The sequence below is a fragment of the Vibrio sp. A1-1 genome (assembly GCF_021728175.1).
GTDB classification, from domain to species: Bacteria; Pseudomonadota; Gammaproteobacteria; order Enterobacterales; family Vibrionaceae; genus Vibrio; species Vibrio diabolicus.
In genome coordinates, this window is record NZ_JAKKCL010000013.1 from 1 (window position 1) to 115343 (window position 115343).

The window sequence follows — 115343 nt, forward strand, 5'->3', positions numbered from 1 at the left end:
AATGTCAGTGTTGAGTGAAATCATCACGGCTGTTGTGGCGAAGAGAGCGTACCCCAACGTCTTTGATCTATAGGCGGCTCTCGCCCTCCGTTAATATCAAGTCAAGTTACCTTGGTGAACGATTACGATCAAAGAAGTTAGTAAATCCAAGATTACTCCTTAGTTTGGTTAAAATGTATAGTCCAATTAAGGTGAGGCACGCAATACCGAAGCTTCCGCATACCACCTTAAACACTAAAGCCAACGCATGGTAAAAATGCCACGCGTGCCGAATCACTCTTGAACAATTTGTTATAGAGCAACTCAAAGGCTGCTCGAAGTTATTCCTTTAAAAGACTTAAACTGACAGTCTCCTACTGTTTCGTATTCCAAACCTAAGCGATCTTTGGGTTCTCTTTTTATGGTCACTCCTACCATGTCAGAAGCTTTACTTGGGCATTTACCTTTTGATTCTTTGTAAAGATTTGCAGCACTTTCTAGAGCTGTGACATCTGTAATTTCCATCTGCACTGCAATTTTTTCACGCTGTTCTTCATGCTTTGCCGTTTTAACCGAATCATAAATAAAAGGGCTAGCGACAACACAAGCGCCAATCACCAGTGAACCAAATATGATTGATTTATTCATTATTATCTTCCTAAATTCAAATTTTGTATTGCGCTATAACGCGTTAAGGGGCAGCCAACGCCACTACCAAGCCTCCGCATAACACCTTAACCACAAAAACCAACGCATGATAAAAATGCCTCGCGTTGGCTGTCCCTCTTTAACGCCTTGTTGAATAGCCTTATGACTTCCCACAAACTGTCAACTCTAACGTGCTAATTAATGCTTCTTTAGCTCCATTTAAACTAACACTTGTTGAGTGGGTTTCTAAAGAGTTAATTCTATATCTGATTTTTAACTCACTACCTGATAATAACTCACTAATAAAACCACATTTTTTCACTTGGTCTTCCTTACCATGCCAAACACTAAAAGCGATTGTGCTAGGCTCCCATTGGTAGAAAGATTGTCCAACACTAGAACCTAAGCGTTTAAGAAATTTAGGATTTATTTCTTTAGTTTTATTCTTATCGACACGCATTTCTATAAGAGTATCAGGTTCAAATGAGCCTATATCTTTTCTTGTAATAAAAAACCAAACATATCCGGTATCTAAATTTCTACTAATTTGAATGTTATGACTGGCATCGTTGTAAGTCATATATTTCGTTTTTGTATCAGTAAACTCATCTACTTTATCAGTAACATTCCACTTTGCGAACGCTGATATTGGCAACAGAATCAACACTAACACTAATATTTTTTTGTACATTTACGCACCTCAATTTAATTACATCGGAATCACAGTGGATATTTAACGCCCGCTTAAGTGGTGAGCAACGCAATACGATGTTTCCGCATACCACCTCAATCACTAGAATCAACGCATAGTGAAAACGCCACGCGTTGCGAATCCGTCTTTAAGCGTTTGTTATGTGTTTTTTTCAACTTTGACTAATGGTCTCATTATTACTGAAGTTTTGCTTTGGCAAATGCCACATTTAATTTCTAGGCGACTATTCAAGTGTAACTTGGCAAAAGTTTGATGAGGGACATCGAGATCATGACCACAGTCATTGCACTTAAACTTAAAAACATTTCTTTCTGTGACGTAGTCACCATTCACATAGTTAACTAAATAACTTTCAGGGCAATTTGGGGATATACAGTTAACTATCACGCTTCCAGATTTTAGCTTCATTGCAGGCTTTTTTATAATAGCATTACATGAAACACATTCTATATTGAATGTTTCACCAACATATCCTCCAATTATAAGGTTCCCTTTCTTAATCTCATTGAATAAATCAAGAGCAGCCTTAATTTTACTCTTGATTTCCTCGGTACTTCCGTAAAACTTTTGCACTTCATCATCAACTGAAGGCAGATGTACATGTAATGCTAGTCCAGACAAAGAATTCCACAACTTATGCGCTTTCGACAAATCTACAGATTTTTGGGTACCAAGGGTTTTATAATCAAGTTTTTCATAATCATCTTGGGTTACTAATTCATTTATTTTACCGCCAATTGAAGCAACACTAACCGTGACTTCATCATTGATGATGTCAGAAACGTCTTCAGAAACTTGTTTAACTACGTGTTTAGGTGGCCATTTCTTAATGTCTTTAGGAGACAAATATGAATAAAATTGTTTAAATCTCTCGTAACAAATATATTCGATAGTCAACCTACATTCTAATGCTGCATAAGTGATACTGGCATCTGAACCTTCTTCCAATAGCTTTTCGATTTCTACTACTTTCTTGCTTAGGTCTAACACTAAAATTTCTCTCTGAAAATGTCCGGACACATAACGCTTATTAGGCGACACATAGTCGTCTTTCATCCTTCGATAGTGCAGTCTTTTTCATATTAACTCAACTGATAATCAATAAGTTATACCACATGAAGGGAAGGTTAGACTGCAAGATGTCTCCTAATGACGAGAATGAAAAATTATCAACTCCATCGAATAACTTTTAGTAGGGTAAACGCACACCCCCTAAATGTGTAGAGTATTAGCTCTGAACGATTTTGGGGCATTTTCGTGCCAGCTAAGAGCAAGCTGACACGTTGATGGACAATTATCATTTGCCTTTTTAGATAATCTGGCTGATCACACATGAGAAAAACTATTGCACCACCCTTGCAGGACAAAGGTGGCAATCAATAATAAGTTTTTATGGGTTTACCAGCTCTGCCTGCTCTAAAACAAGCTCGACAGCTTCCGCCTGCTCATCAGGCGGGTATCCAGTACGTTTAAGTATCTGCTTAATCTTGAGCCTCATCTTCGCTCGAAGGTTTTTTCGCTTGGCCCAGTCTGGTTGTGCACTCTTGCGAATCTCCTCAGCAAGCTTTCTAGCAATAGTCAGAATGTCTTTCTGCTGCATTGCCTCACGAGCAGAATCATTGGCAATTAGTGCATCAAAGAAGGCCAATTCTTCTTTGGTTAAGTTCAGATCTTCACCGCGATCTGCTGACTCCCGTAACTCTTTAGCCAGCTTAATCAGTTCTTCAATAACTACGCTAGTCTCAACCGAACGGTTACGGTATTTATCAAGGGAGTTACGTAACATCTCAGAGAACGTCTTGTAAGCGACAGCATTCTTAACCGTGCGCGTCTTTATCTCATCTTGAATGAGCTTTTTGAGCATCTCTACTGCTAGGTTCTTGTGCTCACTTTTCTCGACTTCAGCAAGGAACTCATCATCGAGGATGCTAATGTTTGGCTTGTTCAATCCTGCGGACTGGAAGACATCAACTATCTCGCCAGAAACGATAGTTTCAGACACAACCTGTCTTAATGCCGTTTGAACATTCTCATCAGACATTCGTTGCTTTGAGGTAGTGGACTTCTTAATAGCTGCGCGTAGCGTTTCAAAGAAGGCGATCTCTTCTTTGATGCATTTGGCCTCATCCATGCTGCTACATAAACTGAATGCCTTAGAGAGTGACAGGGCCGCTTTATCGAACCGCTTCTTACCATCTTCCAGGTTAAGAATGTGGTTCATGGCACCTGCGAGCAAGCCAAGTGTATTGGTTCGATAATCGCTGTAGTCGAAGCCATGCATGATCCCACGGCAAACATCTAGCTTGGTCATAGTGACGGCTAAAGCTTCAGCCAGGTCAATTGTCGGAGACCCGTTACCGCTTGCTGTGTAGTTCGCAATTGCATTGCGAAGCTCAGGCGCGATACCTAAGTAATCGACAATCAAACCACCTTCTTTATCGCGGAATACACGGTTAACACGAGCGATAGCCTGCATCAAGTTATGGCCTTTGAGCGGCTTGTCGATATACATGGTATTCAAACAAGGCGCATCAAAACCTGTCAGCCACATATCGCAAACAATGACCAGTTTCAGTTCATCTTCAGGATCTTTAACTCGCTTAGCGATCTTCTTCTGAATTGGCTTTTTATGGATATGCTTTTGGTACTTGGCAGGGTCATCAGATGTGCCTGTCATGATGACCTTCATGCAGCCTTTTTCTGGATCGTCGTTTGCCCAATCAGGCTTGAGTTCAGCAATCTTATCGTAGACCTGAACACACGCCTCACGACTAATGCAGACCATCATCGCTTTTGATAGTGACGTCTCTTCGCGAGAGGCAAAATGCTTCAGTAAGTCGCGAACTAGGCGGTCTACACGGTCTTCAGCACAAACTAGAGCCTCTAATGCCGCATTGCGAGTTTTGGCCTTAGCTTGAACATCTTCATCATATTCAGCAACCAACTCATCAACTTTGGAGTCTACGTCTTCCTCATTTGTGCTCTTGCTCATATCAAGCTTGATTAGACGGCTCTCATAATAAAGCGGTTTGGTTGCACCGTCTTTTTGAGCCTGCTCGATGTCGTAAACAGAAACATCATCACCAAAGACGACACGAGTATCCTTGTCTTCCATTTCAATTGGCGTACCAGTGAAACCAATGAAACCTGCATTGGGTAACGAGTCCCGAAGATGCTGAGCGTAGCCATATTTCATTTCACTAGTTTTCTTGTCTACACGAGCCTTCAAGCCATACTGTGAACGGTGAGCTTCATCTGCTGCAACAACGATGTTATAGCGTTCTGTGAGTGGCTTACAGCGAGTTTCTCCCTTAGGTGGAGCAAACTTCTGCATGGTTGTGAAGATGATGCCGCCAGATGGACGATTATTTAACAGCTCTCTCAGTTCATCTCGATCTTTGGCTTGAACAGGAGTATCGCCAAGTAGCTCTGCATTCTCAGCAAATGTTTCGAAGAGCTGCTCATCGAGATCGTTACGGTCAGTCACGACAACAATCGTTGGGTTATTCATTGATGGCGATGCCATCAGCTTAGCGCTGTAAAATGTCATCGAGAGTGACTTGCCAGAGCCTTGAGTGTGCCAGTAGACACCGCACCGTTGGTCGCCATCATGGCGAGTTGCTCGAATCGTACTTTCAACCGCAGCGCGAACACCATGGAATTGGTGATAGCCAGCGATCTTCTTAATGACCTTCTCATTATCGATTTCGAATGAGACATAGTATTGAAGGTAATCGAGAAAAAGTTCTTGATTGAAGAATCCGCGAACCATCACCTCAAGGGCCAATGTATCGACAGTGTCATCACGAGAGCCGTCAATCGTTCTCCAAGGAGTAAATCGGTCTCTATTGGCCGTCAGTGAGCCAATGTAGGCTTCAGTCCCATCTGAGATAATTAGGGACTCGTTAAAGACAAATAGATCTTTGATGGCTTGCTTGTAGGTCTGAACTTGATTGTACGCTCGCCATACATCAGCTTTGGTATCGGCAGGATTTTTGAGTTCAAGAAGTGAAATTGGTAAGCCGTTTAGAAATACGACGATGTCTGGTCTGCGGTTATCGATCTCACCATTGGTGACACCATTGACTGAAAATTGCCTCACGGCCAACCAGTTATTGTGCTCATTATTGAAATCAACCAGCCTGACCTTATCTCCCACAGGATGCCCACGTTCGTCCTCATACTCAACTTGAATACCTTCGATGATTTGACGATGGAATGTGTGGTTAGCACGTTCAACAGACGGTACTGTATTGAGCAAGATACCAATGGCTGTATCGATACATTCTTCTGGCAAATGTGAGTTGATATTCAGTAGAGCTTGGCGGAGTCGAGGTTTGAGAACGACGTCAGAGAGCGACTCTCGCTCTGGCGTACTGCCTTTAGGCTCTAGCTCACTGCCGTTTAACGTTTGGTAGCCGAGGCGTCCAAACCAGACCATACAATGGTCTTCTAGCATTTCTTCCGTTATTTTCATATTATATCCATTCTTATTTATTGTTTTTGTTATGAATATGAATAGCCAGTCCGAGCCCCAAATGCAGGACTCGGACTTCCAGTTATACCGCTTCTGCAAGCTCCTGTTCTGCTTCACCTACAGAAATTTGACCTGAAACCAATTTAGGAAGTAATCGGTCTCGCAAGTTTTTGAGTGTATGAATCTGAACAAGGTTGTCTTGATGGCGTCGAATCAATGGCAAAGCAACGCCAGAGAAGGACTCTAATATTTCAGAGCTTGGTATTAGCGCAGGTATAACAGAAACTTCTTTTGGTTGTGCTCTTTGCCTTGAACCTGTTGTGCCACTAACAGTTTTCAGCATCTCTGATTGAAACCTGTTGGAAATCACATAAGACAGTGTGTATGCATACCAGTCTTCATGCATAGGTATAAATTGCATGAACTCTGTGGAGCAAACAGAGCTTGTGTCATTAGATTCAATATAAGGGAACCAGATACGCTTAAATCTTGGATTCAGCTTTGAAACTAGAATAGTATTTTCAAGCATTTTGTACTTATTGCTTTTAATTGTTTCGCCTAAATCCAGCGTTGGGAATTGAGTTTCATCATATGCAGGGATACTGTAATGAACCCATTCCTTTTCAGGCTCTAAAGCTGGTTTAGCTGATTTGGTTTGTAGCTTAGCAATGCTTGAAAAAGGCTTAACTTCCCACCCCTTCGGAATCATCCCCAGCTCAGAATCTTCAAACTCGCTTGGGAACAAAGCTTGGATTTCAGGCGACAAACCATCGAAAGGCAGACCTTCCTTGTTCGCCTTCACTGGATCAAAATCGATAAACCAAGACTTAAAGATGCGCTGAGCGAGCTTTTCTAAGGTCTGATTCATGGCTTCATTGATCGTTTGCTTTTGCCATAATGCCCCAATCAGTGCGTTTAATTTGTGCAATTCTTCCTGAGGAGGTAGGCCAATATATGCTTCGGAGATATCAGAAGGTTTAATGGCTGGATACGCAGCGCCTTGAGCTACACGAACTAGATGCTCTGTAAAAATATCCGTTGTTACAACGGAATAAATCAACCAAGTATATTCAGGTTTTTTTGGGGTTATTGTGCAAAAGCCTGTCGATGCCGTTAGGTTGTCATTGTTAAAATCTAGCAATGCAAACTGTTTTAAGTTTGGCCTAACAGTAGAAATGATGATATCACCTTTATCTACTTTTCTACGTGCCCTTGAGGGGGCGCTATCAAACTTCATTTCAGTTGGCTCTGCAACTTTACCTGTAGATACCGAGGAAATATCTATATAGTTGATGGTTTCGGGCTTATCTTTTTTTGACCAAGACTTAGCATTAAAATCTGCTAGATCAGACAGCTTGACCTTTGACCACCCATCAGGGATTTTTGAGTATTTTTCAATATCAAATATCATACCCAACCTCCGCAAGCGAAACCTTAATTTGCTCATCAAGAGTAACCGATTTAGTAATCTGCTCAGACAACTGCTCAGTTAGGATAGCCATATCTTCTTGATATGAAGCCTCATCTTCTTCGACTTCCGCTGCACCAACATAGCGCCCAGGAGAGAGAGCAAAACCTGCTTTTTGAATATCTTCAAACTTGGCCGACTTGCAGAAGCCAGGAGTATCTTCGTATGCCTTCACAGAGAATTCTGTTTTAGCCCAAGCGTGGTAAGTCTGCGCAATTTCATCGACATGATGTTGGTCGAATACTAACTGAGCACGAGACTCTAGACGACCCAGATGACGAGCATCAATGAAGAGAGTTTCACCTTTACGCTTTTTGTTCTTGTTGAAGATAAACAGACATGAAGGGATCTGAGTGTTAATGAATAGCTTCGGCGGTAGAGCAACCATACACTCAACCAGATCATCTTCAATGATGGCCTTACGAATGTCACCTTCCGTATTCGCTGTCGATGTCATGGCACCATTCGCCATTACCACACCTGCACGACCAGTATCATTTAGATGGTAAAGCATGTGTTGGATCCAAGCATAGTTAGCATTGCTATCTGTTGGTGTTCCCCACTTCCAGCGAACATCATTTGCCACTTTGCTTGCGCCCCATTTCTCTTGGTTGAACGGCGGGTTCGCCAGGATGTAGTCAGCACGAACATCTTTATGTAAATCATTTAGAAGTGTATCGGCATTCTCTGCCCCCAAATCGAAATCGATACCACGGATAAGCAGGTTCATCGCTGCCATCTTCCATGTGGTGTATGTGTATTCTTGGCCGTAAACACTGATATCACCGCGCTCACCACCATGGTTTTCCATGAACTTCTCAGACCATGCCACCATGCCGCCAGAACCAATCGCTGGCTCGTATAGAATGCCTCGCGTCGGAGCGATGATTTCAACAAGTGTTTTTACGATAGATTCAGAAGTGAAGAAGGCACCTGCATCTGAACCTTCTGCAAGAGCAAATTTACCCAGGAAGAATTCATACGCCATACCTAGAACATCAGCAGAGCGATGCTCTTTGTTGTTGAAGCTCAGAGTACCAAGCAGGTCAACCAGCTCACCCAGCTTGCTTGATGGGATTTTAAGTAGGCCAAACCCACGGTAAAGCATGTCTTTTAGATCAGGGTTGTTATCTTCGATTGCCTTAGAGGCATCATCCAAAATCTTCGCAAAGTTTGGTTGTTTTGCATTGGCTACAAGATATTCCCAACGAGCTACTTCTGGAACCCAGAAGATGTTTGCTGCTTCATACAAGTCTGGATCGTCGATATCCATTTCGAAGAACTCATGGTCTTCGTCTTTAATCCATTCTTGAGCATCGTTGCGGAACTCGCCAAAAGAGTCACTTACGTACTTAAAGAAAAGAAGTGCCAGTACAGGGTGTTTGTATTCTGATGGTTGCAACGCACCACGCAACGCCACGGCTGATTCCCATAGCGTTTCAAAAAAAGCTTTATCGCCAACATTTCTAACCATTTTTTCTAGTTCTCATCATAATTTGGTATTAATCAAACATCATACCAAACCCCAGTTTTACAAGCCATTTGTCAAGTAAACTAAAATGAAAAAATAGTTTCAAACTAAGGGGTTAGGATACTGTACCCATCCCTTTGGTAGACAACATTAAAAAGGAGTAAAATAGCTGGCTCTAAGCACATCGTTTATCATTAGTAAGACTAATCGAAAATTCATCCTATCTAAACATAGGTAGTTTCATTCGAAAATGATAATGGGGCAAAATCGTCTCAGAGAAGAAGGCAAACTACGACAAATGGCACCGAAAAGTTTCGTACTTTATTGTCATAGTTCTAATCTTTATTGTTCGAGTTTCAAACTTTGTTGTCCACCGACATTGGGATTTTTGCTGTTAAGCGTAATTACTCAACCGTTACCGCTTTCGCTAGGTTACGTGGTTGGTCTACGTCCGTACCTTTGATCAGCGCTACGTAGTATGACAGCAACTGCATTGGGATGGTGTAGTAGATCGCCGCCGTGATTTCACTAACGTGAGGCATCGTGATGATCTTCATTGTTTCATCGCCTTCGAAGCCTGCGTCTGCATCTGCGAATACGTATAGAAGGCCGCCACGTGCACGTACTTCTTCAACGTTTGATTTTAGCTTTTCAAGTAGGTCGTTACTTGGTGCAACCACAACAACAGGCATGTCAGCATCAATCAGCGCTAGAGGACCATGTTTCAGTTCACCCGCCGCGTAAGCTTCTGCGTGGATGTAAGAGATCTCTTTCAATTTTAGAGACGCTTCCATCGCGATTGGATAGAATTCACCACGACCTAGGAACAGTGTGTGGTGCTTGTCTGCGAAATCCGTCGCTAGTGCTTCAATGTCTTTCTCGAAAGAAAGTGCCGCGTTGATTTGCTTAGGAAGTGCGTGCAGCGCTTCAACGATCTCTTTTTCTTTCTCTTTGCTGATGCGGCCTTGCTCTTTACCTAGTGCCGTTACCAACATAAGTAGTGCAGAAAGCTGAGTCGTGAACGCTTTGGTTGAAGCCACGCCGATTTCTACACCAGCGCGAGTCATGAAAGCAAAATCTGATTCACGAACCAAAGAAGAACCTGCTACGTTACAAATGGTCATTGCCGCCATGTAACCTTTTTCTTTCGCAAGACGAAGTGCTGCTAGCGTATCGGCGGTTTCACCAGACTGAGACAACGTGATCAATAGGCTGTTTGGACGAGTCACAAACTTGCGGTAACGGAATTCAGAGGCGATTTCTACGTCACAGCTCACGCCAGCAATATCTTCAAACCAGTAACGCGCTGTCATACCTGCGTTGTAAGACGTACCACACGCCACGATCTGTACGTGCTCTACTTTGCTTAGAATGTCAGCCGCATGCACACCGATCGCATCAGTTACAACAGAGTCTGCCGTGATACGGCCTTCCATTGTGTTGATCAACGCTTTAGGTTGCTCATAGATTTCTTTTTGCATGAAGTGGCGGTATTGGCCTTTATCGCCAGCATCATGTTCTGCGTTAGATTCTACGATTTCACGCTCAACCAGCTCGCCCGTTGCGTCAAAGACAGTAACTTCGCGGCGAGTGATTTCTGCCACATCACCTTCTTCTAGGTACATGAAACGGCGCGTTACATTCAGTAGCGCAAGTTGGTCAGAAGCCAGGAAGTTCTCACCCACACCAAAACCAATTACGATCGGGCTGCCTGAACGTGCAACTACGATGCGCGAAGGATCTTTACGATCAAGTGCTACCGTACCGTAGGCACCTTCAAGTTGTTTTGCTGTTTTTTGTACTGCTTCTAGTAGCGTTTCTGAAGTGCGAAGTTCCCACTCAACCATGTGTGCGATAACTTCTGTATCCGTTTGCGATTCAAACACGTAACCACGAGATTGAAGCAATTCACGAAGCTCTTCGTGGTTTTCGATAATACCGTTATGTACAACAGCAATATCGCCAGACATATGTGGGTGTGCATTAACTTCAGATGGTTCACCGTGCGTCGCCCAACGAGTGTGCGCAATACCCGTTCCGCCGATCACTTTTGCTTCTTCTACTGCATCAGCCAGTTCTTGCACTTTACCCAAGCGACGAACGCGCGTTAGGTTTGACTCGCCATCAACAACAGCAACGCCAGCCGAGTCGTAACCGCGGTACTCTAAGCGGCGTAGACCTTCAACCAAAATTTCTGCAACATCTCGTTGTGCTACTGCACCTACGATTCCACACATGTGTTTATCTCCGTTTGTAGTTTTGTTCTTCCCTAGCCATGTTTCAGATAGAGGCAGCAAGCAAAGGCCTGTATTCAGAGGGAAGTGAAATATGAAACTGATTACATTATTAGATTAGGCGCAAATAACTTTCACGCCATGTTGTTCAATCTGTATTTTGTGTTCTTGCTGAATATCAGCATCCGTCACTAGCACATCAATTTGATGCCAAGCGAGCTCCAAATTCGGGATCTTACGACCGATTTTTTCCGATTCGATCATGACGATCACTTCGCGCGACACTTCCGCCATCACCTTACTCAAACCAACCAATTCATTAAACGTTGTGGTGCCGCGTTCGAGATCGATGCCATCCGCACCGATAAATAGCTGGTCAAAATCGTAAGCTCGTAATACAGATTCGGCTACTTTGCCTTGAAAAGATTCTGAGTGCGTATCCCAAGTCCCGCCAGTCATCAGCAGTGTTGGTTCGCTCTCTAATTCATTAAGGGCGTTAGCAACATGCAACGAGTTGGTCATGACAACTAAGCCACGTTTGTCATTCAACTGTTGAATCAACGCAGCCGTCGTACTGCCACTGTCGATCACGATGCGATTATGGTCTCGAATCAGTGATGCCGCTGCTTTTGCCAAGTTTAGCTTTCGAGTCGAAACATTAGCGCTCAATTCTTCGTGAATGACTTCGGTTGGGATAGCAATCGCACCGCCGTAGCGGCGTAGAAGTTGGCCATTTTTCTCTAAAGAAGCTAAATCCTTTCTAATCGTGACCTCTGAGGTTTCGAATTTCTGAGCGAGTTCGTCAACGCTGACTTCTCCTAGCTCAGAAACCAAGTTAGAAATGGCGTGTCTTCTTAGTTGAGTGTTTCGTTTCGACATTTACGTTTTGAATTTAAGTTTCGATGTGAAACTTATTATAGTCAAACCGAAACTTTTAAGTCCATTTATTTCGATCCAAAAAATTAATATTTCTCGATAAAACCTTGTCCTAAGACAATTCTTAAACAGTGATATTGGATTCATTCAGTGGTAGAATTCGCCACCGAAAAGAAAAAAAATTACAGAATTGAAGGCTATTTTTTTGCAACTTTCTGCATATAAAGTGGGATTAGTCACAAAAAGGTAACCAAAATCGCCGATCTTTTAGTCATAAAATGACTAAACTTGGTGAAAGACTTTCAGAATCTGAAGTACTGATAATGAGGCGAAAAATCGGTGGGTGACAGGCACTAAATGTCATCAATAACGCCCTAACTTCAGAGTAAACAACCGACTTTCAAATTGTAACTATACTTACCGGAGAGTATCTTCCATGAAAAAGACCAAAATCGTATGTACGATTGGCCCTAAAACTGAATCTGTAGAGAAGCTAACTGAGCTAGTGAACGCAGGCATGAACGTAATGCGTCTTAACTTCTCTCACGGTGACTACGAAGAACACGGCACTCGTATCGCGAACTTCCGTAAAGTAATGGAAGCTACTGGCAAACCACTAGCAATTCTTCTAGATACTAAAGGTCCAGAAATCCGCACTATTAAGCTAGAAGGCGGTAACGACGTTGATCTAGTAGCTGGTCAAGAATTCACTTTCACAACTGACACTTCAGTTGTAGGTAACAAAGATAAAGTTGCAGTAACTTACGCAGGTTTCGCAGCAGACCTAAACGTAGGTAACACTATCCTAGTCGACGACGGTCTAATCGAGATGGAAGTTATCTCTAAGACTGAAACAGAAGTTAAATGTAAAGTACTTAACAACGGTGCACTAGGCGAGAACAAAGGTGTGAACCTTCCTGGCGTTTCTGTAAACCTACCTGCTCTATCTGAAAAAGATAAAAACGACCTTAAATTCGGTTGTGAGCAAGGCGTTGACTTCGTAGCTGCTTCTTTCATCCGTAAAGCTTCTGACGTTCAAGAAATCCGTGAAGTACTTGCTGCAAACGGCGGCGAGAACATCCACATCATCTCTAAGATCGAAAACCAAGAAGGTGTTGATAACTTCGACGAGATCCTAGAGCTTTCTGACGGCATCATGGTTGCTCGTGGTGACCTAGGTGTTGAAATCCCAGCTGAAGAAGTAATCTTCGCTCAGAAAATGATGATCGAGAAGTGTAACCGTGCACGTAAGATGGTTATCACTGCAACTCAAATGCTTGATTCTATGATCAACAACCCACGTCCTACTCGTGCGGAAGCAGGCGACGTTGCTAACGCGGTAATGGACGGTACTGACGCAGTAATGCTTTCTGGTGAAACTGCTAAAGGTAAGTACCCAGTTGAAGCGGTAACTATCATGGCTCAAATCGCGAACCGTACTGATTCAGCTCTAAAAGCTGAGCTAGGTTCTCGTCTAGACAGCCCACGTCTACGCATCACTGAAGCAGTATGTAAAGGCGCAGTAGACACAGCTGAGAAACTAGCTGCTCCACTTATCGTTGTTGCAACTGAAGGTGGTAAATCTGCACGTTCAGTACGTAAATACTTCCCAACTGCAAACATCCTAGCACTAACAACAAACAAGAAAACAGCAGCACAACTTGTTCTAACTAAAGGTGTGACGCCAGTTGTTGTTGATTCTATCGAAAGCACTGACGCATTCTACGTAGCAGGTAAAGAGCTTGCTCTAGAGTCTGGTCTAGGTAACAAAGGCGACATCGTAGTGATGGTTTCTGGTGCTCTAGTCGCTTCAGGCACTACGAACACAGCTTCTGTACACGTACTATAATACTGAACTTTTCATACTTCAGTTGATTGATAAAGAGGGCTTATGCCCTCTTTTTTTATATGGCTTTCTTGCTCTAATAATAGCCTAACTGTATCATTCACCATGCGCAGAATTGCGTACTGTTTAATTTTGTCGTCACGATTAAAATTTCTATGAGGTGTATGTGTCCAGTCCCACTCTTACCGACAAAGTATCAAAAATGATCCGTCAGGATATTCTCGATGGCGTGCTTAAACCGGGTCAAAAACTCGTGGTTGCGGAACTCAAAGAGAAGTACAACGTAGGAGCGTCACCCATTCGCGAAGCTTTGGTGCAGTTATCGTGGAGCAAATACGTCAAACTGGAGCCGCAAAAAGGCTGCTGGGTTGCACCTGTATGTAAAGATGAGTTGAATGACTTGTACGAGAGCCTACAAATGGTCTCTGCATGCCTACTAAATAAAGCAATTGTGATTGGCGATGAAAATTGGGAACTGGACGTCCTAACCGCTTATCACAAGTTATCCCGCTCTAAATCTGGCGAAAGCTTTTGCTGGAAGGAATGGGAAGAACGCCATAATCAGTTTCTTACTGCGCTGTTTGAAGGCGCTGGCTCTGCCAATATGTTTGGTTTTTTCCGCGATCTACTCACGCAAATTAAGCGTTACCAATATTTTGCTATGCAAATGTTAGGTACTGGAAACCCAGGGCACTGTAATATCGATGAACAAGAAATGCTGATGAAGACGTCGTTAGATAAAAAGAGCCAGGATGCTTTAGGTTATCTAGAGCGTTATTTGAGACAGTCAATGCAGTGTATCGAAGCGGCCATCGACAACCAATATCGCATACTGGCTAGCGAATAACGCTGAGGCTAAAATAAGCATAAAAATCGGGGTCTATCCCCGATTTTTTGTTTTTGAAAAAGAGCTAAGCAATATCATCGAAACTATGGCATAGCGATACGCAGTTACGCCCTGCACTTTTGGATTCATACAAGGCAATATCAGCACATTTATAAGTACGCGTGCGATCGGAGGTTAAATCACTATACCCGGCGCTAACGGTAATCGCTCTATCACTGCGCAGTTGAACCGCCACACGTAACCGGTTCAATACAACTTCTGCTTCTTCGAGTGTGGTATGCGGCATGATCACCGCAAATTCCTCACCACCGACACGAGACACAAAGTCAGTACTGCGCACCTCTTTAAGAAGAGTCTCAGCGACACTGCAAATCACTTTGTCCCCTTCATCGTGCCCAAGTTCATCGTTAATGCGCTTAAAGTGGTCAATATCAAACAACGCCAAACACGCTGGGGGACTGTCAGGATAACGCTCAATAATCCCGGCATATTGCGCTAATTGCTCTTCAAATTTTCGGCGGTTCCACAAGCCCGTCAAACCATCTTTTTCACTGAGGTTGCGTAGCTTTTCTTCCAGCTCTTTTTGCTCGGAAATATCCACCAGCGACGTGATGTAATAGCTTACTTTACCTGACTTGGTTAAGTTTGCCTGAATGCGCATAATGGCGGTAAATACGTGATTAAACTTGGTTCGACAACGAACCTCACCTTCCCAAACGTGCTCGTTCGCAAGCTTATTCCAAATATTGAGGGTCGACTCGAGATCTTCCGGTAAGAAAATTAGATTATGCGCATTCCAGCCTTGAGTATGCTTGGTGGAATAGCCCATCATGTTTTCAAATTCTTGGTTCACCATAATGATTCGGTGCGACGCATCTGAGATCATCACCGCAGTCATGCCATCAAGTGCAGCCCGAGCTAACTTCGATTCCATACTATGACGTCGATAGTGCAGGGCTAGCGCGGTCGTTGGTAAAGTAAAACCAAACACCAAACTTAATACAAAAAACGCTTCTTGGATTAAGTCATCAATATCTCGCTGAGATCGAGATAGTAATTGCTCATTCGTGAGATCAATCACCAGATGAAGTGGTTCACTAGAAACAAATTGGATCGTGCTATACGCAATCAAATTCGAGCCGTTGTACTCATAGCCCGAAACTTCTGAGATCATCGTGCGCCAAATGTTGGGGTACATCCGGCCAAAATTAAATTGAGAACGAGCTGGGATAATATTGCCGTACAAGCGTGATGACTTAGGACTCGCGATATAAAAGCCATCACTTTTAATTAGCTCAATATGAAAATCCCGCACCGGTGAGTAGTTGAGTCGAGAAGATAAATACTCAATATCAACATTAAGAACAAGATACCCTTCGCGTTTCCCATTGAGAGAAATCGGCATCAGAATACGCAATGAAGGGCTATAAGGGTAAACAAGCTCACCATTTTCTCGCTCCAGCTCAATCCCCCACGACGCAATTTCATCATTACCTAAACCTTGCGCGTAATGAAAATAATCCCGCTCTGACTTGTCATGTAATATGAGGGCGGGTGCAGCGATACCCGTTTTGAAATCGTAATTAATCCGTGCTTTTTCCTGACCGGTAATATCAAGAAAACGAATTTGTTTATATAGCTTTTGGTTGATCGCAACCGAGATCCACATATCTTCTAAGATAGAAAGGTTGACTCGGTTCGGCTGACGTAGATAGTCGTAAAGACTTTGGCTGTGACCGAGAAGATCGCTGATCGTCTCAATTTGATCCTGAATATTGTTGTATTCGCGACCAGTATAAGCCAGTTGGTGTAATGCTTCTTGAGCGGTATTCTCAACGTTACTCTCTAATAACGTCAGATATTTCTGATAATAGTAAACTGCAGTGAGCGCACTAAAAAATAGTGCTGTCGCCAACAATGTGCCGACTCGCTTAGGTATTTTCACGCGTCTACTGCCTATAATGCTTACTAAAACGACAATTATATCATTAATTGTTATTTTCTAAACAAAAAGCCACTTAGATTAAGTGGCTTTTCTATATGCAATTAGACAATTACGGTTTGAGTGCGCGCTCACCTCGGGCAATGCCCACTACCCCACTACGAGCAACTTCGACGACTTCAGTTACTTCAGATATCGCTTGAATGAAAGCATCCAACTTTTCACTCGTGCCCGCAAGTTGTACCGTGTACTGAGCAGCAGTGACATCCACGATCTGGCCACGGAAGATGTCTGCCGTCCGTTTCACTTCTGCTCGCGCAAAACCGCTGGCTTTCACTTTCACCATCATCAGTTCACGTTCGATGTGTTCATACTCGGTGACTTCTTGTACTTTCAGCACATCGATCAATTTGTGTAACTGCTTCTGAATTTGCTCCAACTGCATCTCATCAGACGTCGTGGTAATGTTCATTCGCGACAGCGTTTCATCATCTGTCGGTGATACCGTCAAAGATTCAATGTTGTAACCACGTTGAGAGAACAAGCCAACAACACGAGACAACGCACCCGGTTGGTTTTCCAATAGCAATGAAATAATGTGTCTCATATTAAGTTCTCTCCGTTTTGCTTAGCCACATTTTATCCATACCCTCACCTTTGATTTGCATCGGGTATACGTGTTCGGTTTCGTCTACGTTGATGTCCACAAACACCAGACGATCTTTCATATCCAACGCTTTTTGTAGCCCTTCTTCGAGCTGATCAGGCGTTTCGATACGAATACCGACGTGACCATAAGCTTCTGCAATCGCTGCAAAATCAGGAACAGAACTCATGTAAGAATTAGAGTGACGACCTTGATAAATAATGTCTTGCCACTGTTTTACCATGCCTAAGAATCGGTTGTTTAGGTTGATGATCTTCAATGGAATGTCGTATTGCATCGCTGTCGAAAGCTCTTGGATATTCATTTGAATACTGCCATCGCCCGTAACAACCACGACTTCTTCTTGTGGCATGGCAAACTTAACACCCATACCAGCCGGAAGGCCAAATCCCATAGTGCCCAATCCACCCGAGTTGATCCAACGGCGTGGTTTGTTAAATGGGTAGTAAAGTGCTGCAAACATCTGGTGCTGACCCACATCAGAAGCAACATACGCATCACCATTGGTCAGCTTGTGTAAGGTTTCAATCACTTGCTGTGGTTTAATTCGCTCTGGTGACTTCTCATAAGCCAAACAGTTGCGGTCACGCCACACCTGAATGTCATCCCACCATGCGGTGATAGCATCTTGATCATTCCCACCTTCTTGCTCTGCCAGCAGGCCAAGCATGGTTGTGAGCACTTTTTCCGCAGAGCCTACGATAGGTAAATCCACTTTCACGTTTTTCGAGATCGATGATGGATCGATATCAATATGCATGACTTTTGCGTTTGGGCAGTATTTTTCAAGGTTGTTCGTCGTGCGATCATCAAAACGCACACCGATACCAAAAATGAGATCCGCTTCATGCATCGCCATATTGGCTTCGTAAGTACCATGCATACCCAGCATGCCCAGTGAGTTTTTATGTGTTCCAGGGAATGCGCCTAGTCCCATCAACGTACTGACTACTGGAAGGTTCAGCTTGTCGGAGAGCTCTAAAATATGTTCATGAGCGCCAGAAATTACAGCACCACCACCGATATAAAGCACTGGCTTTTTCGCTTCTAACAGCGATTTAAGGGCTTTTTTAATCTGGCCTTTATGACCCGACGTCGTCGGCTTGTAAGAACGCATTGAAAGCGTTTCTGGGTATTGGTAAGGCAGTTTGATTTGCGGATTCATTACATCTTTCGGCAAGTCAATCACTACTGGACCAGGTCGACCTGTGGTCGCGATATAAAACGCTTTCTTGATCGTTTCAGGAATATCTTCCGCTTTTTTCACTAAAAAGCTGTGTTTGACCACTGGGCGAGAAACACCAACGATGTCACATTCTTGGAAAGCATCATTACCAATTAGGCTATTAGGTACGTTACCCGAGATAACGATCATTGGGATGGAGTCCATATAGGCCGTGGCAATACCTGTAATGGTATTGGTCGCGCCTGGACCTGAACATACCAGTACGACACCCGGTTTACCGGTAGCGCGAGCGTAACCATCTGCCATATGAGTGGCGGCTTGCTCATGCCTTACAAGTACGTGTTTGATTTGATCGGTTTTGGCATGCAGTGCATCGTAGATATCCAAAACGGAGCCACCTGGGTAGCCAAAGATCTGCTCTACGTGCTCTTCTATCAGAGATTGAACCACCATCTCTGCGCCTGACAACATTGCTGTCATAATTGCTCTCCTTAGCCAGTTTCCTCACCGTAAGGTCAACGGATTGGTCTGGTTTTACATAGTCTAGGTCTTATTCGTAGCCTAATCGAAATACTTCCACGTTTTCGGCTATGTCTTGCGTTCGTCATAACATCCCGCAAGGTTACCCAACAAATGTAACGTTTTATTATCAACGGGTCTAATGAGAGATTGGTCTACTTTTTGAACAAGATGCTAGTAATTAGAATGTTAGTAGGAATAGCAGCCACACTTACCTTATTTCACAGTACAACCTAAAAATTTAACGTTCAAAAAAAGAACATTATTTCAGAACCTATTAAGTATAGGGTGCTAAATAGCTGTATTTGGTGAGCAAAATAGAAAGAATCAACACAAACAAAAATCCCCAGTAATGCGCAATCACATCACTGGGGATATTTTCATCAATATAAAATCTAAGTCAGCTTAAGTTACTTTTTCTCTGACTTTTCCTTATACATTTCTTCAATTTCATTTTGGTATTTGTCATTGATGACTTTACGACGCAGTTTTTGAGTTGGCGTTAACTCACCATCATCCATAGAGAAAGCTCTTGGTAACAGTTTAAACTTCTTCACCTGTTCAAACTTTGCCAACTCTTTTTGGAGATCGTTAACACGCTTCTCAAGCATTTCGACCACTTGGTGATGCTTAATCAATTCAACGCGATCGTGATACTTGATATTCAGCTCTTTCGCATACTCTTCAAGAGAATCAAAACACGGCACAATCAGCGCCGAGACAAACTTACGCGTGTCCGCGATAACCGCGATTTGCTCGATGAAGTGGTCTTTACCAATCGCACCTTCAATCATTTGTGGAGCGATGTATTTACCACCTGAAGTTTTCATCAACTCTTTGATACGATCAGTGATGAACAGGTTGCCATTTTCATCAATGTAACCCGCATCGCCAGTTTTTAGGAAACCGTGCTCATCAAAGGTCTTTTCGGTCTCTTCTGGCATTTTGTAATAGCCACGCATCACCATTGGACCACGCACCAGAATCTCGTTGTTCTCGCCGATCTTCACTTGCGCGCCAGGCATAGACATACCAATAGAGTCTGGGTTAAAGCACTTATCATCCCAACACGATACTGTCGCCGTGGTTTCAGTCATGCCGTAACCTAACTTCACATTGATACCAATCGCGTGGAAGAATCGGCCTATGGTTTCATCTAACTTTGCACCGCCACACGGCATAAAGTTGATTTGTCCACCAAGTAACGCACGCAGCTTGCTCAGAACCAATTTATCCGCCAGGGCATATGACTTGCGCAGCATGAGAGATGGCTGACGTTTTTCTTGATGACAAGCGGCCATTTTTGCGCCCATGTTCACAGCCCAAGTAAACATGATCTTGCGATGAATTGGCGCGCGAGACACTTTCTCGTGAATCGCAGAGAAGATCTTCTCATAGAAACGCGGCACGGCACACATCACGGTAGGTTGCACTTGGCTCAGTGCATCACGTACCTGCATGGTGTCTTGCAAATAGCAGTTGGTCGCCCCTTTGTACAACACATAAAAGGTCCAAGCGCGTTCAAATACGTGTGACAGCGGAAGGAAACACAGTGACACATCACTTTGAGAAAGGCTCAAGCGTTGATCGTGCCCTTCCAATTGCGCCGCAATGTTTGCGTAGTCCAACATGACACCCTTTGGTTGGCCTGTTGTGCCCGAGGTGTAGATCAGCGTAAGTAGATCATCTTCCTTTGCTTGCTCTAAACGTGCGTCTAATTCAACTTGGTATGTGGTATCGCCTTTGGCGACAAATGCTTGCCAAGAGATAACGAAATCATGCTCGCCAAGTTCGATATCATCAGACATGGCAACAATGAGCTCTAACTGCTCGCACTGGTCGAAAATGCTCACTGCTGCGTCAAATTGTGGCTGCTCACCAACAAACAGCACTTTGACGTCTGCGTTGTCAATGATGTACGCCGACTGAGCGGCGGTATTGGTTGGGTAAATAGGTACTGTTACGCCGCGTAGTTGTAGCGCTGCAATATCAGCAATCGTCCATTGCGGCATGTTGTTCGAGAAAATGCCGATTTTATCTTGGACTCCTAATCCCTGAGCCAAAAGTGCAAGTGATAAAGCATCAACTTGCTGACCAAATTGCGTCCACGTAATACCTTGCCATTCCTCACCCACTTTATGCTTGAGTGCAACGCGTGTACCACCGTTCGCAATTTGTTCACGAATACGTTTAACGATATGAAAATCTAACTTGGCCATTCTTTTACTTACCTTTTGGCTTACAGGCGTAAGCTAATTGAGCGAACAAGTGTACTCACGGCTTGCTAAAACGCAACTGACCAGTATCAAACTTATCACTAATAAGAGACAACTATCACTTATACGTCGCGAACATACCCAAAACTGCTGAATGATTACTCTATTTAACTTACTGTTTCGATTGTTGATTGCTAAAACAAAAAGCCCCGAGAGACAAAATCTCTCGGGGACCAATGAATTGTAAAAATTGATGATTACCAATATGGTCTTAACCGATAAGACCAAACGTCATCTTATTTTGCTGCAACCACTTCACCACAAGTGATCATCAGTTGATCGCGCAGCCAAATGTGGCCTTTATCTTTTTCACTTGATTCATGCCAACTTAAGAAGCCGCTGATTTCCTTATTTGCAAATGGGAAGTCTAGAATTTGCAGCTGATCACTGTTTACCGCATTTTCTGCCATCCAACGTGGCGCGATAGTCACAAGCTCAGATTGACCTACCACATATAGTAGGTTGCTTAGACTAGAGCCTTCGTACGCGGCTTGGCAATCCAGTTCACGATATGCTTGTTCTGAGAAGCTACGTTGACCGTGCACTTTCGATAACTTCGCATGTTTTTCGTTAAGCAGTTGCTCGGCCGTTACACCACCTTGAATGCGTGGGTGTGTTTTTGACGCGATAACCACTAATTCATCTTTGAAGATTTCAGTACTTGAGAAACCTTGCTCATCAAAGCGAGCATAATCGATCACGAAATCAATTTCTTGATAGCGCATACGCTCAGACAACAGACGGTCAAATTCTGCATCTAGGTGAAGCTGAACATTTGGTGCTTGTTGATTCACTTTTGCCATGATCTTCGGAGCAAAACGCATGTCACAAGGGCTGCAAATCGCCAACTTAAATAAGCGAGTCGAAGATTCTGGTTGGAATACGGAGCTAGGAAGTTCATTACGAATCAGCTGTAATGCTTGGCGAATTGGGCCAAACAACTGACGAGCGCGTTGCGTTGGCTGAATACCACGGCCTTGGCGCATAAACAGCTCGTCGTTAAACATCACTTTTAGGCGTGCCACGGCATTACTTACTGCCGGCTGAGACATGCCTAAGTTATGTGCTGCACGAGTAATATTTTGCTCTTGCATCACAGCATCAAATACAGTCAGTAGGTTTAAATCTACACCACGCAAAGTGCTTTCCATACGGTAGCTAGCAATTGCGCTCATCGCATCTTTCTTCTCTAACATTGAGTGCGCCTCTTTTGTAATCGTCAACTTTGTTCATTAAATTCATAACGAATAGAATCCCATCTCGCACAAAAGACGGCGGCTGGATTCGAATCATTTTACGAATAGATAACCTAACTTTTTATTATATTTGCTGTCCGGATACTTCCGGCTCGAACTGTACTATCAACTAATCGATTGCGGTTTCGCAACTAGATTGATATTTAATCAGTAAATTTTAGCCGATTAGGTATTTACTCCTTAAATAACAATAATTTGATAAAAACATAAAAAACTATAAAACACGTAAAAGCGCATTCTTTGAGGAAGTATTTAGCAAATTGATGAGACGGATGGTCACCACACGCATGCATTTGCCGCAGTTATTAGTTGAGAGCGAACCAACAGATGACGACTATATCTCTGAGTGAAATTTGCACTTATCAGTCAAATTATCAGCAAATACACATTGAATAGAAATGAAAGAGAAAGAATAAAAATGCAGCCTTCTAGATTGAAAGGCTGCAACAAAATCGTGTCAAAAATAGGAAGGAACAATGTACTTAGAACAACGTACTTAAATGTTCGACACGTAACTTGGGAAATCAACTTGCTCCCACAACTGTTTGGATAACTCCGCTTGTGAATCCCACGCGCCTTGCAATACCCAATGAACAATGGCCTGAGCAACATCTGGGTATTTCACACTTTCGGCTTGCTGCTCCTTTAGCCACTGGCGTACTGCGGGAATGTCTAAGCTCTCCATCGACATCGCAAGCCCTAAGTCTTCTAAGGTCGCGACATTGCTTTGTTGCTCAAACTGACCTGCGAGTGGCTTAAGCAATAATTTTTTCCCTAGAGACAGAGCTTCCGAAGGGAGCTCAAATCCACCATTGGCAATGACACCACTACAGCGATGCAAATGATGCTGAAAGTTGCTGTGGCATAAAGGGCGTAATTCTATGTTTTCCACCTGCTCACATTCGATCACATCGGGGTGATAACAGATGAACGCTTGCTGGTTAAAATGGAACAGTAAATCCGAGATGTCTTCAATGGATTCGAACGGTAGGTAAACCAAAACAAAATCGTCATTTTCCGCTTGGCTATCGACGGTATGTACAATTGGCGGCAACAAAGGCTGGTCAAAATGATGCCAATGCAAACCGAGGTGGTGTTGAGAAGGCGCAAAGTATTCAATGACGGATTTGTCTAACCAACTCGCTCCCTTTAACGGCACTGGATAACGGAAAGCATTTTGGTGACTGATACCAATCGACGGCTTATTTTGTTGTTTTGCCGCCCATGCCGTAACAGGCTCGAAATCATTGAGCACGAGATCATAGGACGACAAATCAAGCTGTTTAACTTCTTTGCAAAATTGCACCAAATTGTTACTCAATGCTGTTTTCGCATAGTTCACTGAACCTTTTTCAGTGATAAAGGTGAAGCCTCGGCGAGTCTGATAATCACCAAACGCTTCCATTGAAAAGTACTTTTCAGGCGCTCGTCCAGAAAACAAAAAATCGACCTCAACATCGTGCTCTTTAAACGCATGACTCATCGCCCTCGCACGCGCAATATGTCCGTTTCCTGTACCTTGAACACCGTATAAGATTTTCATCAATTAGCCTCCCAACATCGCAATCGCTAATCCACCACAAAGACTGCCAAGCAGTGCACCAATGACGACATCGGTAAAAAAGTGCACACCCAATAAGATTCGCGCGGTTCCGATTAAACTTGCCCAAAAGAATGCAGCAACGCCTAGGCTCGGATAGAAATGATCAATCAGCGTCGCCATGACAAATGCAGCGGCAGTGTGTCCTGAAGGAAGACTGTAGCGATCAGATGGGGTAATAAAAGCAGGAAGGAGTGCACTGAGTTCTTCAGGGCGACGACGCTTAAAACTGTTTTTCAGCGTCCAATAAATTGGCAACTCGATGGCAAAAGCAAGTAAACCCGCCAGTAAAAACCAAACTCCCTGCTCTTTATCTAAATACCAAGCTAATAAACCTAGCACCAAGTACAGATGTCCGTCACCACTGTGGGAGACTCCTTTACTGATGTTGGCAACTTGCTGATTAAAACGGTGCTTAAGACAAACACTAGAGAGCGCTAAATCAAACTTAGCAATGGTTGCAATTGGCTGTGTAATTGTCTCTATGGTTCGCATGTGGCCTTTCCTTACTTTGACAACGCCGTTGTGTGAAAAGTAGGAGGTTTAGGTGACAACTGCATGACGGGAGTTTGGACAATTAATGACAAATGCCAAATTAGGGTGTGCCCAATAATCTATCTATTGAGCACAATCATAGGAGAGAACGCTTAAGAAGGGTTTGCTTGCTGCGGTTGAGGCGTATCGATATACCAGACTTTTCTCTTCTTACGACAGGCGCGCAAAGAGCCCATCGTCATTTCGCCATCTTTTGTCAACTCGTAGCTAAGGGAGCGGCAAGTGTAATTTCCTGACAGTTCATGCCCGATGCCCGTTTGCTCAGTTGTGCTCGAAGCAGACTCTAAAAGAGGATTAGGCTGTGTCGATAGAATGTCACGATTTACCACATTGCTGCGCGCATAATCCTTATGGACATAACCTTTTATCACGCCTTTCTGTTCAACGAGAAACCAAGGTTGATCAAGCACTTTTGCCAACACATTAAAAACTTCCCCTTTCGATAACACGCCAAGCTTTTCTCCTTCTAGGCTCGGCTTGGATCGCAGGTTTAATGTGGTCTTAGAGCGATAGGAGACATCCATAAACTCAACGGGGTTTGAGGTATCCACACCGTCAGCTGTTGGTCGGAAGACTTCCGCTTGTTGTTTCTCACTAGGTTGCACTCGGATCTTCCACCACGAATAGGTTTCCGGATCTTTGCCTTTAAATTTATCTCGACTGTCCGACTCAAGAGCAACGAGCATTTGATTCAAAAACGATTCACGTCCCTCGTAGCTCAAGAATCGATCCATTTGATCATTAATCACCATGACACTCTGAGAGTGATCATTAATAGCAACAGGGGAAATCTCTGCCATATAGGTTTGAGCTTGAAACAGCTGACAACCCGATAAGCTGACCAGAGTAAATACTGCGGCTGAACGTCCAAATTGTTTTGCTAACCTCATTATTCCTTAACCCTTCTTTTTACCTAGTGCAACTGCACTACTATAAATGGTCATTCAAAACTTTTGCCAAACAATTCGGGCCTTTGTGTGACAAGTCGCAATCCCAATGTTTGTTTTGGTAATGAAACGTCGCAAACTTGATGAGAACTTGCCTCTTCTAGCACGTTTCTATCGCACCATGCTGTTTCACTTAGCGCATCATTTTTCTCGAGCAAATGAAAAGACTCATCCGATATGAATAAAAAATCGACTTTAGGGTTGACGCGCTCCATGGAGTGCGGTACTAATTTGTTAACTTAATTATGTGGAAAGCTTAACAACTATGTCAGCTCATTTTTCTATTCTGCTTAGCCTCCTCCTGATCGTGACCAGTTCGCGCGGGTAGGCTGTGGAAGAAAAATAACCACACCAATTTCTAAGAACCCGCATGAGAATGCGGGTTTTTTTATATCTAAATACTGGAAGTAAACGATTAACTTGCACGTAAAGTGCAGAAATCAGGAAGGAAGCAAACATGAACGATCAGGTCATTATATTCGACACCACATTGCGTGATGGCGAGCAAGCGTTGTCAGCAAGCTTGACGGTTAAAGAAAAACTGCAAATTGCCTATGCGCTGGAAAGACTCGGCGTTGATGTTATCGAAGCTGGCTTCCCAATCTCTTCACCAGGTGATTTCGAGTCGGTACAAACCATTGCAAAAAACATCAAAAACAGTCGAGTTTGTGCCCTTTCGCGTGCCGTTGCGAAAGATATTGATGCCGCCGCTGAAGCATTAAAAGTGGCCGACCAATTCCGTATTCACACGTTTTTAGCCACTTCCACCATTCACGTAGAAGACAAACTACGCCGCAGCTACGACGATGTACTTGAAATGGCGGTCAACGCCGTTAAACATGCGCGTAACTACACCGATGATGTCGAGTTTTCTTGTGAAGATGCAGGGCGTACTCCTATCGACAACCTATGTCGCATGGTAGAAGCTGCCATCAATGCAGGTGCGAGCACAATCAACATTCCAGATACCGTTGGCTACACAGTACCAAGCGAGTTTGGTGGCATTATTCAAACCCTTTTCAACCGCGTTCCAAACATTGATAAAGCGATCATCTCCGTTCACTGTCACGACGATTTGGGGATGTCAGTTGCCAACTCTATTGCCGCCGTTCAAGCTGGCGCACGTCAGATAGAAGGAACGATTAATGGCATTGGAGAGCGAGCGGGTAACTGTTCACTTGAAGAGATCGCAATGATCATCAAGACGCGTCAAGAGTTCTTGGGCGTTCACACTGGCATTAAGCATGATGAAATTCACCGCACCAGTAAGTTGGTTAGCCAGCTATGCAATATGCCGATTCAAAGCAATAAAGCAATTGTGGGTGCAAATGCGTTTAGCCACTCTTCAGGCATCCACCAAGATGGTATGTTGAAGAATAAGAATACCTACGAAATCATGACCCCTGAGTCTATTGGCCTAAAAAACCAAGCTCTGAACCTAACCAGCCGCAGCGGTCGCGCTGCCGTGAAGAGCCATATGGACAACATGGGTTACAACGAAGACGAGTACAACCTAGACGCACTGTATGCGGATTTCTTGAAACTTGCTGACCGCAAAGGCCAAGTGTTCGATTACGACCTAGAAGCCCTAATGCACTTCTCGAACTTGCGTGAAGAAGATGACTTCTACAAATTGAGCTACCTAAGCGTGCAGTCTGGCAGCGTAATGGCCACCACCAGCATCAAAATGCAATGCGGTGATGAAGAAATGTGTGAAGCAGCGGTCGGTAATGGCCCAGTTGATGCGCTATACCAATGTATCTACCGCGTGACAGGCTACGACATCGTACTGGATAAATTCGACCTAACCGCGAAAGGTGAAGGTGAAGATGGTTTGGGTCAAGCAGACATCATTGCCAACTACAAAGGTCGCAAATACCACGGTACGGGTGTTTCCACCGACATCGTTGAGGCTTCCGGCCAAGCATTATTGCACGTTATTAACAGCATTCATCGTGCAGATAAAATCGAAGAAATGAAGCAGAAAAAGATTGCGACTGTGTAATAACAACCGGGCTACACGGCTCAGGAAAGAACACACTCGTTGAAATAATTAAGCTCAAAATTAGAAAACTTAAAGGATTAACATGACAGACAAATCGTACAAAATTGCCGTCCTACCCGGTGACGGCATTGGCCCGGAAGTAATGGCGCAGGCACATAAAGTATTGGATGCAATCGAAAAGAAACATGGTATTGCGTTTGAGCGTGACGAGCATGATGTCGGTGGTATCGCGATCGACAATCACGGTTGCCCACTTCCAGAGAGCACAATAAAAGCATGTGAAGAGTCTGATGCAGTCCTATTCGGCTCGGTTGGCGGCCCTAAGTGGGAGCACTTACCACCAAACGACCAACCTGAACGCGGTGCCCTACTTCCACTACGTAAACACTTCCAACTATTTTGTAACCTACGTCCAGCGCAAATTCACTCAGGTCTTGAAGCTTTCTCACCGTTACGTGCAGACATCTCGGGTCGCGGCTTTGACATCGTGGTAGTCCGTGAACTGACGGGTGGTATCTACTTCGGCCAACCGAAAGGTCGTGAAGGTGAAGGCGCAACAGAGAAAGCGTTCGACACTGAGGTGTACCACCGCTTTGAGATCGAACGTATTGCAAAAATCGCTTTTGAGTCAGCTCGTCTACGTCGCAAGAAAGTGTGCTCTATCGACAAAGCGAACGTTCTACAAAGCTCTATCTTATGGCGTGAAGTAGTCGAAGAAATCGCAAAAGACTACCCAGATGTCGAGTTGTCACATATGTACATTGATAACGCGACTATGCAGCTTATCAAAGACCCTGCTCAGTTCGACGTAATGCTGTGTTCAAACATCTTCGGCGACATCATTTCTGATGAATGCGCGATGATCACAGGCTCTATGGGTATGTTGCCATCAGCAAGTCTAAACGAAAGCAAATTCGGTCTGTACGAGCCAGCAGGTGGCAGTGCACCAGATATCGCAGGTAAGAACATCGCTAACCCTGTGGCACAAATCCTGTCTGCGGCACTGATGCTACGTTATAGCCTAGGTGAGGAAACGGCGGCACAAGACATCGAAACGGCAGTTTCAAAAGCATTATCAGCGGGTGAGCTAACGGGTGACCTTGCTGGTGACAACCCAGCACTTTCGACGTCTGAGATGGGCGATAAGATCGCTGAGTACATCTTAAACTCTTAATACAAAACAGATTCATAATAAATACTAAATCCTCAGTCAACCAATGGCTTTCCTCTAAGTCATTGGTGCAATAGCAAGGCGGCAAGCCCATTTATATTAAGGCGTTTAGTTTGCTAAATAACTGGATAAATGGGTGTCGCTAACGCAGTTATTGCGGCAAAGGCGACGAGGAAAGGAAGCAAACAATGGGCAAAACACTATACGAAAAAGTCTACGACGCACACGTTGCCGTCGCAGCAGAAGGGGAAAACCCTATCTTGTACATCGACCGTCACTTGGTACATGAAGTGACCTCTCCACAAGCATTTGACGGCTTGCGTGAAAAAGGTCGTAAAGTGCGTCAGGTCAGCAAAACTTTTGCCACTATGGACCACAACGTTTCGACCACCACCAAAGACATTAACGCATCCGGTGAGATGGCTCGTATCCAGATGGAAACGCTATCGAAAAACTGTGAAGAGTTTGGCGTTACGCTTTACGACATCAACCATAAATACCAAGGTATTGTGCACGTTATGGGCCCAGAGCTTGGTATTACCCTACCGGGCATGACGATTGTTTGTGGTGACTCGCACACGGCTACACACGGTGCATTCGGCTCGCTAGCTTTTGGTATTGGTACATCTGAAGTTGAGCACGTATTAGCAACTCAAACGCTAAAACAAGCGCGCGCTAAAACGATGAAGATCGAAGTGAAAGGCAAAGTGGCTCCGGGCATCACGGCGAAAGACATTGTGCTAGCGATCATCGGTGAAACAACAGCAGCAGGCGGTACAGGCTACGTAGTTGAATTCTGTGGTGAAGCGATCACAGACCTTTCAATGGAAGGTCGCATGACCGTATGTAATATGGCGATTGAGTTAGGTGCAAAAGCCGGTTTGATTGCGCCAGATGAAACTACATTCGAATACATCAAAGGCCGTAAGTTCTCACCTCAAGGTGCGGATTTTGATGCCGCTGTAGAATATTGGAAGACATTAAAAACTGACGATGATGCCCAGTTTGATGCTGTCGTGACACTAAACGCAGCGGATATCAAACCGCAAGTCACTTGGGGTACTAACCCAGGCCAGGTTATCGCGGTAGACCAACCAATCCCAGCCCCAGAAAGTTTTGCCGACCCAGTAGAAAAAGCATCGGCAGAAAAAGCACTGGCTTACATGGGTCTGGAAGCGGGCAAGTCATTGTCGGATTACAACGTCGATAAAGTCTTCGTTGGTTCTTGTACTAACTCACGTATCGAAGACATGCGCGCCGCGGCGGAAGTGGCGAAAGGTCGCAAAGTCGCGTCTCACGTTCAAGCGCTAATCGTTCCTGGCTCTGAGCAAGTAAAGGCGCAGGCGGAAGCAGAAGGCCTAGATGTCATCTTTAAAGAGGCGGGCTTTGAGTGGCGCCTACCAGGTTGCTCGATGTGTCTAGCAATGAACAACGACCGTTTGGGTCCACATGAACGTTGTGCGTCTACTTCAAACCGTAACTTTGAAGGCCGTCAAGGTCGTGATGGCCGTACCCACCTAGTGAGCCCTGCGATGGCAGCGGCAGCAGCAATTGCTGGTCACTTTGTAGATATTCGTGAACTAGACTAAGGAGCAAACAAATGTCAGGCTTTAAACAACATACAGGCTTAGTTGTTCCTCTAGATGCAGCGAACGTTGATACTGATGCCATCATTCCAAAACAGTTCCTACAAAAGGTGTCTCGCCTAGGCTTTGGTAAACACTTGTTCCATGACTGGCGCTTCCTAGATGATGCTGGCGAACAGCCAAATCCAGAGTTCGTGATGAACGCACCTCGCTACCAAGGCGCGTCTATCTTGCTGGCTCGTGAAAACTTCGGCTGTGGCTCATCTCGCGAGCACGCACCGTGGGCACTGGCGGATTACGGCATAAAAGCGATGATCGCACCAAGCTTTGCCGATATCTTTTACGGCAACTCGATCAACAACCAAATGGTGCCAGTTCGTTTGACTGAACAAGAAGTGGATGAAATCTTCCAGTTTGTTGAGGTAAATGAAGGTGCAGAAGTCGAGGTCGACCTAGAAGCGAATGTGGTTCGTGCCAACGGCAAAGAGTACAGCTTTGAAATTGATGAGTTCCGTCGTCACTGTTTGTTAAATGGTTTAGACAATATTGGGCTAACGCTTCAACACGAGGACAAAATTGCGGAATACGAAGCGAATATCCCAAGCTTTTTGCGTTAAAACGCCTTAGTAAATACACAAATCAAGGGCTGGCAATTGTTGGCCCTTTCAATGCTTTAAGTGACTGATTTTATAGCGCTTTACTTACGAAATACCGAACGCCTCTGTTGAAATTCGTCATCCTGAACAGCGGCGAAGGAGCGTGATTCAGGATCGACTGCCAGAATGTACTGTGCAGATTCATACTTTCTTTACTCAAGCGTTTGTGGGGATTAGATTCCTGCTGTCGCTTATGCTCCTCGGAATGACGGAAAATAAAGGCAACAGATAACTGATTACTGAAAGAAAACAAGCACTCAACAGGTCTACACTATCAACAATATCTCATTCAAAGGTATCTCTATGAAGCGTCTGTTATTGCTATTGTGTGCTCTGGTTTCTTTCTCAGCGTTCGCTGCTCCTAAATCTGACTTGTGGCCGTATTGGCAACAATCGAATCAGGCCAACCAAACACACATTTCGCACCAGGAATGGCAACAACTGTTAGACAATTACTTGGTTGAACAAGGTGAGAATACTTTGTTCCGCTATAGCAAAGTCACGGCTTCCGACAAAGCGAAGTTAAAGCAGTACATCCGACGACTGGTAAAACTCGATCCATTGCAGTACAACCAAGCAGAGCAATACGCCTATTGGGTGAACCTTTACAACGCCATCACGGTAGATCTTATTTTGGATAACTATCCCGTCGAATCCATCACCAAGCTAGGTGGTTTATTTAGCTTTGGGCCTTGGGGAGACGATGTGGTCGTGGTCAACGGGAAGGATCTAACTTTAAACGATATTGAACATCGAATTTTGCGTCCAATTTGGAATGACCCAAGAACGCACTACGCCGTAAATTGTGCAAGTTTGGGATGCCCTAACCTACAAGCTCAAGCATTCACTGCCGAAAACACTGAAGCCTTACTTGAAAGTGCTGCCAGAACGTTTATTAACAGCAACAAAGGCGTATCCATTCAAGGAAACACGGCACAGCTGTCTTCCATTTATGATTGGTTTGCAGCGGACTTTGGTGGAGAAAAACAAGTCTTCAACCACATCGCGAAGTACGCGCCACAGTACAAAGACTTCTCTGGAAAAGTGAAGTACGAATACGATTGGAGTTTGAATCAAACTGACTAATTTATCGCCACCTTTCAGCTTGCAACGCTTTTGGTCACCCGTAACCCAAAAGCTAAAAAGGGCACCAAGTGCCCTTTTAACTTTCTAGATTTTGACAAAATTACTTAAAGCCTTTGACCTTTTTAATCAGATCGTAAGCGTTTTGAATCTCTTGAGATTTTTCTTTCGCTACGTTCATCATCTCTGGTGGTAGACCTTTAGCCATCAATTTGTCTGGGTGGTGCTCGTTCATCAGTTTACGATAAGCACGCTTGACGGTTTTACTGTCTGCATCTGAAGACACATCCAGAATTTTGTACGCGTCAGCCAGTTGATCCGCTTGTGAAGCTTGTTGCCAGCTACCACCAGAAGATTGGCCTTGATGCTGACCATGAAAACCACCTTGGCTTTGGAAACGGAATGCGGCTTCTTGCATTTGCAAGCGACGCTCTAGCTGCTCAGAAGAGAAACCCAAACCACGTGCTATTTTGTGTAACACATTTCGTTCACTAGGATGAATCGAGCCGTCAGCAAAGGCCGCCGAGATTTGTAGTTCAAGGAAAAATTGCAACAAGTCAAAACGGCCTGCTGTCGAAATTTTCACACGAACAAGAACGTCTTCTAACGGAAAGTCACTGTCTTTACCTTCACGAAACGCATCTTGCGCAGCGCGGCGCTGTTCGCCATGCAAATTCATGCGGTCCATCATTGCAGAAGCAAGTTGGATTTCCTCTTTGGTGACTTGGCCTTTCGCTTTTGCCACATGTCCCATTACCGCAAACGCCGCTTTAAAAAATTCTTCTTGGCGCTGAGCTTGGCTCGGCCCTTTTCCAAAGCCGCCAGTAGAGAACCCGGCTTGACTCAAGCGACGTGCTTTATCGAATTGATGGCCAATAAATAAGCCAAAGAGTAAACCTAGCGGCCCGCCAAGTAACAAGCCAAAAAAGGCACCCAGAATTTTGCCAAAAATATGCATTATGTGTTCTCTATCAATGAATTTTTATCGACGACGGCGGTCTTATAGTGCCGGATGCAACGATTTCCTTTATGATAATGGAATTAGTTTTATTTCGGCTAGGCCATTTCGCCTGCTTATCTTTGCAGCTATTTTGTCGTCATTATGCCACAGTGAATCAATACGCTGGGATAAATGCGACTATAGTTGATTCATTTGGCTATTACGCTAGGGTACAACAAGCCCTATAGCCATCGAGTAGTAGTGACACAGGAAAGTTCAATTCAATGCAACATTTCTCCCGCACATGTTTAGCGGCCTCTATCAGCACCGCCTTGTTTGTACCCACCACTCAAGCTGAAGCGAATATCCATGATAGTGTGCAGGAAATGCCCGCCACAGATCAATGTTTGGTCGATACCAGTGGCGAGGAGGACGCTCTTAATACCCCAGTAGTGGTAGAAGCTGACACCCTGCAAGCCATCAATGGTGACAAAGCTCAGTACTCAGGTAATGTACAAGTCACCCAAGGCCAGAAGAAAATCACCGCAGATAGCGTAACGCTGCACCAACAAGACAACGTCGTGGTTGCCGAAGGCAACGTGACTTTCAATGACGGCCAAGTCAAAGCTCGATCTGATCGTGTTACTAATGACATCAACCAAGACACGTTTTCACTGGAGAACACCGATTATCAGTTCCTTTGCCAACAAGGTCGAGGCACAGCAGCATACATCGCGCGTACAGGTCAGTCGGTTTATGAACTCGAAGATGGTTCTATTACATCATGTCCTCAAGGCGACAATTCATGGCGTTTAGTGGCATCAGGTATTGACGTTGACCAAGATGAAGAGACGGCGACGCTGCACCATCCTCGATTTGAAGTGTTAGATGTGCCTGTTTTCTATGTGCCGTATCTAACCATGCCAATTGGAGATACGCGTAAAACGGGTTTCCTCTTCCCTTCTTTATCGTATGGTTCTAGCGATGGTATGGAAGTCGAGGTGCCATTCTATTGGAACATCGCGCCTCAATATGACATGACGCTCACCACGCTCTATATGCAGCAGCGTGGAACAAAACTCGATACTGATTTCCGCTACCTAACGGATGGCTGGGGGAATGGTGAAATCAAAGGCGAATACCTCAATAGCGATCGCAAATATCAAGACGAGTCTCGTTGGGGCTACCAAGTTAAACACGACGGTATTATCAATAAACAGTGGATAGTCAAAGTCGATTACTCAAAAGTGAGTGATATTGATTACTTCCTCGATCTCGACTCCGATATTGGTAACCGTGAAGATGGTCAACTGGTTCAAGAAGGACAAGTACAATATCGTTCTGATTTCTGGGATGCCTCGTTAACCGTTCGTGACTTCCAAATCTTATTGAAAGAAGAGAACCGCCCTTATCGCCTGCTTCCTCAGTTAGACTTGAACTACTACACGCCATTGTGGGGAGATTACCTCAACTTTGACGTGAAGAGCCAAGTGAGCCGCTTCGATACGAGCGATACTGCGCGACCAAATGCGACCCGTGTTCATATTGAGCCAGGACTTACATTGCCGCTTTCAAATTCATGGGCAACGTGGACAACGGAAGCTCGCGTGCTTTCCACGTACTACTCTCAAGACTTAACGGGTCTGACAGATGTCAACTTGCAAAACCAGTTAGATGACGAAGTTTCTCGTGTTATCCCCGAGTTCCGTACGCATGCGCAACTTTACTTAGAGCGAGACACGAGTTGGATCAAGGGCTACACACAAACACTGGAGCCTCAGCTGCAGTACTTGTACGTACCTGAAGAAGATCAAACCAATATCTACAACTACGATACCACCTTGCTACAAACCGACTACTACGGGCTATTCCGCAGTCGTAAGTACAGTGGCATTGATAAAATCGCCTCTGCGAACCAGTTAAGCTACGGTGCAAGTACGCGCTTCTTTGATGATGACTATAAAGAGCGTCTTAACGTTTCATTTGGTCAGATTTACTACTTCGATAAAAAGACCAAACTGAGCAACAGCCCAAATCTTCCGGATGAGACCACCAACTACTCATCATGGGCGATTGAAGCTGATTTCAACTACAACGATTACTTGTTCTATCACGGTGGAATTCAATACGATATCGATTTGAGCTCCATGCAGTTGGCGAACAGTACCTTAGAGTACCAATTTAACGGTGGCTTTATTCAGGGTAACTATCGTTACGTCACGCGTGAATACATCGAAGATACGATCATTCTCGAAAACCTAGACACAATTACTCGTAAAGGCATTTCACAAGCAGGTATTGTAGCGGCCTACGAGTTCAACCCGAACTGGTCTGCAAGTGGTCAATACTACTACGACCTAAATGAAAATGCGGACCTAGAATGGCTAGCGAGCCTGCGTTACCAGTCTGACTGTTGGTACATTGGTGTGACTTACGCCAACCAATTGCTTGGTTGGGAAAACCAAACTATCGGCAGCACTGGCGCATCACCTGAATACGAAAATAACTTTAGCGTTAACTTCGGTATTCAAGGCTTTGCGACCAATCAGCGTGAAGACACTGCAGTCAAAGAACTGGATGGTTCTGACAACGCGATTAAGTACGGCCGCCCATTCTATCTGAACAATTAATCGAAATAGGCGTCTTAAATGAATAAGACGCCTATTCAAAAAATACTGACGGAATTTTAAATGAAAATTTGGAAATCAATCTTATTCACGACCCTACTCTCTTGCGGAGCGGTTGCAGCACCAGTAGAGATCGATAAGGTTGCGGTCATCGTGAACGACGGTGTAATTCTACAAAGCGACATCGAAACAGCGATGAAAACGCTGCAAGCCAACGCACGTCAAAGCGGAAAGAGCTTACCTTCTGCTAGCGTGTTAAAAGAACAAGTTGTTGAAAAGCTGATTATTGACACGTTGCAAGGCCAAGAAGCAGACCGTATCGGTGTGCGTATTGACGATAACCGCTTAAACCAAGCGATTGCGGAGATCGCACGTAATAATGAGCAATCGGTAGAACAACTCGCCGCTTCTGTAGAAAGTGAAGGCTTGAGTTACCCAGAATTCCGCGAACAAATTCGTAAGGAAATCGCCGCTTCAGAAGCCCGTAATGCACTGGTTCGTCGCCGTATTAATATCCTTCCAGCAGAAGTCGACAGCCTTGCTGAGCAACTATCACAAGAAACCAATGCGACCGTTCAATACAAAATTGGACACATTCAACTGCGCTTCTCTGACGATAAAGAAAAATCTGCTGTAGAAGAAGAAGCTAAAGCGCTCGCGAAAAAGCTAAACGAAGGTGCAGACTTTACGGAGATGGCCTACACCTACTCAAAAGGTCCTAAAGCTTTACAAGGTGGTGACTGGGGCTGGATGCGTAAAGAAGAGATGCCAACCATCTTTGCTGATCAGATCAAGATGCAAAACAAAGGCAGCATTATTGGTCCATTCCGTAGTGGTGTTGGCTTCCACATCCTAAAAATAGAGGATGTAAAAGGCCTAGAAACGGTTGCGGTAACGGAAGTAAATGCGCGTCATATCTTGATTAAACCAACCGTGATTCTGAGCGATGAAGGGGCGAAGAAGCAACTGAATGAATTTGTACGCCGCATCAAAGCCGGCGAAGCAACGTTCGCTCAATTGGCAACGCAATACAGCCAAGACCCTGGCTCGGCAGCACAAGACGGTGAGCTAGGTTATCAAACACCAGATCTTTACGTGCCAGAATTTAAACACCAAGTAGAAACTCTGCCTGTTGGCTCAATCAGCGAACCGTTCAAAACCGTTCACGGCTGGCATATCGTTGAAGTGTTGGATCGTCGCCAAGTTGACCGCACTGACTCAGCGATGAAGAATAAGGCTTACCGTATTCTATTTAACCGTAAATTTAATGAAGAAGCGGGCGCATGGATGCAAGAGCTACGCGCAAGTGCGTTTGTTGAAATCGTGGATGACAACAATGACAACTAATACAATTCGTAGAATTGTCGTAACCGCAGGGGAACCTGCGGGTATCGGCCCAGACTTAGTGCTTGCCCTATCGAAGGAAGATTGGGCACACCAAATTGTCGTCTGCGCCGATAAAAAGATGCTGATGGACAGAGCCAAGCAGCTTGGCATTGAAGTCCAACTGTCTGATTACAATCCAGAAGAAGTGCCTAAAGCACAAAAAGCAGGCACGCTTATCGTTGATCATATCCAAATATCGGAACCTGCGGTCGCAGGCGAGCTCAACGAAGCGAATGGTCACTATGTACTAAAAACGCTAGAAAGAGCCGCTTTAGGCTGTATGAATGATGAATTTGATGCTATTGTCACCGGCCCTGTTCATAAGGGGGTGATTAATCGCGCAGGTGTTGCATTCAGCGGTCATACTGAGTTTTTCGCCGAGAAGTCAAAAACGCCGCTAGTCGTCATGATGCTAGCAACGGAAGGGCTACGCGTGGCGCTGGTCACAACACATATTCCTTTAGCGTATGTGTCCAAAGCGGTCACCGAAGAGCGATTAGAAAAAATCATCGATATTCTTCATAAAGACCTTGTAGAAAAGTTTGCTATCGCACAACCAAACATCTACGTTTGCGGGCTTAACCCTCATGCTGGCGAAGATGGCTGCTTAGGTCATGAAGAGATCGAAACCATCACTCCGACACTGGAAAAGATTCGACAAGAAAAAGGTATCAACCTGATCGGCCCCTTGCCGGCAGATACCATTTTCAATGAAAAATATTTAAATGATGCTGATGCTGTTTTAGGCATGTACCACGACCAAGTGTTGCCAGTATTAAAATACAAAGGCTTTGGTCGTTCAGTAAACATTACTCTTGGTCTACCTTTTATTAGAACATCGGTGGATCACGGTACTGCATTAGATCTGGCAGGGACAGGTCAAGCGGATACAGGGAGTTTCCGAACAGCGCTCACGCATGCGATAGATTTGGTAGAGAAGAAACAATGAGAAATGATGTCCATTTAGGACACAAAGCGCGTAAACGTTTTGGTCAAAACTTCCTGAACGATCCATACATTATTGATGGAATCGTATCAGCGATTAACCCAAAACCAGGTCAAAACCTGGTTGAAATCGGTCCTGGTCTTGGTGCAATCACTGAGCCGGTAGGTCGTGAAGTGGATAAATTCACGGTCATCGAACTGGACCGCGATCTGGCGGAACGCCTACGTACTCACCCTGAACTGGCGGATAAGTTGACCATCCATGAGGGTGACGCTATGCGTTTTGACTTCACTCAATTGGTGAAGCCAAACAACAAGCTACGCATTTTCGGTAACTTGCCGTACAACATCTCTACACCATTGATGTTCCACCTTTTTGAATTCCATAAAGACATTCAAGACATGCACTTTATGCTGCAAAAAGAAGTGGTAAACCGCTTAGCCGCCGGCCCTGGCAGCAAAGCTTACGGCCGTTTAACGGTAATGGCTCAGTACTACTGTAAAGTGGTACCAGTACTGGAAGTACCGCCAACGGCATTCGTTCCACCACCGAAAGTGGACTCTGCCGTTGTTCGTTTAGTGCCATATGAAGAGCTACCATGCCCGGCGAAAGATCTGCGTTTGCTGGATCGCGTTTGTCGTGAAGGCTTTAACCAACGTCGTAAAACAGTTCGTAACTGCTACAAATCGTTGTTAAGCACAGAAGTACTAGAAGAGCTAGGTGTTAATCCAAGCATGCGTCCAGAGAACCTGACGCTAGAACAATTCGTCGCGATGGCGAACTGGCTTGCGGATAACCCGCAGCACTAAGAACTCAAACGATAAGCCAAACCCTTGCCGGTTTGGCTTATTATTATTGGGATATTACGTTTCTGAGGAGTGCACATGGACGTCATTCAACCTTGCATCAAAATTCAAGTTCACACCAAATACATCGAAGAACAGTCCAATCCTGAGCTACAACGCTACGTTTTCGCCTATATCATCACCATCAAAAACCTTAGCCAACAAACCGTGCAGTTAGTGAGCCGTCGCTGGTTAATCACAGACTCGAATGGCAAGCAAATGACGGTTGAAGGTGATGGTGTGGTGGGTCAACAACCTTTTATTCCAAGCAATGATGAATACACGTACAGTAGCGGAACCGCGTTAGAAACCCCTGTCGGCGTTATGCAAGGGCACTACAAAATGCTGGATGAAAAAGGACAGGAGTTCATCACCGAAATTGAACCATTTCGTCTTGCTGTTCCAAATGTTTTAAATTAGTAAATTGGAGATTCAGTGGCTACCTATATTGTTGGTGATATTCAAGGCTGTTTTGATGAATTGCAGCGACTACTAGAACAAGTCTCTTTCTCTGCGAAAAAAGACCAACTTTGGCTCGCTGGTGATTTGGTCGCCAGAGGGCCTAAATCACTAGAAACGTTACGCTTTGTGAAGTCGCTTGGCAAAAGCGCAACCGTTGTGCTTGGTAATCACGACCTTCACCTGCTCGCCGTGGCTCACGGGATAAAAAAGGTCAAAAACAAAGATAGAACCGCACCTATTTTCACGGCACCAGACAAAGATGAACTATTGGCATGGCTAGCTCAGCAACCTCTTATGGCCGAGCATGACGAGTTTGTGATGTGTCACGCTGGGATATCACCGCAGTGGAATCTAAAAACCGCAAGAAAATGTGCCCGCGAAGTTGAACGCATCATCCAAAGTGAAGAGCTGCCTTGGCTCTTAAAAAACATGTACAGTAATCAACCTGATTCCTGGCATGACTCTCTACAGGGTTTGGACCGATACCGTTATATTATCAATGCTTTTACGCGGATGCGCTTTTGTTTCCCCGATGGTCGTTTGGATATGGATTGTAAACTACCACCACAACAAGTTTCCGGTAACGAACTTATTCCATGGTTTGATGTACCTCAGCGCGTTCACCTCAATAAAACGGTGTTATTTGGTCACTGGGCTGCACTACAAGGCCATGTAGACGAAGAGATCATCGGTCTGGATACTGGCTGTGTTTGGGGCGGAAGCCTAACCATGATCCGTTGGGACGATAAGAAAATCTTTACTCAGGATGCGTTAAGTTAAACACGGAATAATAGTCGATAATCCATCGTAGGGAGAATGCCTGTCACCTAACATCTCCTGTAGAGTCATTCCAGCGACTTAGCGAGACTAGGAATCTAATATCCGCACGCTGCGGGTAGATAGAGATACCTTTGACAACAAAGTACTCGTATAGAAGATCCTGAATCACGCTCCTCTGTCGCTTTCAGGATGATGGCAGGCCGGGATGGCCGCTCGCTGTTATACGAACGGCATTACCGTATTAAATACGCTGTTTTAATCTCGAATTACTTTTCTAACACAGTAAAGCGCATGTTGTAGGCGTTCTTCTCATCGGCTTGATACGTTTCTGAGTAAGTTTCCTTAAACTCGACTCCCCAATCTGGGAACTGAGTATCACCATCAATCGCGGCTTCAATGTGTGTTACATATAGTTTATTGGCCATCGGTAGGCAAGCTGCGTAAATCGCACCACCACCAATGATCATCACTTCTTCCACGTCACCAGCCACGTCCAAAGCTTGCTCAATCGATGTTACAGTAGTGACACCTTCGATCTTTAGTGTCTCATCACGGCTGATAACAATATTCAAGCGACCAGGTAAAGGGCGACCAATAGACTCATAGGTTTTGCGTCCCATCACAACCGGTTTTCCCATGGTACAACGCTTAAACCAAGCGAAATCAGCGGGAAGATGCCAAGGCATTTGATTGTCTTTGCCAATGATGCGATTGTCGGCCATCGCGGCAATCATACTAATGATCATGTTAGGTCCTTATACAATAGGTCTGCGGCGATAGAATAACAGCCCTGGAACAGCAAGACCAACAGCTAAACCTGCAATAATAAACATGGCCTTAAGAAAGTTCTCCATACAAGTTGCAACGAGCTCAGGTGAATAACCAATATGGTTGATCTCAACCATGGCTATCATTGCTTTGTAAGCAAACACGCCAGGTACCATCGGGATCAAAGCTGCCACTGTGAACACTTTTGGGTGCGCGAGAAAGCGGCGAGACCAGTACACACCAATCATCCCAACTAGCGTCGCGGCAAAAAAGGTCGCCCATTCAATGGGAATACCAAACTGCATCATCAAATAACGGCTGCCGTGTCCAATCGCGCCGCCAACAGCGCAATACACTAAAGCTCTTTGTGGCACGTTAAAAACCAGTGCAAATCCAACTGCGGGAATCGCAGCGAAAAACATGTCATTCAGCAGGCCAAGCATCAAATCAAACAAACTCATTAGATTGCCCACCCCCAAATTCCAGTAACGCTCATCGCAGCAACGATGCCCAAACACGTCGCCAACGTCAGTAAGCTGGCCATCACAAACCGGGCAATACCCATGTTAATGTGCCCTTTCAGCATGTCTGCTACCGAGTTGATCAACGGGAAACCCGGCACGAGCATTAATACCGACGATGCCATTGCAACGGTGGGCAGATTGCCGATTTGGTAGATTTCCGCTTGCGCAGAAATTAAGGTGGTGACAAAGGCGGTCGCTGCAAAGTTCAGTAAAGGATTAAAGTGACGATGACCAATTTCTTGGCGAACGATCATGCCACCAGCTGATGCTAAAAAGGTCATAACAAATACCCCCAAATCACCACCTGCCAGATGACTGAATGCCGCACATGACAAGCCAATCATAAACACCACCAACCAGCGGTTATAACGCTCTGGACTGATGGCGTTCAGCTTTTTCTGCGCCATGGTTGCATCGAGCAGCCCACGCTCCATCATGATGCAGATACGTTGAATTTGCGTAATAACGCGCATATTAATGCCACGATCGGCACAACTTCGGGTGGTGGTGATGCAGTGTCCATCCATTACCGTCGTTACAACCAGTGCATTGGCAGATAGGGCAACCGCAACTTCATTAACCCCACAAGCAAGGCCAATACGGCGCATAATATCGCTCACCAGAGTACTTTCAGCACCATGAGCGAGTAGCATTTGCCCGGCTTGGGCAACAAGGCGAGAAATAGATCGTTGAGTGGATACCGCCAACTCTCCAGACGGTATGGTTTCTAGAGTCATAAATAAGTCTAATTCCTTTTAGGCTGTTGCTCATTCATACGTGAGAGGTCCAAACTAGCCCTCAAAAATCACGACGTATCGGCTATTGTGCCGTAAATCACACCATCTAAATATGATTTAGATACAAAAAAAGCCGCAATAAATAATTGCGGCTTAATGAATTATAGGCAAACAGGCATTGTTTGACGGTTCTGATTAGTCACGAACGTAGACAACGTGACCGTCATCTTCTTCATCGTCCCAGTCATCCCAATCGTCGTCATCATCTTCAGTGATAACGTCTTTACCCGCCATCGCATCTTTATGGTAGTCATCCCACATGAAGTTAACTTTATCTTCTTCAGCCACTTCTTCCTCTTCGCGAGGTAGGTTATCCATAAAGTCAGCCAATTTGTAACAAAGCTCTTTAGTACCGTTACGGTTAATCGCCGAGATCTTAAAGTACTCGTCTTCCCAGCCTAGTGCGTCTAAGATTTCTTGGATCTTCTCATTCGCTTCTTCTTCAGGCATTAAATCAACTTTGTTGAATACTAACCAGCGTGGCTTGCTTGCCAGTTTTTCACTGTATTGCTCTAGCTCATCAATGATCGTCAGTGCATTTTGCACCGGATCAGACTGATCAATTGGCATAATATCGATCATGTGCAGCAACACTCGGCAACGCTCTAAGTGCTTCAAGAATCGAATACCAAGACCAGCGCCATCTGCTGCACCTTCGATAAGACCTGGAATGTCTGCAACAACAAAGCTTTTCTCTGGTACGACACTCACTACGCCCAAGCTTGGGATCAACGTCGTGAATGGGTAATCAGCGACTTTTGGTTTTGCTGCTGATACTGCGCGGATAAAGGTTGATTTACCTGCATTAGGTAGACCAAGCATACCAACGTCAGCAAGAAGCAATAGTTCAAGGCGAATTTCACGTACTTCACCTTTTGTGCCTAATGTTCTTTGACGAGGCGCGCGGTTTACTGAAGATTTGAAACGCGTGTTACCTAGACCGTGCCAACCGCCTTTTGCGATCATCACTTTCTTACCGTGTTCAGCAACTTCTGCCACGATTTCATTTGTATGGATATCCACTGCGCGCGTACCTACAGGTACACGAAGAACGATGTCTTTACCACGTTTACCAGTACAGTTACCGCCGCGGCCATTCTCACCACGCTCCGCTTCGTAGAAGCGCTGGAAACGATAATCAATCAGAGTGTTAAGGTTTTCATCGGCTTGGATATAAACATCACCACCGTCGCCACCATCACCGCCATCAGGGCCACCTTTAGTGATGAATTTTTCACGCCAGAAACTGACAACGCCGCTACCGCCGTCGCCAGCCTGAACTTTTACTACCGCTTCATCTACGAACTTCATCTTTTACTCCGACTACTTCGTGCGTGGATTAAATCTACTTTGTCATCTGACAATTTTAGCAGATGACAGATCTAAGCTCCCAGCCCACAAATAAGGTGGAAACGAGAAACTTCGATATGTCGACTGCCATAAATAAAAAACCCCGCCGATTCGGCAGGGCTTTTGAATTCAGCTTAAAGCTATTAAGTAACTTGGTAAAAACCTAATTACTCAGCTTCGATGCTTACAAACTTACGGTTCTTAGGACCTTTCACTTCGAACTTCACTTTACCTTCAGTAAGAGCGAATAGAGTGTGGTCTTTACCGATACCTACGTTGTTACCAGCGTGGAACTTAGTACCACGTTGACGAACGATGATGTTACCTGCAAGTACAGATTCACCACCGAAACGCTTAACACCTAGACGTTTGCTTTCTGAATCGCGGCCGTTACGAGTAGAACCACCAGCTTTTTTGTGTGCCATTGTTAAACTCTCCTAATAGATTAAGCGTTGATACCAGTGATCTTCACTTCAGTGAACCACTGACGGTGACCCTGTTGCTTACGAGAGTGCTTACGACGACGGAACTTAACGATTTTAACTTTATCGCCACGACCGTGTTGTACAACTTCAGCAACAATTTTGCCGCCCTCTACAAGAGGAGCACCAACTTTGATGTCTTCGCCGTTAGCAACAAGAAGAACTTTATCAAATTCTACAGTTGCACCAGTTTCAACGTCTAATTTCTCTAAACGAAGAGTTTGACCTTCGCTTACACGGTGTTGTTTACCACCAGATTGGAAAACAGCGTACATATTTTACTCCGCTTTTTCCGCACAGCCTTTCTTGAGGGTGTGCGCTAAACTAATCATCAATAGGGCGCAGATTCTACAGAATAGATGCTCCTATGACAAGCCATATTTTGAAAAAATTGGCGAAAAGCTAATCGCCAAAGAAAAGTGCGGCAATCATGCCCTTTAGTAATGTATTAATCAACGTTTTTTAGTGTATTATTCGACAATTATATAAATCGAATAAGCCTTGCAGGGTCTAACTTCAGCCGGATATACGATGGATTTTAAAACTATCCAAGCGCTTACTGCCGATGACATGGCAAAAGTGAATGAAACAATTCAAGCCCAACTTAATTCTGATGTCTCTTTAATCAACCAGCTCGGTTTTTATATCGTAAGTGGTGGAGGCAAACGTCTGAGACCGCTTTTAGCGATACTGTCAGCCCGCGCACTTGGTTACCAAGGCAACGGTCATACAATGGCAGCTGCGTTTATTGAGTTCATCCATACAGCGACTTTGCTGCATGATGACGTGGTCGACGAATCAGACATGCGCCGCGGTAAAGCAACTGCGAATGCTGCATTTGGCAATGCTGCTAGCGTGTTAGTTGGGGACTTTATCTATACTCGCTCATTCCAAATGATGACGGAGCTAGGATCCATGAAGATCCTTAAGCTAATGAGCAACGCCGTAAACGTGATCGCCGAAGGTGAAGTTCAGCAGTTGATGAACTGTAACGATCCTGACACGACAGAAGAAAGCTACATGCAAGTCATCTACTCTAAGACGGCACGCTTATTTGAGTCTGCAACTCAAATTGGCGCAATCTTAAACGATGCTCCTGAGCATGTTGAAATCGCAATGCAAAATTACGGTAAGTATTTGGGTACTGCGTTTCAGCTTATTGATGACGTCATGGATTACACCTCTGATGGCGAAGACATGGGTAAAAATGTGGGGGATGATTTGGCTGAAGGCAAGCCAACTTTACCTCTACTTCACGCTATGCGTAATACCACGCCAGACAATGCCCTCATGATTCGCGAAGCAATTGAGAAGGCCAATGGCATGGATCGCTTAGAAGAAATTCTCGTGGTGATGAAAGAGGCCGGATCTCTGGAATACACGACGCAAAAAGCACTAGAAGAAGCAGACAAAGCAATCGAAGAACTATCAGTATTGCCGGAATCTGAATACAAGCAAGCGCTTATTACTCTGGCTCATGTCGCGGTACAACGCACGAAGTAATCATAGCAACCCATAACGCAAGACTTAAAACAAAAAGGAAGAGCAAGCTCTTCCTTTTTTGTATCTGATACCTAATGCCGTGATAGGCGCTAGTAATATCTGTCACTACCACCATGCAGTTGTGGGTCATCTTCTATTTCATCAAAGCTAACCGCAATCTGCTGATCAGAGCCTTGTTTCGACAACAGTACCGTCTCTGCTTCACGGTCGACCACCAATATCGTACCTACGCCCTGCTGGCACTCAACAACCATGCCTTTACGGATTCGACTTGCTTCCATCATCTTCTCCTTCACCACGTTGTTTTGATCAAGTAATTTTACGAAGCAGAGAAGCCAAAGATCAAAAAAGCCGATCATTTTGATCGGCTTTCTTCTTATTCGAGCTTTCTAGATTACTTTGCGAATTGAACACCAATGTTGATGTCGCCATTTAGTGTTTCTAGCATACCGTCTAGTGCAGACTTTTCGTAGTCGCTGAGTTTGCCGTAGCTTAGTACTTCTTCTACGCCTTCTTTACCTAGTTTCACAGGCTGTGCGAAGTAAGTCGCATGTTCACCGTCGCCTTCAACGTATGCACATTCAACTACGCCTTCTTCACCTTGAAGAGCACGAACTAGAGACAGACCAAAACGACATGCAGCTTGGCCCATTGATAGTGTTGCACTACCACCACCCGCTTTCGCTTCTACAACTTCAGTACCTGCGTTTTGAATACGTTTCGTTAATGCTTCTACTTCTTCAGCTGTAAACTCAACGCCTTCCACTTGAGACAGTAGAGGTAAGATCGTTACGCCAGAGTGACCACCGATAACAGGTACGCGAATGTCACCTGGATCTTTGTCTTTTAGCTCTGCAACGAATGTTTCTGAACGGATAACATCCAGTGTTGTTACACCGAACAAGCGACGCTTATCGTAAACACCCGCTTTTTTAAGTACTTCAGCGGCAATTGGCACTGTTGTATTTACCGGGTTTGTGATGATACCAACACAAGCTTTCGGACAAACAACCGCAATCTTCTCCGCTAGCGACTTAACGATACCAGCGTTTACATTGAATAGATCCGCGCGATCCATACCAGGTTTACGAGCAACACCTGCAGAAATCAGCACAACATCCGCACCTTCTAGTGCTGGAGTAGGATCTTCACCCGCGTAACCTTTGATAGAAACTGGCGTCGGGATGTGGCTAAGATCAGCAGCCACACCAGGAGTTACTGGAGCAATATCGTATAGGGCTAAATCAGAACCAGCAGGAAGACGGTTCTTAAGTAGAAGGGCCAGGGCTTGACCGATGCCACCAGCGGCACCAATAACGGCTACTTTCATGTAGTTCTCCTTGAGAGTATTTCTCTTATAAACGTATTCGTAGGGTAGTTTGTAACCAACTTAAATAAAGCTATCGGAATCACAACTTGATTACAATCAATTAACGCTAGCTTTGCGACCTCGCGCAAGTCGCTGTTACCGTGCTACAAATGGGGCTTGGATTATTCTTTTATTCTGTTGAAATGACAAGGAATTCAAGAAAACAAAAACAGCCCTACTTCATATAGTTAAAGAATTCCATGTGGTATATAGTTTACAGTGACGTAACTAACATAATACTGGGACTCTTTGGCACCGCATGAATATATATGCGAGAATATGCAAAATTGCTGACCCGTAATAAGAGATTCGTAATGACTATGCGCAATTCAGAAAAACAAGACAACTTAGTCCGCGCCTTTAAAGCCCTATTAAAAGAAGAGAGCTTTGGCTCACAGGGTGAGATTGTTGATGCACTCAAACAACAAGGATTTGAAAGCATTAACCAATCGAAAGTATCACGCATGCTGACTAAATTTGGCGCCGTCCGCACACGCAATGCAAAAATGGAAATGGTTTACTGCCTTCCTGCTGAGCTAGGCGTACCGACTGTAAGCAGCTCTTTGCGTGAACTGGTGCTAGACATTGACCATAACGCGGCATTAGTTGTTATCCATACTGGCCCTGGTGCTGCGCAGTTGATTGCTCGCTTGCTTGACTCACTGGGTAAATCCGAAGGTATTCTTGGTGTTGTTGCAGGTGATGACACTATCTTTATCACTCCAACGATGGCGATTACGACTGAACAGTTGTTCAAATCAGTGTGTGAACTGTTCGAATACACTGGCTAAGTTCTTTCACATTTAGATCAGCTAACTCTTTGTGGGCTATAAAAGAAATCTCATTTTGTAGCCCATGATTTATGTAAATTTTTTGCTTATCCAGACCATTATTTAACCACCTATTTTGTGATTAACATCACGCAATTGATCTTTTTCACTTCGTTCACTTAATACTTATTAAGTGTTTGTTATAAAAAGAATTAAATCACAAATCTAACACTATCCTCCTGCACAAGATTCAGACTTATCAACTATAACATTTAACAATTGGATAATTTTCTGCCAATTTTTTGTTATGATTCGCTCGCTTTTTCAAACGATTGGATTGGAAAAGATGCCGTTTCCAAATAGGAAACTCCAGAAGTGATTTATGGTTATTTCCGGGTAAATAATGAATATAAGGAAGGGAAATTCATGGCATTTAACAAACTTCTCAAAGTAGGCGCTATCGCTGCAGCAGTAATGGGTGCAGGCGCAGTTAACGCTCAAGAGTTTATTACTATCGGTACTGGCTCTGTTACAGGTGTTTACTACCCTACTGGTGGTGCTATCTGTAAATTGGTCAATAAAGGTCGTAAAGAACACAACATTCGTTGTTCAGTAGAATCGACTGGCGGCTCTATTTACAACGTTAACACTATCCGTGCTGGCGAGTTAGATTTTGGTATCGTGCAATCGGATTGGCAGTACCACGGCTACAACGGTACGAGTAAGTTTGCGGAACAAGGCCCGTACAAAAAGCTACGTGCAATGTTCTCTCTTCATACAGAACCTTTCAACATCATTGCTCGTGCAGATTCAGGTATCGAAAACGTTGAAGACCTAAAAGGTAAGCGCGTAAACATCGGTAACCCAGGCTCTGGTGACCGTGCAACCATGGGCGTTGTTATGGAAGCGATGGGCTGGACAAACGACAGCTTCAAATTGGCTTCTGAGCTAAAGGGCTCTGAGCGTTCTCAAGCACTTTGTGACAACAAAATTGACGCATTCATTTACATGGTGGGTCACCCGAACGGTTCAATCAAAGAAGCAACAACATCATGTGATGCTAAGCTAGTTTCTGCAACTGGCCCGAAAATCGATAAGATTGTTGCTGATAACCCATACTACGCCTTTAGCTCAGTGCCAGCTGGCATGTATCGTGGCACAGACAAAGACGTAAACAGCTTTGGTGTTGCAGCAACGATGGTTACAACAGCAGACGTTTCAGACGATGTCGCTTACAACGTTGCAAAAGCCGTGTTTGAAAACTTCGATACGTTCAAACGTCTACACCCTGCGTTTGCAAACCTGAAAAAAGAAGACATGGTGAAAGCGGGTCTATCTATCCCTCTTCACCCAGGTGCAGAAAAATACTACAAAGAAGTGGGTCTACTTAAGTAACTTCCTCAGACTCCAAACTCACAGGCAGGAAAAGATGGTTTTCTGCCTGTTTGAGCATGCAGGTTGTAGCACGTGCTAACCGCATGCTTCATTCGCCAGTTTTCTTCCGAAAATTGCGAGTTCATACCCAAGAAAAACTTAAACGCCGCCTAGCAGAGTCTCCAAAATTCAACACTTTGAGTTCAGGCAGCAAAATACTCGAAAGCAAACTTCGCTCCATTCGCTACACTGATAAAGGCGAAGTGTGGTTCTCGATAAAAATCCGACAGGACCATCAATAATAAGGAAAAAGTACATGGCGACGAATCAAGCTCCGTCACAAGATGTGCAAGAAATGGTGGCTCAGGCAGACACAGGTGCACGTAGCCCCTCGGGAATGCAAGGACGAATCCTTTGGTTTGTTCCTCTGTGTTGGTCACTATTTCAATTATGGTACGCATCTCCGCTACCATTTATTTTTAATTTCGGCGTACTGAACGACACGGAAGCGCGATCAATCCACCTCACTTTCGCGATCTTCTTGGCTTTCACTGCTTATCCAGCGATGAAAAATTCCCCTCGCGATCATATCCCTCTTGTCGATTGGATATTGGCGCTAGCAGGTAGTTTTTCTGCGGCATATATTTACCTTTTTTATACCGAGCTAGCTGGACGTTCCGGTGCACCAACAACGGTAGATATCGTCGTTGCTGTCATCGGTATGGTTCTCCTTTTAGAAGCAACGCGCCGAGCGCTCGGTCCACCACTGATGGTGGTTGCTGCTGTCTTCCTTACTTACACCTTTGCCGGCCCTTACATGCCCGATGTTATCGCGCATAAAGGAGCGAGCTTAAACAAGGCCATGTCTCACTTATGGCTAACAACGGAAGGTGTATTCGGTGTCGCATTAGGCGTTTCAACCTCTTTTGTGTTCTTGTTTGTATTGTTTGGCGCCATGCTGGAACGTGCTGGCGCAGGTGCTTACTTCATTAAAGTCGCCTTTTCTTTACTGGGTCATATGAAAGGTGGTCCTGCAAAAGCGGCCGTTGTTGCATCTGGTTTATCCGGGCTTGTTTCTGGCTCTTCAATCGCAAACGTGGTAACCACTGGTACCTTTACCATCCCATTGATGAAACGTGTCGGTTTTCCGGGCACCAAAGCGGGAGCCGTTGAAGTTGCCGCCTCAACTAATGGTCAGTTAACACCACCAATCATGGGCGCAGCGGCATTCTTGATGGTGGAATATGTCGGTATCTCCTACGTTGAGGTGATTAAGGCTGCCCTACTTCCGGCACTTATCTCTTACATCGCTTTGATTTACATCGTTCACCTTGAGGCGTGTAAAGCGGGTATGACAGGTCTTCCTCGTCGCCACAACCCAACGTTAGTGCAAAGTTTGCTTTCCTTTACTGGCACAATCTTAGGACTGTGTGTGATCAGCGCATTGGTTTACTACGGAGTGGGTTGGACGAAAGATGTCTTTGGTGATGCCGCGACGCCAATTGTTACGGTTGCCCTGTTAATTGCGTACGTTGGCTTGGTGAAGATCTCAGCAAATCACGTGCAAGATGGCGCAATTGAGATTGATGCAGAGTTAACAGAAGTACCAGATCCTGGCCCAACGGTTAAATCTGGTTTGCACTATCTACTGCCTATCGTTGTATTGGTTTGGTGTCTGACTGTAGAGCGCTTCTCGCCAGGTCTTTCAGCATTCTGGGCAACGGTGTTCATGATTTTCATTTTGCTGACTCAGCGTCCATTGATTGCTCTGTTATCAAAGCAAGGTGACATGATGCAGCAAACCAAAGATGGCTTCGTCGATCTGGCTGAGAGCTTGGTTGCTGGCGCTCGCAATATGATTGGTATCGGCGTTGCAACGGCAGCGGCAGGTACCGTAGTTGGGGTCGTCACCCTAACGGGTATCGGCCTGGTCATGACGGACTTCGTTGAGTTTATCTCTGGCGGTAGCATCATTCTTATGCTGCTGTTTACCGCAATAATCAGCTTGGTTCTTGGGATGGGTCTACCGACAACGGCGAACTACATCGTAGTATCTACGTTGATGGCACCGGTTATTGTCACGCTAGGTGCAGCACATGGCTTGATCATCCCACTCATTGCGGTGCACTTGTTCGTTTTCTACTTTGGTATTTTGGCCGACGACACCCCACCCGTAGGTCTTGCGGCATTTGCGGCGGCTGCGATTGCTAAATCAGACCCAATTCGTACAGGTATCCAAGGCTTTACTTACGATATTCGAACCGCCATTTTGCCATTCATGTTTGTGTTCAATACCCAGCTACTGTTGATGGGGATAGACTCTTGGTGGCATTTAGCACTCACTGTCATCTCATCGATCATTGCGATGCTGATCTTCTCCGCCGCAACACAAGGATGGTGGTTCACGCGTAACAAGTGGTGGGAAACCGTTCTATTATTAGTACTGACATTTTCGTTTTTCCGTCCTGGTTTTTGGTGGGACATGCTGTATCCAGCGAAAGTTCTTTCTCCTGGCGTTGAGGTAGCTCAAATCACGGAAACGCTAAATGTAGGAGAATCATTGGAGCTACGTGTTGCCGGCGAAAACCTTGAGGGCGACTACATCGAGAAAACGGTTCGTCTTCCATTCGAAGACAGTGCGACAACAGCGGAAGCACGTATTTCGTCTATGGGTCTGATGCTGACCGAAAGCGACAACAAAATGATTGTCGATATGGTCGAGTTTGGTAGCCCGGCAGAGTCTGCAGGTATCGACTTTGATTGGGAGATCAAGTGGGTTATCCAAGATGCAGAACGTCCGATGAAAGAATGGGTATTTGTGCCATGCTTAATGATTTTGCTGGTGCTTGCCATGAACCAAAAACGTCGTGCTCGTAAGGAACAATTGAGCGCATAACCGATTTGGCCCCGAGGACAAGGGGCCTTAGTGAGAGACATTGAATGTACAAACAAATTCTTGTTCCGGTTGATCTAAATGACCAAGGCTTTTCAGACCGAGCGGTTGAACTAGCGGTTTGGCAGGCAAAGCAAGCGAATGCGCAAATCCACCTTCTAACAGTACTACCTGGTATTCACATGTCGATGGTTGCTACATACTTCCCAAAAGATGCAGCAGCCAAAATGAAGCAAGACGTGAAGCAGCAATTAAAAGCTTTTGCCAATAAGCATATTGCTGAAGATGTGGTGTACCAAGTGCATGTTGCTGAGGGCAAAGCCTACGCGACGATTCTTGATTATGCAGAGCGCTTGGGCGCTGATCTCATCATTATGCCAAGTCACAAGCGTTCTAAAATCAATAAAGTAATGCTTGGCTCTGTCGCAAGTAAGGTCGTGGAATATTCTCCAATCAATGTGATGGTCGTGAAACCGCAAGGTTAAACAACTAAAGAAACGAAAAAGGACGCTAACATTAGCGTCCTTTTTATATTGAACAAGTAAGGATTATGCCATTACTGGGTAATCGGTATAACCTTCTGCTCCACCTAAATAAAAGTGCTCAGGTTTTGCCTCATTAAGAGGTGCATTTTTCTTAAATCGCTCAACTAAATCAGGGTTGGCGATAAATGGAACGCCAAATGCGACCACATCAACTTGATTTTCTGCAATTGCCGTTGTCGCTTCTTGTGCACTGTAGCCCACGTTGGCCATTAGGTAACCTTGATAGTTTTCGCGTGCTGGCTTGAGAACATCTGCTTTTTGTACGCCCTTTAGATCCGCACGCATCACGTGCCAATAAGCAAGATCGAAAGCATTAAGTTGCTTAGCTAAGTAACGAACCAAGCCAACCGGATCGCTGTCTTTCATGTCATTAAATCCATTTAATGGTGATGTGCGCAGCCCTACTCTTCCAGGTCCCCATACCTCGACCACTTCTTTAACTATCTCAAGTAAAAAACGGGCACGATTTTCGACTGAGCCACCGTATTCATCAGTACGTAAATTCGAACCATCACGAAGAAAGTTATCGATAAGATAACCATTGGCGCCATGTATCTCCACACCATCAAAGCCTGCTCTCTTGGCGTTTTCCGCACCTTGCTTAAACGCTGCCACAATGGAAGCTATCTCATCCACTTCGAGTGCTCGTGGTACCGTATATGCTTGCTTACCTGAAGGGGTATGGACTAACTCATCACGAATGGCTAGTGCGCTCGCTGCAACAGGCGTTTTCCCGTCATTCAGTTCAGGATGACAAGCGCGTCCCGCATGCCAAATTTGCAATACGATCTTACCGCCTCTTTCATGAACCGCATCCGTTACCTTTTTCCAAGCTGCAATTTGTTCTTCGTTATAAATGCCCGGTTCTGCCATAAAAGCAGACGTTCCTTCCATCACCATGGTGCATTCAGCAATGATAAGTCCAGCACTCGCGCGTTGAGCATAGTACTCAACCATAAGGTCATTCGGGATATGATCTGCGCTGGCACGAGCACGCGTTAAAGGGGCCATAATGGCACGGTTATCTAATGCTAATTGACCCAGTTCGATAGGAGAAAATAAGTCTACAGAGTTGGACATGTTGTTTACCTCAAATGACAATAACTTGATGGCTAAGGATGAAGAGCCAGACTATAATCAGATCAATATTGAAACAATATGGATAATTGAAAGTGATTGTTCGAAATTTAGAAACAATTGACTTTAGGACGCTCTCTATCTTTGTCACAAGCTGTCGACTACTGAGCTTAACCAAGTGCGCGCTGGAGTTAAACCTACCAAAATCTACTGTTAGTAAAGCCATAACCAAACTCGAACAACACTTTGAAGCCAAGCTCCTAGAGCGCACGACCCGAAAGTTGGTGATTACCGAAGCTGGTCAAATGGTTTTAGAGCGTGCTGCAAGCTTAGTTGAGGAATTTCACTCGATTGGTCAAGACGTTCAGGAAATGGAACAGCAGATCCAAGGTCGGCTTCGCATTGCTGCGCCACCAGCCTTGGACGCGTATATGGCTGAGCACATCTTTTTACCATTTTTAAAACAATGGCCAAAAGTACAAATTGCGTTAGAAGCATCGAACGATTTTGTTGATCTGTTTTCACACGGTTTTGATATGGCAATTCGAGTCGGCCAGATCGTCGATGATCGACTGATTGCTAAAAAATTGGGCTACACCACCCGAGTATTGGCCGCCAGTCCTGAGTATTTAGCTGAGTGTGGCGTACCTAAAACGCCAGAAGATCTGACAACACACAACTGTTTGAGATATCAGTATGTTTCAGAGATAGGCCCTTGGACGTTGATTTCGCAGGACAGCACCGTCAACGTCTCAGTAAGCAGTAACTTCTCTAGCACCACCGTAGAAGCGGTATTAAAAGGCGCGCTCAAAGGATTGGGAATCGCTAACTTACCTATGCAAAACATGACGCAAGAGCTGGAAAATGGCTCCTTAGTCAGAGTTTTACCTCAATGGCACACGGTACCAATGCCCATTTATTTAGTCTATCGTCCTGGCGCAAACCGAACGCGACGAGTACAAGCGATGATTGACCATATCATGAGCCTAAGATCTCAGTTTGAATTTGGTCCTCGACATGGTTTGTGTTGCGGTGAAGCATAACCCAGCCACCATTGAGCATTAGCGTGCGGCTCGGATAAATGCCGCAAGCTTCTCACTAGCATGCTGCTCACTCAATGCAGACATACTATCCGCCGCTTCCACTTTGCCATCAGCCACAAACACAAAGTGGCTGGCAATGGCTTTGGCATCGCTTAAATGGTGCGTGACCATCAATACGGTTATTCCCCGCTCTGCCGCCAGTTTTTTTACCAAGCTCAGCATCTCTTCACGTAAAACCGGATCAAGCGCCGAGAAAGGCTCATCCAACAGCCACATGGGATGAGGCTGAACAAAACAACGCGCCAAGGCAACACGTTGACGCTGCCCTCCAGAAAGGTGCTCAGGCAAACGGTCGAGGTACTCTGCAACGCCAACTTGCTGCGCCGCTTGTTCAACCTGACGCTTTTGGTCTACAGTGAGCTTCAGCCCTGGGTGTAAACCTAAGCCAATGTTGTCACGCACCGACAAGTGAGAAAACAAGTTATGCTCTTGGAACAGCATGGAGAAAGGACGCTGATAAGGCTCTTTACGCACAATAGACTCACCATCAACCCGAATGTCACCTTGGTCAGGATGGATAAATCCAGCCACCAACGCCAGCAACGTCGATTTTCCAGCCCCACTTGGTCCCATCAGCGACACTATCTGACCTTGCTCAATCGTTAAGTCAAAACGAAACAGCTCACGTTGGTAGGTGTACTGCACATCATCCAACACTAACATTACGCTCTCTCCTTCGTTTTCAATACTTTCTCAATCAAGGCAAAACAGCCCACACTCAACAACAACAAGGTCACCGATACCACCGCAGCCGCGTCCATCTGATAGCTGCCAAGTAACTGGAACAAATACAGAGGCAAAGTGCGGAACTCTTGCCCGCCAAACAACGCGATAGCACTTAAATCGCCAATCGCAAACATAAAGCTGATCGCAAACGCATGTGCGAATGGCTTGCGCAGAGCCTGCCACTCCACCACTTTAAAGCGTTGCCAGCCACGCATGCCTAAGCTGGCACACACATACTGGTACTGTTGCTCAATATGCAGCATTGGCTGTGCCAGCGTTTTGATCACGTAAGGCAAAGCCATCAAACCGTTCACCAAAATCACAACAAAAAACGCCAAGCTAAAAACATCGGTAAATGATCGCAACAGCAAGAATAATCCGGTGCTAATCACCAAACCTGGCGTCACCAAAATAATGGTGCCGATTAACTCAATCTGATCGGCTCGCGTGTTTTTGTACTGCAACCGCCAACGGCGACTGGTCAATAGTATGGACACCCCTGCAGCGACCGCAAGCGCACTGGCTAACCCTGCCACTTTGAGTGAGTTAGATAACGCAGACCAAAAACGTTCATCGGTTAACACCGTCCAAACTTGTTGGTTGATGCCACTCAGTAACACCATCAATAACGGTGGTATCACCAGTAAAAAGGCACCTATGATCCAAAAGCTATCCCAAGCTTTTGACCACCCATGATCCTTCGTTAAATATTGCTGTACCGATGTGCTGCCAGCACTGATAGAAACAGGCTTTGTTAACTTCTGCACTCCAATCGCAAGCAGTCCACATAACAGCATCTGCCACAGCGCCAATAACGCCCCAGCTTGTAAATCAAAATCAAACTTAATCGCTTGGTAAATTGCCAATTCAATGGTGGTAGATTTTGGCCCGCCCCCCAATGCCATTACAGTGGCGAAACTGGTAAAACACAGCATAAATACCAAACCACAAACGTGGGGAAGTTGCTGTCTTAAACGCAGCCATTCCACCCAACGAAACTTATTCCAATGGTTCATACCTAAATGCGCACACAGCTTATGTTGCTCGGCAGGAATAGATTCTAATGCTTGCAACAGCAAGCGCGCCGCGTAAGGTAAATTAAAGAACACATGGGCGAGTAAAATGCCGTTCAAACCGTAAATAGAAAATGGCAGTTTGCTATCGAAACTCTGTAGCCACTGCGCTAACAAACCGCTGTTGCCATAAATCGCTAATAGCCCGAAAACACCAACCAAAACAGGCAAAACTAGCGTCGATGCAAACAGCTTAAGCAGTAATGATTTACCAATAAATTGGCGACGCGAAAGCGCGTGCGCAACTGGAATGGCCAAGCCAACACTGAGCAATGTGGAAAGAAAAGCTTGGTAAAAGCTGAACTTGGTGACATGTTGATAATACGGATCGTCCCATACCACAGACACATCAAGTGAAGGGGCTTGAACAATCAAAGCACCTAGGGCAGAAACAACAAAGGTCGCGATGATCATCGCGACCCCTAAACCTATTTTTGGAACAGAATTCAAAGGTAAAACCTATCTCATTCAGATGAGGGGTGGAACGTCAGCTAAAACGTCAGTGCGCTTTGCCATTCGCGAATCCAAGACTTACGCATTTTTGCCACTTCATCAGCACTAAAGCTCAACGACTTGTTTGGAACGCTCAAGGTTTCAAAACCTTTAGGTAACTCAACGTCTGTAACAGGGTACATCCAGTTACCCGTTGGCATCGCTGACTGGAACTCATCACTTAAAATGAAATTCATAAATTGATCAGCAAGTTCTGAATTTTTTGCCCCTTTCACTTTAGCGGCGACTTCAACTTGCATGTAGTGACCTTCAGCAAAATTCGCCGTCGCAAACTTTGAATCGTTTTCCGCAATTAAGTGGTACGCAGGTGACGTAGTGTAAGAAAGCACTAAGTCCGACTCGCCGTTAAGGAACATGGAATACGCTTCTGACCAACCTTTCGTGACCGTTACGGTTTTGCTCGCTAGCTTCTGCCACGCTTGCGTCACATCGTCGCCATAGATGGATTTCATCCACAGCATCAAGCCTTGGCCCGGCGTTGACGTACGCGGATCTTGATAAATCACTTTCAAATCGTCGCGCGTTTCCACCAGCTCTTTCATGCTTTTCGGCGGATTAGCCAGTTTCTCTGTGTTGTACACAAACGCGAAGTAGCCGTAATCGTACGGTACAAACGTCGTGTCGCTCCAACCATTTGGTAACACTGTGTTGGCCGTATCCACATTGTGCTCGGTAAGCAGACCGGTTTTCTTCGCTTCCGCCATCAGGTTGTTATCCAAACCTAACACGATGTCGGCTTTGCTATTACCGCCTTCAAGACGAAGACGATTCAGGATCGACACGCCATCGTCCAACGCCACGAAGTTAACGTCACAGCCACATTTTGCTTCAAAAGCTTGCTCGATTTTAGGACCTGGTCCCCAATCTGCGGCAAAAGAGTCGTAGGTATAGATGGTTAATGTGTTTTCAGCTGCAAACGCTGAAGTAGAGGTGATTGCAGCTAGGGCAATCAGATTTAGAGTGGGTTTCACTGCTCGCTCTCCATGAGTATTTCAGAGAAATAAGTTGAGCGGCACAGGGTTGAGGCGGCTATTAAGGACTTCCAATATCCAGACTCAATTCCTACGCCAGCATTATCTGGTTCAGGTAATACGGGTCCCTAGTAAAGCACTTAGGTCTCAGCGCCCAAATGCATTGATTGACTCAATGCTAAATGGGTTTGCTCCCCGATGAGTTGGATGGATTGTAAAGGTATTTGAGTGGTTACACAATCAGCTCACGAACGCTGGTCATAACCCCAACGAGGCACTAAACCTTGCTCAATACCTAAGTGGTCGAGAATTCTCGCCACCATAAAATCCACTAAGTCTTCAATGCTCTTTGGCTGATGGTAGAAACCCGGAGCCGCTGGCATGATGGTGACGCCCATTTGCGATAGCTTGTGCATGTTCTCCAGATGCAGCGTTGAAAATGGTGTTTCGCGAACGACGAGCAACAACTGCCCACGCTCTTTCATCACCACGTCAGCGGCGCGCTCAATCAAGTTATCCGACATACCATGCGCGATCGCCGCAACACTTCCTGCTGAACATGGGCAAACCACCATTTGCTTGGGTGCCGCAGAGCCAGACGCTACCGGTGAGAACCAGTCATCTTTACCACAAACGGTGATGTTATTTGGGTCACAGTTGAGGTGTTCCACCAACGCTTGCTTTGCGGCTTCTGGCCCACTTGGCAGCTTAAGGTTGTGTTCGGTTGCCATCACGACACGAGCCGCCGAAGAGATCAGAACGTAGACATGATAATCCGCCGCGACCAAACATTCTAAAAGACGAAGGCCATAAGGCGCACCAGATGCTCCAGTTAATGCTAAAGTGATGGCTTTTTCTGCTTGCTGCTGTTTGTTTTGCATAAAATCAGGCTTTTTGTTTAAGTTGCTCGAGGATCTTGCCGTGAATACCGCCAAAGCCACCATTACTCATCACGAGGATTTGGTCACCTGGCTGCGCACGTTCAACGATTTTCGCTACAAAGTTATCGATGTCAGCGTCAACAAAAGCAGGTTGCTGACATTGTTCCGCGATATCTTGCACCGACCATTCGATGTTGTCTGGTTGGAATAAGAACACTTCATCTGCGCTGTGTAGCGAATCCGCGAGTGTGTTTTTGTGCACGCCGCGCTTCATAGTGGCAGAACGAGGTTCCAACACGGCAAGAATGCGTTTTTCGCCTACCTTGTTACGCAAACCACCGACGGTGAGTTCAATTGCCGTCGGATGATGCGCAAAATCATCGTAAACCGTCACACCTTGCTCTTCACCTTTTAACTCAAGACGGCGCTTGGTGTTAATGAAACGGCCCAGAGCCTGACACGCAAGCTCTGGCGTTACGCCAACGTGTCGCGCCGCGGCAATCGCCATTAACGCATTATCAACGTTATGATCACCCACCAAATCCCATTCGACGGTACCGACCTTCTCGCCTTGTAGAGCAACTTCAAATTTTGAGCCATCGACCACTAATTTGTGCGCTTGCCAGTCGCCATCAACACCTGAAAACTGCTTTTCTGTCCAGCAACCACGCTCTAATACATCCGCCAAAGCTTGGTCTTGCTTCGGAGCTAAGATTAAGCCATTGCCGGGAACCGTTCGCACTAAATGATGGAATTGGCGCTTGATCGCCTCTAGATCATCGAAAATGTCAGCATGATCAAACTCAAGGTTGTTCATGATTAAGGTTCGAGGATGGTAGTGCACAAACTTAGAACGCTTATCGAAAAAAGCACTGTCATATTCGTCCGCTTCAACGACAAAAAACATGCTTTCACCCAAACGAGCAGAGACTCCAAAGTTACCAAGTACTCCACCAACTAGGAAACCAGGTTGATAACCGCAGTCTTCGAGTATCCAAGCCAGCATGCTCGACGTGGTCGTTTTACCGTGTGTACCCGATACCGCCAATACCCAGCGATCGTGCAGCAAAAACTCGTTGAGCCACTGCGGACCAGAGGTGTAGCGCATGTTGGTATTGAGCACATGTTCAACACATGGGTTACCACGGCTCATGGCATTACCAATCACCACAAGGTCTGGTTGAGGGTCGAGTTGAGACGGGTCGAAGCCTTCAATAATTTCAATACCTTGAGACTCAAGCAACGTGCTCATCGGTGGGTAAACGTTGGCATCAGAACCAGTGACTTTATGCCCTAATTGGCGCGCTAAAATCGCAGCGCCGCCCATAAATGTGCCACAGATACCCAAGATATGAATGTGCATAAACTAAACCTTGTAATGCGTTCTTTAATGCTTTCATTATCGCGATCACAACCAGAAAAGCGAGAGACTTTAGCCTTCTTCTTGCAGTCCCTTTCACAAATATGACAAGGTTGAACACAGACTGTACAACCTCTTGCTTACTGATGAATACCTCAAGCAAGTCTACAAATAAATTGAGATCTCAAACAGTTACTTCATTACCATTAAAAAGATCTGCGACTTAAACTTACATCCAGCGCAATCGTTTAACATCCATAAAGAGATGCTCACTTGCGCACTACCCCCAATGAAATGAAAATGTAAGGATTAACCATGTCAGGACTGCGCACCCTAGGCGAGTTCATTGTCGAAAAACAAGCGGATTTCCCCCACGCTAGCGGTGATCTATCATCCCTTTTAGCCTCCATTCGTTTAGCTGCAAAAATCGTTAACCGCGAAATCAACGCAGCGGGTCTCGGTGATATCACTGGTGCTGTAGGCACGGAAAATGTCCAAGGTGAAGACCAGCAAAAGCTCGATGTTTACGCGAACGATAAGTTCAAAGCCGCGCTTGAAGCTCGTGACCAAGTGTGTGGCGTTGCCAGTGAGGAAGAAGACGAAGCGGTTGCTTTTAACAAAGAGCTCAACCAAAACGCCAAATATGTGGTACTGATGGACCCACTTGATGGTTCTTCTAACATCGATGTGAACGTCTCTGTCGGTACTATCTTCTCTATTTATCGCCGTGTTTCACCTATTGGCACACCAGCGACAGAAGAAGATTTCCTTCAGCCTGGTCATAAGCAAGTTGCCGCTGGTTACGTGATTTACGGTTCATCAACCATGTTGGTTTACACCACGGGTAACGGCGTAAACGGCTTTACTTACGATCCATCTATCGGCAGCTTCTGCCTTTCTCATGAAAACATGATGATTCCAGAAGAAGGCAAGATTTATTCGATCAACGAAGGTAACTACATTCGCTTCCCTCAAGGGGTGAAGAAGTACATCAAGTACTGCCAAGAGAATGTGCCAGAAGACGGTCGTCCATACACTTCTCGCTACATTGGCTCATTGGTTGCTGATTTCCACCGCAACTTACTGAAAGGTGGTATCTACCTTTACCCTAGTACGCAAAGCCATCCTCAGGGCAAACTGCGTCTACTTTATGAATGTAACCCAATGGCGTTCTTAATTGAGCAAGCGGGCGGTATTGCATCAGACGGCGTCAATCGCATCATGGATATCAAACCAACCGAATTGCACCAACGTGTGCCTTTCTTTGTGGGTTCTAAGAACATGGTTCGCAAAGTTGAAGAGTTCCTTGAACTGCACCGCGACGAAGAATAATTTCAGACCTTTGTCCAACGCGGCAGGTGTTTACCTGCCGCGTTTTTGTCGCTAAAGTGAAACGCGAATTTATCATCAGATGAAGCCGCTTCTGTGTGACTCATCGTTAATGAAAAGGAATATTCTAATGAGCTTAAACCATGTGCCAGCAGGCAAGTCGCTGCCTGAAGACATCTATGTCGTGATCGAAATTCCTGCAAATGCAGATCCAATCAAGTACGAAGTAGATAAAGACTCTGGTGCGGTATTTGTCGACCGTTTCATGTCTGCACCAATGTTCTACCCATGTAACTATGGCTACGTGAACAATACGCTGTCTCTTGATGGCGACCCAGTCGACGTACTGGTACCAACACCATACCCACTCATGCCAGGTTCAGTCATTCGCTGCCGTCCTGTTGGCGTTTTGAAGATGACAGATGAATCGGGTGAAGATGCAAAAGTGTTTGCGGTTCCCCACTCAAAAATCTCGAAAGAGTACGAGCACATCCAAAATGTGGACGATATCCCAGAACTACTGAAAGCGCAGATCACGCAATTCTTTGAGCGTTACAAAGAGCTTGAAGCGGGCAAATGGGTGAAAGTGGATGGTTGGGCAGATGTTGCTGCCGCTAAAGCTGAGATCCTAGAATCTTACGAGCGCGCTCAGAAAAAATAAGCATCACGGCTGATACAAAATTAAAAAGAGCTGCTTTAGGGCAGCTCTTTTGCTTTTCATCTTGTGTAAGTCAACTAGATAGGCGCGCCTGCAGAAGACATTCGGCCGGCGTCATAGTCATGCTGAAAGAAAGGGTCTAGGTCATCACAAATACCAAAATACGGACGCCCGATAACACCAAGCATATACGCGCTTTGTTCACAATACTCTTGCTTCCCTTGCTGATAACCCGTTTGATAGGCCATGATCAGTTCAGGCGTAGCATGATTAGTACCATCCAGTGCAGCGATGCGATCTTCAGATAAAACTCTTAATCCATCTAAGGCAGACTGCTTACCAAACGCTTGCCAGTCGGTAACATTACTCGAGGTCGGCAGGGTTGTTTGCGCGCATGCGGCAAGAATCAACGCCATTAATCCAATTACGAATACCTTCATCATGACTCCTTAGTGACCAGCTCGTCGCTATTGATAATGTCAGTATAGCTCACACCTTTTGACACCAATCTCCGGAAGCGATTTCTTCGGTCAGTTGTTCAGTATCTTGATACAAGTAGATCCAAGCTTGGCCAAACGGCGTGACGATACTCTCTCGACGATATTCCACTGGCACATCTTCCAACTGATCTAGCTCGGATAAGGTTTCATCATCAATCAGATACACTTCACCTTGAATCGAGCGTTGCCCATCAGACAACGCTGGATAAGGGCCTAAGTCATACATTGCAAATTGAGCATCCGTTTCATGTAAACCAAGAAACTGCGCCGAGCGCAAATACTGATGGTTGTACTCTCCCTTGCGTAACGTGCCGTAGACAAAAATCAAATGCTGCATAACCACTCCTTAGTCATGACTGTATATGCTTAGGTTAAAGCACTTTAATCGAACTCAAACTGATAGAGTAGGTCAACGGCGCTATCTACACCAGATACTGCTTCTAAATACAAGTCTTGCATCAATCGGTAACGCACAGTGAACTCACCTAGGGAGTTAAAGATGCCGACACCATATTTCACCTGCAAACCTGGCAGAATATAACCACTCACCGTCACTTGCGAATCATCGCCCGACCCAGCAGTGTCCAGCTGTAAATCCTGTACGCCAAAGGCTTCACCGATTTCACCAACCACACGACCACTCTTCGCCAAGCTTAAACCAATTAAGGTAGTCGTCATTGCATTACCACCGGCTTCACCATCAATATCTTGACCACGAAGTAGATAAGAAAGTGCATTGGCTTGGTTCATCGCGGGCTCTGAGAAAATTTCTATACTCGGATCAGATGCTGGGCCCGACACTTGTACCCCCGCAATGACATCATCTTGGGTATTGTCTGGATTACGAATCGCTTTGATAGACAAGTAAGGTTGATCTGGTGGACCATTCATCAGGATCTTACCTTCTTTAATCAATAAGTCCTGACCAAACGAACGATAAGAACCGTCAACAACATTCACTTCACCAACGATGAAAGGACCTTTGTCTTTTTGTGTCACGTTTAGGTTCCCTTTCAACCCACCTTTTAAGCCAAAAGCGGCAAGTTGGAAGTCATCACCAATTTTAATGTTGATGTTCGTTTCCACATCAAACGGCATCGCAGCCACATCGTCCACTGGTTGCAAGTTTTTATCGAGAATAACGGTATCACTCGATACACCTACCGCACTTGGTGGAAGCTCTTCGACGACAATTCTTCCCCATGGCAAATTAATATCACCCTCAATTTTCGCAAGCTGAGGGGTCACATCTATTGTCATGTCAGGCTCAACCTTGATTTTTACCATTGGAGGCAAATCAACATTGAGCTCTTTAGCAAATACACGCGCTTTAGTGCGCCAGTTCTGTAAGTCCTGCCAGTCGGCATCACCGGTAACGTTCAACTCACCATCCGGGGTTAAAATTCCGGCATCCAAGTCCGCTTGATGACCTTTAAAGTTGATGACGACCTGCCCTGAGTTTATATCTATCGGTGTGACTTCACCCTGTAGCTTCATTTGGTCAATCAAGAACTGACCATTCACCTTCGGATGCATGACGTCACCTGATATCGCTAGGTCAGTATTCATGTTTGCTTTAAACAAGCTGTACTCACCTATCAACGGTGCCAAGAAATCCAAGTGGAACGTAGAGAGTGAAACCTTACCATCAATAGTGGGCTTTTCAGACGAGACATTCAGTAAAGAAACCTTACCAGACAAGTCACCGTTATCTTTCACATCAAATAGCCACTCGGCATCAAGCTTGTCTTTCGCTAATGCCGCTTTAAAGTTGAAGCTTTCCCAACCGACTTTAATTGGCTGCTCAAGCGCTTGTTCAACTTGGCCTTTTGGCATATTGACACTTAAGGTTACTTCAGGCTTTTTCTCTGGTGCCCATTTAGCAAAAGCCTGTGCATTAACCGAGCCTTGCAGCTTGGTTTCTGGCGGCAGGAATTGCTTGATTTGGTCAAAATCAAAATCATTGATGGCTAACTTCGCCTGGCCACTCTTACCGACACTAATGTCTTCGGTTAGACATACGCTCGACTCCGCTTGCAACCAACAATGCGCTTGAACGTTCGCGATCTGTTTGTCGATATTGACCTTCACCGCGGTCGATTTTTGCAACGCCCACGGGCCTTGTTGCGAGCTCAGCGTCAAGCGGCGCAGCGCCCCATCCCAAATCATTTTTGGTTTCTGCTGGAATGTCCCTTCAATTTCTAAACTGGTCGACACCAGGTCAGACACTACATCGAGCGTCAGTTGATGCAGTTTTTCATCCCCAGAGACTTCAAGGTCAGCACTATCAACTTTTATGTCGTCATAGGTAATGTTGTTCGCAATTAGGCTTATGTTCGCTTTTGGTGCTGGCAGAGGCTTCACATCACCCTTTAAGGTGATCGTTTCTACGTTCGCCTGTTGCTGCCAGTTTATCTGATTTAAAGCGAGATCAAGATTGATGTCTGGTTCTTTCAAGCTACCACGTAGTGCGACTTTACCTTGCATCGCACCTGCAAGATCCGGAACACTTTTCGCAAAATCAGGGAAGTTAACCTCAACATCCATCAGAATTTGCTTATCGATCTTACCCTTTGCACTGAGTTGGTTTGGACCATGAGAAAGCGCTAAACCCTGAGTGGTAAGTTGGATGTCTTCGCCTTTGCCGTTTTTATCAGACGCTTCAAGTTGCCCTTCAACATTCAGCGGATACCCTCGCAAAATGCCGTCAATGTCTAACTTAGGCAAACTGACTTGCCAACCGCCTTGTTCTGTTAACGACCCCGAAGTCGAAAGGTTACCGCTGATATCCCCTTCAGCTTCTTTCCATTGTAAACCTGGTTGAATGTTTTTCAGGTTCAAGTCAGCTTGCCAGTTGATTGGCGCGGCCCAATTGGCCATGACTTTCCCAGAGAGTTCGCCCCCTAAGGTTTTCACTACAAGGCTTTCGAGGTCAATTTGCTCTAGCGTACCTTTGCCGTTTAGTGCGACATCAACGGCGGGAATATCTTTGCCCGAAGCTTTGGTTTCTAATGCGACTTCGTAGCCATCAAGTGAGCCTTTTGCCGCCAAGCTTGGTACAGAAACCTGGTAATCGCTTTGTCCAAATAGCGGCCATTGCGCCTGTACATTTTTAATCGCGACATCAAACGGCAACTGTGTTTTAAGCGGTTGAATATCACCTTTGATCTCCGCTTGTACAAGCTCAGAAAGCGTAGCATTTAGTGACAAATCACCAACCGAACCCGAGACCGAAAGCGACAGTTTTTGTCCCTTCGCATCCGCTTGCTTCACTAACGCGTCCAATTGCGCTTTGATAGGGTAATCAGAAGAAAGCGTCACTTGTGTGCTCAACTTGCCTTCCACTTCTGGCATGTCGAGCTCTAACGTTTTGACATCAACACGTTCACCGCCTGCTCTTGCAACCAAACCAAGATGATTGACGATCACTGGCGTTTCACCCGCCAGTTTGAAATTGTGAATATCAAGACGACGCGCTTCAACCGTCAGTGGAATCCATACTTCGGGTAACACAATATCTTGCGGCGTAACGTCAGTTTCTTTCGGCTCCTCGGCAGCCGCTTCAGGTTCAGCCTCACTTGGTGCTAAAGCCACATTAATGTCTTTCAACGCGGTAGGTGCGATCACCAAACGATCACCCTGCATCGACAAAGCGGTCGAGAATGTTTGCCAATCAATTTGATTGCCCAGCACATTGACATTGATGTCATTAAAGCTGACTTTATTAACAAAAATTGGCACTGGCGTACTGATAGAACGCAGTGGTGGTGTTTCCTCTTGCTCCTCGCTTGCTGGCGGTAGCTCTGGCATCTTAAAGTCAAGCCCCTGCAGTCTTAACTCATCGACACAGACCTTAGGGTCAAAGAAACAGCGGAAGTTCACTGCCAAAGCTAAACGCTCGACTTTGGCGTCGATATTCAAAGACTCATCGACAAAACTGACGTTATGCAGTTCGAAGCGAGGAAACAATGAACCCTGCACTTTTTCAATCTGCAATTGTGGTAATGCTTTTTCAGCTCCCCACAAGGCAAATTTGAGGCCTGGGTGGGTAAACAAAACTGTCGCGACAATAATGATGAGCAACAGCAATAGGCCAATCAAACTGAGCGACAGCCATTTGGTCCACTTAAACATCATTTTGATCATAGCTCAGGCCCCAATGAGAAGTGGATACGAAACTCTCGTTCTGGTTTTGCATCCAACCCCCATGCAAAATCAAAACTAACAGGGCCCACCGGAGACGCCCAGCGGATACCAACACCAGCACCTGATTTCCAATCTGGTGTTTCATTAAACGCATCACCAATATCGTAAAACGTTGCAGCCCACCAGTTTCCATAAACACGATATTGGTATTCTAATGTACTGCTAACAATGTATTTACCACCCGTCAAAGCACCACTCTCATCCACAGGTGAAATAGATTCATAGCCGTAACCACGAATATTATTGTCACCACCAGCGAAGAAACGCAGCGACGGTGATAGCTTTTCAAGTTCATCGGTAATATTCGCACCACCCTCTAAGCGGAACAAACCACGATGATTCTCTCCAATACCACGAATCCAAGAAGTCGAGCCAATTAAGCGGAGCACTCTAGTTTCAGAAAGCATAGCGGTATCACCATACTCAATAGTGATGCTTTGCTTGTCTCCCCACATTGGCATATTGCCCCCTCGAACCCTAGTCCGAGAAAATGTCGCACCTGGAAGTACGAAGTTGAATTCATCATCTTGTAAACCTTGCGTAAAGCTCTCGTACAAATGACGAACATAAACGGTATTATGCCAACCACCGTCTGCTAACCAATGACGTTCCACTGCAAGGTTAGACTCGATACTCTGTGTGTCACGGTTGTCTAGGTTTTTAAGCCCATATTGAACTTGATAATAATCGTTAGCGACATCTTCTAAAGGAATTTTGTAAGAAGCAGTCACGGTTTGCTCTGGCTTAGATAGGGATAAAGCGGTGTTGAAACTGTGTCCTCGGGAGCTCACCCAAGGTTTCTTCCACTTCAACGTTCCTCGAACGCCGACATCCGTTGAGTAACCAATACCCGTCTCGATCTGATTCTTAGAAGCAGGAGATAAAGACACTTTAATTGGCAAGTCTCGGCCATCATCAAGCCTATCCAATTCAGGCTCAACAAAAACTGAGGAAAACCACTCCGTATTTGATAGCTTCTGGTTAAACTCGCCCAGCTTCGAAACGTTGTATGGGTCCCCTTCTTTAAAAGGTTGTAGTGATGCGACACGGTCTTCCCAGATGTGGTTGCCAATAAAAGAAACGTCGCCAAAATTGAAACGTATTCCACTGCTGTAGTGCAAACGGACATTAGCTTCGTTCAGATCAGGGATAACCTCTAATCGACTTAGCGTAAACTCACCATTGAAGTAACCACGCTGAAGCGCCAAGTTACGAATGCCTGACTTAAGGCTGTCGTATTGGCCTTGATTCAAAACTTGACCAACTTTGAGCGGAGAGCGCTCAATAAGTTTTGCAAACTCTTCATCGTCTTTAGCCTCTCCGGTGATGGCCACATCCATGACTTTCACTTTCACAGGTAAACCCGGCTTGATGCTGACGATCAACTCATCATTCCCTTCCGGAATAGAGTATGAAATTTTAGCATGATAATACCCAAGCGCATTAAGAGCTTCAGTGATACTTTGATCTAATCTCGCTTGAAAGCGCAGAGAAGTGGAGTAGTCCTTCGCTGGAATGGACGACAGGTACGCACTGACATTCTCTTCTAAAGCGCCATCGATGCCTTTTAAAGTCAAAGAAACATCGGCATAGGCACCATGAGAAAAGGCAAACAGGCCAACAATGGTGAGGAGAGCTTTTTTTATCATGCTTTTTTGGCTGAATGAGGTTAAGTAAACGTAAATAATGATAACGCCAATTAAAGTCTAAGTCTGTAATATTAATAGGTTTAACGCGGTCTATGTCATCACAGCATCAGATACAGACGAAATGAAAAAGTTCGCAAATTTAAGACACGTATTGAAGGACAAATACCATGCTCAACAAACAAACATTGATCAGTATAGAAGATGCCTTGCCAGGTAGAGATCAACCGATGCAGGTTGAAGATCATCATTTTGTAAATAAATCTAACTTAAAGGCACCATTGGAGCCGCATCAACAACAAATTCTGCTGGGAATGGGCTGCTTTTGGGGCGCTGAGCGCGTATTTTGGCAACTGGATGGGGTTATCTCCACTTCGGTTGGCTACGCCGGTGGATATACGCCCAATCCTACTTATGAAGAGGTGTGTACGGGTAAAACAGGCCATACAGAGGTAGTACGAGTCGTCTTCGATGAACGCGTGATTTCCTTAGAAAAACTACTGGCCGTTTTTTGGGAGAAACATGACCCAACCCAGGGGATGCGTCAAGGTAACGATTTGGGCACACAATACCGTTCGGCTATTTATACTTATTCCGCGAAGCAGCAAGAAAGCGCAGAAAAATCGAAGCTCTTGTATCAACAAGCACTGCAAGAGGAACTACGCGCGAATATCACCACTGAGATACAGCCAGCGGGCCCGTATTATTTTGCCGAAACTTACCACCAGCAATACCTGGCTAAAAACCCTGATGGTTACTGCGGTATCGGTGGCACAGGTGTTTGCTTTCCACCCAGCTTACAAAGTTAGTTCCTAGGACTAACTGAAACCAAAAAGAGCGACCGAATAGGTCGCTCTTTTTTGAAATCGAAAACTAAATTCAAGCCAACGGGCTCTTAAACAGACAACGAAGCAATCACTTGGTTGACTTCTTTAAAGATGGAGAGTCTTTTCTGATCGTTGACGTCAGGGAGCAAAACTTTGCCATTGTCGAACTGAAAACATCCAACCCCAGCAATAAAGAATTGACCTTTGAACAACGTTTTAACGAAACGTGCCACTTGTAATGGTCGGTATACAGCAAACTCACGTAGCATAACTCACCTCAATTCCTTTGAGAAAACACGGATTGCTTATTTATCCTCTGCAATCTTGATGCGCAATCTGCGACGAGGTTCATTTTAGCAAATTCTAAATATAACGCAATATTACACCACCCCATACGTTAAATAAATGTTATCAACAGTTCTACAAATTTCCTAGATCTGGATATATACTGGAAAACTTCCAACTCGTACGGAATATAACAATATGAAAACTAAGACTCTCCTACCTCTACTATTGGCTATAACGCCAAGCTTTGCGTTTGCACACAACCTATCTGTCGGTGAGACCGTTCCTTCTGCCAAGGTCGCGGCTTATGGCGAGATTGTTTTGCAAGGTGAGGGCGTGGCATACCAACCATGGGCAACCCAGCATATGCAGGGTAAGGTTCGTGTTATTCAAGCAATCGCAGGTCGTAGCAGTTCAAAAGAAATGAACGCTCCTTTGATGTCAGCAATAACCGCCGCGCAATTCCCGCAAGAAAGCTACCAAACAACTACGATCATTAACCAAGATGATGCAATCTGGGGGACAGGTTCGTTCGTGAAATCTTCAGCCCAAGACAGCAAAAAAGAGTTTCCTTGGTCATCTATGGTTCTGGATGAAAATGGCGTAGTCGCCAACACTTGGGATCTTAAAGAAGAAAGCTCTGCCATTATTGTTCAAGACAAAACAGGCAAAGTGCTGTTTGTAAAAGAAGGCGCACTTGAGCAAGATGAAATTGCAAAGGTGATCGAGCTAATTAAACAGAACATCTAGTCTCGTTGCTTGGCTCCTTAATATCCGTAGTACGCAGTATAAGGAGCCATGCGACCAAACTTAAAGCTTGAGATTTCTGTTGCCCCTAGTTTAACGCTCAGTGATTCCACCAAGGAGACTGTCTCAGATTCGGCGACATCGCATGTGTTGACGTAAATTTTCCCACTAGCCAACAAAAGAGTGAACTTTTACTCATTATGGGTGTTATATTATAACAGTCAGTAAGAGGAGCTCAGATGTACCACCACCAGCAAAAGATACGGAAGCATTGGCATCGCACTGTTTTATTTTTCAGTGTCGCGTTGCTGATCGCTTGGAACTTTGCGGTAATCCTTCATCAAGTTGATCTGACTCCCGAACACCACACACACCATCATTGCCAGCTATTTTCTGGGGTTCAGCACGGCATAGCCAAAGCTCAACCGACCCTATCGACGCCAACATTTACGCGCATCCAATACCATGATGTCTTTCAGCGCCTTGTTAATAGTGAAGACATTCGTGGTGCAGCTCGTGCCCCGCCTTATTTTGCTTAATTTCCAAACTATTCCACACTCAACATAATTTGTGCGTATTCCTGCACCTAACGTGTCAGCGAGTCGCACCTTAGTAAATACAAATCTGATCCGGTATTGCTCGGGTTAGTGCCAGCAAAATTAGGAAACACAAAATGTCATCGAAACATGTTTTAGCGCTTGTCATTGGTCTCTCTTTATCGACAGCAGCAAATGCGGACGAATACCGTCAGCACGGTGCTCATGTGCATGGTCACGTCGAATTTAATATCGCCCAAGATGGAAAGGATCTGTTAGTGGAGATTACTGCTCCCGGAGCCGATGTGGTCGGTTTCGAGCATGCTCCAGAAAATGAACAGCAAGAGCAAGCACTTAAACAAGCCATTGCCACCCTAGAAGACAGCAACACACTGTTTGCTATTAACGCGCAAGCCAATTGTGATATTGAAGAAGCTTACGTAAACCATAACCTCAGCAACCCTCATGAAGACCATGATCATAGCGAGCACGACCATGATGAACATGAGCACCATGACGGTCACGATGCTCACAATGAGGAGCATGAAAATGGCGGACATGGTGAGTTTTCGGTGCAATATCGCTTCAGCTGTGACCAAGTTAACCAACTCAGTCACATTCAAACCGACTGGTTTAATCAATTTCCAACGACTGAGTCAATCAACGTCAATATATTCACTGACACCATGCAATCAGCCATCAAACTGAGCAAAGATAACTCCCAAATCGTAATCAAATAACACGAGTGGCGTGTAAGTACACACTTACACGCCAATGCTTTGGTGATTTAGTATGACTGAAATCATGTCAAACGTTGTTGAGCTAAATAATGCCCAGTTTGTCTGGCCCGGTTCAACACACGCAACCATTCATATTCCACAGTTACATATTGCCCAAGGTGAGCACGTATTTATCAAAGGTCCCAGTGGCTGCGGTAAATCTACGCTGCTTGCCCTACTAACTGGCATCAACACGTTAACATCAGGCTCTCTATCCGTACTGAATACTGACCTTGTTAGTTTAAGTGCAAGTCAAAGAGACAAATTTCGCGCCGATCACATTGGCTATATCTTTCAGCAGTTCAATTTATTGCCTTATTTAAACGTACTTGAAAACGTACTACTGCCTTGCCAATTCAGTCAAACACGACGTGGCCGCGCTCATTCAAGAGCGCCATCTCAAACGTTAGAAGAGCAAGCTCAAGCTCTGCTTGAAAGACTCCACCTACCCAGCGAGCTTCATGCGCGTCCTGTATCGGAACTGAGCATTGGCCAACAACAACGTGTTGCGGCTGCACGAGCACTCATTGGGTATCCGGGGTTAGTGATTGCTGACGAGCCAACCTCCGCTTTAGACCATGATAACCGTAAAGCGTTTATTGAACTCCTGATGGAGCAAACGAATCAAGCCAACGCTACGCTGATCTTCGTCAGTCACGATCCAACGCTTGAGCCCTTATTTGACCGCACACTTAACCTACCAGATATTAACCAAGCATCTAACCTAGGAGCCGCATCATGAGCGCTGTTGCAAAGCTCGCGTGGAAGAGCTTAATCAATCGTAAGGCGACGGCAATATTAACCATCATGACAGTCGCGATTTCTGTCATACTCCTTTTAGGAGTAGAACGCATTCGTACTCAGGCAAAAGACAGCTTCGCCAATACAATTTCAGGCACCGACCTCATCATTGGTGGTCGTTCTGGACAAGTGAACTTGCTGCTCTACTCTGTGTTTCGCATTAGCAATGCCACCAACAACATTGACTGGAAGAGCTACCAAGAGTTTGCCAATCATCGAGCAGTAGATTGGGCGATTCCAATCTCACTTGGCGACTCGCACAAAGGGTTCCGAGTCATGGGAACCAACCACAGCTATTTTGAACACTATAAATTCGGAAGTAAGCAATCACTAACCTTTTCAGAAGGCCTAGAATTCAATGGTTTATTTGAAACCGTGCTCGGTTCTGATGTCGCAAAACAGCTGGGGTATCACGTCGGTAGTGAAATCATCATTGCCCACGGCATTAGTGATGTAGGCTTTAGCCGACATGACAACCTGCCATTCAAAGTTGTCGGGATTCTTGCGCCCACTGGCACGCCAGTCGACAAAACCGTTCATGTCTCGCTAGAAGCCATCGAAGCGATTCACGTCGGATGGGAAAGCGGTGCACGTTTAGGCCCAACACCCAAGGCACAAGACCTCAAAAGCAGAGACTTTCAGCCCAAGCAAATTACCGCGATGCTGGTCGGTTTGAAATCTCGTATTCAGACTTTCGCCCTACAAAGGCAAATCAACACTTATCCCAAAGAACCGCTTAGCGCGATTATGCCCGGGGTTGCGTTGCATGAATTGTGGGGAATGATGTCTGTTGCCGAGCAAGCCTTAATGGCAGTGTCTGGTTTTGTGGTGATTGCAGGATTACTCGGCATGCTAAGCAGCTTATTAACCAGCTTGCAGGAGCGCCGCCGTGAAATGGCGATTTTGCGCGCTATGGGAGCAAGACCTCGTCATGTTTTCTCATTGTTGATCAGCGAAGCCAGTCTACTTACTGCCGCCGGAATTGTGACCGGAGTGGCAGGGCTATATGCCATTCTCACCATCGTGCAACCTATCATTCAACAGCATTATGGAATACATCTGACTTTAAGCCTCTTATCGCCCTATGAATGGATGCTATTAGGTTTCGTACAATGCGCTGGAATTGTAATTGGTTTCATCCCGGCTTTTCGCGCCTACCGACAGTCACTAAGTGACGGAATGACAATAAGGATTTAATAAAATGTGGAGAAAAATACTCGCAAGTTGCTTGCTGATCGTCTCATTTATAGCACCAGTACTCGCAAGCGAGGAGCCATTAACGCTCGACTGGATTGATCTAGTACCTGAGAAAGAACGCAAACTGTTCGACAGCGTGGGCATGCCAGCTTCTGATCACAGTGGCGGCGCAGCGCAACAGTCTAAAATTGGTAACGTTCGACCAGAGCTAAATGGAAGCCAAGTTAAAATCCCGGGCTTTGTTATCCCGCTTGAAGGTGACGCGAATACCGTCACCGAGTTTTTGTTGGTGCCATACTTTGGAGCTTGTATCCACGTTCCACCACCTCCACCAAACCAAATCATTTACGTGAAGTTTCCCAAAGGCGCATCCGTTCAAGAACTGTGGGATGTCATATATGTGGTTGGGGAGTTGAAAACCGAGACGATAAGCCACGAGCTGGCTGAAACGGCTTACGTTATTGAGGGATCGAAAATAGAAGCCTACGACGATATGTAGTTTAAGTCGTTGACATGCATCGGTACACCTAAGGCGTCACATCGGCGCCTTTTTTAGTTCTGTGTTACACGATATAACGAGACAAATACGCTAATACGCCAACATAAATAACCAAAATAAACGCTATCGACAGGTGCTTTTTTAATTTACCTGCTTCTGAGAACTTCATTGCCCCTCCAAAATAACGATAACAATTTTAACAACTCATTATCATTTTGGATAGCCCTATTCGTTCAAAAACTGAGAACTCCTATCTGGTCGCCTGGTTAGATAAGGTGTAAATTTAAACAAGCGAACAGCGCAGTTCTTGGTAGGAAAATTAATGGCAGAACCGACAAAGCAACCTGTTGTCATCGAACATCAGTCAAACGCACAAAAAAATACGCAACAAGAAAAGAAGCAGGGTTACATCAAAGACAGTGCCAGCAAGGTAAAAACCATTGCCCAAATACACGGTCTTGATGCCTTACTGCAAACCGATCCACCAGCCAAATCCGCGCTTGAAAGAGCCCAACTGCGTGAACAGAGACGCCAAGAGCAGCGACAAAAAAACCTAGAGCAGATTTTAAAGCTAGCACACAGTTCATGCCGAGATGAAACTGCCGGAGAGCCCGACCAAGACTGGTTGTATCGTTTTTTTGAAATGGCTCAAGACATCCATAACAGCGTGATGCAAAAGTTATGGGCTCAAGTGATGAAGCGTGAAGTGACAAACCCAGGCTCGACGTCTATGAAAGCGCTCAAAGTCCTCAAAGATATGTCACCAAAAGAAGCACAAACTCTGCAAAGAGCCGCCTCTCTGGCGTGCAGTTTTGGAGGGGATCACAGTCGCAAGCTGTTAATTGGTTATAAAGCGCAAGGAGGAATATTTAGCTTCGGCAAACGAGACATCGCCAACAGCTTAAACATGGGAAGTTTTCAGCTGCCCTATTCAAGTTTGTTGCTGTTGATTGAACTAGGGTTACTGCATAGTACCGAGCTTGAATCTGGCGAAATTGGTATCGAGACGCCATTGATCCTCACCTACCAAGGTAAAAACTTGTCGCTGAACGTGAACAGCAAAGGCGTCCGCCTTTTATATTACCGCTTCACGCCAACAGGCAATGAGCTCTGTACCTTGCTCGGTAACAAACCACATGCCGACTACTACGACCAAATGCTTGCGCTTTTAAATCATAGATTTAGTGTCCATAGTGACGCTAAAAGTACGGTTCATCATACCGTGTAGGCAGTTCGAGAAGCATTTGACTACCCATGATCTAAATGCTTCTTAAGCCGTTCAAAGAGCTTGAGGTCACCAATGATCCAAATGCTTATTTATCGGATCACTGCACGCGACTTAAGCGCTTCCAAGCACAAGTCCACCAGCTCATCGACGCTTTTTTCGCCCGCTGGTAAATCGACTTCCGGATTCTTCGGTGCTTGATATTCAGAATCAATACCAGTGAAGTTAGGAATTTCTCCCGCACGTGCTTTGCGGTACAAACCTTTAGGATCGCGACCTTCGCAGACTTCTAGAGATGCATTGACGAACACTTCGATAAACTCACCTTCTGGCAATAAGTCGCGCACTAGCTGTCGCTCTGCGCGATGCGGTGAAATGAACGCCGACAACACAATTAAGCCGGCATCCGCCATCAGTTTAGCCAGTTCACCAATACGACGAATATTCTCGCGACGATCCTGTTCAGAAAAGCCCAAATCACTACACAGGCCATGTCGCACATTGTCACCATCCAATAAATAAGTGTGGTAACCCAATGCTGCAAGGCGATTTTCCAACGCCCCCGCTACGGTTGATTTACCCGCTCCAGATAAGCCAGTAAACCACAATACGGCAGGTTTTTGCTTCTTTAATTCAGCACGAAACTGTTTATCGACCGAATGCTGGTGCCAAACAATGTTTTCATCTTTTACCGTCGTTTCGGCAGTCATAACGTATCCTTGTAAATATCGGAATTAAAACGGGAAGAAGACCGGAATCAAAGTAAGTACTAATACAGAGTACACAATCGAAATCGGCACACCAATTCTCACATAGTCGGTCAATTTATAATTTCCTACGCTGTACACCAGTAAGTTGGTTTGATAACCGTAGGGAGAAATAAAGCTCGCACTGGCGCCAAACAAGACCGCCATAATGAATGGCATCGGATCAACGCCATAACCGACCGCCATGCTATAGCCAATAGGAAAAGAAAGCGCAGCCGCGGCATTATTCGTCACCAGTTCAGTAAGAACTAATGTCATGATGTAAGTTGCGACCAAGGCTCCAAACACGCCCCAGCCATTGAACGCTTCAATAAACATCGCTCCCATTCTCTCTGACAAGCCGGAAGAGATCATCAATTGAGCGATGGACAAAGCAGAGCCGACAATCACAACGATATCAATTGGGAAACGGCGGCGCAGTTCTGAAATCTGTACAATGCCAAACGCGATAAGTGCGATAAGATACGCGGCAAGGCCTTTAATAATCGGTACTAGCTCTAATAGCGCACACCCAATTACGGCAGCAAAACCCAGTAGCACGATGGAGGATTTATTCGTATCAAGCCGAGCGCTAGAGTCCAAATCATGCACTAAAACAAACTCTTTACGATGAGCTCGGCGCTCCGATTCAAAACGCTTGCCCGGAACCAGAACTAACGTGTCACCTGGCGCTAAGGTAATGCTACCCAAACCGCCCTCTAGGCGCTCATGGCCACGACGAATAGCGACAACAACGGCATCAAAGCGGTCACGGAATCGACTCTCTTTAAGTGTTTTATAGCAAAACGTCGCGGATGAGCTCACCACAACTTCAATAAAATTTTGCCCATTCAAGTGCTGCTGACCAAAAAGCTTGAGGCCCGGAATTTCTTGCAGGGTCGCGACGCTCTCAACATCACCACAAAACAACAAACGGTCTTTCGCATTGAGTACAAAATCCGGTCCTACAGAGGAAACCGTCACGCCATCTCGTACAACCTCCGCAAGAAACAGTTTGCGCAGCGCACGTAAATTATTCTCGCTGACCGTGCGCCCAACTAACGGTGAACCAGGCTCTACGCGAGACTCGAGAAAGTACGGTAAATCTTCTTGGCTTTGATCATCGTAGTTCGGCAGTAAGTAACTGAGCGGGATAAGAATCAGCATTCCTCCCACCAACACCGCCAAGCCAATCATCGTGGGTGTAAAAAAGCTCAGGCTCGGCAAACCGGCATCTTCTACAAAGCTGTTGATGATTAAGTTGGTCGACGTACCTATCAAAGTTAACGTGCCACCAAAAATGGCCGCGTAAGACAGCGGGATGAGTAATTTCGAAGGCGCATGCTGCTGATTACGCTTAATCGCTCCAATCAATGAGACAACCACTGCAGTATTATTCGTGAATGAAGAGAGCAAGGCCGTTGATACACCGAGCTTAGCAATCACGCTGCCTAACTGGCCTTCAGAAATACTACGGCTCACCCAACTGATTAGTAACGTTTTTTCTAGAGCACAGGATGCAAGAATCAATAGAACCAGGGTTAACAATGAAGAGTTGGTAAAATTGGATGCGATAGTGGCTGAATCCATCATCCCAGCCATGAATGCAATAAAAGCGGCACCCGCAAAGACGTAACTAGGCTTAATTTTCGTGACAAGCAAGCAAGTGATAATGCCAAGCAAAATCGCTAACACAAACCCTTGTTCCCACATAGCCTTTCCTTACCAAATAGCCCCAACGGGCACAACAACGACTCATTTATCCATGAAACACCGACAAACGAGTAAACAGACAAAAATCAGCGCAAGCGAAAAGAACATCAGAATGCTCGGTTTTCTTGGGCTCCACCGAAGCATTCTGGTATTAGGAGAATACCTAACGACATTTCGCAATTCAGTTAGGTAGCGACGCCCCAAGTACAACAGCAGACAGTGTCTGAAATTATCGTACTTGGGTAAGCCAGTTACTTTTTCAGAAACTGGCTGACGTCTTTTGCTTCCCAGTGTGGGAAGTGTTTACGGACAAGCGCATTAAGCTCAACTTCAAACGCAGAGATGTCCGTCAAATCGCGCTCAACCACGGCGAGGCTCTCTTTAACCATGCCGGCACCAACCGTCACGTTTGTCAGACGATCGATAATGATAAAGCCACCGGTATCTGCACAGTCTTGATAATTGTCCAGCGCGACTGACTCATTAAGAGACCATTCACACAAACCAATACCATTCAATGGCAGCTCTGCCGAGCTATGAGTCGAGAGATTATTAATGTCATATTGATGACGAATCGCTTCAACATGACCTACGGTTTTCTTACCTGCGATTTTGATGTCATAGTCACGACCCGGTTGCAGGGGTTGCTCTGTCATCCACACCACATCGGCAAGCAAATGGTTTGTGGTTTCCACTTGAGCATTATCTAGAACAATCAAATCGCCACGGCTAATATCGATCTCATCGCTTAGCGTCAGAGTGACAGCTAATCCGGCACGAGCTTCTTCGATATCACCATCAAAGGTCACAATACGTGCCACTGTTGACGTTTTACCCGATGGCAATGCTTTAATGGCATCACCGACTTTGATCGAACCAGAAGAAATGGTCCCCGCAAAACCACGGAAATCGAGGTTAGGACGATTAACGTATTGCACAGGGAAGCGGAATTCACCCGCGCCTTTTTCTTGATCCACATCGACCGTTTCAAGAAGCTCAAGCAATGATGGGCCTTTAAACCAGCTTAGGTTTTGCCCTTTATCCACCACATTGTCACCTTCAAGCGCCGAAATCGGGATGATTTGAATATCAATATCCCCTGTCAGATTCTCAGAGAACTTCAAATACTCGTCGCGGATCTCTTCAAAGCGCTCTTGGGAGTAATCCACTAAGTCCATCTTGTTGATCGCCACAACAAAGTGCTTCAAACCCAGTAGGTTGGAAATAAAAGAGTGACGACGAGTTTGATCAAGAATGCCTTTACGTGCGTCGACTAAGATCACCGCTAAGTCACACGTCGATGCGCCTGTTGCCATATTACGCGTGTACTGCTCGTGCCCAGGAGTATCGGCGATGATGAATTTACGTTTCTGCGTCGAGAAATAGCGGTAAGCCACATCAATCGTGATCCCCTGCTCGCGCTCAGCTTGTAAGCCATCTACCAACAACGCAAGGTCAGGCTTTTCACCCGTGGTGCCCACACGTTGGCTGTCTGAGTGCACTGCCGCTAGCTGATCTTCATAAATTTGTTTTGAGTCATGGAGTAAGCGACCGATTAGTGTACTTTTACCGTCATCTACCGAGCCACAAGTCAAGAATCTAAGTAACGACTTGTACTGGTGTTGTGTTAAATAGCCTTCGATACCAAGCTCGGCTAATTGAGCTTCAACTGCACTGTTCATTATCTTTCCTTAGATCCTTTAGAAGTAACCTTGACGTTTCTTAAGCTCCATCGATCCTGACTGATCGTGGTCGATCGCTCGACCTTGGCGCTCACTCGACGTTGCCACCAGCATCTCTTCGATAATGCCGGTCAAAGTGTTCGCTTCAGACTCGATAGCCCCAGTTAATGGATAACAACCAAGAGTACGGAAACGCACACTCTTCTCTTCGATCACTTCACCCGGTTGAAGCTCCATACGATCATCATCAACCATGATTAGCATGCCGTCGCGTTCAACAACTGGACGTTTGTCAGCGAGATAAAGCGGTACGATCTCGATGTTTTCTAAATAGATGTATTGCCAGATATCAAGCTCCGTCCAGTTCGAAAGTGGGAATACACGAATGCTCTCCCCTTTATTGACCTGACCGTTGTACGTCTTCCACAGCTCTGGACGTTGATTTTTAGGGTCCCAGGTATGGTTCTTGTCACGGAACGAATACACTCGTTCTTTTGCGCGTGATTTTTCTTCATCACGACGAGCGCCACCAAAAGCAGCATCGAAGCCATATTTGTTTAGCGCCTGCTTAAGACCTTGCGTTTTCATGATGTCCGTATGCTTTGACGAGCCATGAACAAACGGACTGCAGCCCATTGCTAGACCTTCTGGGTTCTTATGTACCAAAAGCTCAAAGCCGTATTTGGCAGCGGTGCGATCGCGAAACTCAATCATCTCGCGGAATTTCCAGTCGGTATCGACATGCAAAAGTGGGAATGGAATTTTGCCCGGGTAAAACGCTTTACGCGCTAGGTGCAGCATCACTGATGAGTCTTTACCAATCGAATACATCATGACTGGGTTATCAAACTCAGCCGCAACTTCGCGGATAATATGGATACTCTCCGCTTCGAGTTGTTTAAGGTGAGTTAAACGTTGTTGGTCCATGTTTTGTATTTCCTTTTTAAGCTTGAAGGCGCATTACGTCTCTAATCTTTGGTCTGAAATTATATGGAGTTGGCAATAGCACTTTTGTTGAATTCAGTACTAGACAAAAACCAGTCTAACTTTTGAGACAATCGCACTACCTCTCCGACAACAATCAAAGATGGCGATTGAGCTTCCTTCGATAAATCAGAGAGTTGGGAGAGCTCTCCCGTAAATACTTTTTGTTGAATCTGCGTGCCACGCTCAATAATGGCAATCGGAGTCGACGCTGAACGACCATGCTTAATGAGTTGATTCTGAATATAGTGTGATTTCATCAGCCCCATGTAGATCACTAAAGTCTGATTCCCACGCGCCAACGTGGACCAATCCATCTCATCACTTTCTTCTTTCAAGTGGCCAGTCACAAAGATGGCCGATTGCGCATAATCACGATGAGTCAGTGGAATACCAGCATAAGCGGTCGCGCCAGCTGCTGCGGTAATGCCAGGGACAACTTGAAAACGAACGCCAGCATCAGCAAGCACTTCTAACTCTTCACCACCACGACCAAATACAAACGGATCACCACCTTTAATGCGCACTACTTTGTAGCCCTGCTTGGCAAAATCCACCAAAAGCTGATTCGTCTTCTCCTGCGGCACACTGTGATGCCCAGCTCGTTTCCCAACGCACACTAAAATCGTATCGCTAGGGATCAAGGCCATGATTTCTTCAGACACCAAGTAGTCGTACAAAACCACATCGGCTTGCTGCAAACAGTTCAGTGCTTTCACTGTCAAAAGTTCAGGATCACCCGGCCCCGCCCCCACTAAGGCGACCTCACCAGGCTGTAGCGATTGCTTTGCAAAACGAGTAACACCAGCTACTGGGTTATCAGAAACTAACCGGGGCTTTGGTTTAGGAAAAGAAGTGACTGAATCGTTCGTTGCCATGTGCTTGCTCATCGTCCATTGATATCATTATGCAAGCATTATGGCGGGGCGTTTATATTACCTGAAATTCTAAAATTTCATTTTTTATTCAAAAATCTGCTAAGAAGTTTTTGTTTGGTCTCATTCAAAAGAGTGAAAAAGTCGGCGGTTAATATGAATAAGGTTCAGTAAACTAATTTCTGTTCACAGTTTTCTGTATCTTTATCATTAAGTTGCACCAGCGTTTGATACATTACGCGATACAATTCCCCCCTTCCCATTGAATTGGAGCACCAAATGAAAGTGGCAGTTCATCCTATTTCCCTCGCAGTATTAAGTGGCATGCTAACGCTTGCTGGCCCAGTAATGGCCGATACCATCAAGCTTCGTATTATCGAAACCACCGACATTCACACCAACGTGATGGATTACGATTACTACAAAGACCAACCATCACAGCAAATCGGTTTAAGTCGCGCAGCGACCATAGTGAAGCAGGCAAAGTCCGAGGCAGAAAACACGGTATTAGTAGATAATGGCGATTTAATTCAGGGCAGCCCAATGGGTGATTACATGGCGGCGAAAGGGATTAACGCTGGCGATGTGCACCCAGTCTACAAGGCTATGAACCAACTAGACTACGATGTGGGCAACATTGGCAATCATGAGTTCAACTATGGCTTAGATTTTCTACAAAAGACGTTGGCGGGCGCTAACTTCCCTTACATCAACGCAAACGTATTTGATAAAGAAAACCGTTTCTGAGTTATCACATGCACAGCGATCTTTTTTCAGACTTAGTCAATCATGGCTTCTTAGACACAGAAGCAAACCAACTTATCAAAAATGGTGAGTTACTCGAACTGCCTACGCGCCACATTCTTAACCACCAAGGAGAGTTTAGCTCGCACCTTTACTTCATTATTGAAGGGTTATGCCATGCAAGCTATCTCACTGAGCAGGGCAAAGAGTTCAGTAAAGAATTTTATTGGGAGAAAGACTGGGTTATCGGCTTTGAGAGCATAATTAAGAACCAACCTTCGCCTTACTTATTGGAAACGCTGAGCGCTTGTCAGCTATTTTGCTTACCAATTGAAACGTTGCATCAATGGCGAGCAGAAAAACACGCCATTTACTTAAAGCTACTCGAAAACCAACTGGTTAATAAAGAGAACAAAGAACGCTTTATGCTGCTCTACTCGCCAGAGGAACGATACCAATTGTTTTGCGCCCATTACCCAGACTTAAAGCTACGTATTACCGATAGCCAAATAGCTGCTTATCTTGGGATCACGCCTATCAGTTTGAGTCGAATTAAAGCGCGCTTAACTAAAGATCACACATCCAAGTAAACTCGAAAAAGAAAAGGCCCTTCAAACGAAGAGCCTTTCTATGCTATTTAAGAAGCCGCGCCCGGAACTGGCGCCCTTTCATCTTGCCGTTACTAATGGTCTGTAGAGCCTTTTTAGCCACAGACTTTTCGACGGCAACATAAGCGCGCACAGGGAATAGGTGAATCTTGCCAACTTGAGAGCCTGGGATACCATTTTTCCCCGTCAGACACCCTAAGATATCACCCGGTCGTACTTTCTGTTTCTTACCGCCATCAATGTTAATCGTCACCATCTTCGCTTGGTATGGCTGCTGATTTGATTTGGCAGGCAATGTTGCTGGTACCACGTCCATATCCAAGTATTCTTCAATACGAGCTACACGCAAACCGTCTTTCTCTCCAAAGAAGCTGAACGCCAAGCCCTTACTACCCGCACGGCCTGTACGACCGATACGGTGTACATGAACCTCAGGATCGCGCGATAGCTCAAAGTTAAAGACTGCATCAAGGTTATCTACGTCCAAACCACGCGCCGCGACGTCTGTTGCGACAAGGATAGAAACACTCTTGTTAGCAAACTGCACCAATGCTTGATCGCGTTCACGCTGTTCTAAGTCCCCATGGATATCGATAACGCTGAACCCTTTGCGATGCAACTCATCTGCGACACTTTGCACTTCTTTTTTGGTATTACAAAAAACCACAGCGGACTCTGGTTGGTGAGTCAGCAGCAAATTCGCCAATGCTTCATCACGTGCTTCCGAGCCTTCAACTTTATAGAAGTACTGCGCAATACTTGAGGTATCGTGCGTCGATTCCACCTTAATGACTTCAGGCGTCTGCATAATACGCTGCGCAATTTGCTCAATTTTCTCTGGGAAAGTAGCACTGAAAAGTAGAGTTTGACGCTGCTTTGGCGCTGCATCAATAATCGCATCTAATGCGTCTTGGAAACCCATGTCCAACATGCGATCAGCTTCATCCAACACCAAGGTATTCAGCTCGCTAAGGTTAATTCGGCCTTTCTCAAGGTGATCCAAAATACGGCCAGGTGTGCCGACTAGGATGTGCGCGCCATGCTCCAGAGAACCAATTTGTGGCCCCATTGGCATCCCACCGCAGAGAGTTAGCACTTTAATATTATGAATGCCACGACCTAAAGTACGAATTTCCTTCGCGACTTGATCCGCAAGCTCACGAGTTGGACACAATACTAATGACTGGACACGAAAGCGTTTGACGTTAAGGTTCGATAAAACACCCAAACCAAATGCAGCGGTTTTACCTGAGCCCGTTTTACCCTGCCCGATGACATCACGATGTTTTAGGATTGCAGGCAAACTCAAAGCTTGAATTGGCGTCATGTGGGTGTAGTTCAGGGAATCAAGTGTGGCGAGTAACGCTGGGTTTAGCCCGACTTGATCAAAAGTTTGTTTGCTCACGGGAATATCCTCAGGTGAGATGAAAAGAGGGCACATTATCACCAGATTTGGTGGGAAAACCAGTGATAATTAACCTTTGTTAATGAGTATGAGTACAAAACAAAGTAAAGTCAGTCACTCTACTCTCATGACGGATGACAACATGCTCACTTGGATTACTTTGCCCTTTGCTCAACTGACAACCACACAATTGTATACAATGATGAAATTACGTGTGGATGTATTCGTCGTTGAACAAACCTGCCCTTATCCTGAACTGGATGGCAAAGACACATTGGAAGGTGTTTATCATCTAATAGGTTACCACGGTGATGAACTTGTTGCTTGCGCACGATTGCTACCCGCTGGCACGACGTATGACAATGTGAGCATTGGTCGAGTCGTCACCAAACAAACTGCGCGTGGTGATGGTCTGGGACATAAGTTGCTGGAAGAGGCATTAACACAGTGTGAAATATTGTGGCCAGGACAGACGATTGATATAGGAGCTCAAGAGCATCTCATCCAGTTTTATGCGAGTCATGGATTCAAAGTTATTTCTGATCGCTACCTAGAGGATGGTATTCCTCATGTGGATATGCGAAAAGAAGCCGTAGCGATATAACGCGTTCATTGCTAGGTTACTAATTTATAGATAAACTAAAAAGACGCGATACCTTCGCGTCTTTAGTTCATTTGAAGCATCTACTTGTTGCGCCCAAAGGTCCCATCCGATAAGCGGAAAAACATGACGGACCGCCCGTTTTTTTCTAGTTGCAGCATATCCAACTCGCCTTCATCGCTAAGCTTAAAGCGAATCAATTGTCCTTGTTTAATTTGGCTCAGCGGCTTATCACTGCCTTCGATTTTTACTAGAGCGCTAAGATCCGCCATCGAGAGCTGATTACTTCTGAAAACCTGCGCTAACGTGTCGCCATTTTTAACCGTGTACTCTTTCCAGTCTTCGGATTTCGGCCCAGAATTCAGAGAGGTTCTTTGCTGGCTTAAACTCTGTGCATTCAGCTGAATCGCTACGCGCTGATGATCGACCTCAGCTTGCTCAACTGATTGTTCTGTTTTATTCGGCAAAGGAATAACAAGGAGTACCAGAATCAATGGTACTAAAACCATCAAAGCTCGTTGATGGAATTTCGGTAGGCGCAGCCAAAACTGCTTAACAGGCTGTATACGCTCCAACCACTGCTCTTTGTTGAACGGCTGCTTCCAGTCGATAGCAGCGAATTTTTGTTTAACCAATTCGACATAGTCGACTTGCTGCTTTTTCTTTCTGCGACGATTCATTTTAATGAGTCCCTTAATACTTCTACTGCCAGTATAAAAATACCGACGCGGAGAGTATATGTTTTTCACTAAACTAAAATGGAATTTGGATTAAATTAGCAGAAATTTCACTTGGAGTAAGAGATAAGTCACACCCTGGCCGCCTCAATTAAGCATTCAGTCGCAATCATTTAAACCTAAGCTCGAAACTGATATCCTGTTGCCTTTATCACTCCTAACAAGAGCGACATTCATGTCTGAAATTAAATTTGAAACTGCAGAACAAAAAGCAAGCTACGGCATTGGTCTGCAAATGGGTCAGCAACTTGCAGGTTCTGGTCTTGAAGGTCTTAGCGTTGATGCTATCGCAGCGGGTATTGCAACAGCACTAACTGGTGACATGCCATCAATCGAAATTGATGAAATCAACAAAGCACTCCAAGAACTTCACACTCGTGCAGAAACCGCTCGCCAAGAAGCAGCGAAAATTGCAGCAGCAGAAGGCGAAGCGTTCCTAAAAGACAACGCACTACGCCCTGAAGTTAACGTTCTAGACTCTGGCCTTCAGTACGAAATCATTTCTGAAGGTACTGGTGCAGTTCCAACAGCAGAAAGCTCAGTTCGCGTTCACTACCACGGTGAGCTAACTGACGGTACTGTATTCGATAGCTCTGTATCTCGCGGTCAACCAGCTGAATTCCCTGTTACAGGCGTAATCAAAGGCTGGGTAGAAGCACTACAACTAATGCCTGTTGGTTCTAAGTGGAAACTATACGTACCACAAGACCTTGCGTACGGTGAGCGTGGCGCTGGTGCAGCTATCCCTCCATTTGCAGCACTAGTTTTCGAAGTAGAACTACTAGATATTCTTTAATTGAAACCATTTTCAATTATGATTAAATAAAACGGCGCATTAGCGCCGTTTTTTTGTCTAAACTGAATAGACTTTCTCACCTCTAAACCTTTCATTTTGATAACCTTTAAAACAATAAAATCACGTTAAAAACGCTCAACCTTTGGAGGTACTATGCGTAAAACACTCCTAACTCTAGCACTCCTATCAATCAACATTGGTAGTGCGCACGCATTCTTAGATTCAGTCACTCAAAAAAGTAAAGAAATTGGCCTGATGGACATGGTCGGCAGCAGCTTGAACACCGAGTCTTCTCCATTAACAGACATGCTAACTAGCCAATTACCAGTATCCACTGAGCAAGCAGCCGGAGGTAGTGGTGCGCTACTCGCTTTGGCTCAAAGCCAGCTTTCGCAAGAAAATAGTAGTGAATTACAGTCTTTGATTCCTGGACTTTCAAACTTGCAAGGAGCACAAAGCTTACTAGGAAATATTGAGAATATCAGTGCAGTAAAAAGTGCATTCGATACGTTAGGTTTAGACCCATCTATGATCAGTCAGTTTGCTCCAGTAATCTTGGATTACTTGAACAAGCAAGGCGCTAGCGAAGGGCTTCTAAGTTCGTTGGGCGGGTTGTGGAATACTAGTAAATAAGCGCAAGTGATAATCACTTTTTAAATTGCCAGTCTGCATGGGTTGAAATAAATGCAGGCTGGATATAAAGGTTTACTGAATTACAGATACAAAAAAGCCGAGCTAATGCTCGGCTTTCTCGTTCTTACGAACTGATTACTCAGCAGCTTCTTCAGCAGCTGGGCGATCTACAAGCTCAATGTAAGCCATTGGAGCTTTATCACCAGCACGGAAGCCAGCTTTTAGGATACGAGTGTAACCGCCCTGACGAGCAGCAAAACGTGGACCTAGTTCGTTAAATAGTTTTGCAACTACTTCGTTGTCACGAGTACGTGCAAATGCTAGACGACGGTTAGCAACACTGTCAGTCTTAGCTAGTGTAATCAAAGGCTCAACTACGCGACGTAGCTCTTTTGCTTTTGGCAAAGTAGTCTTGATAACTTCATGACGTACTAGAGAGCTAGCCATGTTGCTGAACATCGCTTTGCGATGTGAGCTGTTGCGGTTGAGTTGACGACCACTCTTACGATGGCGCATGACCTAATCCTTCTAACTAGTATCGATTAATCTTCAGCGATTGATGCAGGTGGCCAGTTTTCTAGGCGCATGCCCAGAGACAGACCACGTGACGCAAGTACGTCTTTAATCTCAGTAAGAGATTTTTTACCAAGGTTAGGCGTTTTAAGTAGCTCAACCTCAGTACGTTGTACTAGATCACCGATGTAGTGAATCGCTTCTGCTTTCAGACAGTTAGCAGAGCGAACTGTTAGTTCAAGATCGTCTACAGGACGCAGTAGGATCGGATCGAATTCTGGCTTCTCTTCCTTCTCCTCAGGAACTCGTACATCACGAAGATCTACGAATGCATCCAATTGTTCAGCTAGGATTGTAGCTGCACGACGGATTGCTTCCTCAGGTTCTAGAGTACCGTTTGTTTCCATATCGATAACAAGCTTGTCTAGATCAGTACGCTGTTCTACACGAGCTGCTTCTACAGCGTAGGCAATTTTGTCTACTGGGCTGTAAGTAGCATCTACTAGTAGGCGACCGATAGGACGCTCGTCTTCTTCGTTATGGATACGCGCAGAAGCTGGAACATAACCACGACCACGTTCAACTTTGATACGCATTGCGATCTCAGCGTTGTCATCCGTTAGGTGACAAATTACGTGTTCAGGGTTAGCGATCTCTACATCACCATCATGGGTGATGTCACCTGCAACCACAGGGCCCGAGCCTGATTTGTTCAAAGTAATGAACACTTCATCTTTGCCTTCGGCAACGCGCACAGCCAAACCTTTAAGGTTTAGAAGAATTTCAAGAATATCTTCTTGAACGCCTTCTTTCGTGCTGTACTCATGAAGTACGCCTTCAATTTCTACTTCTGTTACAGCACAACCTGGCATAGAAGATAGAAGGATGCGGCGAAGTGCATTACCCAGAGTATGACCAAAGCCACGCTCTAATGGCTCAAGAGTTACTTTTGCGTGAGTCGAGCTGATTTGTTCGATGTCAACTAGACGTGGCTTAAGAAATTCTGTTACAGAACCCTGCATTGTGTCCTCTCTTTAGTTTAAACCTTACTTAGAGTAAAGCTCGACGATCAATTGTTCGTTGATGTCAGCTGATAGATCAGAACGCTCAGGCATACGCTTGAATGTACCTTCCATCTTGCCACCATCTACTTCAATCCAAGTTGGTTTTTCACGTTGTTCAGCAACTTCTAGAGCTGCTTTGATACGAGCTTGCTGTTTAGCTTTCTCGCGAATAGAAACAACGTCATTAGCCGCTACTTTGAAAGAAGGAACGTTTACAACTTTACCGTTTACTAGGATAGCTTTGTGGCTAACTAGCTGACGTGCTTCTGCGCGAGTTGCGCCAAAGCCCATGCGGTAAACTACGTTATCAAGACGACCTTCAAGAAGCTGAAGTAGGTTTTCACCAGTGTTGCCTTTTAGGCGAGCAGCTTCTTTGTAGTAGTTACGGAATTGTTTTTCTAGAACGCCGTACATACGACGTACTTTTTGCTTCTCACGAAGCTGAACGCCATACTCAGATAGACGACCGCGACGAGCGCCGTGTACACCTGGTGCGTTATCAATTTTACACTTGGTATCGATCGCGCGAACACCAGACTTAAGGAATAAGTCAGTGCCTTCACGACGGCTAAGCTTCAGCTTAGGACCCAAATATCTTGCCATGATTCTTCTCCAATTGTCCTAGAAACGTTATACGCGACGTTTCTTAGGTGGACGACAACCGTTATGAGGGATTGGTGTAGCATCAACGATGTTTGTGATGCGGAAACCAGCGGCGTTTAGTGCACGAACAGTAGATTCGCGACCTGGACCAGGACCCTTAACCATAACTTCCAAGTTCTTTAGGCCGTATTCTTTAGCCATTTCAGCACAACGCTCAGCAGCAACCTGTGCAGCGAACGGAGTAGACTTACGAGAACCACGGAAACCAGAACCACCTGCAGTAGCCCATGCAAGAGCGTTACCTTGACGGTCAGTAATGGTTACGATTGTGTTATTGAAAGAAGCATGGATGTGCGCAACGCCATCTGCAACTTGCTTGCGTACGCGCTTACGAGCGCGAGTTGGTTGTTTAGCCATTGTACTCTACCTTCCCGATTATTTCTTGATCGGCTTACGCGGACCCTTACGGGTGCGAGCGTTGGTTTTAGTACGCTGTCCACGTAGTGGTAGACTGCGACGATGACGAAGACCACGGTAACAGCCAAGGTCCATAAGACGCTTGATGTTCATAGATACTTCACGACGTAGATCACCTTCTACAGTGTACTTAGCTACACCATCACGCAGTTGATCGATCTGCTCTTCAGTTAGTTCACTGATCTTAACATTTTCAGCAATACCCACTTCAGCTAGGATAGCTTGAGAGCGAGTTTTACCGATGCCGTAGATCGCTGTTAGAGCGATTACTGCATGTTTCTGATCAGGAATGTTAATGCCTGCTATACGGGCCATTATTCACTCCTAAGTGTTTCTATAAAAGAATTAGCCGCAGCAAAGCCCGTTATGGATACGCTGCGGAATACTACTTCTTTTGCACGCAAAAGGTAGGCCGAGGAATATACTCGACCCAACCTTCATTTTCAAGTAAAAATTTCTGCTAATTAGCCTTGGCGCTGTTTGTGCTTTGGCTCACTGCAAATCACGCGAACGACACCGTTACGCTTGATTACTTTACAGTTACGGCAGATTTTTTTAACGGAAGCACGAACTTTCATTGCTAAACTCCGTAAATGAAACTGAGTCTACCGCCGGATTAACGGCCGTAGCCTTTCAGATTCGCTTTCTTCAACACAGAATCATACTGTTGAGACATCAGATGAGTCTGTACCTGTGCCATAAAGTCCATAATTACAACAACTACGATTAGTAGCGATGTACCGCCGAAGTAGAAACGTACGTTCCACGCGACCATCATGAACTCGGGAATCAGACAGATAAAGGTAATGTACAGTGCACCAGCAAGGGTTAAACGTGTCATTACTTTATCAATGTATTTCGCTGTCTGCTCACCTGGGCGGATACCGGGTACGAATGCACCAGACTTCTTCAAGTTATCTGCTGTTTCACGCGGGTTGAAAACCAACGCCGTGTAGAAGAAACAGAAGAAGATAATTGCTGCTGCATAAAGCATTACATACAACGGTTGACCTGGGCTAAGAGCCAAAGACACGTCAGTTAACCAACCGAACGCGCTGCTCTCACCGTTTTGACCAAACCACTGAGCCAATGTTCCTGGGAACAAGATAATACTTGATGCAAAAATCGCTGGAATTACACCTGCCATGTTAATTTTAAGAGGCAAGTGCGAGCTTTGCGCAGCAAATACTTTACGACCTTGTTGACGTTTCGCATAGTTAACGACGATTCGGCGTTGACCACGTTCCATGAAAACAACGAAGTAAATTACTGCAAAAGCTAATACCGCGATTAGCAACAGAAGAAGTACATGCAATTCACCTTGACGCGCTTGCTCGATTGTTTGACCGATTGCAGAAGGCAATCCAGCAACAATACCTGCAAAAATCAGTATCGAAATACCGTTACCAATTCCGCGCTCTGTAATTTGTTCACCTAACCACATCAAGAACATGGTACCGGTTACTAAACTTACGGTAGCAATTAGCGTAAACATGGTTTGGTTGATAACAACCAGATTGTCGACCATGTTTGGTAGGCCAGTTGCAATACCTATAGCTTGGAAGGTTGCAAGTACAAGCGTGCCGTAGCGTGTGTATTGGCTTATCTTACGACGGCCTGCTTCACCCTCTTTTTTGAGTTCAGCTAACGCTGGATGAACTACAGTTAGCAATTGGACAACAATAGATGCCGAAATATACGGCATGATGCCCAATGCTAATATAGATGCACGCTCAAGAGCACCACCGGAGAACATGTTAAACATTTCAACGATGGTACCTTTTTGCTGTTCGAACAAATCGGCAAGTACAGCAGCGTCAATACCAGGAATCGGCACAAAAGAGCCGGCTCGGAATACTAAAAGTGCACCAATTACGAATAACAAGCGCGACTTTAGTTCACTTAAGCCGCTCTGAGCACTACGAAAATCTTGTCCTGGTTTCTTAGCCATCTGTACCTCGTTCCTCGAGATTATTCCTCGATTTTACCGCCTGCAGCTTCGATTGCAGCTTTAGCGCCTTTAGTCACACGTAGACCTTTCACAGTCACTGCTTTGTTGATTTCACCAGAAAGAACAACTTTTACAAACTCGATGTTCTTAGTGATGATGTTAGCAGCTTTAAGACTGTTTAGATCAACTACGTCACCAGAAACTTTCGCTAGCTCAGCTAGACGAACTTCAGCAGACACTAGGCTCTTACGAGAAGTGAAACCGAATTTTGGTAGACGTTGTTTCAGAGGCATCTGACCGCCTTCGAAACCTGGACGAACACTGCCGCCAGAACGTGATTTTTGACCTTTGTGACCACGGCCACCAGTTTTACCTAGGCCTGAACCGATACCACGACCTACTCGCTTCGCAGAAGTTTTCGCGCCAGCAGCCGGTGCTAGAGTATTCAAACGCATTCTGATTACTCCTCAACTTTAACCATGTAGTAAACCTTGTTGATCATACCGCGAATACACGGAGTATCTTCAAGTTCTACTGTGTGGTTGATTTTACGAAGACCTAGACCGCGCAAAGTAGCTTTGTGCTTTGGCAGACGACCAATTGAGCTTTTAGTTTGAGTTACTTTAATAGTTGCCATGGTGTTCTTACTCCGAAATAGATTCAACAGTTAGACCACGTTTAGCAGCAACCATTTCTGGTGACTTCATGCTACCTAGTGCATCGATCGTTGCACGAACGATGTTGATAGGGTTCGTAGAACCGTACGCTTTAGATAGTACGTTGTGTACACCAGCAACTTCTAGTACTGCACGCATCGCACCACCTGCGATAACACCAGTACCTTCTGCAGCAGGCTGCATGTAAACTTTAGAGCCCGAATGGCGACCTTTCACTGGGTGGTGAAGAGTGCCTTCGTTTAGAGCGATCGTAGTCATGTTACGACGCGCTTTTTCCATTGCTTTTTGAATCGCTGCAGGTACTTCACGAGCTTTGCCGTAACCGAAACCTACACGACCATTACCGTCACCAACTACTGTTAGTGCAGTGAAGCTCATGATTCGACCGCCTTTAACCGTCTTAGATACGCGGTTAACTGCGATTAGCTTTTCTTGCAAATCATTCGCTTGAACTTGTTGTTCTTTAGCCATCTTCCAACCCTACCTTAGAATTTCAGACCAGCTTCGCGAGCAGATTCTGCTAGCGCCGCTACTCGACCGTGGTATTGGAAACCAGAACGATCAAATGCAACTGCAGTTACGCCCTTCTCAAGAGCGCGCTCAGCAATAGCTTTACCCACTGCTTTAGCTGCATCAACGTTACCAGTGTATTTCACTTGCTCACGGATCGCTTTTTCTACAGTAGAAGCTGCTGCGATAACCTCAGAGCCGTTAGCCGCGATAACCTGTGCGTACACGTGACGAGGAGTACGGTGTACAACTAGGCGAGTCGCACCCAGTTCTGCAATCTTACGACGTGCACGTGTAGCACGACGGATGCGAGATGCTTTCTTATCCATAGTGTTACCTTACTTCTTCTTAGCTTCTTTAGTACGCACATTTTCATCTGCGTAACGAACACCTTTGCCTTTGTATGGCTCAGGCTCACGGTAAGAACGAATGTCAGCCGCAACTTGACCAACTAGTTGCTTGTCAGCACCAGTGATCACGATTTCAGTTTGGCTTGGACATTCAGCTTTAATACCCGCTGGCAACTCGTGCTCAACTGGGTGTGAGAAGCCTAGTGTTAGACCTACAGCGTTGCCTTTGATAGCAGCACGGTAACCTACACCTTTAAGAGTTAGCTTCTTAGTAAAGCCTTCAGTAACACCAACAACCATGTTGTTAACTAGAGCGCGAGCAGTACCTGCTTGAGCCCATGCGTTAGCAACACCTTCTTTAGGACCGAAAGTCAGGTTATTTTCTTCCTGAGCGATTACAACTGCATCGTTAAGAACGCGAGTTAGTTCGCCTTTCGCACCTTTTACAGTGATTTCTTGGCCGTTTAGTTTCACCTCTACGCCAGCTGGAATAGCGACAGGTGCTTTTGCAACACGAGACATAGTCTACTCCTTATTAAGCTACGTAAGCGATGATTTCACCACCAAGACCTGCTTTACGTGCAGCGCGGTCTGACATAAGACCCTTGGAAGTAGAAACGATAGCAATACCAAGACCACCCATTACAGAAGGAAGTTCATCTTTCTTCTTGTAAACACGTAGACCTGGACGAGAAACACGTTTAAGTTGCTCGATTACTGGTTTAGCTTGGAAGTACTTAAGTGTAACTTCTAGCTCAGGTTTTGCTTCGCCTTCAACAGCGAAGTCAACGATGTAACCTTCAGCTTTTAGTAGTGCAGCAATTGCAACTTTAAGCTTTGAAGAAGGCATTTTTACAGCAACTTTGTTTGCTGCCTGACCGTTACGAACGCGGGTCAGCATATCCGAAATCGGATCTTGCATGCTCATATGATTTACTCCAAATGATTAAGTGGCAATTACCAGCTAGCCTTACGAAGACCCGGAATCTCGCCTTTCATGCAAGCTTCACGAACCTTAATACGGCTTAGACCGAACTTACGTAGGTAACCGTGTGGACGACCAGTTTGGTTGCAACGGTTGCGCTGACGTGATGCACTTGAATCACGTGGAAGAGATTGCAGTGTAAGAACCGCGTTCCAACGATCTTCTTCAGATGCGTTTACATCGCTGATGATAGCTTTTAGCGCTGCACGCTTTTCAGCGAACTTAGCTACTAGCTTCGCACGTTTTGCTTCACGCGCTTTCATTGAATTTTTAGCCATAACAGTAACCCTTCACCTTACTTACGGAATGGGAAGTTAAAGGCAGCCAGCAGAGCACGGCCTTCCTCATCAGTACCAGCAGACGTCGTAATAGTGATGTCTAGACCGCGTACTCGATCAACTTTATCAAAGTCGATTTCCGGGAAGATGATTTGCTCGCGAACGCCCATGCTGTAGTTACCGCGACCGTCAAAAGACTTAGCGCTAACACCACGGAAGTCACGTACACGTGGAAGAGCGATGTTAATTAAACGCTCAAGAAAATCCCACATACGTTCGCCACGCAAGGTTACTTTACAACCGATAGGGTAGCCTTCACGGATTTTGAAACCTGCAACAGATTTGCGCGCTTTTGTGATAAGTGGCTTTTGACCAGAGATCGTTGCCATATCAGACGCTGCATTTTCTAGCAGTTTCTTATCGTTGATTGCTTCACCAACACCCATGTTTAGGGTGATTTTCTCGATTCTAGGGACTTGCATGACGCTTGTGTAACCGAACTGTTTGGTCAGTTCAGCGACTACAGACGACTTGTAGTAATCATGCAGTTTCGCCATAGTAGAACTCCAAATTACTTCTATTAGTTAGAAACGGTTTCGCCGTTAGACTTGAAGAAACGAACTTTTTTGCCGTCTTCAAAACGGAAACCGATACGGTCAGCTTTACCAGTAGCTGCGTTGAAAATCGCCACGTTAGAAACGTCGATTGCTGCTTCTTGCTCTACGATACCGCCTTGGATACCCATAGCTGGAACAGGTTTCTGATGCTTCTTAACTAGGTTGATACCTTCAACGATAACTTTACCAGTTGCTAGAACCTTAGTTACTTTACCTTTCTTGCCTTTGTCTTTACCAGCAAGAACGATTACTTCGTCATTACGACGGATTTTAGCTGCCATTTCTACGTGCTCCTTACAGAACTTCTGGAGCCAGTGAAACGATCTTCATGAACTTATCGCCACGAAGTTCGCGTGTCACAGGACCAAAGATACGTGTACCGATTGGTTGCTCAGTATTGTCGTTTAGCAATACGCAAGCATTTCGGTCGAAGCGAATGACAGAACCGTCAGGACGACGTACGCCTTTACGGGTGCGCACTACCACCGCCTTCAGAACATCACCTTTTTTAACTTTACCGCGAGGGATTGCTTCCTTCACAGTAACTTTGATGACGTCACCGATATGTGCATAACGGCGGTGAGAGCCACCCAGAACCTTAATACACATTACGCTGCGTGCGCCTGAGTTATCAGCTGCGTCCAGCATACTTTGCATTTGGATCATGTTAGTGCTCCGCTAAATATTAATAACTAGACCCATCACGGGTCGGGCTGCCTCTTTAAAAGGGACGCGAATTGTACCACCCTTTTTTGTGATTGGGTAGTCAAAAAATAAACGGCTCCAAAAATATTTTGGAGCCGCTTTAGTTTCATAGAATTAACGAGATTAAATCTTCGCCTTTTCTAGAACTTTTACCAAAGTCCAAGACTTAGTCTTAGACAGTGGACGACACTCTGCGATTTCAACTGTGTCGCCTAGGCCACACTCGTTGTTCTCGTCATGTGCGTGTACTTTAGTCGTACGTTTTACGTATTTACCGTAGATTGGGTGTTTTACGAAACGCTCGATAGCAACAGTGATAGACTTGTCCATCTTATCGCTAACAACACGACCTTGTTGAGTACGTTTTACTTCGCTCATTATGCGCCTGCCTTCTCAGTCAAAACAGTTTTCACACGTGCGATATCACGGCGTACAGCTTTCAGAGCATGAGTTTGCTGTAGTTGACCAGTCGCAGCTTGCATGCGCAAGTTGAACTGTTCACGTAGCAAATTCATTAGCTCAGCGTTAAGCTCTTCAACGCTTTTCTCGCGTAGATCTTGTGCTTTCATCACATCACCTGCTTAGTTACAAATGTAGTTTTGAAAGGCAGTTTACGTGCCGCAAGACGGAACGCTTCACGTGCCAATTCTTCAGGTACACCACCCATTTCGTACATAACCTTACCAGGTTGGATTTGGGCTACCCAGTACTCAACGTTACCTTTACCCTTACCTTGACGAACTTCAAGTGGTTTTTCTGTGATTGGTTTGTCTGGGAACACACGGATCCAGATTTTACCTTGACGCTTAACGTGACGTGTCATTGCACGACGTGCCGCTTCGATTTGACGAGCAGTTAGACGACCACGGCCAACAGCTTTAAGACCGAATTCGCCGAAGCTTACATCAGTACCTTTAGCTAGACCACGGTTACGACCAGTCTGAACCTTACGGAACTTAGTACGTTTAGGTTGTAGCATCTGTCGACTCCTTACTTACGGCCTTTACGCTGCTTCTTAGGCTTGTCGCCTTTAGGCTCTACAGCGTTAGCTGCTGGCATACCACCTAGGATTTCACCTTTGAAGATCCAAGTTTTAATGCCGATCACACCGTATTGAGTGTGAGCCGAAGAAGTTGCGTAATCAATGTCAGCACGTAGAGTGTGTAGAGGCACACGGCCTTCACGGTACCACTCTGAACGTGCGATTTCAGCGCCGCCTAGACGACCGCTTACTTCCACTTTGATACCTTTAGCGCCTAGGCGCATTGCGTTTTGTACTGCGCGCTTCATAGCACGACGGAACATAACACGACGCTCTAGCTGAGACGCGATGCTGTCACCAACAAGTTGCGCATCTAGTTCAGGCTTACGTACTTCAGCGATGTTAATTTGCGCTGGTACACCTGCAATTTTAGCTACAGCTGCGCGTAGCTTCTCAACGTCTTCACCTTTCTTACCGATAACAACGCCTGGACGAGCAGTGTGAATAGTCACACGGATGCTCTTAGCAGGACGCTCGATAACGATACGTGATAGAGACGCTTTTTTCAGTTCACTTGTAAGGAACTGACGTACCTTGAAGTCGCCGTCTAGGTTGTCAGCGAAATCTTTGGTGTTAGCAAACCATGTAGCATTCCAAGGCTTAACGATGCCTAGACGAATACCATTTGGATGTACTTTTTGACCCATTGCTTACTCTCCTAGTCTCTAGCGATCTGCTACAACAACAGTGATGTGGCTTGAACGCTTCAAGATACGATCCGCACGACCTTTAGCACGAGGCATAATACGCTTCATGGTTGGGCCTTCATCTACAAAGATTTTTGCGACATTCAGATCGTCAATATCTGCACCTTCGTTGTGCTCCGCGTTAGCGATAGCAGACTCTAGAACTTTCTTAACTAGTGCAGCAGCTTTTTTGTTGCTGAACGTTAGGATTTCTAGAGCTTGGTCAACAGATTTACCACGGATTAGATCCGCAACTAAGCGAGCTTTCTGAGGCGAAATGCGAGCAAAGTTATGTTTAGCAATTGCTTCCATTATTTACTCCTTAGCGCTTCTTAGCTTTCTTATCCGCAGCGTGACCGCGGTAAGTACGTGTTGGTGCGAATTCACCCAGTTTGTGACCGATCATTTCATCAGTTACAAATACTGGTACGTGCTGACGACCATTATGGACAGCGATGGTCAAACCGATCATCGTAGGGATGATCATTGAACGACGGGACCAAGTCTTAATAGGCTTTTTGTCTCCGCTTTCCACCGCTTTCTCTACCTTCTTCAGCAAGTGTAGGTCAATAAAAGGACCTTTCTTGAGAGAACGTGGCATGGCGATTCCTCTTTATATAGATTACTTGTTACGACGACGTACGATGTACTTGTCAGTGCGTTTGTTCTTACGAGTCTTGAAGCCTTTAGTAGGCATACCCCAAGGAGATACTGGGTGACGACCACCAGAAGTACGGCCTTCACCACCACCGTGTGGGTGGTCAATCGGGTTCATTACAACACCACGAACCGTTGGACGGATACCGCGATGACGTGATGCACCTGCTTTACCAAGTTCACGTAGCATGTGCTCAGAGTTACCAACTTCACCGATTGTTGCACGGCCTTCAGAAAGAACTTTGCGCATCTCGCCAGAACGTAGACGGATAGTTACGTACGCACCGTCGCGAGCAACGATTTGAGCGTAAGCACCAGCCGAACGAGCTAGCTGACCACCTTTACCAGGCTTAAGTTCAACGTTATGTACTGTTGAACCTACTGGGATATTACGCATTGGTAGAGTGTTACCAGCTTTGATTGGTGCATCAACACCAGACTGAATAACATCACCAGCTACAACACCTTTAGGTGCTAGGATGTAGCGACGCTCACCGTCTTTGTAAAGAACTAGAGCAATGTTTGCGCTACGGTTTGGATCGTATTCAAGACGCTCAACTGTCGCTGGAATACCATCTTTAGTACGTTTGAAGTCAACTACACGGTAGTGGTGCTTGTGACCACCGCCGATGTGACGTACTGTGATACGACCCTTGTTGTTACGACCACCGTTCTTAGAGTTTTTCTCTAGAAGAGGTGCGTATGGCTTGCCCTTGTGTAGGTCAGCGTTAACAACTTTAACAACGTGACGACGACCAGGGGAAGTCGGCTTACATTTAACAATAGCCATTTTTAACTACTCCTGTTATTCCGCGCCGCCAACGAAGTCAAGATCTTGACCTTCTTTCAAAGTAACGTACGCTTTCTTAACGTCGCTGCGGCGACCTTGGCGTAGACCTTGACGTTTGGTCTTACCCTTAGTGATAAGAGTATTTACAGACTTAACTTCAACTTCAAATAGCTTTTCTACAGCTGCTTTGATCTCTTTTTTAGTCGCATCTTTAGCTACTTTGAAAACGATAGTGTTCGCTTTCTCAGCTGCCATAGTTGCTTTTTCAGAGATGTGCGGTGCACGTAGAACTTTTAGGATACGCTCTTCAGTGATCATGCTAGCATTTCCTCTACTTGCTTAACTGCTTCTGCAGTCATTACAACTTTGTCAAACGCGATTAGAGATACTGGATCGATACCAGCAACATCACGTGCGTCAACTTTGTATAGGTTACGAGCAGCTAGGAATAGATTCTCATCTACTTCGCTAGTCACGATTAGAGCGTCAGTTAGCTCAAGCTCTTTAAGCTTAGCAACTAGCTCTTTAGTCTTTGGTGCTTCAACTGAGAAGTTATCAACAACGATTAGACGCTCTTGACGAACAAGCTCAGAAAGAATGCTCTTCATAGCACCACGGTACATTTTTTTGTTTACTTTTTGGCTGTGATCTTGTGGTTTCGCAGCAAAAGTAACACCACCTGTACGCCAGATTGGGCTACGGATTGTACCAGCACGCGCACGGCCAGTACCTTTTTGACGCCATGGCTTAGCGCCACCGCCAGAAACTTCTGAACGTGTTTTTTGAGCACGAGTACCTTGACGAGCACCTGCTGCGTACGCAACAACTACTTGGTGTACAAGAGCTTCGTTAAACTCACGTCCGAAAGTAGTTTCGGAAACAGTTAGTGCATCGGCACCTTTAACCATTAGTTCCATTACTTACTCCTGAGACGTTATGCTTTAACAGCTGGTTTAACGATCACGTTGCCGCCAGTTGCGCCTGGGACTGCACCTTTAATAAGAAGCAGGTTGCGCTCAGCGTCAACACGTACGATCTCTAGGTTTTGAGTCGTTACACGCTCAGCACCCATGTGACCTGCCATTTTCTTGCCTTTAAATACGCGACCTGGAGTCTGACATTGACCGATAGAACCAGGAGCACGGTGAGACAATGAGTTACCGTGAGTCATATCTTGAGTACGGAAGTTCCAACGCTTAACAGCGCCTTGGAAACCTTTACCCTTAGATGTACCAGTAACGTCTACTTTCTTAGTTTCGTTGAATAGTTCAACAGTTAGTTCTGAACCAACTTCGAACTCTTCGCCGTTTTCTAAACGGAATTCCCAAAGACCACGACCAGCTTCAACGCCAGCTTTAGCAAAGTGACCTGCTTCAGCTTTGTTTACGCGGTTAGCTTTCTTAGAACCAGCTGTAACCTGGATTGCTGCGTAGCCGTCAGTTTCAAGAGTTTTCACTTGAGAAACACGGTTAGCTTCAACCTCAACAACAGTTACTGGGATAGAAACGCCTTCTTCAGTAAATACGCGGGTCATGCCCACTTTACGACCGATTAGACCAATCATACTTCTAATCTCCCTTAACCTAGGCTAATTTGAACGTCAACGCCCGCAGCAAGGTCTAGACGCATTAGAGCATCAACAGTCTTGTCTGTTGGCTCAACGATGTCGATTAGACGCTTGTGAGTACGGATTTCGTACTGGTCACGTGCTTTCTTGTTAACGTGTGGAGAGATAAGAACTGTGAAACGCTCTTTACGAGTTGGCAGTGGGATTGGACCACGAACCTGTGCGCCAGTGCGCTTAGCTGTTTCAACGATTTCCGCTGTAGAAGCATCGATTAGTTTGTAATCGAAAGCTTTTAGGCGGATACGGATACGTTGGTTCTGCATGAGACAGAGCTCCAAATTTAATAAATTACACAAACAATATCGCCACTCAAACTCGTCAAGACGAGAGAATGCCGATTGATTTATGTGAAACCGTAGCATCCAAGATTAGGACGCATTGTCAGTTAATTTTCGATTAACTATCCCTATATGCCAAAGTCACCTTTGAGGATAGTTTTTCCGAAGAAAAGATAGCTAATTGTATTAACCGCGAACATAAGCTGAGTATACATTACCTCACAAATCCTTAGATTTGCTCGCTCCTCACTGCTCATTGGTTCACAACTGGCTTAACCAGTGCGCTGCATTATACAGATCACACTTTAGGTTGCAAGCGCTGAGTGAAAAATAATCGGGAATATTCCAAACCCTATACATCCCTCTTCGCTTGGTAGCCATTAAACAAAAAGGACGCTTCAGCGTCCTTTTCTAAACTGTAATCGTAATAGCGGCTGCTATTATTTCTTACCGCTTGATAGTGCACCGAAACGCTTGTTGAAGCGATCAACACGGCCGCCTGTATCAACGATACGTTGCTTACCAGTGTAGAATGGGTGACACTTGTCACATACGTCTAGGTGGATAGATTCTTTACCTAGAGTAGAGTTGAACTCAAAAGAGTTGCCGCAAGAACAAGTCGCTTTTACTGCTTTGTATTCTGGGTGGATACCAGCTTTCATGGGATAACCTCAATAGTAGGCCGTGTCGCTATACGAATCTAAGCCGCACACCACACGCAATTAATAATAAAATGGGATACCGCATCAACTAATTGCCGAAGCCATATCTCAAGGCGCGATATAGTAAAGAATCACATTGCTCGGATCAACATATTTGGCAACTTTTTCGCCATTTTTTTAGCCAGACTAATCATAGAGGCACGATTCACGCTGAATCACATAGCTTTACTCGAATTTCCATACCGATTTTAATAGACTCTCATTTCCTTTCCCTCTTTTTAATAGCTAAGAATTTATGCGTCCAACCATTGCTAGAGTGGCATTACCCGTTCCGCTCGACAAACAATTTGATTACGCCATTCCGGGGCACCTGTTTCCGATCATTGGTGGACGCGTTTCCGTACCTTTTGGACGCCAAACCTTAGTCGGCATCGTCACCGCAATGGTGAACGACTCCGACTTTCCTAAAGATCAACTTAAGCCAATCAAAGCGGTATTAGACTCCCAACCGATATGGCCAGAGACGCTTTATTCTCTGCTAAATTGGTGCAGCCAGTTCTATCAGTACCCTCTAGGTGACACTCTACACAATGCAATGCCTGCCGCGCTGAGGAAAGGCAAACCGGCCGACTTTGCAACGCTACAAGAATGGCAACTGACAGAAGCAGGAAGAAATAAGCTCATGCAAGGGCTTGGACGTGCGATAAAACAACAGCGTGCACTCCAAATGATGATCAACGGCCCAATCTCGCATCAAGAGCTCTTGGATCAAGAAGTAAACTCAACCATCTTAAAAAATCTCGAAGAAAAAGGTTGGGTCGAGCGCATCGAGAAAAAGCCGACCATTACGAAATGGAGTCAAAATGTAGAGTGTGCGGTAGAGAAACCAAAGCTTAACCATGAACAAGCACTCGCGATTGCCAGCGTAAATAGCCAAACGGGCTTTGCTTGCTATTTATTAGAAGGGGTCACGGGATCCGGTAAAACCGAAGTTTACTTAAACCTTATCAAGCCCGTTCTAGAGCAAGGGAAACAAGCATTAGTTTTAGTACCTGAGATCGGTCTAACGCCCCAAACCATCAACCGCTTTAAACATCGATTTAATGTCCCAGTAGATGTGATTCATTCCGGTTTGAATGAAACAGAGCGTTTGAACGCCTGGTTATCGGCTCGCGATAAAGCCGCGGGGATCATCATTGGTACGCGCTCAGCCCTACTGACACCTTTTGCTGATTTGGGGATTATTATCGTTGATGAAGAGCATGACTCCTCTTATAAGCAACAAGACAGCTTGCGTTACCACGCTCGTGATGTTGCTGTCATGCGCGCCCATAAAGAGCAAGTGCCGATTGTCCTTGGCTCAGCGACGCCAGCGTTAGAAACCCTACATAATGCACTGTCTGGTAAATATCACCATTTAACACTCACCCAACGAGCTGGCTCTGCCGTGCCAACCACCAATAAAGTGTTAGATGTAAAAGGTCAGTATTTAGAAAGTGGCTTATCCGCCCAACTGATTGCCGAAATTCGCAAACACTTAAAAGTAGGCAATCAGGTTATGTTGTTTCTTAACCGCCGAGGTTTCTCGCCCGCTTTGATGTGCCATGAATGTGGTTGGATTGCAGAATGTAAACGCTGTGATGCGTACTATACGTTCCACCATTACAGCAACGAAATACGCTGCCATCACTGCGGCTCACAACAACCTGTCATTCATCAGTGTCAGGGATGTGGTTCAACTCAACTGGTTACCGTCGGCGTAGGAACGGAACAGCTCGAACAACAATTGGCTCAGTTGTTTCCAGAATACAAAGCCATTCGCATCGACAGAGATAGCACACGTCGCAAAGGTAGCTTGGGAGATGCCCTTGAGTCGATTCGTAAAGGTGAATACCAAATACTGATAGGCACTCAAATGCTGGCTAAGGGGCACCACTTTCCAAATGTAACGCTCGTAGCTCTTTTGGATGTTGATGGCTCTTTGTATAGTAGTGATTTTCGCGCTTCGGAGCGATTAGCTCAGCTGTTTATTCAGGTCGCAGGTCGTGCTGGCCGAGCAAGTAAACCTGGCGAAGTGATCCTGCAAACTCACCATCCTGAGCACAGCTTGCTGCATGCCCTACTTCAAAAAGACTATCGTCACTTTGCTATGACAGCTCTGGAAGAACGCAAACTGGCTCAGCTTCCGCCTTATAGTTTCTTGACTCTGTTTAAAGCAGAAGCAAACCAAAGTGAGGTAGTTGAAGACTTCCTGCGTCAGGTTCGCTTTACGTTAGAATCACACCCTCTGTTCGATGATTCCTGCATGGTGTTAGGCCCCACTCCTTCACCTTTGGCCAAGCGGGCTGGTAAATACCGCTGGCAGCTGTTACTTCAAACCCAGCATCGTTCATTGATGCAAAAGTTATTAACCAGTGCCAAACCTGCTATTGAGTTGTTGCCAAATGCCAAGAAAGTTCGCTGGAATTTAGACATAGAGCCACAAGATCTCAGCTAGCAAACGTTTAACTATGTAATGAATTACCATTTAATGTGACGAGCATCACGACAGGATTGCAATTTTTGTTAAACAGACCGTAACTTTCACTTTAGAAATGAATAGACTATCCAAATTAGAAAAGTCTAAAGTGACTTGTTCGCACAGGCTTAGATTAAAACAATGACTATTCCCACAAATTGATGTCGCAGTGAAGAATCCATTTTTCCACTTGTTAACACGAACTGAGCGAAGAGCAAACGCTGCTCTAACTCAGCGTGATTACTATGATTTCAAACCGGAATAACGTCATCTTGGCAAAAAATAAACGAGAGGTTAAAAACTATGGCGACAATGAAGGATGTTGCCCAGCTTGCGGGAGTGTCTACGGCTACGGTATCTCGAGCATTAATGAACCCAGAGAAGGTCTCTTCTTCAACGAGAAAAAGAGTAGAAGATGCCGTACTTGAAGCGGGTTATTCTCCAAACTCATTAGCGCGTAACTTACGTAGAAACGAATCAAAAACCATTGTCACTATCGTTCCCGACATCTGTGATCCTTATTTTTCTGAAATTATTCGCGGCATTGAAGATGCTGCCATGGAACATGGCTATCTAGTCCTGCTGGGCGATAGCGGACAACAGAAGAAACGCGAAAGTTCTTTCGTTAACCTCGTATTTACTAAGCAGGCGGATGGAATGCTACTGCTTGGCACAGATCTACCGTTCGATGTCAGTAAGCCAGAACAAAAGAACTTACCTCCGATGGTAATGGCGTGTGAATTTGCGCCAGAGTTAGAACTTCCGACAGTACATATTGACAACCTGACCTCAGCATTTGAAGCGGTGAATTACCTAACCCAACTAGGTCATAAACGCATCGCGCAAATCTCGGGGCCAGATACGGCAATATTGTGTCAGTTCCGCCAGCAAGGTTATCAACAAGCCTTGCGCCGCGCAGGCATCAATAAAGATCCTCAATATAGTGTCATTACTGAGTTCTCTTTTGATGGCGGAGCAAAAGCCGTTCGTAAACTGCTCGAATTGCCTGAGCCACCAACGGCTATTTTCTGTCACTGTGACACAATGGCCATCGGCGCAATTCAAGAAGCGAAAAATCTTGGCTTACGAGTACCGCAAGATCTCTCCGTTGTGGGCTTTGATGACATTAACTTCGCTCAGTACTGCGATCCACCGTTGACCACTATCTCTCAGCCTCGCTATGAGATTGGTCGACAAGCGATGCTAATGATGCTTGAGATGTTAAAAGGACACGACGTGCATTCAGGCTCGCGCCTACTTGAAACTAACCTCGTCATTCGCGGAAGCGCAGCGCCACCACAGCGCCCTTAACCTAAAAATTAAGTATCCATACCCAAAGCGGTGCTAAGGCGCCGCTTTTTATTTACCCCTCCTGCTTTTTGTGTATCCCTGAATAAATATAAGCGAGAACGGAAACACACTCCTACACTCGGGCGTTGTCGCGCTTTAGCTATCAAGATTCTATCAATAGGGTGTTTTCTCAACTCGTTCTGGATTAACATATTTGCAAGAATCCTTGATGACCAGAAATAACCGTGGCAAATAGAGATTATGTAAGACGGGGGCGAGGTGCCCCAAAAAAGTCGACAAAAAAACAACCGCCGAGAAGAAAAAAACCTTGGCGTAGTGGCCTGCTCGCTATCTTGCTTGTGGGCGGTTTTGGCTATGGTCTTTACCTTTTGAGTAGCGACCCAGAACCAAAACCACCTGTCGTGAAACAGCCAACAACCACTGCGAGCAAACCAAAGCCGAAAAAAGATTTGCCGCCACCACCAGAAGAAAAATGGGAATATGTCGAGTCACTACCGAAACGTGAAGTTGAAGTTGTGGCCAAAGAAATTGAAGTTTCTAAAATTCCTTACATCATGCAATGTGGCGCTTACAAAACCCAGGCGCAAGCAGAAGAGCGTAAACTTGCAATCGCGTTCCAAGGGATGTCGAGCAAGATTCGTAAGAAAGAAGGTAGTTCATGGTATCGCGTGGTGCTAGGTCCGTATAAGTTCAAACGTGATGCAGAACGTGACCGTCATAAACTGCAACGCGCGAAAATCGAGCCATGTGCGATTTGGAAAGAAAATCTTTAAACTCAGGCCCTAGGAGCTAAGATCCTAGGGCCTTTCTTTTTGCCCCCTTGAATCCCTATTTCCCCTCCCCCATATACTGAATTAAATCCAAAGAGAAATAATCAAGAGGTCGACTGTGACTACCATTGTATCTGTACGTCGAAATAATAAAGTCGTCATCGCGGGTGATGGCCAAGTATCTCTAGGCAATACCGTAATGAAAGGTAATGCGCGCAAAGTTCGCCGCTTATATAACAACCAAGTACTAGCAGGCTTTGCTGGCGGCACCGCAGATGCCTTCACCCTTTTTGAGCGCTTCGAAAGCAAACTGCAAATGCACCAAGGCCACCTTACTAAGGCTGCGGTTGAGCTAGCCAAAGACTGGCGCAGCGATCGTGCTCTGCGCAAGCTCGAAGCCTTGCTTGCCGTTGCCGACGAAACCGCATCGTTAATCATTACCGGTAATGGTGATGTCGTACAGCCAGAACACGACCTGATTGCGATTGGCTCTGGTGGTGCTTACGCACAAGCTGCCGCAACCGCCCTACTAGAAAACACAGATCTAGATGCTCGTGAGATCGCGGAAAAAGCCCTCAACATCGCGGGTGATATTTGTGTCTTCACCAACCACCACCACACAGTAGAAGAGCTAGACTCAACGGTAGAGCCTGAAAAACCAACCGCGTAATCGTAACGAAGTAAGGAAAGAATATGTCTGAAATGACGCCTCGCGAAATCGTTCATGAATTGAACCGCCACATTATCGGTCAAGAAAAAGCCAAGCGTTCGGTTGCGATTGCACTTCGTAACCGCTGGCGCCGTATGCAGCTTGAAGAAAGCTTGCGTGCCGAAGTGACGCCAAAAAACATTTTGATGATTGGTCCTACTGGTGTTGGTAAGACTGAAATAGCACGCCGCCTAGCAAAACTGGCAAATGCACCATTCATCAAAGTTGAAGCGACAAAATTCACAGAAGTGGGTTACGTTGGTAAAGAAGTTGAAACCATCATCCGTGACCTGACTGATGTCGCGGTAAAAATGACGCATCAACAAGCGATGGAAAAAGTAAAATTCCGCGCTGAAGAGCAAGCGGAAGAACGAATTCTTGATGCGCTACTGCCACCAGCACGTGATAGCTGGGGTCAAGCAGAGCAAACGGAAGAGTCTTCTCACACTCGCCAGATCTTCCGTAAGAAACTGCGTGAAGGCCAACTAGACGATAAAGAAATTGAAATCGACGTAGCCGCACCACAAATGGGCGTAGAGATCATGGCGCCCCCAGGTATGGAAGAGATGACTAACCAGCTGCAAGGCATGTTCCAAAACCTGGCAGGCGACACTAAGAAAAAGCGTAAGCTGAAAATCAAAGACGCAATGAAAGCGTTAGCGGAAGAAGAAGCGGCGAAACTGGTAAACCAAGAAGAGCTAAAAGAAGCTGCGATTTTCAACGTTGAAAACAACGGCATCGTATTTATCGATGAGATCGACAAGATCTGTAAACGCGGTGAGAGCTCAGGCCCAGACGTTTCACGCGAAGGTGTTCAGCGCGATCTACTTCCATTGATTGAAGGCAGCACGGTATCAACCAAGCACGGCATGGTAAAAACAGACCACATTCTGTTTGTTGCATCTGGTGCATTCCAAGTGGCAAAACCATCTGACTTGATCCCAGAATTGCAAGGTCGTCTACCAATTCGTGTTGAGCTAGAGGCACTAAGCAGCAACGACTTCAAACGTATTCTGACAGAGCCAAAAGCCTCTCTAACAGAGCAGTACGTTGCGTTGATGAAAACGGAAGATGTGGACATCGAGTTCACAGAAGATGGCATCACGCAAATCGCGGAAGCGGCATGGACGGTCAACGAAAGCACAGAAAACATCGGTGCTCGTCGCTTACACACCGTAATGGAACGCTTGATGGATGAAATCTCTTACGACGCAGCGGAGCAATCTGGCGCTAAATTCGTTATTGATTCCGCTTATGTGAAAGAGCGCCTAGGCGACACGATTGAAGATGAAGATCTAAGCCGCTTTATTCTTTAATCGCAATCTATTTTACCAAAGCCCAGAACCTTGTTTCTGGGCTTTTTGTTTAGAATGACGATTACTGTGACAACACCTAAATCAAAAGATCTGGTCATTCTAGCGAGCTCAAGCGAGACTAAGAATCTAATAGCAGTGTTCTCCGTACCCTCCACTTTCCAAAAAGAGGGCTATTTTATCGCCTCAAATATCGAAACTGCTTTCCTTCTACTTCACCCTTTGACTTTTAGTTGAGTTGTTTTAGGTCAATAGCGTATCTGCCTCTTTGTGCTTATACTGGGCACATTGGTTACTAGCACGAAATTTCCATGAAACAATCTTTACAGATCTGGCTTGAAGCCGCTCGTCCAAAAACATTACCTCTGGCATTGGTCTCTATCTTAACAGGTAGCGTACTCGCCTACTCGGCGGGTCATTTCTCACTGACGATTGCCATCATGGCTTTCGTAACCGCGACATTGCTGCAAATTCTGTCCAACCTGGCAAACGACTATGGCGATGCCGTTCAAGGTACAGATAACGACAAACGCCTTGGCCCATTACGAGCGATGCAGTCTGGCGCGGTAAGTGCGAAACAGATGAAACAGGCGATTATCTTTAACATCGTTCTGACCGCCATTTCTGGCTTAGTGTTAGTTTTCTATTCACTAAGCTCACTAGAAAGCATTGTGACGTTTATCGGGCTGGGAATTTTAGCCATCCTCGCGGCGATTGCTTACACCATGGGTAGCAAACCATACGGTTACGTGGGGCTTGGCGATATTTCAGTTTTCTTGTTTTTTGGTTTACTCGGCGTCTCCGGTACCTATTTCTTGCATACTGGTCACGTAGATACCACGCTATTCTTACCTGCTCTAGGCTGCGGTTTACTCGCCGTTGCAGTACTCAACATCAACAATATGCGTGATATCGAGAACGACCGAGAGTGTGGTAAACGCACGGTCGCAGTGCGTTTGGGTCAACGCAAAGCCAAGCAGTACCACTTTGTTTTACTTGGCGGTGCTATTCTTGCCTTTGCGGCTTACTTGTTAATTCAAGACAAACCCGTTTGGATTAGCTTGCCATTTTTACTTAGTATTTATTTCGTGGCCGATCATGGTAAAGCGGTTTGGCATACACAAAAGCCCGCTCAGATAGCACCAATGATGCCAGTCATCGTGAGATGCTCTTTAGTCACCAACGTTTTGTTTGCAACAATTGTGGTAGCTCAAACTCTAGTAAGTTAAAAAAGGATTGTCATTGCATTGACTTAATGCCTAGATATACTCAAAGACAACCAATTTCTGTTTAGAAAGGTACGCTATGGAATACAATACCTCAGCACTCTGTGATATCTACCTCGATCAGGTAGATGTGGTTGAACCAATGTTCAGTAATTTTGGCGGTCGCGCTTCATTTGCCGGGCAAATTACCACCATCAAGTGTTTTGAAGATAATTCGTTGATCCGCGAGACATTAGAGCAAGATGGACTTGGTCGCGTTTTGTTAATTGACGGTGGCGGTTCCCTACGTAAAGCCCTTATCGATGCAGAAATCGCAACTATTGCGGAAGAAAACGAGTGGGAAGGCATTGTCGTTTACGGCTGTGTTCGTGAAGTAGATGAACTTGAAGATATGAACTTAGGCATTCAAGCCCTCGCTTCTATTCCTGTTGGAGCGACCAGCCAGGGTATCGGCGAATTAGATGTACCAGTCAACTTTGGCGGCGTCAGCTTCTTACCTGAAGATTATATTTATGCTGATAGCACTGGGATCATCCTGTCGCCTGAGCCATTGAATATTGATTTAGAGTTGGATGAAGAAGAATAACGAGTCTTAGGTACCTAAGTTATAGGACCTTCTCTTGGCTATCAGAATCGAGCTTGTCCTAACGATTTTCAACTTGCCCAAAACACAAACACCCGCTTAACGCGGGTGTTTTTAATTTGGAATGAAGAAGCCGAATTATTCCACTTCGTCCATTTTGCCAAGTAGTGCACGAATGCGCTCTTGCCATTGCGCGTGCTCTTGTTGTGCTTGCTGTGCTTTTTGCTCTAGCTCTTCACGTTGAGAGCGAAGCTCGTTCGCTTCTTCCGCAAGTTTTGCTTTATCTTCTTTCAGCTCTTCGACTTCCATCTGAAGAAGAGTGATTGTGTCAACTGCAGTTTGAATTTTAGATTCTAGTTGTTCTAGTACTTCAAAAGACATCTTGGCCTACCTATGTTATTCCGTTGGGACGATGTGCGAGATTGATGCACACCTAACCTATATAAGGTTCATTCTACTCAGCGTCGCGATGAGAAACACTCACTATATTCGATATTTCGCATCATTCGGTCAAAAAATCGGCGCAATCTCACTAAACGCTGACTTTTCTTATCGCCGAAGCATTTTTGAGCAAGAATTTTGCCTCCCGCCACGCTGAAAATCGCCCTAAGTATTGATCAAATTCAAGTTAGATAAAGTAAAAGCTCCGCAAAAAGGCAAACGTTTACCCTACGTTGTGATAGAATCGCCGCGCAAATTCTTCTTCCCTCTTGCTTACTTGGAGACATCATGAAACGCGATTTAGCAATGGCATTTTCCCGTGTGACTGAAGGTGCAGCTTTGGCTGGTTACAAATGGCTTGGCCGTGGCGATAAAAATGCAGCCGATGGCGCAGCTGTTGAAGTTATGCGCATCCTACTGAACAAAACAGATATCAGTGGTGAAATTGTCATTGGTGAGGGTGAAATCGATGATGCGCCAATGCTATACATTGGTGAGCAAGTGGGTATTGGTGGTGATGAAGTGGATATTGCAGTCGACCCGATTGAAGGGACTCGCATGACCGCAATGGGGCAATCCAACGCACTAGCCGTACTTGCCGCAGGTGAGAAAGGCAGCTTTCTTAAAGCGCCAGATATGTACATGGAAAAACTGGTTGTTGGCCCTGGTGCAAAAGGCGCAATTGATTTAGAAAAGCCGTTAAAAGAGAACCTAGAGAACGTAGCAAAAGCCCTGAACAAACCACTTGATACCTTAGTCGCTATTACCCTTGCGAAACCTCGCCACGATGACGTTATTGCAGAAATGCAAGCAATGGGCGTACGTGTCTTTGCGGTGCCTGATGGTGACGTGGCTGCCTCTATTCTGACTTGTATGCCAGACAGTGAAGTGGACATGATGTACTGTATTGGCGGCGCGCCAGAAGGGGTCGTATCAGCCGCGGTGATTCGAGCGCTAGACGGTGACATGCACGGTCGTCTACTTCCGCGTCACGAAGTAAAAGGCGATACTGAAGAAAACCGCATTTACGGCGCAGACGAACTAAAACGCTGCGATGAAATGGGCGTAAAAGCGAATGTTGTCCTCAAAATGGAAGACATGGCTCGTAGCGACAATGTGGTATTTTCAGCTACAGGCATCACTAAAGGTGACTTGCTGGAAGGCATCTCTCGCCAAGGCAATATCGCAACCACAGAAACGCTGCTCGTGCGTGGTCGATGCCGTACTATTCGTCGCATTAAGTCGACTCACTACCTAGATCGTAAAGATCCAGAAGTGCGTGATATTATTCTTTAAGCATTTCTCGAGGCTCTAGCCAATCTGAGTTGGAGCCTTTCTTTCTCACACTCGTTCCTCGCTGTTCAGAATGACGGTTACCACAGCAAGCGCTAAATCAAAAGAGTTCGTCACTCTCGCGAGCTCCAGCGAGACTAAAAAATCCAGTAACAAGCAAACTCCTATTCTCTCCCTCTCACCATAACTCCTACACAGCCGGACGATAGATTCTGAATCACACTCGTTCCTCGTTGTTTAGAATGACGGTGACTTTAATAAGCTCTAAATCAAAAGAACTCGTCATTCTAGCGAGCTCCAGCGAGACTAAGAATCTAATAACAGCAAACTCCTATTCTCTCCCTCTCACCATAACCATAACCATTGCACAACCGAACGATAGATTCTGAAGCACACTCGTTTCTCGCTGTTCAGAGTGGCGATATATATTGGTTCGCATGAACATAGACCCAACAGATCCCCACTCAAACTAAGTCAACACTTTTCTTTACTAACCCTGTCGCGCATAATATGTACTGACGTATAAATGGTGGGTATATGAAGACCGTAGATAGGATATTGCAAATCGTTAAGCGTGATGGTTCCGTCACTGCAAAACAACTCTCTTCTGAGCTAGGTATGACAACCATGGGGGCGCGTCAGCACCTGCAGAGTTTAGAAGATGATGGCATCCTGTCTATTCATGACGTCAAAGTCAAAGTAGGTCGCCCTGCTCGTCATTGGTCTCTCACTCAAAAAGGTCATGAGCAATTTGCTGACCGTCACGGTGAGTTGACCATTCAATTTATAGAAGCTGTCGAACACATTTTTGGCAAAGATGGACTGGACAAAGTCACATCGGAAAGAGAAAAACTCACGTTACAAAGTTATCGTCAGCACCTTGAGCAATGCAACTCTCTGCAAAGCAAACTAGAAACTCTTGTGACACTCAGAGAACAAGAAGGCTATATGACCGAGCTTGAGCAAGATGAGAACGGATTTATCTTGATCGAAAATCACTGTCCGATTTGTAAAGCCGCAACTCGCTGCCCAAGCTTGTGCCAATCAGAATTAAGTGTCTTTCAGTCTTTACTTGGACGTGACACCAAAGTAGAGCGTACCGAACACATCATTAGTGGCCAAAGACGCTGCGTTTACCGCATCCAACAACTGCAGTAACCACCACAACCAAACATCGACATGCCGCACTTATTCAATCTAACGCCTGAAAGCTTCTCTTATAAGTGAGACGGCTGAAGAATTCATCCTCTCACCTCTTTCTAGTGGTATAGGCTTTTAGTAACTAAAGGCAATTTCCATAAGGATTTGGAGAGCATCGATGTCTACTCTACGTCACTCCCCTTCTCAAACGCTTCCGCCATTCGATGAAATGGTTCGAATGGCTGAGCGAGACCCAGAAGCTTTTGAGCAATTTCGTCATGAAATGGCAAAAGAGATGATCGAAAGTGCATCAGAAAACATGCAAGAAAGACTGTGGGCTCAGCAAAGCCACATCGATAGGGTCATCAGTGCGTGTAAAAACCCTCACCACACCAATGTGGTATTGATGAACGAATTACAAAAACAGGTCGTGAAGTTCAGAGCGGCGCTACAAGGGGAAACGGCACCGACTCAAAAAGCGGATGTGGTTAGCTTAGAGGCATTTAAAGGTAGGGATGATTTTTACTGATACTCTGTAGATAGATCGAGAAAGTTAGGGTTCGTTTCTCTTACCAGGTCTAACTTCCACTCACGCTTCCACTGCTTGAGCTGCTTTTCTCGGGTTATGGCAGTTGCCATATCTTCGAATAACTCAAAGTAAACGAGCTTATGAACGTTGTATTTCTTAGCAATTTCGCCGTAAACCCTCGCCCGATGAGGGCGGGGATATAAGGCGTAAGACGCGATAGCGTCTTAATCTGGGGTGGACTGACTTTCCACATAAGCTTTTAATGTTTCAATAGTCGCACCGCCAGCAGTACAAGCAAAGTATGAACGAGACCATAGGGCGGAGGTTTTACTCTGCCTTGTAAGGTGTGTGTTTTGTAGTCGTAGCATACGAGATGAAACTGCTTTTAAGTTGTTAACCATTACGCTGATTGAAAGTTTTGGAGGGTATGAGATCAGTAAATGAACATGATCCTGTTCACCATCCATTTCTATCAATTCACATTCGAGTTTTACACACGCTGACTCAAAAGCTTCCCTTAACTGTTCAATCATAACTCCAGTAAACAACTTGCGTCTGTACTTCGTTGTAAATACCAGATGAACAACCAATTTGCTCACGCTGTGCCTTTTTCTGAGGTAGTCTTGAAGTAACTCTTTGTTGTGCGCACTCACTTTACAATATCCGCATAAGACAATAATATAAATAAATTATACATGTGAGCACTGAAATGTTAAGAGCAACAAAAATACGCATTTACCCAACGCAAGAACAAGCTGAGTTTTTAATCGCTCAGTTTGGCGCCGTGCGTTTTGCGTATAACAAAGCTCTGCATTTAAAATCGCACATGTACCGCAAGCATGGTGTCACACTGAATCCAAAAAAGGATATAAAACCACTGCTTGCCGTTGCCAAGAAATCCCGCAAATATCAATGGTTGAAGGAATATGATTCAATCGCCTTACAGCAATCAGTGATCAATCTTCACCAAGCCTTCGATAACTTCTTTAATCCGAAGTTGAAAGCCAAGTATCCACAATTCAAACGTAGACATGGCAAGCAGTCGAGCTATCACTGTGTGGGTGTAAAGGTACTTGATGGATCAATTAAGCTTCCCAAAATGAAACCTATCGAGGCGAATGTTCACCGTGAGATTGAAGGTGTGGTTAAAAGCATCACAGTGAGCCTGAGCAAGACAGGCAAGTTCTACGCATCAATCCTTGCGGATGATGGAGTAGAAGCCTTAACACCACTCCACACGGTAAGAACAGTGACAGGTGTCGATCTGGGATTGTCTCATTTTGCGATTGAGTCAAACGGCAGAAAGACAGCTAACCCAAGATTTGTAAAACGCGCAGAGAAGAATCTCAGACGTAAGCAGCGTCAGCTATCCAGAAAAGCAAAAGGCAGTGCTAATCGCGCAAAAGCTCGAATACTTGTAGCTAAATGCCATGAAAAGGTAGCGAATGCTCGCGCTGATTTTCAACACAAACTCTCTCGAACTCTCGTTGACGAAAACCAAGCGGTGATAGTTGAGACATTGAAATCAGCAAATATGATGAAAAGCCGCAAACTAGCGAAACATATCGCTGATGCCTCATGGCATAGCTTTGTTGCGAAACTGGAATACAAACTGAAAGAGCAAGGTAAGCACCTAGTAAAGCTAGACCAGTGGTACGCCAGTTCTAAGACATGCCACTGTTGCGGTCATAAAATGGAAGACATGCCCTTATCGGTTCGCAAATGGGATTGCCCATCTTGCGGTACAACGGATATTGATCGCGACTTAAATGCCGCCCTCAATATTCGTGATAAAGGCATTCTAGAATTAAAGGCGGCTGGACGGTCGTTTCTGCTTATGGAAGCTGCGTAAGTCTCGATACTATCGAGCAACGGCTAACGAAATAAGAAGCATCGCCTGATAAGGCGGTGAGAAGTCACGATATAAACGCAAGGTGTCCTATCGATGATTCATTCTCCTTCATGATTCGCTGTTACTTTTCCATTGTAATTCACTCGCTCAGTCCAAACTCGGACCGCTCTGTGCGTAGATTCTGAATCACACTCGTACCTCGTTGTTCAGAATGACCGTCACTATAACAAGCTCTAGAGCAAAGGAGTTAGTCATTCTAGCGAGCCTTAGCGAGACTCAGAATCTACTTTCAGCGAGCACGTTACTTAAAGCGATTACTCCGGCTCAGGGCCATATTGGTTTGGTCCTGATGTTC

The 115343-nt window shown here is 45.3% G+C and carries 121 protein-coding genes, 1 pseudogene and 1 riboswitch (1 of these 123 running past the window's edge); of the genes and pseudogenes, 46 read left to right on the plus strand and 76 right to left on the minus strand.

Annotation, left to right across the window (positions count from 1 at the left end; translation table 11 throughout):
- Positions 1-303: 303 nt before the first annotated feature.
- The 8 genes from L3V30_RS17210 to L3V30_RS17255 all read right to left on the minus strand — a co-directional run bounded on the left by L3V30_RS17210 (position 304) and on the right by L3V30_RS17255 (position 11868).
- Complete coding sequence (locus L3V30_RS17210; protein WP_012774869.1) at positions 304-627, minus strand: hypothetical protein; 324 nt, start codon at positions 625-627, stop codon at positions 304-306.
- Between the two features lie 160 nt (positions 628-787).
- Positions 788-1318 (minus strand): hypothetical protein, encoded by a 531-nt coding sequence (locus tag L3V30_RS17220; RefSeq protein WP_140150478.1) that lies wholly within the window; start codon positions 1316-1318, stop codon positions 788-790.
- A gap of 159 nt (positions 1319-1477) precedes the next feature.
- Positions 1478-2395: a hypothetical protein gene (locus L3V30_RS17230; RefSeq protein WP_237309382.1), complete on the minus strand. Its 918-nt coding sequence runs from the start codon at positions 2393-2395 to the stop codon at positions 1478-1480.
- Positions 2396-2729: 334 nt separating this feature from the next.
- Entirely contained in the window at positions 2730-5816 is a 3087-nt protein-coding gene (locus L3V30_RS17235; protein WP_237309383.1) for a type I restriction endonuclease subunit R, read from the minus strand.
- 82 nt (positions 5817-5898) lie between these two features.
- Positions 5899-7227, minus strand: a complete 1329-nt coding sequence (locus L3V30_RS17240) for a restriction endonuclease subunit S (protein WP_237309384.1) — start codon at positions 7225-7227, stop codon at positions 5899-5901.
- Entirely contained in the window at positions 7217-8758 is a 1542-nt protein-coding gene (locus L3V30_RS17245) for a class I SAM-dependent DNA methyltransferase (protein ID WP_237309385.1), read from the minus strand. The genes L3V30_RS17240 and L3V30_RS17245 overlap by 11 nt, the downstream gene beginning before the upstream one ends.
- Positions 8759-9159: 401 nt before the next feature.
- Positions 9160-10992, minus strand: coding sequence for a glutamine--fructose-6-phosphate transaminase (isomerizing) (gene glmS, locus L3V30_RS17250; protein WP_114323111.1), 1833 nt, complete (start codon positions 10990-10992; stop codon positions 9160-9162).
- A gap of 114 nt (positions 10993-11106) precedes the next feature.
- A complete protein-coding gene (locus L3V30_RS17255) occupies positions 11107-11868 on the minus strand; it encodes a DeoR family transcriptional regulator (protein ID WP_005392240.1) in 762 nt (253 codons plus the stop codon).
- A gap of 433 nt (positions 11869-12301) precedes the next feature.
- Here L3V30_RS17255 and pykF point away from each other — a divergent pair, with 433 nt between their 5' ends.
- Both pykF and L3V30_RS17265 read left to right on the plus strand, forming a co-directional pair.
- Positions 12302-13714 (plus strand): pyruvate kinase PykF, encoded by a 1413-nt coding sequence (gene pykF, locus L3V30_RS17260; RefSeq protein WP_005392243.1) that lies wholly within the window; start codon positions 12302-12304, stop codon positions 13712-13714.
- Positions 13715-13871: 157 nt separating this feature from the next.
- Positions 13872-14558, plus strand: a complete 687-nt coding sequence (locus tag L3V30_RS17265; protein WP_006742739.1) for a GntR family transcriptional regulator — start codon at positions 13872-13874, stop codon at positions 14556-14558.
- Between the two features lie 64 nt (positions 14559-14622).
- On the opposite strand, the gene L3V30_RS17270 is transcribed toward L3V30_RS17265, so the two are convergent.
- The 8 genes from L3V30_RS17270 to L3V30_RS17305 all read right to left on the minus strand — a co-directional run bounded on the left by L3V30_RS17270 (position 14623) and on the right by L3V30_RS17305 (position 25449).
- Positions 14623-16503 (minus strand): diguanylate cyclase, encoded by a 1881-nt coding sequence (locus tag L3V30_RS17270; RefSeq protein ID WP_237309386.1) that lies wholly within the window; start codon positions 16501-16503, stop codon positions 14623-14625.
- 109 nt (positions 16504-16612) lie between these two features.
- Positions 16613-17107: an acetolactate synthase small subunit gene (ilvN, locus tag L3V30_RS17275; protein WP_005392253.1), complete on the minus strand. Its 495-nt coding sequence runs from the start codon at positions 17105-17107 to the stop codon at positions 16613-16615.
- 1 nt (position 17108) lies between these two features.
- Complete coding sequence (locus L3V30_RS17280) at positions 17109-18833, minus strand: acetolactate synthase 3 large subunit (protein WP_237309387.1); 1725 nt, start codon at positions 18831-18833, stop codon at positions 17109-17111.
- 449 nt (positions 18834-19282) lie between these two features.
- A complete protein-coding gene (locus L3V30_RS17285; protein WP_237309388.1) occupies positions 19283-21091 on the minus strand; it encodes a long-chain fatty acid--CoA ligase in 1809 nt (602 codons plus the stop codon).
- 293 nt (positions 21092-21384) lie between these two features.
- Positions 21385-22344: a LysR family transcriptional regulator CalR gene (gene calR, locus L3V30_RS17290; RefSeq protein WP_005379693.1), complete on the minus strand. Its 960-nt coding sequence runs from the start codon at positions 22342-22344 to the stop codon at positions 21385-21387.
- Between the two features lie 556 nt (positions 22345-22900).
- Positions 22901-23947 (minus strand): MJ1255/VC2487 family glycosyltransferase, encoded by a 1047-nt coding sequence (locus tag L3V30_RS17295; protein ID WP_124007414.1) that lies wholly within the window; start codon positions 23945-23947, stop codon positions 22901-22903.
- 3 nt (positions 23948-23950) lie between these two features.
- Positions 23951-24499, minus strand: a complete 549-nt coding sequence (locus tag L3V30_RS17300; RefSeq protein WP_237309389.1) for a phosphatase PAP2 family protein — start codon at positions 24497-24499, stop codon at positions 23951-23953.
- Positions 24500-24651: 152 nt separating this feature from the next.
- On the minus strand, positions 24652-25449 hold the full coding sequence (locus L3V30_RS17305) for an SH3 domain-containing protein (protein ID WP_237309390.1): 798 nt from the start codon (positions 25447-25449) through the stop codon (positions 24652-24654).
- Positions 25450-25963: 514 nt separating this feature from the next.
- On the opposite strand from L3V30_RS17305, the gene leuA reads away from it, so the two are divergent.
- The 5 genes from leuA (at position 25964) to L3V30_RS17330 (ending at position 32010) form a co-directional block, all read left to right on the plus strand.
- Entirely contained in the window at positions 25964-27511 is a 1548-nt protein-coding gene (gene leuA, locus L3V30_RS17310) for a 2-isopropylmalate synthase (protein WP_237309391.1), read from the plus strand.
- 82 nt (positions 27512-27593) lie between these two features.
- Positions 27594-28685 (plus strand): 3-isopropylmalate dehydrogenase, encoded by a 1092-nt coding sequence (gene leuB / locus L3V30_RS17315; protein ID WP_005383068.1) that lies wholly within the window; start codon positions 27594-27596, stop codon positions 28683-28685.
- A gap of 185 nt (positions 28686-28870) precedes the next feature.
- Positions 28871-30271: a 3-isopropylmalate dehydratase large subunit gene (leuC, locus tag L3V30_RS17320; RefSeq protein WP_039841408.1), complete on the plus strand. Its 1401-nt coding sequence runs from the start codon at positions 28871-28873 to the stop codon at positions 30269-30271.
- A gap of 11 nt (positions 30272-30282) precedes the next feature.
- A complete protein-coding gene (gene leuD / locus L3V30_RS17325; protein ID WP_237309392.1) occupies positions 30283-30885 on the plus strand; it encodes a 3-isopropylmalate dehydratase small subunit in 603 nt (200 codons plus the stop codon).
- Between the two features lie 342 nt (positions 30886-31227).
- Positions 31228-32010, plus strand: a complete 783-nt coding sequence (locus tag L3V30_RS17330; protein ID WP_046874030.1) for a DUF547 domain-containing protein — start codon at positions 31228-31230, stop codon at positions 32008-32010.
- Positions 32011-32110: 100 nt separating this feature from the next.
- Here L3V30_RS17330 and djlA read toward each other — a convergent pair whose 3' ends face one another.
- Entirely contained in the window at positions 32111-32965 is an 855-nt protein-coding gene (gene djlA / locus L3V30_RS17335; protein WP_005383076.1) for a co-chaperone DjlA, read from the minus strand.
- Positions 32966-33231: 266 nt separating this feature from the next.
- Here djlA and lptD point away from each other — a divergent pair, with 266 nt between their 5' ends.
- The 6 genes from lptD to apaH all read left to right on the plus strand — a co-directional run bounded on the left by lptD (position 33232) and on the right by apaH (position 39993).
- Positions 33232-35577: an LPS assembly protein LptD gene (gene lptD / locus L3V30_RS17340; protein ID WP_085342743.1), complete on the plus strand. Its 2346-nt coding sequence runs from the start codon at positions 33232-33234 to the stop codon at positions 35575-35577.
- Positions 35578-35637: 60 nt separating this feature from the next.
- Positions 35638-36921: a peptidylprolyl isomerase SurA gene (gene surA, locus L3V30_RS17345; protein ID WP_114323105.1), complete on the plus strand. Its 1284-nt coding sequence runs from the start codon at positions 35638-35640 to the stop codon at positions 36919-36921.
- Positions 36911-37909 (plus strand): 4-hydroxythreonine-4-phosphate dehydrogenase PdxA, encoded by a 999-nt coding sequence (gene pdxA / locus L3V30_RS17350; protein WP_237309393.1) that lies wholly within the window; start codon positions 36911-36913, stop codon positions 37907-37909. Before surA ends, pdxA begins: the two co-directional genes overlap by 11 nt.
- The gene (gene rsmA, locus L3V30_RS17355; RefSeq protein ID WP_005379669.1) at positions 37906-38715 is read left to right on the plus strand and encodes a 16S rRNA (adenine(1518)-N(6)/adenine(1519)-N(6))-dimethyltransferase RsmA; all 810 of its coding nucleotides are present in this window, start codon (positions 37906-37908) and stop codon (positions 38713-38715) included. The genes pdxA and rsmA overlap by 4 nt, the downstream gene beginning before the upstream one ends.
- A 75-nt stretch (positions 38716-38790) precedes the next feature.
- The gene (gene apaG, locus L3V30_RS17360; protein ID WP_005379668.1) at positions 38791-39171 is read left to right on the plus strand and encodes a Co2+/Mg2+ efflux protein ApaG; all 381 of its coding nucleotides are present in this window, start codon (positions 38791-38793) and stop codon (positions 39169-39171) included.
- 15 nt (positions 39172-39186) lie between these two features.
- Positions 39187-39993: a bis(5'-nucleosyl)-tetraphosphatase (symmetrical) ApaH gene (apaH, locus tag L3V30_RS17365; protein ID WP_237309394.1), complete on the plus strand. Its 807-nt coding sequence runs from the start codon at positions 39187-39189 to the stop codon at positions 39991-39993.
- Between the two features lie 266 nt (positions 39994-40259).
- Here the strand turns inward: apaH and folA are convergent, their stop codons facing one another.
- The 6 genes from folA to rplU form a co-directional block, all read right to left on the minus strand.
- Entirely contained in the window at positions 40260-40739 is a 480-nt protein-coding gene (gene folA, locus L3V30_RS17370; protein ID WP_065644959.1) for a type 3 dihydrofolate reductase, read from the minus strand.
- Positions 40740-40748: 9 nt separating this feature from the next.
- Positions 40749-41222 (minus strand): threonine/serine exporter family protein, encoded by a 474-nt coding sequence (locus tag L3V30_RS17375; RefSeq protein WP_005392295.1) that lies wholly within the window; start codon positions 41220-41222, stop codon positions 40749-40751.
- On the minus strand, positions 41222-42022 hold the full coding sequence (locus tag L3V30_RS17380; RefSeq protein WP_053809456.1) for a threonine/serine exporter family protein: 801 nt from the start codon (positions 42020-42022) through the stop codon (positions 41222-41224). Before L3V30_RS17380 ends, L3V30_RS17375 begins: the two co-directional genes overlap by 1 nt.
- Positions 42023-42217: 195 nt before the next feature.
- Positions 42218-43393, minus strand: coding sequence for an Obg family GTPase CgtA (gene cgtA / locus L3V30_RS17385; RefSeq protein WP_005383091.1), 1176 nt, complete (start codon positions 43391-43393; stop codon positions 42218-42220).
- 206 nt (positions 43394-43599) lie between these two features.
- Positions 43600-43857 carry a 50S ribosomal protein L27 gene (gene rpmA, locus L3V30_RS17390; protein ID WP_005383095.1) on the minus strand — a complete coding sequence of 86 codons (258 nt, stop codon included), beginning with the start codon at positions 43855-43857 and terminating at the stop codon, positions 43600-43602.
- A gap of 20 nt (positions 43858-43877) precedes the next feature.
- Positions 43878-44189 carry a 50S ribosomal protein L21 gene (gene rplU, locus L3V30_RS17395; protein WP_005383096.1) on the minus strand — a complete coding sequence of 104 codons (312 nt, stop codon included), beginning with the start codon at positions 44187-44189 and terminating at the stop codon, positions 43878-43880.
- A 256-nt stretch (positions 44190-44445) separates the two neighbouring features.
- Here rplU and ispB point away from each other — a divergent pair, with 256 nt between their 5' ends.
- Entirely contained in the window at positions 44446-45417 is a 972-nt protein-coding gene (ispB, locus tag L3V30_RS17400; RefSeq protein ID WP_237309395.1) for an octaprenyl diphosphate synthase, read from the plus strand.
- A gap of 89 nt (positions 45418-45506) precedes the next feature.
- Here ispB and L3V30_RS17405 read toward each other — a convergent pair whose 3' ends face one another.
- A complete protein-coding gene (locus L3V30_RS17405; protein WP_005392299.1) occupies positions 45507-45698 on the minus strand; it encodes a hypothetical protein in 192 nt (63 codons plus the stop codon).
- A gap of 113 nt (positions 45699-45811) precedes the next feature.
- On the minus strand, positions 45812-46747 hold the full coding sequence (gene mdh, locus L3V30_RS17410; protein WP_237309396.1) for a malate dehydrogenase: 936 nt from the start codon (positions 46745-46747) through the stop codon (positions 45812-45814).
- Positions 46748-47106: 359 nt separating this feature from the next.
- Between mdh and argR the strand changes: the two genes are divergently transcribed.
- From argR to L3V30_RS17435, 5 genes are all read left to right on the plus strand, one after another.
- Positions 47107-47577: a transcriptional regulator ArgR gene (gene argR / locus L3V30_RS17415; RefSeq protein WP_031780246.1), complete on the plus strand. Its 471-nt coding sequence runs from the start codon at positions 47107-47109 to the stop codon at positions 47575-47577.
- Between the two features lie 405 nt (positions 47578-47982).
- Positions 47983-48951 (plus strand): TAXI family TRAP transporter solute-binding subunit, encoded by a 969-nt coding sequence (locus L3V30_RS17420; RefSeq protein ID WP_005392302.1) that lies wholly within the window; start codon positions 47983-47985, stop codon positions 48949-48951.
- Between the two features lie 56 nt (positions 48952-49007).
- A complete protein-coding gene (locus L3V30_RS17425; RefSeq protein ID WP_054867222.1) occupies positions 49008-49232 on the plus strand; it encodes a hypothetical protein in 225 nt (74 codons plus the stop codon).
- Between the two features lie 14 nt (positions 49233-49246).
- A complete protein-coding gene (locus L3V30_RS17430; protein WP_065644958.1) occupies positions 49247-51826 on the plus strand; it encodes a TRAP transporter permease in 2580 nt (859 codons plus the stop codon).
- A gap of 44 nt (positions 51827-51870) precedes the next feature.
- Positions 51871-52308, plus strand: a complete 438-nt coding sequence (locus L3V30_RS17435; protein WP_005392306.1) for a universal stress protein — start codon at positions 51871-51873, stop codon at positions 52306-52308.
- A 63-nt stretch (positions 52309-52371) separates the two neighbouring features.
- Here L3V30_RS17435 and L3V30_RS17440 read toward each other — a convergent pair whose 3' ends face one another.
- Positions 52372-53448 carry an alkene reductase gene (locus L3V30_RS17440; protein ID WP_046874038.1) on the minus strand — a complete coding sequence of 359 codons (1077 nt, stop codon included), beginning with the start codon at positions 53446-53448 and terminating at the stop codon, positions 52372-52374.
- Positions 53449-53540: 92 nt separating this feature from the next.
- On the opposite strand from L3V30_RS17440, the gene L3V30_RS17445 reads away from it, so the two are divergent.
- A complete protein-coding gene (locus L3V30_RS17445) occupies positions 53541-54488 on the plus strand; it encodes a LysR family transcriptional regulator (RefSeq protein WP_054867221.1) in 948 nt (315 codons plus the stop codon).
- An 18-nt stretch (positions 54489-54506) separates the two neighbouring features.
- Here L3V30_RS17445 and thiQ read toward each other — a convergent pair whose 3' ends face one another.
- From thiQ to mpl, 5 genes are all read right to left on the minus strand, one after another.
- Positions 54507-55211, minus strand: coding sequence for a thiamine ABC transporter ATP-binding protein (gene thiQ, locus L3V30_RS17450; RefSeq protein ID WP_046874040.1), 705 nt, complete (start codon positions 55209-55211; stop codon positions 54507-54509).
- Positions 55211-56797 carry a thiamine/thiamine pyrophosphate ABC transporter permease ThiP gene (thiP, locus tag L3V30_RS17455; RefSeq protein WP_237309397.1) on the minus strand — a complete coding sequence of 529 codons (1587 nt, stop codon included), beginning with the start codon at positions 56795-56797 and terminating at the stop codon, positions 55211-55213. The genes thiQ and thiP overlap by 1 nt, the downstream gene beginning before the upstream one ends.
- 41 nt (positions 56798-56838) lie before the next feature.
- A complete protein-coding gene (gene thiB / locus L3V30_RS17460; protein WP_104969028.1) occupies positions 56839-57831 on the minus strand; it encodes a thiamine ABC transporter substrate binding subunit in 993 nt (330 codons plus the stop codon).
- Positions 57832-57902: 71 nt separating this feature from the next.
- Positions 57903-58039, minus strand: a riboswitch (TPP riboswitch).
- Between the two features lie 37 nt (positions 58040-58076).
- Entirely contained in the window at positions 58077-58712 is a 636-nt protein-coding gene (locus L3V30_RS17465) for a flavin prenyltransferase UbiX (protein WP_006742964.1), read from the minus strand.
- A gap of 4 nt (positions 58713-58716) precedes the next feature.
- The gene (gene mpl, locus L3V30_RS17470; RefSeq protein WP_124007403.1) at positions 58717-60075 is read right to left on the minus strand and encodes a UDP-N-acetylmuramate:L-alanyl-gamma-D-glutamyl-meso-diaminopimelate ligase; all 1359 of its coding nucleotides are present in this window, start codon (positions 60073-60075) and stop codon (positions 58717-58719) included.
- Positions 60076-60387: 312 nt separating this feature from the next.
- Between mpl and fbp the strand changes: the two genes are divergently transcribed.
- Positions 60388-61404, plus strand: coding sequence for a class 1 fructose-bisphosphatase (fbp, locus tag L3V30_RS17475; protein ID WP_005392321.1), 1017 nt, complete (start codon positions 60388-60390; stop codon positions 61402-61404).
- 127 nt (positions 61405-61531) lie between these two features.
- Complete coding sequence (gene ppa / locus L3V30_RS17480) at positions 61532-62062, plus strand: inorganic diphosphatase (protein ID WP_005392322.1); 531 nt, start codon at positions 61532-61534, stop codon at positions 62060-62062.
- Between the two features lie 74 nt (positions 62063-62136).
- On the opposite strand, the gene L3V30_RS17485 is transcribed toward ppa, so the two are convergent.
- From L3V30_RS17485 to L3V30_RS17500, 4 genes are read right to left on the minus strand one after another with little or no spacing between them, the layout of a single operon-like run.
- Complete coding sequence (locus L3V30_RS17485; RefSeq protein WP_005392323.1) at positions 62137-62499, minus strand: DUF2799 domain-containing protein; 363 nt, start codon at positions 62497-62499, stop codon at positions 62137-62139.
- A gap of 49 nt (positions 62500-62548) precedes the next feature.
- Positions 62549-62896: a gamma-glutamylcyclotransferase gene (locus tag L3V30_RS17490; RefSeq protein ID WP_005392325.1), complete on the minus strand. Its 348-nt coding sequence runs from the start codon at positions 62894-62896 to the stop codon at positions 62549-62551.
- Positions 62897-62940: 44 nt separating this feature from the next.
- Positions 62941-66705, minus strand: coding sequence for a translocation/assembly module TamB domain-containing protein (locus L3V30_RS17495; protein ID WP_237309398.1), 3765 nt, complete (start codon positions 66703-66705; stop codon positions 62941-62943).
- On the minus strand, positions 66702-68414 hold the full coding sequence (locus L3V30_RS17500; protein ID WP_005392331.1) for an autotransporter assembly complex family protein: 1713 nt from the start codon (positions 68412-68414) through the stop codon (positions 66702-66704). Before L3V30_RS17500 ends, L3V30_RS17495 begins: the two co-directional genes overlap by 4 nt.
- 167 nt (positions 68415-68581) lie before the next feature.
- On the opposite strand from L3V30_RS17500, the gene msrA reads away from it, so the two are divergent.
- Positions 68582-69220: a peptide-methionine (S)-S-oxide reductase MsrA gene (gene msrA, locus L3V30_RS17505; protein WP_005392333.1), complete on the plus strand. Its 639-nt coding sequence runs from the start codon at positions 68582-68584 to the stop codon at positions 69218-69220.
- A gap of 86 nt (positions 69221-69306) precedes the next feature.
- Here msrA and L3V30_RS17510 read toward each other — a convergent pair whose 3' ends face one another.
- A complete protein-coding gene (locus L3V30_RS17510; RefSeq protein WP_005392334.1) occupies positions 69307-69507 on the minus strand; it encodes a DUF1107 domain-containing protein in 201 nt (66 codons plus the stop codon).
- Between the two features lie 214 nt (positions 69508-69721).
- On the opposite strand from L3V30_RS17510, the gene L3V30_RS17515 reads away from it, so the two are divergent.
- The 7 genes from L3V30_RS17515 to L3V30_RS17545 all read left to right on the plus strand — a co-directional run bounded on the left by L3V30_RS17515 (position 69722) and on the right by L3V30_RS17545 (position 75310).
- A complete protein-coding gene (locus L3V30_RS17515; protein ID WP_005392336.1) occupies positions 69722-70273 on the plus strand; it encodes a YtfJ family protein in 552 nt (183 codons plus the stop codon).
- 236 nt (positions 70274-70509) lie between these two features.
- A complete protein-coding gene (locus tag L3V30_RS17520) occupies positions 70510-70809 on the plus strand; it encodes a DUF2607 family protein (RefSeq protein WP_005392338.1) in 300 nt (99 codons plus the stop codon).
- 134 nt (positions 70810-70943) lie between these two features.
- Positions 70944-71546 (plus strand): DUF2796 domain-containing protein, encoded by a 603-nt coding sequence (locus tag L3V30_RS17525; RefSeq protein ID WP_237309399.1) that lies wholly within the window; start codon positions 70944-70946, stop codon positions 71544-71546.
- A 52-nt stretch (positions 71547-71598) separates the two neighbouring features.
- Positions 71599-72327, plus strand: coding sequence for an ABC transporter ATP-binding protein (locus tag L3V30_RS17530; RefSeq protein WP_005392341.1), 729 nt, complete (start codon positions 71599-71601; stop codon positions 72325-72327).
- A complete protein-coding gene (locus L3V30_RS17535; protein WP_237309400.1) occupies positions 72324-73583 on the plus strand; it encodes an ABC transporter permease in 1260 nt (419 codons plus the stop codon). The genes L3V30_RS17530 and L3V30_RS17535 overlap by 4 nt, the downstream gene beginning before the upstream one ends.
- Before the next feature lie 4 nt (positions 73584-73587).
- On the plus strand, positions 73588-74082 hold the full coding sequence (locus L3V30_RS17540; protein WP_005392348.1) for a DUF3299 domain-containing protein: 495 nt from the start codon (positions 73588-73590) through the stop codon (positions 74080-74082).
- 322 nt (positions 74083-74404) lie between these two features.
- Complete coding sequence (locus tag L3V30_RS17545; RefSeq protein WP_005392349.1) at positions 74405-75310, plus strand: TIGR03899 family protein; 906 nt, start codon at positions 74405-74407, stop codon at positions 75308-75310.
- Between the two features lie 89 nt (positions 75311-75399).
- Here the strand turns inward: L3V30_RS17545 and cysC are convergent, their stop codons facing one another.
- The 5 genes from cysC to cobA form a co-directional block, all read right to left on the minus strand.
- Positions 75400-76017 carry an adenylyl-sulfate kinase gene (cysC, locus tag L3V30_RS17550; RefSeq protein ID WP_005392350.1) on the minus strand — a complete coding sequence of 206 codons (618 nt, stop codon included), beginning with the start codon at positions 76015-76017 and terminating at the stop codon, positions 75400-75402.
- A gap of 24 nt (positions 76018-76041) precedes the next feature.
- A complete protein-coding gene (locus tag L3V30_RS17555; protein WP_005392351.1) occupies positions 76042-77766 on the minus strand; it encodes an SLC13 family permease in 1725 nt (574 codons plus the stop codon).
- Between the two features lie 251 nt (positions 77767-78017).
- Entirely contained in the window at positions 78018-79448 is a 1431-nt protein-coding gene (cysN, locus tag L3V30_RS17560) for a sulfate adenylyltransferase subunit CysN (RefSeq protein WP_005392352.1), read from the minus strand.
- 18 nt (positions 79449-79466) lie between these two features.
- Positions 79467-80375 carry a sulfate adenylyltransferase subunit CysD gene (gene cysD / locus L3V30_RS17565; RefSeq protein WP_005379592.1) on the minus strand — a complete coding sequence of 303 codons (909 nt, stop codon included), beginning with the start codon at positions 80373-80375 and terminating at the stop codon, positions 79467-79469.
- 59 nt (positions 80376-80434) lie between these two features.
- Positions 80435-81310: a uroporphyrinogen-III C-methyltransferase gene (cobA, locus tag L3V30_RS17570; RefSeq protein ID WP_031780800.1), complete on the minus strand. Its 876-nt coding sequence runs from the start codon at positions 81308-81310 to the stop codon at positions 80435-80437.
- Positions 81311-81586: 276 nt separating this feature from the next.
- Between cobA and L3V30_RS17575 the strand changes: the two are divergent.
- Both L3V30_RS17575 and L3V30_RS17580 read left to right on the plus strand, forming a co-directional pair.
- Positions 81587-82042: pseudogene (locus tag L3V30_RS17575) on the plus strand (metallophosphoesterase); the annotation flags it as partial.
- Positions 82043-82062: 20 nt separating this feature from the next.
- Entirely contained in the window at positions 82063-82641 is a 579-nt protein-coding gene (locus tag L3V30_RS17580) for a Crp/Fnr family transcriptional regulator (protein ID WP_005392358.1), read from the plus strand.
- Positions 82642-82684: 43 nt separating this feature from the next.
- Here the strand turns inward: L3V30_RS17580 and dbpA are convergent, their stop codons facing one another.
- Positions 82685-84064, minus strand: a complete 1380-nt coding sequence (gene dbpA, locus L3V30_RS17585; protein ID WP_005392361.1) for an ATP-dependent RNA helicase DbpA — start codon at positions 84062-84064, stop codon at positions 82685-82687.
- A gap of 142 nt (positions 84065-84206) precedes the next feature.
- Here dbpA and L3V30_RS17590 point away from each other — a divergent pair, with 142 nt between their 5' ends.
- Entirely contained in the window at positions 84207-84668 is a 462-nt protein-coding gene (locus tag L3V30_RS17590; RefSeq protein ID WP_031780248.1) for a GNAT family N-acetyltransferase, read from the plus strand.
- An 80-nt stretch (positions 84669-84748) separates the two neighbouring features.
- On the opposite strand, the gene L3V30_RS17595 is transcribed toward L3V30_RS17590, so the two are convergent.
- Entirely contained in the window at positions 84749-85345 is a 597-nt protein-coding gene (locus L3V30_RS17595) for a LysM-like peptidoglycan-binding domain-containing protein (RefSeq protein WP_237309401.1), read from the minus strand.
- Positions 85346-85577: 232 nt separating this feature from the next.
- Between L3V30_RS17595 and L3V30_RS17600 the strand changes: the two genes are divergently transcribed.
- Both L3V30_RS17600 and L3V30_RS17605 read left to right on the plus strand, forming a co-directional pair.
- Entirely contained in the window at positions 85578-86198 is a 621-nt protein-coding gene (locus L3V30_RS17600; RefSeq protein WP_005392370.1) for an FKBP-type peptidyl-prolyl cis-trans isomerase, read from the plus strand.
- A gap of 153 nt (positions 86199-86351) precedes the next feature.
- A complete protein-coding gene (locus L3V30_RS17605; protein WP_005392373.1) occupies positions 86352-86831 on the plus strand; it encodes a DUF2780 domain-containing protein in 480 nt (159 codons plus the stop codon).
- Between the two features lie 135 nt (positions 86832-86966).
- Here L3V30_RS17605 and rplQ read toward each other — a convergent pair whose 3' ends face one another.
- The 29 genes from rplQ to rpmE all read right to left on the minus strand — a co-directional run bounded on the left by rplQ (position 86967) and on the right by rpmE (position 101303).
- Positions 86967-87347 (minus strand): 50S ribosomal protein L17, encoded by a 381-nt coding sequence (rplQ, locus tag L3V30_RS17610; RefSeq protein ID WP_005383141.1) that lies wholly within the window; start codon positions 87345-87347, stop codon positions 86967-86969.
- Between the two features lie 26 nt (positions 87348-87373).
- Positions 87374-88366: a DNA-directed RNA polymerase subunit alpha gene (gene rpoA / locus L3V30_RS17615; RefSeq protein WP_005383143.1), complete on the minus strand. Its 993-nt coding sequence runs from the start codon at positions 88364-88366 to the stop codon at positions 87374-87376.
- Between the two features lie 24 nt (positions 88367-88390).
- Complete coding sequence (rpsD, locus tag L3V30_RS17620) at positions 88391-89011, minus strand: 30S ribosomal protein S4 (RefSeq protein WP_005383146.1); 621 nt, start codon at positions 89009-89011, stop codon at positions 88391-88393.
- A 27-nt stretch (positions 89012-89038) separates the two neighbouring features.
- A complete protein-coding gene (rpsK, locus tag L3V30_RS17625; RefSeq protein WP_001118870.1) occupies positions 89039-89428 on the minus strand; it encodes a 30S ribosomal protein S11 in 390 nt (129 codons plus the stop codon).
- Between the two features lie 18 nt (positions 89429-89446).
- The gene (gene rpsM, locus L3V30_RS17630) at positions 89447-89803 is read right to left on the minus strand and encodes a 30S ribosomal protein S13 (protein ID WP_005383154.1); all 357 of its coding nucleotides are present in this window, start codon (positions 89801-89803) and stop codon (positions 89447-89449) included.
- Positions 89804-89952: 149 nt separating this feature from the next.
- Entirely contained in the window at positions 89953-90066 is a 114-nt protein-coding gene (gene rpmJ, locus L3V30_RS17635; RefSeq protein WP_000868186.1) for a 50S ribosomal protein L36, read from the minus strand.
- Positions 90067-90104: 38 nt separating this feature from the next.
- Positions 90105-91439 (minus strand): preprotein translocase subunit SecY, encoded by a 1335-nt coding sequence (gene secY / locus L3V30_RS17640; protein WP_005379562.1) that lies wholly within the window; start codon positions 91437-91439, stop codon positions 90105-90107.
- A 20-nt stretch (positions 91440-91459) separates the two neighbouring features.
- Complete coding sequence (gene rplO, locus L3V30_RS17645) at positions 91460-91894, minus strand: 50S ribosomal protein L15 (protein WP_005383155.1); 435 nt, start codon at positions 91892-91894, stop codon at positions 91460-91462.
- A 5-nt stretch (positions 91895-91899) separates the two neighbouring features.
- On the minus strand, positions 91900-92076 hold the full coding sequence (gene rpmD, locus L3V30_RS17650) for a 50S ribosomal protein L30 (RefSeq protein WP_005379565.1): 177 nt from the start codon (positions 92074-92076) through the stop codon (positions 91900-91902).
- A 7-nt stretch (positions 92077-92083) separates the two neighbouring features.
- Complete coding sequence (gene rpsE / locus L3V30_RS17655) at positions 92084-92587, minus strand: 30S ribosomal protein S5 (RefSeq protein ID WP_004745894.1); 504 nt, start codon at positions 92585-92587, stop codon at positions 92084-92086.
- A gap of 14 nt (positions 92588-92601) precedes the next feature.
- The gene (gene rplR, locus L3V30_RS17660) at positions 92602-92955 is read right to left on the minus strand and encodes a 50S ribosomal protein L18 (protein WP_005379568.1); all 354 of its coding nucleotides are present in this window, start codon (positions 92953-92955) and stop codon (positions 92602-92604) included.
- Between the two features lie 9 nt (positions 92956-92964).
- Entirely contained in the window at positions 92965-93498 is a 534-nt protein-coding gene (rplF, locus tag L3V30_RS17665; RefSeq protein WP_005392377.1) for a 50S ribosomal protein L6, read from the minus strand.
- Between the two features lie 13 nt (positions 93499-93511).
- A complete protein-coding gene (gene rpsH / locus L3V30_RS17670) occupies positions 93512-93904 on the minus strand; it encodes a 30S ribosomal protein S8 (RefSeq protein WP_005379572.1) in 393 nt (130 codons plus the stop codon).
- A gap of 29 nt (positions 93905-93933) precedes the next feature.
- On the minus strand, positions 93934-94239 hold the full coding sequence (rpsN, locus tag L3V30_RS17675; RefSeq protein WP_004410442.1) for a 30S ribosomal protein S14: 306 nt from the start codon (positions 94237-94239) through the stop codon (positions 93934-93936).
- Positions 94240-94256: 17 nt separating this feature from the next.
- Positions 94257-94796 carry a 50S ribosomal protein L5 gene (gene rplE / locus L3V30_RS17680; protein ID WP_005379573.1) on the minus strand — a complete coding sequence of 180 codons (540 nt, stop codon included), beginning with the start codon at positions 94794-94796 and terminating at the stop codon, positions 94257-94259.
- Between the two features lie 23 nt (positions 94797-94819).
- Positions 94820-95137 (minus strand): 50S ribosomal protein L24, encoded by a 318-nt coding sequence (gene rplX / locus L3V30_RS17685; RefSeq protein WP_005379574.1) that lies wholly within the window; start codon positions 95135-95137, stop codon positions 94820-94822.
- A gap of 13 nt (positions 95138-95150) precedes the next feature.
- A complete protein-coding gene (gene rplN, locus L3V30_RS17690; protein ID WP_004410450.1) occupies positions 95151-95522 on the minus strand; it encodes a 50S ribosomal protein L14 in 372 nt (123 codons plus the stop codon).
- 162 nt (positions 95523-95684) lie between these two features.
- On the minus strand, positions 95685-95939 hold the full coding sequence (rpsQ, locus tag L3V30_RS17695) for a 30S ribosomal protein S17 (RefSeq protein ID WP_005379575.1): 255 nt from the start codon (positions 95937-95939) through the stop codon (positions 95685-95687).
- Entirely contained in the window at positions 95939-96130 is a 192-nt protein-coding gene (gene rpmC / locus L3V30_RS17700; RefSeq protein WP_005392379.1) for a 50S ribosomal protein L29, read from the minus strand. The genes rpsQ and rpmC overlap by 1 nt, the downstream gene beginning before the upstream one ends.
- Positions 96130-96540, minus strand: coding sequence for a 50S ribosomal protein L16 (gene rplP, locus L3V30_RS17705; RefSeq protein WP_005379577.1), 411 nt, complete (start codon positions 96538-96540; stop codon positions 96130-96132). Before rplP ends, rpmC begins: the two co-directional genes overlap by 1 nt.
- 11 nt (positions 96541-96551) lie before the next feature.
- Positions 96552-97250 (minus strand): 30S ribosomal protein S3, encoded by a 699-nt coding sequence (gene rpsC / locus L3V30_RS17710; protein ID WP_005383161.1) that lies wholly within the window; start codon positions 97248-97250, stop codon positions 96552-96554.
- 18 nt (positions 97251-97268) lie between these two features.
- Positions 97269-97601 carry a 50S ribosomal protein L22 gene (gene rplV, locus L3V30_RS17715; protein WP_005383164.1) on the minus strand — a complete coding sequence of 111 codons (333 nt, stop codon included), beginning with the start codon at positions 97599-97601 and terminating at the stop codon, positions 97269-97271.
- Positions 97602-97611: 10 nt separating this feature from the next.
- Positions 97612-97890 carry a 30S ribosomal protein S19 gene (gene rpsS / locus L3V30_RS17720; RefSeq protein ID WP_004394525.1) on the minus strand — a complete coding sequence of 93 codons (279 nt, stop codon included), beginning with the start codon at positions 97888-97890 and terminating at the stop codon, positions 97612-97614.
- Between the two features lie 21 nt (positions 97891-97911).
- Positions 97912-98736 (minus strand): 50S ribosomal protein L2, encoded by an 825-nt coding sequence (gene rplB, locus L3V30_RS17725; RefSeq protein WP_005383168.1) that lies wholly within the window; start codon positions 98734-98736, stop codon positions 97912-97914.
- A 15-nt stretch (positions 98737-98751) separates the two neighbouring features.
- Entirely contained in the window at positions 98752-99054 is a 303-nt protein-coding gene (gene rplW, locus L3V30_RS17730) for a 50S ribosomal protein L23 (protein ID WP_004398471.1), read from the minus strand.
- On the minus strand, positions 99051-99653 hold the full coding sequence (rplD, locus tag L3V30_RS17735; protein ID WP_005379556.1) for a 50S ribosomal protein L4: 603 nt from the start codon (positions 99651-99653) through the stop codon (positions 99051-99053). Before rplD ends, rplW begins: the two co-directional genes overlap by 4 nt.
- A gap of 17 nt (positions 99654-99670) precedes the next feature.
- Positions 99671-100300 carry a 50S ribosomal protein L3 gene (gene rplC, locus L3V30_RS17740; RefSeq protein ID WP_005379555.1) on the minus strand — a complete coding sequence of 210 codons (630 nt, stop codon included), beginning with the start codon at positions 100298-100300 and terminating at the stop codon, positions 99671-99673.
- Between the two features lie 14 nt (positions 100301-100314).
- Positions 100315-100626, minus strand: a complete 312-nt coding sequence (gene rpsJ / locus L3V30_RS17745) for a 30S ribosomal protein S10 (RefSeq protein WP_004410492.1) — start codon at positions 100624-100626, stop codon at positions 100315-100317.
- Positions 100627-101081: 455 nt separating this feature from the next.
- Entirely contained in the window at positions 101082-101303 is a 222-nt protein-coding gene (gene rpmE, locus L3V30_RS17750) for a 50S ribosomal protein L31 (RefSeq protein WP_005379546.1), read from the minus strand.
- A 295-nt stretch (positions 101304-101598) separates the two neighbouring features.
- Between rpmE and priA the strand changes: the two genes are divergently transcribed.
- The 7 genes from priA (at position 101599) to rraA (ending at position 109736) form a co-directional block, all read left to right on the plus strand.
- Entirely contained in the window at positions 101599-103800 is a 2202-nt protein-coding gene (gene priA, locus L3V30_RS17755; protein WP_237309402.1) for a primosomal protein N', read from the plus strand.
- 303 nt (positions 103801-104103) lie between these two features.
- Positions 104104-105132, plus strand: a complete 1029-nt coding sequence (cytR, locus tag L3V30_RS17760) for a DNA-binding transcriptional regulator CytR (protein ID WP_257739454.1) — start codon at positions 104104-104106, stop codon at positions 105130-105132.
- 224 nt (positions 105133-105356) lie between these two features.
- Entirely contained in the window at positions 105357-105905 is a 549-nt protein-coding gene (gene ftsN / locus L3V30_RS17765) for a cell division protein FtsN (protein ID WP_031780671.1), read from the plus strand.
- A 115-nt stretch (positions 105906-106020) separates the two neighbouring features.
- Positions 106021-106572 carry an ATP-dependent protease subunit HslV gene (gene hslV / locus L3V30_RS17770; protein ID WP_005383176.1) on the plus strand — a complete coding sequence of 184 codons (552 nt, stop codon included), beginning with the start codon at positions 106021-106023 and terminating at the stop codon, positions 106570-106572.
- Positions 106573-106595: 23 nt separating this feature from the next.
- Complete coding sequence (gene hslU / locus L3V30_RS17775; protein ID WP_005397950.1) at positions 106596-107927, plus strand: HslU--HslV peptidase ATPase subunit; 1332 nt, start codon at positions 106596-106598, stop codon at positions 107925-107927.
- Positions 107928-108235: 308 nt separating this feature from the next.
- On the plus strand, positions 108236-109153 hold the full coding sequence (locus tag L3V30_RS17780; protein WP_237309403.1) for a 1,4-dihydroxy-2-naphthoate polyprenyltransferase: 918 nt from the start codon (positions 108236-108238) through the stop codon (positions 109151-109153).
- 76 nt (positions 109154-109229) lie between these two features.
- Positions 109230-109736, plus strand: a complete 507-nt coding sequence (rraA, locus tag L3V30_RS17785) for a ribonuclease E activity regulator RraA (protein ID WP_005397954.1) — start codon at positions 109230-109232, stop codon at positions 109734-109736.
- Positions 109737-109871: 135 nt separating this feature from the next.
- On the opposite strand, the gene zapB is transcribed toward rraA, so the two are convergent.
- On the minus strand, positions 109872-110114 hold the full coding sequence (zapB, locus tag L3V30_RS17790) for a cell division protein ZapB (RefSeq protein ID WP_005379536.1): 243 nt from the start codon (positions 110112-110114) through the stop codon (positions 109872-109874).
- A 348-nt stretch (positions 110115-110462) separates the two neighbouring features.
- Here zapB and glpX point away from each other — a divergent pair, with 348 nt between their 5' ends.
- From glpX to L3V30_RS17805, 3 genes are all read left to right on the plus strand, one after another.
- Positions 110463-111470, plus strand: coding sequence for a class II fructose-bisphosphatase (glpX, locus tag L3V30_RS17795; RefSeq protein WP_237309404.1), 1008 nt, complete (start codon positions 110463-110465; stop codon positions 111468-111470).
- A 534-nt stretch (positions 111471-112004) separates the two neighbouring features.
- A complete protein-coding gene (locus L3V30_RS17800; RefSeq protein ID WP_065274111.1) occupies positions 112005-112625 on the plus strand; it encodes a metalloregulator ArsR/SmtB family transcription factor in 621 nt (206 codons plus the stop codon).
- 160 nt (positions 112626-112785) lie between these two features.
- Positions 112786-113136: a DUF3135 domain-containing protein gene (locus tag L3V30_RS17805; RefSeq protein ID WP_065274110.1), complete on the plus strand. Its 351-nt coding sequence runs from the start codon at positions 112786-112788 to the stop codon at positions 113134-113136.
- On the opposite strand, the gene L3V30_RS24025 is transcribed toward L3V30_RS17805, so the two are convergent.
- Positions 113130-113354, minus strand: a complete 225-nt coding sequence (locus L3V30_RS24025; RefSeq protein ID WP_336623940.1) for a GIY-YIG nuclease family protein — start codon at positions 113352-113354, stop codon at positions 113130-113132. The genes L3V30_RS17805 and L3V30_RS24025 overlap by 7 nt on opposite strands.
- A 6-nt stretch (positions 113355-113360) precedes the next feature.
- Positions 113361-113789: an IS200/IS605 family transposase gene (gene tnpA / locus L3V30_RS17810; RefSeq protein ID WP_065274109.1), complete on the minus strand. Its 429-nt coding sequence runs from the start codon at positions 113787-113789 to the stop codon at positions 113361-113363.
- Positions 113790-113845: 56 nt separating this feature from the next.
- On the opposite strand from tnpA, the gene L3V30_RS17815 reads away from it, so the two are divergent.
- A complete protein-coding gene (locus tag L3V30_RS17815; protein WP_065274108.1) occupies positions 113846-114988 on the plus strand; it encodes an RNA-guided endonuclease TnpB family protein in 1143 nt (380 codons plus the stop codon).
- 314 nt (positions 114989-115302) lie between these two features.
- On the opposite strand, the gene L3V30_RS17820 is transcribed toward L3V30_RS17815, so the two are convergent.
- Positions 115303-115343 carry the 3' portion of a DUF805 domain-containing protein gene (locus L3V30_RS17820; protein WP_005397959.1) on the minus strand. It continues 382 nt past the right edge of the window, so 41 of the gene's 423 nt are visible here — the last part of the coding sequence; the start codon falls outside the window, past its right edge — the gene reads right to left on this strand; it ends in the stop codon at positions 115303-115305.

Bases quoted from the DNA above. Each gene is read 5' to 3' on its own strand.
- leuD (WP_237309392.1), top strand. From the start codon at position 30,283: ATGTCAGGCTTTAAACAACATACAGGCTTAGTTGTTCCTCTAGATGCA.
- L3V30_RS17510 (WP_005392334.1), bottom strand. From the start codon at position 69,507: ATGCTACGTGAGTTTGCTGTATACCGACCATTACAAGTGGCACGTTTC.
- L3V30_RS17420 (WP_005392302.1), top strand. From the start codon at position 47,983: ATGGCATTTAACAAACTTCTCAAAGTAGGCGCTATCGCTGCAGCAGTA.
- rpsJ (WP_004410492.1), bottom strand. From the start codon at position 100,626: ATGCAGAACCAACGTATCCGTATCCGCCTAAAAGCTTTCGATTACAAA.
- L3V30_RS17495 (WP_237309398.1), bottom strand. From the start codon at position 66,705: ATGATCAAAATGATGTTTAAGTGGACCAAATGGCTGTCGCTCAGTTTG.
- glmS (WP_114323111.1), bottom strand. From the start codon at position 10,992: ATGTGTGGAATCGTAGGTGCAGTAGCACAACGAGATGTTGCAGAAATT.
- rplO (WP_005383155.1), bottom strand. From the start codon at position 91,894: ATGCGTTTGAATACTCTAGCACCGGCTGCTGGCGCGAAAACTTCTGCG.
- L3V30_RS17330 (WP_046874030.1), top strand. From the start codon at position 31,228: ATGAAGCGTCTGTTATTGCTATTGTGTGCTCTGGTTTCTTTCTCAGCG.
- rpsH (WP_005379572.1), bottom strand. From the start codon at position 93,904: ATGAGCATGCAAGATCCGATTTCGGATATGCTGACCCGCGTTCGTAAC.
- mpl (WP_124007403.1), bottom strand. From the start codon at position 60,075: ATGCACATTCATATCTTGGGTATCTGTGGCACATTTATGGGCGGCGCT.
- rpsM (WP_005383154.1), bottom strand. From the start codon at position 89,803: ATGGCCCGTATAGCAGGCATTAACATTCCTGATCAGAAACATGCAGTA.
- L3V30_RS17245 (WP_237309385.1), bottom strand. From the start codon at position 8,758: ATGGTTAGAAATGTTGGCGATAAAGCTTTTTTTGAAACGCTATGGGAA.
- L3V30_RS17300 (WP_237309389.1), bottom strand. From the start codon at position 24,499: ATGCGAACCATAGAGACAATTACACAGCCAATTGCAACCATTGCTAAG.
- L3V30_RS17210 (WP_012774869.1), bottom strand. From the start codon at position 627: ATGAATAAATCAATCATATTTGGTTCACTGGTGATTGGCGCTTGTGTT.
- L3V30_RS17425 (WP_054867222.1), top strand. From the start codon at position 49,008: ATGCAGGTTGTAGCACGTGCTAACCGCATGCTTCATTCGCCAGTTTTC.
- surA (WP_114323105.1), top strand. From the start codon at position 35,638: ATGAAAATTTGGAAATCAATCTTATTCACGACCCTACTCTCTTGCGGA.
- rpmJ (WP_000868186.1), bottom strand. From the start codon at position 90,066: ATGAAAGTTCGTGCTTCCGTTAAAAAAATCTGCCGTAACTGTAAAGTA.
- rplE (WP_005379573.1), bottom strand. From the start codon at position 94,796: ATGGCGAAACTGCATGATTACTACAAGTCGTCTGTAGTCGCTGAACTG.
- L3V30_RS17490 (WP_005392325.1), bottom strand. From the start codon at position 62,896: ATGCAGCATTTGATTTTTGTCTACGGCACGTTACGCAAGGGAGAGTAC.
- rpmE (WP_005379546.1), bottom strand. From the start codon at position 101,303: ATGAAAGCTGGTATCCACCCAGAATACAAAGCAGTAAAAGCGACTTGT.
- L3V30_RS17440 (WP_046874038.1), bottom strand. From the start codon at position 53,448: ATGTCCAACTCTGTAGACTTATTTTCTCCTATCGAACTGGGTCAATTA.
- L3V30_RS17600 (WP_005392370.1), top strand. From the start codon at position 85,578: ATGTCTGAAATTAAATTTGAAACTGCAGAACAAAAAGCAAGCTACGGC.
- rpoA (WP_005383143.1), bottom strand. From the start codon at position 88,366: ATGCAGGGTTCTGTAACAGAATTTCTTAAGCCACGTCTAGTTGACATC.
- mdh (WP_237309396.1), bottom strand. From the start codon at position 46,747: ATGAAAGTAGCCGTTATTGGTGCCGCTGGTGGCATCGGTCAAGCCCTG.
- rpsS (WP_004394525.1), bottom strand. From the start codon at position 97,890: ATGCCACGTTCTCTCAAGAAAGGTCCTTTTATTGACCTACACTTGCTG.
- pdxA (WP_237309393.1), top strand. From the start codon at position 36,911: ATGACAACTAATACAATTCGTAGAATTGTCGTAACCGCAGGGGAACCT.
- L3V30_RS17520 (WP_005392338.1), top strand. From the start codon at position 70,510: ATGTACCACCACCAGCAAAAGATACGGAAGCATTGGCATCGCACTGTT.
- rsmA (WP_005379669.1), top strand. From the start codon at position 37,906: ATGAGAAATGATGTCCATTTAGGACACAAAGCGCGTAAACGTTTTGGT.
- djlA (WP_005383076.1), bottom strand. From the start codon at position 32,965: ATGCATATTTTTGGCAAAATTCTGGGTGCCTTTTTTGGCTTGTTACTT.
- rplR (WP_005379568.1), bottom strand. From the start codon at position 92,955: ATGGATAAGAAAGCATCTCGCATCCGTCGTGCTACACGTGCACGTCGT.
- L3V30_RS17805 (WP_065274110.1), top strand. From the start codon at position 112,786: ATGTCTACTCTACGTCACTCCCCTTCTCAAACGCTTCCGCCATTCGAT.
- cysD (WP_005379592.1), bottom strand. From the start codon at position 80,375: ATGGACCAACAACGTTTAACTCACCTTAAACAACTCGAAGCGGAGAGT.
- L3V30_RS17430 (WP_065644958.1), top strand. From the start codon at position 49,247: ATGGCGACGAATCAAGCTCCGTCACAAGATGTGCAAGAAATGGTGGCT.
- cysC (WP_005392350.1), bottom strand. From the start codon at position 76,017: ATGACTGCCGAAACGACGGTAAAAGATGAAAACATTGTTTGGCACCAG.
- cobA (WP_031780800.1), bottom strand. From the start codon at position 81,310: ATGGCAACGAACGATTCAGTCACTTCTTTTCCTAAACCAAAGCCCCGG.
- rplQ (WP_005383141.1), bottom strand. From the start codon at position 87,347: ATGCGCCATCGTAAGAGTGGTCGTCAACTCAACCGCAACAGCTCACAT.
- rplX (WP_005379574.1), bottom strand. From the start codon at position 95,137: ATGGCAGCTAAAATCCGTCGTAATGACGAAGTAATCGTTCTTGCTGGT.
- rplF (WP_005392377.1), bottom strand. From the start codon at position 93,498: ATGTCTCGTGTTGCAAAAGCACCTGTCGCTATTCCAGCTGGCGTAGAG.
- L3V30_RS17595 (WP_237309401.1), bottom strand. From the start codon at position 85,345: ATGAATCGTCGCAGAAAGAAAAAGCAGCAAGTCGACTATGTCGAATTG.
- rpsE (WP_004745894.1), bottom strand. From the start codon at position 92,587: ATGGCTAAAGAACAACAAGTTCAAGCGAATGATTTGCAAGAAAAGCTA.
- rpsD (WP_005383146.1), bottom strand. From the start codon at position 89,011: ATGGCAAGATATTTGGGTCCTAAGCTGAAGCTTAGCCGTCGTGAAGGC.
- msrA (WP_005392333.1), top strand. From the start codon at position 68,582: ATGCTCAACAAACAAACATTGATCAGTATAGAAGATGCCTTGCCAGGT.
- folA (WP_065644959.1), bottom strand. From the start codon at position 40,739: ATGATCATTAGTATGATTGCCGCGATGGCCGACAATCGCATCATTGGC.
- rpsQ (WP_005379575.1), bottom strand. From the start codon at position 95,939: ATGAGCGAAGTAAAACGTACTCAACAAGGTCGTGTTGTTAGCGATAAG.
- argR (WP_031780246.1), top strand. From the start codon at position 47,107: ATGCGCAATTCAGAAAAACAAGACAACTTAGTCCGCGCCTTTAAAGCC.
- rpmD (WP_005379565.1), bottom strand. From the start codon at position 92,076: ATGGCAACTATTAAAGTAACTCAAACTAAAAGCTCAATTGGTCGTCTG.
- priA (WP_237309402.1), top strand. From the start codon at position 101,599: ATGCGTCCAACCATTGCTAGAGTGGCATTACCCGTTCCGCTCGACAAA.
- L3V30_RS17255 (WP_005392240.1), bottom strand. From the start codon at position 11,868: ATGTCGAAACGAAACACTCAACTAAGAAGACACGCCATTTCTAACTTG.
- secY (WP_005379562.1), bottom strand. From the start codon at position 91,439: ATGGCTAAGAAACCAGGACAAGATTTTCGTAGTGCTCAGAGCGGCTTA.
- L3V30_RS17545 (WP_005392349.1), top strand. From the start codon at position 74,405: ATGGCAGAACCGACAAAGCAACCTGTTGTCATCGAACATCAGTCAAAC.
- L3V30_RS17530 (WP_005392341.1), top strand. From the start codon at position 71,599: ATGACTGAAATCATGTCAAACGTTGTTGAGCTAAATAATGCCCAGTTT.
- rplV (WP_005383164.1), bottom strand. From the start codon at position 97,601: ATGGAAGCAATTGCTAAACATAACTTTGCTCGCATTTCGCCTCAGAAA.
- cgtA (WP_005383091.1), bottom strand. From the start codon at position 43,393: ATGAAGTTCGTAGATGAAGCGGTAGTAAAAGTTCAGGCTGGCGACGGC.
- rplP (WP_005379577.1), bottom strand. From the start codon at position 96,540: ATGCTACAACCTAAACGTACTAAGTTCCGTAAGGTTCAGACTGGTCGT.
- L3V30_RS17305 (WP_237309390.1), bottom strand. From the start codon at position 25,449: ATGAGGTTAGCAAAACAATTTGGACGTTCAGCCGCAGTATTTACTCTG.
- L3V30_RS17540 (WP_005392348.1), top strand. From the start codon at position 73,588: ATGTGGAGAAAAATACTCGCAAGTTGCTTGCTGATCGTCTCATTTATA.
- L3V30_RS17535 (WP_237309400.1), top strand. From the start codon at position 72,324: ATGAGCGCTGTTGCAAAGCTCGCGTGGAAGAGCTTAATCAATCGTAAG.
- rplD (WP_005379556.1), bottom strand. From the start codon at position 99,653: ATGGAACTAATGGTTAAAGGTGCCGATGCACTAACTGTTTCCGAAACT.
- rpsC (WP_005383161.1), bottom strand. From the start codon at position 97,250: ATGGGTCAAAAAGTACATCCAAATGGTATTCGTCTAGGCATCGTTAAG.
- apaG (WP_005379668.1), top strand. From the start codon at position 38,791: ATGGACGTCATTCAACCTTGCATCAAAATTCAAGTTCACACCAAATAC.
- lptD (WP_085342743.1), top strand. From the start codon at position 33,232: ATGCAACATTTCTCCCGCACATGTTTAGCGGCCTCTATCAGCACCGCC.
- cysN (WP_005392352.1), bottom strand. From the start codon at position 79,448: ATGAACAGTGCAGTTGAAGCTCAATTAGCCGAGCTTGGTATCGAAGGC.
- rpmA (WP_005383095.1), bottom strand. From the start codon at position 43,857: ATGGCACACAAAAAAGCTGGTGGTTCTACTCGTAACGGCCGCGATTCA.
- L3V30_RS17230 (WP_237309382.1), bottom strand. From the start codon at position 2,395: ATGAAAGACGACTATGTGTCGCCTAATAAGCGTTATGTGTCCGGACAT.
- ilvN (WP_005392253.1), bottom strand. From the start codon at position 17,107: ATGAGACACATTATTTCATTGCTATTGGAAAACCAACCGGGTGCGTTG.
- rplC (WP_005379555.1), bottom strand. From the start codon at position 100,300: ATGATTGGTCTAATCGGTCGTAAAGTGGGCATGACCCGCGTATTTACT.
- L3V30_RS17590 (WP_031780248.1), top strand. From the start codon at position 84,207: ATGCTCACTTGGATTACTTTGCCCTTTGCTCAACTGACAACCACACAA.
- L3V30_RS17285 (WP_237309388.1), bottom strand. From the start codon at position 21,091: ATGGCCAAGTTAGATTTTCATATCGTTAAACGTATTCGTGAACAAATT.
- ispB (WP_237309395.1), top strand. From the start codon at position 44,446: ATGGATTTTAAAACTATCCAAGCGCTTACTGCCGATGACATGGCAAAA.
- ppa (WP_005392322.1), top strand. From the start codon at position 61,532: ATGAGCTTAAACCATGTGCCAGCAGGCAAGTCGCTGCCTGAAGACATC.
- L3V30_RS17220 (WP_140150478.1), bottom strand. From the start codon at position 1,318: ATGTACAAAAAAATATTAGTGTTAGTGTTGATTCTGTTGCCAATATCA.
- leuC (WP_039841408.1), top strand. From the start codon at position 28,871: ATGGGCAAAACACTATACGAAAAAGTCTACGACGCACACGTTGCCGTC.
- rplN (WP_004410450.1), bottom strand. From the start codon at position 95,522: ATGATCCAAATGCAAAGTATGCTGGACGCAGCTGATAACTCAGGCGCA.
- fbp (WP_005392321.1), top strand. From the start codon at position 60,388: ATGTCAGGACTGCGCACCCTAGGCGAGTTCATTGTCGAAAAACAAGCG.
- L3V30_RS17435 (WP_005392306.1), top strand. From the start codon at position 51,871: ATGTACAAACAAATTCTTGTTCCGGTTGATCTAAATGACCAAGGCTTT.
- leuA (WP_237309391.1), top strand. From the start codon at position 25,964: ATGAACGATCAGGTCATTATATTCGACACCACATTGCGTGATGGCGAG.
- pykF (WP_005392243.1), top strand. From the start codon at position 12,302: ATGAAAAAGACCAAAATCGTATGTACGATTGGCCCTAAAACTGAATCT.
- L3V30_RS17500 (WP_005392331.1), bottom strand. From the start codon at position 68,414: ATGATAAAAAAAGCTCTCCTCACCATTGTTGGCCTGTTTGCCTTTTCT.
- leuB (WP_005383068.1), top strand. From the start codon at position 27,594: ATGACAGACAAATCGTACAAAATTGCCGTCCTACCCGGTGACGGCATT.
- L3V30_RS17295 (WP_124007414.1), bottom strand. From the start codon at position 23,947: ATGAAAATCTTATACGGTGTTCAAGGTACAGGAAACGGACATATTGCG.
- L3V30_RS17580 (WP_005392358.1), top strand. From the start codon at position 82,063: ATGCACAGCGATCTTTTTTCAGACTTAGTCAATCATGGCTTCTTAGAC.
- rplW (WP_004398471.1), bottom strand. From the start codon at position 99,054: ATGATCACTGAAGAGCGTATCCTAAAAGTTCTACGTGCACCGCACATC.
- calR (WP_005379693.1), bottom strand. From the start codon at position 22,344: ATGTTAGAGAAGAAAGATGCGATGAGCGCAATTGCTAGCTACCGTATG.
- L3V30_RS17525 (WP_237309399.1), top strand. From the start codon at position 70,944: ATGTCATCGAAACATGTTTTAGCGCTTGTCATTGGTCTCTCTTTATCG.
- rpmC (WP_005392379.1), bottom strand. From the start codon at position 96,130: ATGAAAGCACAAGATCTACGCGAGAAAAGCGTTGAAGAGCTTAACGCT.
- hslU (WP_005397950.1), top strand. From the start codon at position 106,596: ATGTCTGAAATGACGCCTCGCGAAATCGTTCATGAATTGAACCGCCAC.
- L3V30_RS17235 (WP_237309383.1), bottom strand. From the start codon at position 5,816: ATGAAAATAACGGAAGAAATGCTAGAAGACCATTGTATGGTCTGGTTT.
- rraA (WP_005397954.1), top strand. From the start codon at position 109,230: ATGGAATACAATACCTCAGCACTCTGTGATATCTACCTCGATCAGGTA.
- L3V30_RS17485 (WP_005392323.1), bottom strand. From the start codon at position 62,499: ATGAAGGTATTCGTAATTGGATTAATGGCGTTGATTCTTGCCGCATGC.
- L3V30_RS17515 (WP_005392336.1), top strand. From the start codon at position 69,722: ATGAAAACTAAGACTCTCCTACCTCTACTATTGGCTATAACGCCAAGC.
- L3V30_RS17380 (WP_053809456.1), bottom strand. From the start codon at position 42,022: ATGACTCTAGAAACCATACCGTCTGGAGAGTTGGCGGTATCCACTCAA.
- rplU (WP_005383096.1), bottom strand. From the start codon at position 44,189: ATGTACGCTGTTTTCCAATCTGGTGGTAAACAACACCGTGTAAGCGAA.
- L3V30_RS17405 (WP_005392299.1), bottom strand. From the start codon at position 45,698: ATGGAAGCAAGTCGAATCCGTAAAGGCATGGTTGTTGAGTGCCAGCAG.
- thiQ (WP_046874040.1), bottom strand. From the start codon at position 55,211: ATGTTAGTGTTGGATGATGTGCAGTACACCTACCAACGTGAGCTGTTT.
- L3V30_RS17375 (WP_005392295.1), bottom strand. From the start codon at position 41,222: ATGAGTTTGTTTGATTTGATGCTTGGCCTGCTGAATGACATGTTTTTC.
- rplB (WP_005383168.1), bottom strand. From the start codon at position 98,736: ATGGCTATTGTTAAATGTAAGCCGACTTCCCCTGGTCGTCGTCACGTT.
- rpsN (WP_004410442.1), bottom strand. From the start codon at position 94,239: ATGGCTAAAAATTCAATGAAAGCGCGTGAAGCAAAACGTGCGAAGCTA.
- L3V30_RS17465 (WP_006742964.1), bottom strand. From the start codon at position 58,712: ATGCAAAACAAACAGCAGCAAGCAGAAAAAGCCATCACTTTAGCATTA.
- L3V30_RS17555 (WP_005392351.1), bottom strand. From the start codon at position 77,766: ATGTGGGAACAAGGGTTTGTGTTAGCGATTTTGCTTGGCATTATCACT.
- glpX (WP_237309404.1), top strand. From the start codon at position 110,463: ATGAAACGCGATTTAGCAATGGCATTTTCCCGTGTGACTGAAGGTGCA.
- L3V30_RS17800 (WP_065274111.1), top strand. From the start codon at position 112,005: ATGAAGACCGTAGATAGGATATTGCAAATCGTTAAGCGTGATGGTTCC.
- L3V30_RS17780 (WP_237309403.1), top strand. From the start codon at position 108,236: ATGAAACAATCTTTACAGATCTGGCTTGAAGCCGCTCGTCCAAAAACA.
- rpsK (WP_001118870.1), bottom strand. From the start codon at position 89,428: ATGGCTAAACAACCAACTCGCGCTCGTAAGCGCGTACGCAAGCAAGTT.
- L3V30_RS17240 (WP_237309384.1), bottom strand. From the start codon at position 7,227: ATGATATTTGATATTGAAAAATACTCAAAAATCCCTGATGGGTGGTCA.
- L3V30_RS17815 (WP_065274108.1), top strand. From the start codon at position 113,846: ATGTTAAGAGCAACAAAAATACGCATTTACCCAACGCAAGAACAAGCT.
- L3V30_RS17280 (WP_237309387.1), bottom strand. From the start codon at position 18,833: ATGACAGCAATGTTGTCAGGCGCAGAGATGGTGGTTCAATCTCTGATA.
- L3V30_RS17605 (WP_005392373.1), top strand. From the start codon at position 86,352: ATGCGTAAAACACTCCTAACTCTAGCACTCCTATCAATCAACATTGGT.
- zapB (WP_005379536.1), bottom strand. From the start codon at position 110,114: ATGTCTTTTGAAGTACTAGAACAACTAGAATCTAAAATTCAAACTGCA.